The sequence below is a fragment of the Geomonas anaerohicana genome, assembly GCF_016458305.1.
GTDB classification, from domain to species: domain Bacteria; phylum Desulfobacterota; class Desulfuromonadia; order Geobacterales; family Geobacteraceae; genus Geomonas; species Geomonas anaerohicana.
In genome coordinates, this window is sequence record NZ_JAEMHL010000005.1 from 57003 (window position 1) to 172345 (window position 115343).

Genomic DNA, 115343 nt, shown 5'->3' on the forward strand with positions numbered 1-115343 from the left:
CTGTGCTACACTCGCGCATCGAAAACGTGCAGGGAGCAGCGCATGAGCCGCATCATCGTCACCGCATCTACCCGGTTGGAACTCTCGGAACTGCTGGCCGCTACCTCGGCCTCCGCGCTGCCGGACGCAGGGCATGTGCCGCTGTACCGCACCGAGATGAGGGGGACGGAGATCCTGTTCGCCCTGACCGGGATCGGCAAGGTGAACGCCGCCAGCGCCGTGACCCTGCTGTGCGAACGCTACGCCCCCGACCTCATCATCAATACCGGTTGCGGCGGCGCCTTTGCCGGGGCCGGCCTCGCCGTGGGCGACCTCGCCGTGGCCGACAGCGAGTACCTGGCCGACGAAGGGGTCAGGACCCCCGACGGCTGGCGCGGACTCGACCTGATCGGCATTCCCGTGTACGAGGGGAGAGGGGAGAGGCTCTTCAACCGGATCCCGCTGGACCGGGAGATGGCCCGCCGCGCCCTCGACTGCGCAACCGTCGGCGGCTTCGACACGGTGCTGGGGCCCTTCCTCACCGTTTCCACCTGTTCCGGCACCACCCGGCAGGGGGAGGAACTGCTGCGGCGCTTCCCCGGGGTCTGCGAGAACATGGAGGGGGCTGCCGTGGCACAGGTGGCGCTCATGTACGGCGTTCCCTGCCTCGAGGTGCGCGGCATCAGCAACATGGTGGAGGACAGGGACCTGTCCCGCTGGGACCTCAAGCGCGCGGTGGGGCAGGTGCAGCGCTTCCTGGCCCTTTACCTCGCGCAGGTGGCGGACAACCGTCCCGGCATGCGCTGAACGAAGTTTCTGCCTCCCCCCGTCCTTGTTCCAGTCTAAGGGATCTCCCCGCCAGAACTTCTAATTGGACTATGAGCGTTTCGTTAACCTTTTCTTGCACGGCATGCGGGCTGATTGTATATTGGTGAGTCTTAAATGTGCCGGCTTTGCCGCTGGACGCGCCGGCAGTCGTGCCGCCGCCGCGGTAAACAGGGAGTGTAGCAACGGATGGATGCAGTTATGCCAGTAAAACAGGATCAGCAATCGGGACCGGTACTATCCCTGGGCTTTTCGCCATGCCCTAACGATACTTTCATCTTTGACGCCTTGATCCACGGGCGCGTCGACTGCGGTTTCGGGTTCCGGGAGCAGTTGGAGGACGTGGAGACCCTGAACCGGATGGCGCTCGAGTCGGTGCTGGACGTTTCCAAGGTTTCCTACCACCTCCTGGGGCACATCCTGAAGGACTACCTGCTGCTTAGAAGCGGGGGGGCCCTGGGGCGCGGTTGCGGACCGCTGGTTGTGGCGCGCGGACAGGTGGATCCCGCCACCCTGGCCGGCAAGCGGGTCGCCCTGCCCGGGCGCTACACTACGGCTGCGCTGCTGCTGCGGCTTTTCAACCCCACCCTGACCGATTTCATCTATCTCCCGTTCCACGAGATCATGGCGGCGGTGGCCGATGGTTCGGTGGCCGCCGGAGTCATAATCCACGAGTCCCGTTTCACCTACCAGGAGTACGGCCTGTCCAAGGTGGTCGACCTCGGTGAGTGGTGGGAGCGGGAAACGGGGCATCCCATTCCGCTGGGGGGGATTGCGGCCAAACGCTCCCTGGGAAGGGACGCGCTGCTGAGGCTCGAGCAGGGGTTAGCGGACAGCGTCGAGTACGCCTTCGCCCATCCCGGTGCGGCCCGCCCCTACATCCGCGCCCACTCCCAGGAGATGAGCGACGCGGTGTGCGACGCCCATATCGGGCTCTACGTGAACGACTTCTCCCGCGGCCTCGGAGTCGAAGGTGAAGCGGCTGTCCGCCTGCTGCTGGGGCGCGCGGCGGCAGCGGGGATCGTTCCCTCCTGGCAGGAACCGCTGCTCATTTCCTGAGGGGACTGGCTCCGCCAGGTGCCTGTCCCCTTAGGGCTTGGGTAAGGTGGGTGGGCGGAATGGAGCGTTCCGCCAGAGGGACTGGCACCTAACCGGAGCCAGTCCCTTCGTCTCAAGTTATCTTCTTTTCCGCCGAAAGGTGCAAAAGCTGTCTTAGCATCGTGGAGGATTCCAGATGACCAAGCCGTTCAACTGGAAGCGGCACATAGGCGTGGCCCTCGGTTTCATCGCCGCATTCTGGGTCGGGGACGCCCTGCTCGACGCCACCATCATGGGGCGGGAGCCCTTTCTGCAGCAGATTCACGATCCCAACTCCTATGAGTTGTGGATGCGGACCTTCTACGCCTGCCTGCTCGGCGCCTTCTTCGCCTCCCTTTCCGTGGTGACCGAGCGGGGACGCAGGGTGGAGACGGCGCTGCGCCACTCCGACGACCTTTCCCAGATCTTCCTGGGATCATCCCGTGACGCAATCTGTGTCCTGAACACCACCGACTACACCATCGTCAACTGCAACGGCGTCTTTCTCGCCAACTACGGCTTGACCGAAGAAGGGGCCAGGGGGGCCAACTTTTCGGAACTGGTGGCGCGCCAGGGGCTCGCCGACCAGATCATGAGCCTTATCTCCGACTGCACCTGTAGCGGCACCGCCCTTAACAGTGAGATCTGCTACGGCGCGCAGGACGGGGAAATCCGTTACGAGGACATCTCGGTGCACCCGATCGGGGACTTGGTGCAGGGGGTGCGCAGGGTGCTCTTTGTGGCACGGGACATCACGGTGCGCCGCACCTCCCAGCAGCGGCTGGAAGAATCCGAGGCGCGCTACCGCGCCATCTTCGAAGACACCGGGACGGCCATGGCCATCGTCCTCCCCGACGGGACGCTGCAGATGGTGAACCGCGGCTTCGCGGCACTTACCGGCCTGTCCCGGGAGGATCTCGAGGGAAGGAGGCTTTGGACGGAGTTCATCGGCTGCTGCGACAGCGACGGGTTCTCCCCTGCGAAGGAGGATGCCCACCCCGACTCGCCGCGCCGCAGCTTCGAGGTCCAACTCTCCGGCAAGGAAGGCACCCGGACCATGGCCGGCAACTGGGCCGTCATCGAGGGGACCGACCGCTCGGTGCTCTCCCTGGTGGATATCAGCGCCCACAAGGAAGTCGAGGAGGCGCTCAGGGAGAGTCGGGCCACGCTCGCCGTGGCGCAGCGCATCGCACGCCTGGGCAACTGGGACTGGGACCTCGGCAGCGACACCCTCACCTGGTCCGACGAGATGTACCGCATCTACGATGCCGATCCGGCCTGCTTCGTCCCGTCTCACGAGCTGGTGCTGCAGGCGGTGCACCCCCAGGACCGGGAGCAGGTGATCCGCTCCGTGAACGACGCCATCTACAACCGCAAGGCCTATCAGATGGACTACCGGATCGTGCTCCCCAACGGCTCGATGCGCACCCTTTCCGCACGTGCCGAAGTGACCTACGACGCCCAGGGCAAGCCGCTGCACATGCTGGGGACCGCCCAGGACATCACCTGGCGCCTCGAGGCCGAGCAGGCCCTCCGGAACTCCGAGGAGAAGTTCTCCAAGGCATTCCACGCCTCTCCGGACTCCATCGTCATCACCCGCGCCGAGGACGGCACCTACATCGACGTCAACGAGGCCTTCCAGGAGATCACCGGCTACAGCCGCGACGAGGTGATCGGCCGGACCTCCACCGAACTCATGCTCTGGGCCGACCCCGACGCGCGCATGGTGATGCTCAAGCTCTTGAACGAGCACGGCCACGTGCGCAACCTCGACGTGCGCTTCCGGGTCAAGTCCGGCGAGATCCGCGAACTTTTGTGGTCGGCCGACGTGATCGAGTACCAGGGTGAGGCGTGCCTGATCGCCATCTCCCGCGACGTCACCGACCAGCGCCAGATGGAGCGGGAACTGCTGGAAAGCGATGCCCGCCTCTACATGAAGCACGAGGAGTTGAAGAACGTCTTCCACCAGATGGAGGGGATCCGGCGCGAGTGGGAGGAGATCATGGACTGCATCTCCGACATGTTCATCCTGGCCGACCAGTTCGGCAAGATCCGGCGCTTCAACCGCGCCGTAGAAACTTTCACCGGCATGGCGCACCGGGACATCGTCGGCAGGGATTGCGTCGCCTTCCTCGAGCAGCACGGCCTCAAGGAGCACCTGGAGTCCCCGGGAGTGGAACTGCTGCACAAGCCGACCGGCAAGTGGTTCGTGGTCAAGCGGCATGCCTTCCCGCCGGAGGTGGACGGCTCGGCGCGCGAAGTGGTGATCATTAACGACACCACCACCATCGGCCGGCGCCAGCGTGGCGCGCAGCCCGTCGAAGCCGTGCCGGCGCAGGGTCAAACGGCCGGGTAGATAAACCACGCAAGATTAATGGCTTACCCGGCGCGATGCTCATTGGAACTTGACTCTCGGGTTAGAACGTGTTATACGAATGCCTCGCCCAACAAAGGAGGTGCGCATGGCATCATCCGAGCGGAGCGGCAGGCTGGTACGGATAATCGTCCTGGCTCTGATGCTCCTCCCGATCCACACGCTTCCCCTGCTGGCTGCAGAACAAGTAGCAAAACCGGTAGTAGAAAAGGCAGAACCGCAAGAAAAGTCGGTGGTGAAAAAACTGGTTGGCATAGCCTCCTACTATGCCAAGAAGTTCCACGGAAGAGCGACCACGTCGGGAGAGCGGTATCATCCGGAAAAGATGACCGCCGCCCACCAGAGTCTTCCGCTGGGCACCAAGGTTCTGGTCAGGAACCTCGCCAACGACAAGGAAGTCACGGTTGTCGTCAACGACCGTTGCCGTAAGAAGGGGTTCCCCTTCATCGACCTGTCACGGGCCGCGGCAAGGAAACTGGGATTCCTCGGGGAAGGCAAGGCCAAAGTGGCCATCATCCCGCTGACCGACGACGAATCCTAGCAACATCAAAATACAATCTGGGCGAACAGAGAAAAAGGCCGGGGGCTTGTCCCCCGGCCTTTTTTCTTCTAAGGGACAGCAGAAGGGACAGGCTCCGTCAGGTGCCTGTCCCTCTGGCGGAACGCTCCTTTCAGCTCTACCACCCCCAACGACAAGGGGACAGGCACCTGGCGGAGCCAGTCCCCTTCTTCTTTCTTGATCCCCCCTCCCCTTGCGGGAGGGGGCTCGGGGGTGGGGGAGGGTGCCATCATCCCCGCAGGTGGCGGCTTCACCCACCCCCCGTCCCCCTCCCGTCAAGGGAGGGGGGGAAGGAACCCTTCCGGCGCGCCAGCCTGGCCCTGCATACGCAAAAAAAGGCAGCCCCCCGCGGGGGGCTGCCTTTTCATATGGTGCTGCTGCCGAAGTCGGCGGCTACTCTTCCTTGTGCTTCTTCTTGGAGGAGGACTTCTTCTTTTTGGAGGAGGACTTCTTGGAGGACTTCTCTTCCTTCTCCTTGGACTTCTTCCCTTTCTTACCCTTCTTGGACTTGCTCCCGCTCGAACCCTTGTGCTTGCGGAAGCTCCTCGGCTCGGGGTTGAACTCGTCCTTGATGTTGCTTAACAGGACCTGGGCCTCTTCCAGTTCCGGGTCGGCCTTCCGGGCCGCCTCGAGCGATTCCTTGGCCTCGGCGATGTGGCCGTCCTTCATCTGCACGCGCCCCATGGCGTTCAGGGCCTTGGCGTGGTCAGGCTTCAGCTTCACCGCCTCCTTGTATTCGTCGGTGGCGGCGGTGTAGTTCTTCTGGAACTCGTACACCAACCCCAGCTTATAGTGGGCGTTGGCGTCGTTGGGGGAGAGTTCCACGCCTTCCTTCAAGAGCTTGGCCAGGGAGTCGTAGTTCTTGTTCTTGACGTAGATGGCGGTGAGGGCGGTGCGGGCCTCCTGGTCATCCTTCTTCAGGCGCAGCACTTCCTGATATTCGTTGGCGGCCTGATCCATCTCGTTGCGCTTGCGCAAGAGGTTGGCGAGCTCGCGGTGGGTTTCCAGCGACTCCGGGTCCAGTTTGATGGCGGCCTGGTAGGCGCTGATGGCCGAGTCGAGGTCCTTGGTGTTCACGAAGGCGCGCGCCAGCTTGAGCTGGGTAGGCGCATCGGCCGGGTTGGCCTTGATCAGCGCCTGGTACTGCTCCAGCGCCTGCGGGAAGCTGCCACGCAGCGTGTAGATTTCGGCGAGACGCTGGCGCGCCTGCTGGTTGTCCGGCGTGCTGGCGAGCACCTGGCGGTATTCCACCACCGCCTCGTCCAGGAGCGCCTTGCGCTCATAGATGCCGGCCAGGTTCAGGTGCAGCTGCGGGTTTTCACCCTTGTTCCTGATGGCGTCGCGGTAGTAGGACATCGCCTCGTCCTCGCGCCCCACCGCCAGCAGGCAGTCGCCCAGGCGCTGCTGCGCCACGGCGTCGGTCGGCTCCTCGGCGATCCTGAGGCGATACTCGCTGATCGCCATCTCGTAGTCCTTGGCGTTCTTGTACTGGTCGGCGAGCGCCATGTGGTCGACCTTGGGCGTCTCCTTCACCTTGGGTCCGATGCCGGCCAGCACCCGCTCGTACTCGGCGCTCTTCTGGTCCCCCTTGCGGACGTACCCTTCGGCGAGCAGGCGGTGCACTTCCTTGTTGCCCGGCTCGGCAATGGCGGCCTGCTTCAGTTCGGTCACCGCCTTGTCGGTCTCGCCGCGGGCGAGGAGCAGGGCTCCCAGTCCCAGGCGCGCCCGGGCGTTGCCCGGCTGGATGGCGAGCGCCTTTTTGTATTCGTCCTCGGCCTTCTGCTTCTGCCCCACCGCGTCGTAGGAAACGGCCAGGTCGTTATGCAGAGAGGCGTCTTCGGGGAAGGCGGCCAGTGCCTCGGTGTAGTGGAAGATGGCGAGCTGGTGCAGATCCTTCTGCGCCAGGATGCGGGCGAGGCCGCCGTGGTAGCGCGGGTCGCCGGCCTTCAAGCCCTGGGAGAGCTCGACCGCCGCCTCCTCACTGGCCCCTTTCTGCAGGTGCAACAGGCCCAGGTTGCCGCTGGCGGGGTAGAAGTCCGGGTCCAGCGCGAGGGTCTCGCGGTACTCCTGGATGGCGGCATCGACGTTGCCGCTGCGCTCGAAGGCGAGGGCCTTCAGGTAACGGCCGGGGGCGCCGGTGGGGCAGAGCTCCGCCACGCGCTTTTCGGCATCCTTCTTCTTTTGCTCGCTCGCCTGCGGCGGAAGTTCCAGGATGATCTTCTTCGCTTCCAGGCAGGAGTTGGTCGCCGGGAAGGGCCAACTGAAGCCGGTGCTGAACAGGGTCACCGCCAGAAGCGATGACAGTGCTGCGTATCTTTTCATGTAGGGCCCTTTTATTCGAGAGAACGTTTGGTGGGGGCGCAGGTGCCGCGCCGGGGGCTCGGCCCGATGCTGCCGGGCGCTGCCGGGCGGTGGGGCCCGGTGAGGTTGCCGGATTATACACATCGGAACTCATAAATTCAATTCCAAAACGGTAATCATTAACGATCCCGAGATCTTGACCCCGCAAACCCGCACGGGGTGAGGGGGGCTGTCAGGTTAAGGCGGATTACCTTGACTTTCATGATAAAGATGGTTAAATCATCTGCACCGGCCACGGGCCGGTTTTTCATTAATAGCCGTGCAACAGAGGGGCGCGATGGCGGTAATTCCCAAGGAACCTTTGGAATGGCTGAACCTGTTCCGCCAACAGATGGACGAGATCTTCCGTTTTCTCTCCACGCTGGAGGGGCGGGAAGGCTTCACCGACAAGGAACAGTCCCCGCTGCTGGACATCTACGAAACCGACCGCTCCTTCGTGGTCGAGGTGGAACTCCCCGGCTGCGACCGCAGCGACATCACCCTGAGCCTGTGCTGCTCCACCCTGGTGGTGGAGGGGACGGCACGGGACGAAACGGAGCCAGGCGCCACCTACACCTGCCTTGAGCGCGGCACCGGCCGCTTTTGCAGGGCCATCGAGGTGCCTCCCGGCGTCGACCTGGAGGGGGTGCAGGCGCGCTACCGGCGCGGTCTGCTCACGGTCGAGTTCCCCTGGTGCAAGGGGGAGACGCCGCACATCCGCGAGATCCCTATTCAGTAAGGAGAGGTACATGGAAAACAGGCAGGAAACCGAAGAGCTTAATATACCGGATGTTCTGCCGCTGCTCCCGGTACGGGACGTGGTCGTATATCCCTACATGATTCTGCCGCTTTTCGTGGGGCGCGAGATCTCCATCGCCGCGGTCGACCACGCCCTTTCCAAGGACCGCATGATCTTTCTGGCCACGCAAAGGGACGTGGGGGACGAGGACCCGGCCCCGGAGGCGATCTACGAGGTCGGCACCGTCGCCATGATCATGCGCATGCTGAAGCTTCCCGACGGCAGGGTGAAGATCCTGGTGCAGGGGCTCACGAAAGGGCGCATCACCGAATACCTGGCCGAGAAGCCTTTTTACTCGGTACGCATCGACCGCATCATCGAGCCGGCGGCCCCGGAGAACACGCTGGAGTCCGAGGCCCTGATCCGCACGGTGAAGGAAGAGCTGGCCAAGATCGTGGCGCTGGGCAAGGCCGTCTCCCCCGAGGTGATGGTCATCGTCGAGAACATGCAGGAGCCGGGCGCCCTGGCCGACCTGGTGGCCAGCAATATCGGCCTTAAGGTGGAAGAAGCGCAGGGGCTCTTGGAGGTGATCGATCCGCTGGAGCGCCTGAAGAAGGTGAACGACCTCCTCAACAAGGAAAGCGAACTCCTCAACATGCAGGCCCGCATCCAGTCCGCCGCCAAGGAGGAGATGGGCAAGAGCCAGCGTGAGTACTACCTGCGCGAGCAGCTGCGCGCCATCCAGCAGGAACTGGGCGAGACCGACGCCAGAAGCGAGGAGATGGCCGAACTGAGAAAAGCCATCGAAAACGCCAAGATGCCGCAGAACGTCGAGAAGGAGGCCCTGAAACAGCTCGGGCGCCTGGAGCAGATGCATCCTGACGCCGCCGAGGCGGGCATGCTCAGGACCTTCCTGGACTGGATGGTGGATATCCCCTGGGGCAAAGCGACCAAGGACGCCCTGGAGATCAACCGCGCCTCCGAAATCCTCAACGAGGACCACTACTTCCTGGAGAAGGTGAAGGAGCGCATCCTCGAGTTCCTGGCGGTCAGAAAACTCAAGAAGAAGATGAAGGGGCCCATCCTCTGCTTCGTCGGACCTCCCGGCGTCGGCAAGACCAGCCTGGGCAAGTCCATCGCCCGCGCCATGGGGAGGAAGTTCGTGCGCATCTCGCTGGGCGGCGTGCGCGACGAGGCCGAGATCCGCGGCCACCGGCGCACCTACGTCGGGGCGCTGCCGGGCCGGATCATCCAGGGGCTCAAGCAGGCCGGCTCCAACAACCCGGTCTTCATGCTGGACGAGTTGGACAAGCTGGGTTCCGACTTCAGGGGCGACCCCTCCTCGGCCCTGCTGGAGGTGCTCGACCCGGAGCAGAACAACAGCTTCTCGGACCACTACATCAACCTCCCCTTCAACCTGTCCAACGTGATGTTCATCGCGACGGCCAACCAGATGGACACCATTCCGGGGCCGCTGCGCGACAGGATGGAGGTGATCAATCTCTCCGGCTACACCGAGGAGGAGAAGCTCGGCATCGCCAAGCGCTACCTGGTGCCGCGCCAGGTGAAGGAAAACGGCATCACCGAGGAGATCGCGGTCTTCTCGGAGGAGGCGCTGCGCACCATCATCGCCAAGTACACCCGCGAGGCGGGCCTTAGGAACCTGGAGCGCGAGATCGGCAGTGTCTGCCGCAAGGTGGCCAGGAAGTTCGCCGAAGGCAAAGGGGAGAAGTTCGTCATCACCGCTGGCACCGTGCCCAAGTACCTCGGTCCCCCGAAGTTCCTGCGCGAAGAGGAGATGGAGAAGAACGAGGTCGGCGTGGTCACCGGTCTCGCCTGGACCCCGGTAGGGGGCGAGGTGCTCTTCGTCGAGGCGACGGTTATGAAAGGGAAGGGTGGGCTGACCCTCACCGGCCAATTGGGCGACGTGATGAAGGAGTCGGTCCAGGCCGCACTCTCCTACATCCGTTCCAAGACCGCGGAACTGAACATCCCCGAGGACTTCAGCTCCAGCATCGACATCCACGTGCACGTCCCGGCCGGCGCCATCCCGAAAGACGGCCCCTCGGCGGGCGTCACCATGGCGACCGCGCTGGTCTCGGCGCTCACCAAGATCCCGGTGCGCAAGGAAGTCGCCATGACCGGCGAGATCACCCTGCGCGGCAAGGTGCTCCCCATCGGCGGGCTGAAGGAGAAGATCCTCGCCGCGGCGCGCCTGGGCGTCACCACGGTGATCATCCCGATACAGAACAAGAAGGACCTCGAGGACGTCCCCAAGACCATCCTCAAGAAGCTCAAGATCGTCACCGCCGCCAACATCGACGACGTGCTGGCGGTTGCTCTCGAGAAGTTCCCGCCCCCGGCGCCCAAGGCGGCCAAGCCTGAGCCGCCGAAAACCAAGGTCAGAACCCGCGTGCCGGTCCCGGCCCCGGTGAGGGGCAAGGCTTGAAACTAGCCGAACTGGGCGAATTCGGCCTGATAGACAGGATCAAGGCAAACGTCGCCGCGTCACCCTCGGTGCTTCTGGGCATCGGGGACGACGCGGCGGCGCTGTCTCCTACCCCCGGACAGGTCACCCTGATCACCTCCGACATGCTGCTGGAAGGGGTCCACTTCGACCTCTCCTTCTGCGACCCGCGCACCCTGGGCAGAAAATCCCTTTCCGTCAACCTTTCCGATGTCGCCGCCATGGGGGCGCGCCCGCGCCACTTCCTGCTCGGCGTCGCGCTCCCCAAAGATATCCCACTCGAATTCATGGACGGCTTCATGGCCGGCATGCTGGAGCAGGCACAGCGCTACGGCGCCACCTTGGTAGGCGGCGACACCTGTGCCTCCAAGGGGGGACTGGCCATTTCGGTGACCGCGTTGGGCGAGCAGCGTCCTGACTTGGTGCTGAAGCGCAGCGGCGCAAAGCCGGGGGATCTGGTTTGCGTGACCGGGACGGTCGGGGATGCGGCGGCGGGGCTCAAGCAGCTTTTTGCCGGGGTGCGGGAAGGCTTCCTGGTGGCGCGGCAGTTGGATCCGACGCCGAGGGTGGAGGCTGGGGTGGCGTTGGCCGAGGCCGGTGTCGTTACCGCCATGATCGACGTAAGCGACGGGGTGCTGCAGGATCTGGGGCACATCTGCGAGATGTCGGGAGTGGGGGCGCGCCTGGAACTGGCCCGGTTGCCGCTTTCCGAGCACTACCTGGCTTACTGTGGCCACACTGATCATGCTCCCCCCGCCCTTTGGGAGAGGGGAGGGGGTGAGGGCGCTGCTACCGGCAAGTTGTATCCTGGTAACGATCCCTTCGCGCTGGCCCTGTCCGGCGGGGAAGACTACGAACTGCTTTTCTGCATCCCTGCCGGCAAGGAGTCCGAGGTGGCAGCCATCTGTGCCTCCGTGAACCTCCCTGTCTCCGTGATCGGGAAAATCACCACGGGCGCCGGCATTGAACTCACCGCCCCCGACGGCTCATCCTACACGCCGCCGCGGCGCGGCTTCGACCACTTCGGCGCGGACTAGTCCGCGCTGATCCTTACCGCCACCTTCCTCTCCCTCGGTCCGTCGAACTCGCAGAAGTAGAGGGCCTGCCAGGTGCCCAGGAGGAGCTTGCCCCGGTCGATCAGGAGCCGCTGGCAGCTCCCCACCAGGGTCGACTTGACGTGGGCCGCGGAATTCCCCTCGGCGTGGGTGAAGTAATGCTCGTCCGGCACCAGCCGGTCCAGGCAGTTGGCGATGTCGCGCTTTACTGCCGGGTCCGCCCCCTCGTTCACCGTGACTCCTGCCGTCGTATGCATCACGAAGACGTCGCAGCTGCCGGTCCCGACCATGCTGGCCGCAATGAGGCCCTGGACCATGGCGGTGATATCGATCAACTCCGTCCTCTCCCTGCTTTTCAATGTCAGGTACTGGATCATCCGTCCCTCCGACGTTACGGGGACTGGCTCCGCAGGTGCCTGTCCCCCTTGCCCCCTTATTCCTTATCCCTTATCCCTTACCCAGGTACAGCCTCAGCCCCTCCCCCCGGAGGGGGGAGGCTGGGAGGGGGGCGCCGCAGCCTAACATCTCCCCCTCCCTAACCCTCCCCCTCCGGGGGAGGGAACATGGGCTATCTCCTAAAGAGGCTGCTCCGAATCTTGCCCAGGTACTTGTTGAGCGGGTTGCCCCTGGAGAGGAAGGGGATGACCGGGGATTCGCGGTGCCCCAGCGACTGTAGCAGCTTCATGATAGCCGGGTTCTTCCCTACTCTGAGCCCGAGGTTGAGCGACCGGATCGCCTCTTTTTTCCTCCCCGCGACCAGGTATATCGTGCCCAGACGCAGGAAGTGGCTGGAGTTTCTTGGCTCCCTCTTGATGGCTTCCTGGCACAGGGCCACCGCCGTCTTTATGTTCCCGGTCGCCTGGGCCAGCGCCAGGGCGTAGAGAGAGACGTGGTCCGGGGTGCGCTGCTGTTCCATGGCAGCCTGCAGGTAGCGCAGCGCGGACGAGAAGCGGCGGGCCTCCAGTTCCTCCTGGCCGATATGCACCAGTTCGGTCGTTTCCATTTGGGCAAGTTCGGGGTTCACACGGCTCTCCTGTCTGCAGCGCTAACATTAAGATGGGATACTATACCATTTAATTTGTGACATGGGAAACCGGCAAGTTGCCCCCGGAGGAGCTATCCCCGCGTTTTCGTTGGCTGCGAACGGCTGCGCCGTTGCGGCGGGCAGGGTTGAAAAAAAAAGGGATTTGTGTTCTAATCTGCGGCTGTGGAACAGTGCGCGTACATAGGGCTGGGGTGCAACATCGGCGACCGGGAGCTGAAGCTCCTGATGGCGATTGCGGAGTTGGGCAAGCTGCCGCAAACCAGGGTCACTGCCGTTTCCCCCTTCTACGAGACCGAACCGGTCGGAGGGGTGCCCCAGGACAACTTCTACAATGCCGTGGTGCGCCTCAACACCGACCTGGCGCCGCTGGAACTCCTGGACCGGCTCAAGAAGCTGGAGACCGGGGTCTTCCACCGGGTGCCGTCGCAGCGCTGGGGCGCCCGCAGCATGGACCTCGACATCCTCCTCTACGGCGAACTGGTCTTCAGCTGCGAAGAGCTCACCATCCCGCATCCGCGCCTGGCCGAGCGTCGTTTCGCCCTCCAGCCGCTGTCCGACATCGCACCGGACCTGGTGCACCCGACTCTGGGCAGACGCATCATCGAACTGTTGACCGAGCTGACCTCGCCCGAGAAGGTGGTCAGGATTTAGGGGGACGAGTGAAGTTTTTGATCTGGGCACTGCTGGCGTACCTCGTGTACCGCATGTTCGTCGGCAAGTCGTCCGAAAAGATAGCGAAAAAAGAACCTGTCGCCGCCGAGACCTTCCAGGATCCGGTCTGCGGCGTGTACATAGCCGAGGCCGATGCGGTGGTCGGCAGGCTGGAGGGGAAGCGCTACCACTTCTGCTCCATAGACTGTTTGAAAAAATTCGAAGAGATGCAGCAAGGGCACTAACAACACAACCGGAGGAAAGATGAAGTTTTTTATCGACACAGCGGACGTAAAAGAGATTCGGGAGGCCAACGAACTGGGACTGGTGGACGGCGTCACCACCAACCCCTCCCTGATCGCCAAGAGCGGCCGGCGTTTTGAGGAAGTAATCAAGGAGATCACCGAGATCGTGGACGGCCCCATCTCCGCGGAGGTCATCTCCCTGGAGCATGACGGCATGATCGCCGAGGCCACCGAGCTGGCCAAGATCCACCCCAACATCGTCATCAAGCTCCCGATGACCCCGGAAGGGCTCAAGGCGACCAAGACCCTCTACAAACAGGGGATCAAGACCAACGTCACCCTGATCTTCACCCCGATGCAGGCCCTCCTGGCCGCCAAGGCCGGCGCTACCTACGTCTCTCCGTTCGTCGGCCGCCTGGACGACATCTCCCAGGACGGCATGGGGATCATCGAAGAGATCAGGACCATCTTCGACAACTACGGCATGGATGCCCAGATCATCGTGGCCAGCATCAGGAACCCGGTGCACGTGCTCAACTCCGCTCTCATCGGCGCGGACGTCTGCACCATTCCGTACTCGGTCATGCTGCAGCTTGCCAAGCACCCGCTCACCGATGCCGGCATCAAGAAGTTCCTGGAAGACTGGGAGAAGGTTCCCAAGTAGAGGACGACGCGGGAGGCTGCTCCCGCAGATCGGGTAACAAAGGCGTTACTGAGGGCGGGTCCTGGACCCGCCCTTGCTTTATGGTGGGGATTATTCCGGGGATTGGGCGCGCTTGCAGCGCTGCAGGCGGACGTAGACGGCGATGATCACCGCGCTGGCGACCAGGACGCCGATGACCGCCTGGTGCGAGTAGCGCATGATCAGTTCCTGGTTACTGCCGATGAAGTAGCCGATGAAGGTGAGCACGGTGACCCAGATGCCGGCGCCGAGCAGGGTGTAGAGCGAGAATTTGACGTGGTTCATGCCGGCGAGTCCGGCCGGGAGCGAGATCAGGTGACGCACCACCGGCAACAGCCTGCCGATGAAGGTCGAGATCTCGCCGTGGTCCTGGAAGAAACGCTCCACCTTGGCGAACTTCTCTTCGGTGATGAAGACGTACTTGCCGTACTTCAGGATCAGCGGGCGGCCCAGGTAGTGCGCCGCGAAATAGTTGGCGTAGGCGCCGATGAGGCTACCCACGGTGCCGCAGACGATGGCCACCACCATGCTCATCTGTCCCTGCTGGGCCAGGTAACCCGCCGGCGGCATCACCAGTTCGCTGGGGATCGGGAAGACGGAGCTTTCCAGGGCCATCAGGAGAAAGATGCCGGGGTAGCCCATGGCCCCTATGGTTTCGACCAGCCACTGTACTGCTGCATGCATGCCTTACTCTCCTTTATCGCTTTCTTTGCCGGCGCCATTCTATACGGCGTGCGCCAAAAAAACGACTAATTTAATTTTTTTCCGTCTCGCAGCGAGGCCGCTGAGGTGAGCTCCCCGGCCCGCGCGGGACGCACATGAAAGGAAACATGGACAAGCAGATCTTCGTTATCGGCCATAGAAACCCCGACACCGATTCGGTCGCCTCGGCCGTCGCCTACGCCCACCTGAAGCGGGCGCTGGGGGATGAGCGGGTCACCGCCGCCATGGCCGGCAACCTGAACCCCCAGACCACCTGGCTTTTGGGGCGGCTCGGCATCGAGGCGCCGTTGTACCTGGCCGACGTGCACCCCAAGGTGCGCGACGTCATCCAGCGCACCCCGATCACGGTTGCCGCCGACGCACCGCTTCTGACCGCACTGGAGCAGTTCCACCACAACTCCATCAGGGTGCTGCCGGTGCTCGATGCCGCGGGCGTTCCCAAGGGGGTCATTCCCCTCAGGAAGATCGCCGAGCGCTCGCTGGTTACCGGCGCCGATTCGCTGCGACTGGTCTCCGCTTCGCTCGCCTCGCTGGCCGCCTGCCTCTCCGGGAGCTTCCTCTCCGGCAGTGCCGATGCCGCCGTGGAGAGCCTGCACCTCTTCGTCGGGGCCATGGCCGAGGAATCCTTCATCGACCGGATCTCCGGCTTCGATCCCGCCACCCTGGTGGTCGTTACCGGCGACCGCACCTCGATCCAGAAGGCTTCCATCGAGCGTGGGGTGCGCCTGCTGGTGGTGACCGGCGGCCTCCCCGTGGCCGATGACGTGGTGCAGCTGGCCCAGTCGCGCGGGGTTGCGCTCCTCTCCACACCGCTCGACACCGCGGCCACCGTTGCCCGGGCCCGCCTGGCCACCCCGGTGCTGGCGCTGGCTGTCCCGACCTTCGAGAGCGTTTCCGTCGGCGAACCGCTGGGACGGCTGCGGGACAAGCTGCTGCACTCAGGCGAGAGCGCGGTGCTGGCCCTCGAGGAGGACGGCACCCTTGCAGGCGTCGCCACCAAGTCGTCGCTGTTCGCGCCGCTTCCCTACGCCCTGATCCTGGTGGATCACAACGAGCTCACCCAATCGGTGCCGGGCGCCGAGGACCTGGAGATCCTCGAGGTGATCGACCACCACAAGCTGGGCAACCCTCCCACCAGCAATCCGATCCCCTTCATCACCGCGCCGGTCGGGAGCACCTGCACCATCGTGGCCTCGCTCTACGAGGAGCACGAGGTAGAGCCCCCCGCGCAGATCGCGGCACTGCTGCTGGCCGGTATCCTCTCGGACACGGTGATCCTCAAGTCCCCGACCACCACGCCGCGTGATCGCGCCACCGTGGCGCGCCTGGCCGCCATTGCCGGGCTCGATTGGGAGGCCTTCGGTGCGGAGATCTTCGCCGCGTCCGGCGCACTCTCCGGGTACGGCAGCCCCGAGCGGGTCGTCGGCTCCGACTTTAAGCTCTTCAGCCAGGGCGACCTGACCTTCGGCGTCGGCCAGGTCGAGGTGTTCGGCTTCGCCGAGTTCAACGACATGAAAGCGGAACTGCGCAAAGCCTTGGCGGCGCGACGCGAAAAAGAGGGGCTGGAACTCGCCGGGCTCATGGTCACCGACATCTCCACCGAGAGCACCATGTTTCTCATGGAGGGGGGGCAGGCCTTCACCCGGTTCATGGGCTACCCGCAGCCCGAGCCGCATGTCTTCGAGATGAAGGGCGTCATGTCGCGCAAGAAGCAGTTGGTGCCGCACATGATCAAGGTGCTGGGAGGACGTTAGATGAAGAAGTTCCTGGATCGGATCGCGCAAGGGGTGTTGATCGGAGACGGCGCCATCGGCACCATGCTCTACGCCAAGGGCGTGGCGCCGGAGGCGAACTTCGAGCACCTGAACCTGGTGCGCCCGGAGCTGGTGCTGGAACTGCACCGCGAGTACGTGGCCGCCGGTGCGCAGGTGATCGAGACCAACACCTTCGGCGCCAATTGCGCCAAGCTCTCCGCCATCGGCCTGGGAGGGAAGGTCGCCGAGATCAACCGCAAGGGCGCGCAGCTCGCCAGGAGCGCCGCTGACGGGCACGATGTCTTCGTGGCCGGCTCCATCGGCCCCCTGGGGCGCGGCAAGAGCGACCTCGCGCCGGAGCAGATCGCCGACTGTTTCCGCGTGCAAGCGGCGGCGCTGGCCGAGGGCGGGGTGGACCTCCTGATTCTGGAGACCTTCTCGGAACTGGACGAACTGCTGACCGCTTTGGCCGCGGCCAAGGAGACCGGGCTTCCCGTGGTAGCCAACCTTGCCTTCGGTGAAGGGGGACGCCTTCCAGGAGGTACCTCCGCCGAGGGCGCCGCGCGTGCGCTCGCCGCTGCCGGTGCCGACGTCGTGGGCGCCAACTGCGGCGCCGGGCCGCTGGAGTTGCTGGCCACCGTGAAGCGGATCGCTGCCGCCTGCTCCCTGCCGCTGGCCGCCTATCCCAACAGTGGTTTCCCCGAGTACATCGACGGCCGCTATATCTACCGCACCACCCCCGAATACTTCGCCGATCGCGCCGAGGAACTGGTCGCCGCCGGTGCCTCCCTGGTCGGCGGCTGCTGCGGCACCACTCCCGACCACATTCGGGCTATGGCTGCCAGGATGCAACCCACTCCCCTCTCCCCCCGGGAGAGGGCGCCCGAAGGGCGGGTGAGGGCGCTGCCACGAAGCGAGAGCGCTGCCACCAGCGAAGCCCTCACCCCCAGCCCCTCTCCCGAAGGGCGAGGGGAGCTTCAGGCCGGCTTTCTGGCGCGTTGGGGGACGGAGCCGGTAATCACCGTGGAACTCGATCCGCCCAAGGGGCTCGACTGCGAGAAGGTGCTGGCGGGGAGCCGGGCACTCAAGGAGGCGGGAGCCAATGCCATCAACCTGGCCGAGAACCCGCTGGCCCGCGTGCGCATGGGGAACCTGGCGCTCGCCTCGCTGATCCGCCGCGAAGTGGGCATCGAGGTGATCGCGCACGTCACCTGCCGTGACCGCAACCTGATCGGGATGCAGTCCGAGCTGATGGGGGCGAGTCTTTTGGGGGTGTCTTCCATACTGGCCGTCACCGGTGACCCGGCGAGCCTGGGCGACGAGGCGGGAGCGTCGTCGGTGTTCGACCTCAACTCCTTCACGCTGATCAAGCTATTGAGCGACCTGAACAGCGGGGTCAACGCGTTGGGCAATCCCCTCGGCTCCGGCACCGGTTTCACCATCGGTGCCGCCTTCAATCCCAACACCCAGAACATGGAAGTGCAGGTACGGCGGCTGGTGAAGAAGGTGGCCAACGGCGCCCGCTTCGCCCAAACCCAGCCCATCTACGACCTGGCACGCTTCGAAGACATGATGGAGCGGACCGCGCACCTGGGCATCCCGGTGCTCCCCGGCGTACTGCCGCTCGTTTCCGGAAGGAATGCCGAGTTCCTGCACAACGAGGTCCCCGGCATCGTCATCCCCGAGGAGATCCGCAAGCGCATGGCCGGCAAGAGCGGCGACGAGGGTGTCGCCGAAGGTCTTGCCATCGCCAAGGAATTCATCGACGCCGCCAGCGCCAAAGCCGGCGGTTTCTACCTGATTCCCCCCTTCGGCAAGTACGAGATCGCCGTGGAGTTGGTTAGGTTCATAAAAAACAGAGCGGAACACAGAGGACACTGAGGTCCACAGAGGGCACAGAGAAAGGGACTATGAAAAACCAGTAATTCCTCCTCGCCTCCGGGAGAGGGTCGGGGTGAGGGCGTTTTCCTCTGTGTCCTCTGTGTACCTCTGAGACCTCTGTGTTCCGGGGTTGCTTTTCAGCTATTTTGACCTGCATCAATTTCAATACAGACAAAGGAGCAGATGATGAACACCAAGGACATCCTGGAAAAAGGCGCCATCCTGCAGCGTGACCGCGAGACCTACGCCATCGCCCCGCACATCCCGGGCGGCTTCACGGACACCGCCACCCTGAGAAAGATCTGCGACGTGGCCGACAAGTACAAGCTGGAAGTGAAGCTCACCTCGGCCCAGCGCATCGCCATGTTTGGGGTCAAGGAAGAAGAGCTCGACGCAGTCTGGGCCGATCTTGCCCAGGCCCCCGGCGCCGCCATCGGCCTGTGCGTCAGGAGCATCAAGATCTGCCCGGGCACCCAGTGGTGCAAGAGGGCCGTGCTGGATTCCGCCTCGCTGGGGCTCAAGCTGGACAAGATCTACCACGCCATGGAACTCCCCAACAAGATGAAGATGGGTGTTTCAGGCTGTCTGCTGGCCTGCTCCGAGTCCGGCGTCAAGGACATCGGCATCGTCGGCCACAACAAGGGGTGGCGCATCCTGGTTGGCGGCAACTCCGGTCCCAGGCCGCGCCTGGCTGAACTGCTGGTGGACAACATCCAGACCGAGGAAGAGGTGCTGGAGATCGTGGCCAAGGTGGTGGAAGTCTACAAGAACGACCCGCAGCAGGGGCGTCTGGGCAGGCTGATCGAGGAAAAGGGGATCGAGGCATTCAGGGCGGCCGTGCTCGGCAGCCAGGACGCCGCGGTCGGGAAGTGACATGGAAGCTGCGCTAATGACTGAAACAAAACCTGCGCGGGAGCCTTCTACCGGGCTCATCGAGGACGCCCTCTTCACGCGCATCAAGAATCGCGTCGGCAAGGCGATCCACGACTTCAACCTGATCTCCGAAGGGGACCGCATCGCCGTCGCCGTCTCCGGCGGCAAGGACTCGTACGCGATGCTGCACATGCTCGACACGCTGCGCCGGCGCGCGCCGGTACGCTACGAGTTGGTCGCCATCAACATCGACTCCGGCTACCGCGGTTACCGCGCCGACATAATCGAGGAACACCTGAAGGAGCACGGCTTCACCTATCACATGGAGAAGACCGAGCACTACGACATCATCTCGGAGAAGCGCCGCCCCAACTCCTCCTACTGCTCCATCTGCGCCAGGCTCAAGCGGGGCACGCTCTACACCCTGGCGCAGCAGATGGGGTGCAACAAGCTGGCGCTCGGCCACCACATGGACGATTTCATCGAGACGCTGCTTTTGAACCAGTTCTTCGTCGGGTCGCTCAAGGCGATGGCCCCGAGCATGCTGGCCGACAACGGCGTCACCACGGTCATCAGGCCGCTGGTCTACGTCCCGGAGAAGGAGATTATCCCGTTCTCCCGCAACAACCGTTTCCCGGTCGTATGCTGCTGCTGCCCGGTCTGCGGCACCGCCGACTTGCAGCGCAAGAAGATGAAGGAGTTGTTGGAGACCTTGGAGCGCGACAACCCCTTGGTGAAGAGGAGTCTTTTGAAGGCCTTGTCCAACGTCCACCCGCGCCACTTGCTGGACAAGGGTTTGACCAGGATACCTTCCTGACGCAGATCGGCGATGATGTCCTTCACCGTCAGGTGCCCGCAGTAGACGACGATTCCCACAGCTCCTATGACCATCGGTTCCATATGCTACCTCCGCTTTCCTTGATGATACGACGGTAGCATGTGGTAGCGACAAAATAAGTCGCAACATATACGCAAGGCAACAAAGGTGAGGTTCATGGCAGAAAAAAAAGTGCAAAAGGTCAGGTTGGCAGTGCAGTGGGGCTTTCTTCTCTTCTCTCTCTACCTGGGAGTAACCTTCTACCGTTTCGTGCTCCATTTCAGAAGCGGCGGGGCCACCCCGTTCGTGGAGCGTCCCGACGGTGTCGAGGCGTTTCTGCCCATCTCCGGCCTGGTGAGTCTCAAAGGGTGGATGACCCTTGGCAGTATCAACGACGTGCACCCGGCGGCGCTGGTGGTCCTGTTGACTGTTATCGTCGTGTCGCTGCTGTTGAAGCGCTCCTTCTGCTCCTGGGTCTGCCCAGTGTCCACCATCACCGAGGTGTGCTGGAAGGTGGGGACCAAACTGTTCGGCAAGAACTTCAAGGTGTGGCTCTGGCTGGACTGGCTGCTGCGTCCGATCAAGTACCTGCTGCTCGCCTTCTTTCTGTTCTCCATCCTGGTGATCATGGCCCCCGACAGCGTCGCCTCCTTCATCACCGGTGACTACAACAAGATGGCCGACGTCAAGATGCTTGATTTCTTCGTGAACCTGTCCGGCACGCCGCTCGTCGTCATCGGCGTGCTGCTGGCGCTCTCGTTTTTGTTCAAGAACCCGTTCTGCCGTTTCCTCTGCCCGTACGGCGCGCTGTTGGGGCTGGTGTCGCGTCTGTCGCCGGTGAAGATCGAGCGCAACCAGAGCGCCTGCATCTCCTGTGGCGGCTGCACCAAGGCCTGCCCCTCCTACATCGACGTCATGCACAAGGACAGGGTCTGCTCCGAGGAGTGCGTCGGCTGCCTGCGCTGCGTGAGCGCCTGCCCGAAACCCGAGGCGCTGCAGATGAAGGCGAAGAACGGCAAGGTGGTGCCGGGTATGGTGTACGCGGCGTTGGTCGTGGCGGTCTTCATCGGCGGCACCCTGATCGGCAGGGCCACCGGCCACTGGCACACTGGTATCACCAAAGCCGATTACCAGCGTCTGATAACGGCACCGCCGGTGGACCACCCGTAGCGAAGGGACCCCAGATAGGAGGGGGCGAATGATTACTCCTCCCAACGCAACACAGGTCCCCTCCCCCGGAGGGGGAGGGATAGGGAAGGGGGACGCGCAGCGGCTTTTACGGTCTTCCCCCCTCCCAACCTCCCCCCTCCGGGGGGAGGAGCTGAAACAACAGCTGGAACAGCGAACTGTTCCCTTGCGGGGGAGGAGCTGAATCAACAAAAAGAGGGGACGGTATCTCTACCGTCCCCTCCTGGTATTTCTAGCACCGGCCGGGTGAAAATGGCTAATGTGCCATTTCCCGCCGTTGTTCCTTGTTTTGGCCTGCTACCCTTCCTCTTCCTCGCCCAGCGCGATCTCGCGGTAAGCGCGGTCTTCTTCGAAGCGCTTGGTCTGTGCTTGCTGCTTCTCCAGGTCCGCCTTGCACTTCACGCAGTGGCGGGCGAAGGGGACGATCTTCAGCCTCCCGATGGGGATTTCTTCCTCGCACTCCTCGCAGATGCCGTACTCGCCTTCTTCCAAACGCAGTAAAGCCTCGTCGATATTACGCAATTTCTCGCGCTCCCGGTCGCCCAGCAAAAGACCGAGTTCACGGTCGCGCTCGCTGGAAGCCTGGTCATAGATGTCGCCGCTCGGCTCGTTGATCGGTGCATCGGAGCCGGACTTGACAGTCTTGTTAATCTCTTTAAGCGTCTCCTCTTTCATCTTGAGGAGCATCGCTTTCATTTCTTCGGGTTTTTCAGTCATGTATAAACTATCTCCGTTTGAGTCATTGTCCCGCAAAGCGACGCAATAATACAGCAATAGCGGTCGGTGTCAAGACTAAAAGCCTACTCTATGATCTCCCCAATCAGGTCGTAATCAGAGGAATCAGTGATCTTCAATCTCACTATGTCACCGACGTTGGCGTTGCCTGCAGTGATGTACACTTGGCCGTCCACATCGGGGGCCTGACGGGAGGAACGCCCCTTCAAGAGCAGCTCGGTTTCCTCGCTGTACCCCTCGACCAGCACGTCCTCCTCGCTGTCCACCAGGGTACGGTTGTGCTTGAAGGAGACGCGGGCCTGGGTCCGCATCAGTTTCTTGTGGCGCTCGCGCTTGACCCGCTCGGAGACCTGGTCCGGCATCTCGGCCGCCGGGGTCCCTTCCTCGCGGGAGTAGCAGAACACGCCGAGGCGGTCGAAGCGGGTCTCCTCGACGAACTGCAAGAGCGTCTTGAAGTCCTCGTTGGTCTCGCCGGGGAAGCCGACGATGAGCGAGGTGCGGATGGCGATGTCCGGGATCTCCTTGCGCAGCTTCGCGATCAGGGCGCGGATGTCGGCCTCGCCGCTTCTGCGCTTCATGTTCTTCAGCACGGGGTCGGAGATGTGCTGGATGGGGAGGTCCAGGTACTTGCACACCTTGGGCTCGTTCTTGATCAGCTCGATCAGCGAGTCCCTGACGCCGTCCGGGTAGGCGTAGAGGAGCCTGATCCACTTGAGGCCCTCCAGCTTGGCCAGTTCCTGGACCAGGAGCTCGAGGCTCGGCTGTTCCGGCAGGTCGCGGCCGTAGGCGGTAATGTCCTGGGCGATCAGGTTGAGTTCCTTCACCCCCGCCTCTACCAGTGCCTTCGCTTCCGCCATGAGCGTCGCGAAGGGGCGCGAGCGGTGCGCGCCGCGCAGGGCCGGGATGACGCAGTAGGAGCAGTTGTTGGAGCACCCTTCCGCGATCTTCAGGTAGGCCGTGTAGTGCGGCGACGACTGCAGGCGCGGCAGCTCGTCGTTGTAGACGAAGTTGGGGTCGCCGGTGTAGCAGAGCTGGGCGTCGGTCCCCTTCTTCTCGGCGATGATCTCAGCGATGCGCGGGTAGTCGCCGGTGCCGATGAAGATGTCCACCTCGGGGAGTTCCTTGGCGAGTTCCTCCTGGTAGCGCTGCGGCAGGCAGCCGGTCACGATCAGGAGCTTGCAGCGCGCGTCGTGCTTTCTATCGGCCAGGTCGAGGATGGTGTCGATGCTCTCCTGCTTGGCCTCCTTGATGAAGGAGCAGGTGTTCACCACGATGATGTCGGCCTGCATCTCATCGGTGGTGACTTCGTACTCGTCCTTGGAGAGGTAGCCCAGCATCACCTCGGCGTCCACCAGGTTCTTCGGGCAGCCCAGACTCACCAGGCTCACTTTTTCCTTAATCTTCTGGTTCAAAAAAATCCCCTCTTCTATCAGCTTCTGAAGTTGACGAACTGCATGTCGATGTCGAGATCCTTACCTTTGAGGATCCGGATCACCTCCTGGAGGTCGTCGATGTTCTTGCCGGTAACCCGGATCTGGTCGTCCTGGATCTGGCTTTGTACCTTGAGTTTGGTGTCCTTGATGACGGCGCCGATCTCCTTGGCCTTCTCCTTGGAGATTCCCACCTGCAGGGTGATGATCTGGCGCACCATGCCGCCGGAGGCCTGCTCCACCTTGCCGTACTGCAGCGCCTTGGGCGAAATGTTGCGTTTGACGAACTTGGACTGCAGGATGTCGATGACCGCCTTCAGCTTGAAGTCGTCCTCGGAAAGGACCTTGATGCTTTCCTTCTCCAGGGTTACCTCGCTCTTGGACCCCTTGAAGTCGTAGCGCTGCCCGATCTCCTTCACGGTCTGGTTGATGGCGTTGTCGACTTCCTGCATGTCGACCTTGGAAACGATGTCGAATGACGGCATGAAACCCCCTTAAAGCAGATTGAGATTAAGATTAAGACTAAGGAGGACCAGAAACCGGTCTCCCCTCTTTCTTAATCTCAATCTTTATCTTTATCTCGTCTTTCTATCTTTTTATGACTTGGACCCCCGAGGGGATCTTGAAGCTGAACTTGCCGCTGGAGATGCCGCGGTTGGTCTTCACGTTGCTGAAATCCATCCTGGTGGTGTTGCCGGTCTGGTCCACCACCGTGGAGGAGAGCACCGGGAACGGCGTGCCGGGATGCCCCTTGGCTACGAAGCTCTCCACCGCGTCGCCGGAGATGGTCAACAGCAGCTTGGCCATGGCCGGGCTCTTCTTGTGCGGGGTGAGCTCCAGCTGGTAGTTGCCGCTCTTGTCCTTTTGCTCCGCGGCGAACGCGATGCTGAAGTCCTTGGAGACCTGCCCGAGGCCCGAGAGGTAGTTCATGGCGATGCCGTTACTGGCCTCCAGCAGCTGGGCCAGGTCCATCACCATGACCTGCTTCTGGTCCGGGATGTAGTACCACACTGTCTTGCCGTTGGAGACGATCTGCTGCTTGGGCTTGGAGTAGTTGAAGCGGAACATGGACTCCTTGCCCCCTCCCTTTTTCAGCAGGAGTTCACCGGCACCCTTCTCCTCGCGTTTCATGGCCTTGATGCTGCTTCTCTGGCTGAAGTCGGCCTGCAGGTCGTTGAGCGAGCCGTAACCCTGCTCGATGGTGCGCACCACCTGGGAGAGTTCGGCGCAAAGGGCTACGCCGGCGTTGAGGGCGATCAGGGCGAGACACAGGACGGCGGTTCTGGCGATTTTCATATCTTCGACCTCTGAAAGTAGCGAAAAGGGGACAGGCACCTGCGGAGCCAGTCCCCTACATGTGCCGCAGTGGCGGCAGTTTGACCGGGCATTCTGACATACAACCGGGTAAGGTGCAACCTTTTCATTGCTCCAGGGCACCCAGCAGGGCCCCCAGCGAGGCGGGCGCCGGAATGAGGAAGATGCTGCCGCCGCAGAGCGAATCCGAGACCGAGAACATGGCGTCGATCATCACTACCGCCTCGTCCTTTTCGCCCTGCTCCAGGGCGTGCGCCAGGATGTCGTTGCCTTGCCCGGTGCTGAGCGCCGGGACCGAGGGGAGCAGGGTCATCTTGAGCGAGTTGCCCAGGGCGTTCAGGCAGGCCGACGCCAGGATGTTGCCGACCTCCATCAGGGTGGCCCGTTCCATCTCGGAGAGCGGCTCACCTTCCTTGGGGCCTTGGCCCAGCAACAGCTCCAGGATCCGGTGCGCGTTCTCGCGGAGCAGCAGGATCAGGATGCTGCCGCGCACGTTGCCCAGGATCTGCAGTTGCAGCGCGGTCACCTCCTGCGAGCCGAGCAGGTGTGAAATCCCGGAGCCCTCCAGCACCTGGAGCCGGGGCACCTGGATGCTCACTCCCTTGCCCATCAGCTGGGACAGGGCGACCGCGGCGTGCTGCATGCCGGTGCTGCAGACGTGGGTGAGGGCGTTCAGGTTGCCGTCGTGCAAGTCATGGTGGGCCATGCTAGCCTCCGCAGGTAAGCCGCTGCCGGTGCGGGCAACGGCGGCTAAGGATCGGGAAACGGTTCACAGCAGTCCGGCCAGGTCCAGTATGGCGACGATCTCGCCGTCGCCCAGGGTGGCGCCGCCGGCGACGCCGGCCATCTTGGAAAGCGGCCGCCCCAGTTGCTTTACGAACAGCTCGTGCTGGCCGAGGAGCCGGTCCACCACGATGCCGACCCGGCGACCGCGGGCCTCGGTGACGAAGAGAGGGAGAATGCCGTCGGGAAAGCGCCCCAGCGGCAGCCCCAGCACCCGGTTCAGCGACAACAGCGGAATCGCCTCGTCGTCGAGCTGGAACATCTGCCGCTTGCCCATGGTCTCGATCTGGCGCCGCGACAGCTCGACGGTGCGCTGCACCGCGTTCACGGGAATGGCGGCCTTGACCTGGCCCACCTGCACCACCAGCGCGTGGATGATGGCGATGGTGAGCGGCAGTCTCAGCGTGATGGTGGTGCCGACGCCCGGCTCGGATTCGATGCCCAGGGTCCCCCCCAGCTTCTGGATGGCGGCGTTGACCGCGTCCATCCCCACCCCGCGGCCGGAGATGTCGGTCACTTCCTTGGCGGTGGAGAAGCCCGGGATGCAGGAGAGCATGAGCGCCTGGCGCGGCGACAAGAGCTCCCCCTCCTCCGGGGTCAGGATCCCCTTGGCGATGGCGGCCGCGATCATGGTGGCGGGCTCCATGCCCCGGCCGTCGTCGCGCACGGTGATCTGGATGCGGTCCCGGTCCCGGGTCACGGCGAGCCGCACCGTCCCCCGCGCCGGTTTGCCCCCCCGTTCCCGCTCCCCGCTTTCCTCGATGCCGTGGTCCACGGCGTTTCTCAGGATGTGGTTCAGGGGATCGACGAGCTGCTCCAGCATACCGCGGTCGAGACCGATTTCACGGCCGGTGAGCTCGAAATGGATCTCCTTGCCGCTTTTCTTGGCTACCGAGCGCACCGAGCGTTGGAAGCGGTCGCTGATCGCCTCGAAGGGCATCAGGCGCACCTTCATCACCTCGTCGTGCAGGGAGCGCAGCAGCTTGGCGGTCTCGGAGATGGCGTCGTTCAGGGCCGGGGAGGCCAGTTCGCCGGCGATGGTCAAGAGGCGCTGCTTGTTGGTGACCAGTTCGCCGGTGAGGTTGATCAGGTGGTCCAAAAGCTCCGTCTTCACCCGCACCGTTCCGCCCGCTTCGCCGGCCGGTTCCTTGGCCTTTTCCGCCTCGGCGGCGGGTGGCGGGGCGATGTCCGCGGCAGCGGCAGGGGTGGTCGGTGCGGGGGAGGGCACAGCTTCGACGGCGGATACCTGTGTCTCAGCCTGGTCGGCCGGGGCCGCCTTGGGCGGAGCCGGGGTGTATATCGCCAGCCGCTGTGCGTAGTCGCCGGTGGGGAGGGTGGAGGGACGCTCCTGCTCCACATCCTGGAGCAGCACGTCGATCAGGTCCACTCCCTCCAGGAGCAGGTCGGCCACGCCGGCGTCGAAGGGGACCGCCCCGTCGCGCACGCGCGCCATCAGGTCCTCCATGCTGTGGGCCACCACCACCACGTCGCCGTACTCCATCGACGCCGCCATCCCTTTCAGCGAGTGCGCACCGCGGAACAGGGCGTCCACGGCGCTGCGCTCCCCGGGCGACTGCTCGAGGGCCACTACCTGCTCCGCGATGGTACGCAGGTACTCCCGGGATTCCGAGAGAAAGAGGGCCTTGTACTGCGACATGTCCATCGATTACCCCTGGGCCACTTCCCTGAGCACCCGGGTGACCAGCTCGGGATTGAACGGCTTCAGTATGAAGGCCTTGGCACCGGCCTCGGTCGCGGCGGTGGTGAGCGCCTCCTGCCCGATGGCGGAGCACATCACCACGCGGGCCCCGGCGTCATAGGCCATGATTTCCTGCAGCGCCTCGATTCCCGTCTTGTTGGGCATCACGATGTCCAGGGTGACCAGGTCGGGGAGGCACTCCTTGTATTTCTCAACCGCTTCCACGCCGTCGCTTGCCTCGTCGGCTATTTCGTACCCCTCCTCCACGAGGATGTCGCGCAGCATTTTCCTCATGAAAAGGGAGTCGTCAACTATCATGACCTTCAAGGCCATCAGGTACCTCCTGGTTTGGCATTGTTTGGGGCGTTTTGCTGCAGTTCCTGCTCCAGGCCGGTCAAAAGCGTCTCCAGGCGGAGCAGGCGCACGTTCCCCTGCGGCGTATCGAGCAGCGCCTCGGTGAGCGGATCCTCGTGGCTGCTGGCGCCGGTGATGCTGGCGGCGTCGAGGATGGAGCCCACGGCATCGACCTTGAGGGCGAGGTGGGCCAGCCGGGTGTCGATCACCAGGATCTTTCCCGGCAGCGGACGCCCCGGCAGGCGCAGGTAGCCGGCCAGGTCGACCAGGGCGGTGAGGTTGCCGTGGAAGTTGATCAACCCCTGGTAGTGCGGCGGCGCGCCGGCGAAGGGATAGCACTGCTGCGGCTCCATCACCTCGCAGACCTCCTGCAGGTTCAGGGCGAAGAGCTGCCGCGCCGCGCTGAACAGGAGCAGGCGCTCGGGGGTCACGCCTCGGGCTCCGGCGCGGTATCAGGCCCGACCTGGAAGCGTTCCACCGAGCGCAACAGCTCGTCGGCAAGCTTGGCCAGCTCCTGGGTCTGGTACACCATCTCCTGCATGGCCGAGTGCTGTTCCTCGGTGGCGGCGGAGACCTCCTCGGTGGAGGCCGCGTTGTCCTCGGCCACCTTGGCGATCTCGTCCACCATGCTCACCATCTTGGCGGCTCCGGTGGTCTGCATCTGGGACAGGTCGGCGATGGAGTTCGCCTTTCTTTCGGTCTCGACGACGGTTGCGAGGATTTCCTTGAAGGCGTCCGCGGTGGTATCGAGGTTCTTCTTCCCCACGATGATGCCGCGCGAGCTGTCGGTGATGGTTTCCTGCACCCTGCGGCTCTCCACCTTGACCAAGTCGATCAGCTCCACGATCTCGGTGGCGCTCTTGGCGCTGCCGTCGGCGAGCTTTCTCACCTCCTCGGCCACCACGCCGAACCCCTTGCCGTACTCGCCGGCGCGGGCCGCCTCGATGGAGGCGTTCAGGGCGAGCAGGTTGGTCTGGCGCGACATCTCCACGATGAAGTCGGCGATCTTGCCCACCTGCTGCAGCTTGCCGTTCAGGTCCATGAACTGCATGCTGATCAGTTCCACGGAATCGAAGAAGCTCTTCAGCCGCTCCACCGAGTCGTTGGCGAGCTCGCCACCCTTCTGCGCGGTGAGGCTGGTTTCCCGTGCCGCCTTGGCGGTCTCCTTGGCGCGGCGCGCGACGAGGTCGACCGAGATCGCCATTTCGTGGATCACCTTGGCGCTTTTGGACAGCATCTCCGCCTGGTTCTCGGCGCCGCCCGAGATGCTCTCGATGGCCTGCGCCACCTCCTCGGTGGAGGCGTTGATCTCCAGGGCGCTGGAGGAGAGGGTACGCGAGGACTCGGAGACCTGCTCGGAGGTATGACGGATCTGCCGTACCAGGGTGCGCAGGTTCTCCTGCATGGTGTTGATCGACAGCGCCATGGAATGGGTCTCGTCCGGGAAACGGGTGGCGGGAAAATCCAGGTTGCTGGACAGGTCGCCCTGGCTGATCGCCTCGGTGGCGCCGGTCAGCAGGGAGATGTTCTTGGTGAAGCTTCGGGAGAAGAAGGAGCCCAGGATCAGCCCCACCGTGAGCGCCACCACGTAGGAGAGGACGCTGGTCAGTTCGGGCGAGTACTGCAGGTGCTGCACCGCGGAAGGAACGAAGACGACGGCGGCGACCACGGCCAGGAAGCCGAGGATGAATTTGTAGCCGATTTGGATGTACATGTGGGCGTGCTCCTTTTCCTGCTCGAAAAATCGGTGTGGCTACAGGGCCCGGTAGATGCGTTCCACCGGGCAGATGGTCCGGAAGCGCTTGCGGGCCGTGCCGAAAAGGGTTTCGGCCTTGCCCAGCACCAGGTAGCCTCCGGGGGAGAGGGCGTCGGCGAAGCTGTTCAGGATGGTCTCCTGCCGTTCCCTCTCGAAATAGATCAGTACGTTGCGACAGAGGATCAGGTCGCAGGGGTCCCACCCCTGCCGGTGGTTCAGGTCCGCGTGCTCGAAAAGGACCTGGCTGCGGACCTCGTTCCCCAGGCGGTAGCGGCCGCCCTCGGGGGTGAAATGGCGCTCCAGCAACTGTGGGGGGACCTCCGCCAGACGGTCCGGGTGGTACACGGCTTCCCGGGCCTGCTCCAGGATGATGTTGTCCACGTCCACCCCCAGTATGGTGACGCGTCCCGCGTCGACCGCAGCGGGGAACCGCTCCTTCATGAGCAGCGCCAGGGTGTAGGGTTCCTCCCCGCCGGCGCAACCGACACTGAGGACCCGGACCTGGTCGCCCCGCTCCAACAGCTGTGGCAGGATCTCGGTGCCGAGTTTTTCGAAGACCGTGGGATTTCTGAAGAAGTGGGAAACGTGGATGGTGAGCACCCGGAGCAGGTGGTCCTGTTCGGCCGTGCTCTGGGTGAGGAGTTCGCCGTACGCCTCGGGGGTGGGGGAGTGGGTGGCGCGGACGCGGATGTGGATGCGCCGCTTGACGCATTTGTCCTTGTAGCCGTCCAGGGTGAACCCCGAGCGGGCTTTGAGGATGCGCCCGATGACCTCGAAGGTATCCGGGGCGATATCCGGTTCGACGCTGCCGGTTATGCCGTTAAGCATGTGCCACGCCGCGGGCGTTTGCCGCCGACCGCCTTCTTTCCGGTGCAACCGAGGCCATCTGAACCCCTAAGCTAGTGAGGATGCTGCCCAAATGGAGAATGGATAGCATAACTGCGCCTCAATAGTCAATGAGGACGTCCACTTGCGGCAAAAAAGGGGGAGGACGGGCGAAAATCCCCCCTCCCCTCGCGGGAGGGGGGGAGAGCGGAGGGCGGATGCTGCCAGGGAGGAGCGCAGGGTTCCCTCCCCCGGAGGGGGAGGGACAGGGAGGGGGAAGCCGCCCCCCGCTTACGAGGCGAGGTAGGCGGCGATGTTCTCGGTCAGGGTGCGGTAGATCTTGCGGCACTCCTCCTCGTCGCGTTCGAGCAGGGTGACCCTGAAGCCCAGGAGTTCCGTGTTGAAGGAGGAGAGCGGCACCACGCAGATCCCGGTGTGGGCCAGGATGTAGTAGACGAAGCGCTTGTCCGGCGCCACGCCGGGCTGGTTCACGATCCCCTCCACCAGCGCGCGGATCTCCGGGTTCTGGATGGGCAGGCTCTGGGTGTGGTTCAAGACGCCCGGCTTGAACGGCACCGCCATGTAGAACGCGCCGTTGGTGCGGTTCACCGACAGCTCCGGGACCTTGGACAGCGCGTCGTACATGATGTTGCTCATCTTCTCGTAACGGCCGATGCGCTCGTTCAGGTAGTTGTGGTACTCCTGGTGCTTCATCACGGCGGGGAGGCAGCGCTGCGGCAGCGTGGTGGAGCAGACCTCGTTCATCTTGGAGGAGAGGATGGAGTTGACGAACTTCTTGAAGCGCGGGTCGCGCTCGCCGTTGTAGACCTCGATCCAGCCGCAGCGGGAGCCAGGCCAGGGGAGTTCCTTGGAGATGCCCTTCATGGCGATGGCGGGGACCTCGCCGATCACGTCCGAGATGGGGACGGTGTGCTCGCCGTTGTAGACGATGTTGCTGTACACCTCGTCGGCGATCAGGAACAGGTCGTATTTCTTGGCGATGGCCACGATCTGCTTGAGCACCTCGGGGGGGTAGACCATGCCGGTCGGGTTGTCCGGGTTGATGAGCATGATCCCGGAGATCTGCGGGTTGTACTTGACGTGGCACTCCAGGTCTTCCATGTCCGGATACCAGTTGTCCTCGGGCTTCAAGCGGTAGCAGACCGGGACAGCGTTGGCGTGGGCGGCCTCGCCGATGGAATGGGTGGTATAGGTCGGCGACGGCATCAGCACGCGGCTCTCGGCCCTGAGGTTGCCGTAGACCTTGGCGATGGCGTCGCCCAGGCCGTTGAAGAAGATGATGTCGTCCGGGGTGATCTGCGCGCCGCCACGCTTGTTGGTGATCTCGCAGATGAACTCGCGGGTCTCCAGGACGCCGCGGGTGGGGCAGTAGGCGTAGCTCTCGTCGTGCATCGCCTCAGTCGCAACGATCTCCTTCATCCACAGCGGGATGGTCTCTCCCTTGACGATCGGGTCCCCGATGTTCTCCCAGTTGATCTTCACCCCGAGGCGCTGCACTTTCTCGGCCACGGTGACGATGTTTCGGATTTCATAGGTAAGTTCTCCCGCGCCGGGAGTGACAATCTCGTTGCGCATTCTTTTCCCCCTGATTGGTATGTATGTGCTGGACCAAAGCGAATTTTTTATAAAAAAAGGCCGTGGGGGTCCCCCACGGCCTTTAGTAGAAATCTATTTTTCTAATCAGCAGTGGCGGCTCTAAAAGTGTCTGGCCGCTGCTGCCGCGTGGACGGTGCCACGTGATGTAACGTTGTTAGTATACATGACGCCTCAAATAACATGCAGGGATATCAATGTCAATGCTTTTTCTATTTCTGCAGCTACTTCAGCGAGACGGTGAGCCTGCCGTCGGGGTCGCGCCAGCGCAGCCACCCGGCCGGCGCCTCGATTCTGGCCCACTCCTTTTCCACCTCCAGGACCTTGACCTCCCGGTCCCGGGACAGCGGCGACGCCGGGCTCGCCTCGCCTCCCGGCGTGAGCCGCAGCTGATACCATTCCTTCTTCAGACCGGGAAGCAGGCGCACCGTGCGTCCGGGAAGGAAGTCGCGCCACTCGCGGTACTCCCAGCCGCGCGCCTTTTCCAGCCATCCCTGGCGTCCCGCCTCGTCCAGCGCCACCCTGACCCAGCCACCGCGCCGCTCGCTCGCCGCCAAAAGCGGCTCCGCGTCGTCTCCCGACAAGCGCGGCAGCGCCTGGGGCGTGGTCTCGGCCACCCGCTGCACTCCGGGCTCCTGGTACAGGGGCAGGCTCTCCGGCTGCCACCCCGCTCCCTGTTTGAGGATCAACACCCCGCAGCCACTGTAGGGACGCGGAGCGGGGAGGGCGGCCAGGGCCGCCGAACCGGCGCCGGCCACGAGCAGGACGCCGATCAAAAACGCTCTCACATCTCCACCAGGGCGAATTCGTTGCCGTCCGGGTCGGCGACAACCGCCATTTTGCCCCACGGGCTCTTCTCCAGCGGCTCGGTGAAGCGGACCCCCTCGCGGGTGAGCCGGGCGTAGAGTTCCTCCAGTCCCTTGACGGTGAAGGTGATGCCGGTGTGGCGCCCCACCAGCTTCTGGGCCGCCTCATGCATGGCCAGGGACACGCCGAGTGCGGTCCCCTCGCTGGGGAGGAACTCCATCATGTACTCGGTCTCCTGCCCGGCGGGAAGCCCCAGCTGCTCCCGATAAAAACGGCGCGCGGCCTTGATGTCCTTGACAAATACAACAATATTCTTAATTTTTTCTACCATGAAAACCACCTTGAGTGATATGTTGTGACAGCGTTCTAATACATAGCAGAGTGGGCGTGCGCTGGCAAGGCTATTCGGTCGCCGGACGGCGGCGGGACGCCCGTTGCAGGAGGGAACCGTGACGCAGCAATTCAAACCCAGGGAGGTCTACGTCGCCTCCTCGTACGCAGCGCCGGTCGGGCGCTACAACGGCCGCGAGCGCGAGGCCTTGAGCTTTTTGCAGATGGCCGAGAAAGCCGGCGAGGTCTTCGCCGGGAGCCGGATCCGCCGCTCCGAGGTAGGCGCCGTCGTGGTCGGGTGCCAGAATCCGGTGGCCTTCTCCGGGGTGGACAACACCGCGGCCAAGATCGCCGGTGTGCTGGGCATCTCGGGGGCCAAGTCGGTGCTGATCGACACGGCCTCCTCCTCCGGCGCCTCCGCCCTCGAATACGCCTACCTGCAGATCGCCTCCGGGCGCTGCAATCACGTGCTCGCCATCGGCATCCAGAAGATGAGTGACGTCTCCACCGGCCAGGCGACCCGCATCGTCGCCGGGGTGATCGACAAGGAGGAGGCCGAGTTCGGGCTCTCCATGCCCGCCTGCGGCGCGCTGGTTGCGCGCTCGCTGATCGAGCGCCTCAAACTCTCGACCGAGGAGTGGACCGCCTTCTCGGCGCTCTTGACCCAGCGGGCGCACCGCTTCGCTGCCAGGAACCCCGACGCCCACCTCAATTTCGAGATCCCGCTCGAGGAGTACTACCGCCAGATCGTCACCGGCAAGAACTACCGCTACTGGTGGCCGCTGCGCTACCACGACTTCTGCCCCATGTCCGACGGGGTGGCCGCCGTGCTCCTCTCCGCCACGCCGCACGAGGTGATCGTCTCCGGGGTGGGGAGCGCCACCGACATTCCCACCATCGCCGACCGCCCCTACTTCCACAGCTTCCCCGCCACGGTGCGCGCCGCCGCCGAGGCCTACGCCATGGCCGGGATCAGGAAGATCACCGACTTTGCCGGCCAGATCCACGTCAACATGCACGACCCCTTCAACGGCTTCGGCCCCATCAACATGGTGGACCTGGGCTTCGTGCCCCGGCGCCGCATCCTCGAGGCGCTTTTGAACGACGAGCTGACCGGCGAGTTCGGCAGCTTCCCCACCAACATCACCGGTGGGTTGAAGGGGCGCGGCCACCCGCTGGGCGCCACCGGCATGATCCAGATCGTAGAGAACCACCGCCTGATCACCGGCGGCAGGTTCCAGATGGGGCTGGCCCATTCCATCGGCGGCCCGATCAACAACAACGTGGTGACCCTGCTGGAACGCACCAGCCATTACCGCCAGCGCTCCCGCCCCGAACTCTCCCCCTGGGGATTGCCACCGCTGGGGCACATGAAACCCAAAAACCTGAGCGTCAACGAACTGTTGAACGGCGAGCCGGTGCAGGGGCGCTTCGTCGCCGCCACCACCCGCTTCGACTTCAAGACCGGCGACCCGGAAGGGATCATCCTGATCGTCTCCTGTCTGGCCCACGGCCAGCGCCACTCCTTCCTGTTCGGCGTCGGCGGCGAGCACTACGCCGAGATCGTGCAGCTGAAATCCGGGGATCCGGTGAGCCTGGAGAAGAGCGGCGAAGAGATCCTGGTGAACCGCATCCCGGTCAGGAAGTTCTACCGGCGCACCATGGACGGCGTGCTGGAACTGGCCGGCAGCGGCTGGAAAAAGCTCACCGGCAACGGCTAGCTTGTTTGCCTTGACACCTTGTTCGGGATCGGTATAGTAGCCAGCCGGTCCGGGCTCCCCGGGCAACCGCAAAAGGTAAGGAGCAACTGCAACATGACCCTGCTGTTCAAGATCCTGGGCGTCATCTTCGCCCTTTTCATCGTGCTGTTCGTTTTCATCGTCATTGAGGAGTCCTTCCTGGGCGGGCGCCGCAGAAGGAAACTGGAGCGCAAGGCGCGGGCCGAGCAGGCCGCGCGGGATGAGGACGCAAAGTAGTAGTCCCTGGTGTCCCCTCGCCTTCCGGGAAAGGGTACTCTGCTGGGGGGGATAGGTGACTAGTGGGGCTGTCGGAGGCGTTATGGGTGACGCAGTGAAGGTGGTTGCCATCGTAGGGAGCTACCGCAAGGGGGGCATGGTCGACCAGGTGGTGGACGCGGTCCTTGCCGGGGCGACCGAGGCTGGTGCACGGGTCGAGAAGGTATACCTCCTCGATACTCACGTCGAGTTCTGCACCAACTGTCGGCTCTGCACCCAAACCCCGGGAGGCGCGCGCGGCATCTGCCCGGTCGCCGACGAGATGGCACGGGTGCTCGATCTGGTGGAGGGGTGCCAGGCGCTGGTGCTCGCCTCGCCGACCAACTTCGGCTCGGTCACCGCGCTCACCAAGCGTTTCGTGGAACGGCTGGTCTGCTACGCCTACTGGCCCTGGGGCGTGCCCGCTCCCAAGGTGCGCAGCAATGAGAAACCGAGGCGGGCCGTGCTGGTGGCGGCAAGCGCGGCGCCGGGATTCCTGGCGCGGCTGTTCACGCCGGTCCTGAAGACGCTCAGGCAGAGCGCGGAACTGCTCGGGGCGAAGTGTGTGGGGACCTTGTTCGTGGGGCTGGCGGCGAAAGAAGAACGCCAGGATGCCGGGCGGCGGGTGCTGGAGAAGGCGCGCGTCATGGGGCAGAGGCTGGGGACGGGGCGCTAGCTTGTCGGGGTGCGGCGCTGCTTAGCTCTGGCAGCTGCTAACGGGGTGCCGCCATGGTGAAACCGTCCTCGCGCCCCCAGAGGCGGCGCGGGCGCCTGGTCTGCATACGAGGGGCGGCGTCGGCGCGTCCCCGGGTCAGTAGCTGCGGCAGGGCGGCTGCTGCATCAAGGAGGGCCACCGGGGCCGGATTATGTGCTGCGTTGACTATCATCGATGCTGCCACTGTTTCCCGCGTCATGTCTTCCTCCTGCTGCGACCTTCGAACCTCGGAGCAAGCAAGAGGCGTTCCTTGTTGGTAACACCCTGATATTGTTCAATCCCGCTCGACGCCAGCGGCTTTTTTGACCGTCGTAAATTTGACTTTGGCCCTGCGGCGACGGAATTTTGACTCGCGGCGGCGCCGGCCGGTGCGCCGAGAGCGGCCCCTCCCTCATGAGTATGTCGTTGATTTTTCCCTAATACCTTTAGTATAGTGACCCGGATAGCCCTGAAGCCAAAGGAAGGACATATGGTACGAAAGATATTGACCTATCCGGACCCGGAGCTGAAGAAGCGCTCCCTGCCGGTTACCGTGATCACTGACAAGACCCGCGAACTGGTGCGGGATATGGCCGAGACCATGTACGACGCCCCCGGCGTCGGCCTCGCTGCTCCGCAGATCGGGGTGCACCAGCGCGTCGTGGTGATCGACGTCTCGGGCAAGGATGAGAACCCCGAACTGATCGTAGCCATCAACCCCGAGATCGTCCACGCCGAAGGCGAGGCCTACGAGGAAGAGGGATGCCTGTCGGTGCCCAAGTTCTCGGCCAACGTGCGTCGCCACGCCCGCGTGGTGGTGAAGATGCTCAACCTCGACGGCGAGGAGGTGGTGATCCGCGCCGATGACCTCTTGGCCATCGCGTTCCAGCACGAGATCGACCACCTTGACGGCGTCCTCTTCATAGACCACCTCTCCCCGCTCAAGAAGGGGATCTTCCGCAAGCGCTACCAGCGCGCCCAGGAAGAGGCAAAGGAGCAGCTTCGATGACCGGTTTGCGCATCATCTTCATGGGAACTCCCGAATTCGCCTGCCCGACCCTGCGCACACTGATCGAGCGCGGTGAAAACGTGGTGGCTGTGGTCACCCAGCCCGACCGTCCCAAGGGGAGGGGTCAGCAGACCCTGCCGCCGCCGGTGAAGGTGGTGGCTGAGGAACATGGCATCCCGGTGCTGCAGCCGGTCAAGGTGCGCCTGCCCGAGTCGATCGAGCAGATCCGCGCCCTGGAGCCGGACCTGATCGTGGTCATCGCTTTCGGGCAGATTCTTCCCAAGGCGCTTTTGGACATCCCCAAGCACGGCTGCATCAACGTGCACGCCTCGCTGCTGCCGCGCTACCGCGGCGCCGCGCCGCTCAACTGGTGCATCATCAACGGCGAGACCGAGACCGGGGTGACCACCATGATGATGGACGTGGGGCTCGACACCGGCGACATGTTGTTGAAAAGCGCTACCCCCATCGACCCGGACGAGGACACCCAGAGCCTGCACGACCGCATGTCGCAACTGGGCGCTGAGCTTTTGGCCCAGACCCTGGACCGCCTGGTGGCCGGTGAGCTGACCCCGGAGAAGCAGGACGATGCCCTCACCTGCTACGCCCCGATGATGAAGAAGGAAGACGGCCTCATCGACTGGACCAGGAGCGCCCAGGACATCAAGAACCAGGTGCGCGGCATGACCCCGTGGCCCGGCGCCTTCAGCTTCCTGGACGAAAAGCTGCTCAAGGTGTACAAGGTGCAGACCGCCGCCGGCACGGGTAACCCGGGCGAGGTGGTCACCGCCGGCCGCGACGGCATCGAGGTCGCCTGCGGCGAGGGGAGCCTTCTCATCCGCGAGCTGCAGCTGGAAGGAAAGAAACGTATGGCCGCCGGGGATTTCCTCGCCGGCTACAAGGTGCCGGCAGGCGCGCTGCTGGGTAAAAAGGACGGCGCAGTTGGGGCATAAGGGCGCGTACCAGAAGCCGCCCCAGAAGCGGCTCTTCGTGGCCCTGATGGGGGTGACCTGCCTCCTGGTGGTGGGACTCATCTACCTGGGGTGGTATATCCCGACCATGGGGCTGGCCAACATTCATCCGGACCTGCCGCGCGTGGTGGGGATGGTGTTTGCCGTCCTATCCGGCATCGCGGTACTCGGCACCGCCCTGCTGGTGCTCACCACCGCGCTGGGCAAGGACATCCTCGGCACCAAGTTCATGCGCGGGGTGGTGATCAAGTTCCTGCTCCCGCTCATCGAGCAGATCGGCAAGCTGTGCGGCATCTCCAAGGACACCATCCGCCAGTCCTTCGTTGCCATGAACAACTCCCTGGTGGTTTCGCAGCGCCTGAAGATCAAGGCGGACCGGATCCTGATCCTGCTCCCTCACTGCCTGCAGCTCGCCGAGTGCGAGATCAAGGTCACCGGCGAGATCGACAAGTGCCTGCGCTGCGGCCGCTGCGACATCATGGGGTTGGCCGACCTGGCCCGCAAGTACAGCGTCGACATCTCGGTGGCGACCGGCGGCACCCTGGCGCGCAAGGTCATCATCGAGAAGCGCCCCAAGCTGGTCCTGGCCGTTGCCTGCGAGCGCGACCTCACCTCCGGCATCAAGGACTGCTACCCCCTCCCGGTGATCGGGGTGCTCAACGACCGCCCCTTCGGCCCCTGCTTCAACACCCGCGTCGACGTCGACAAGATCGACGCCGCGCTCCGCTCGGTGCTGGCCTAGCGCCGCGCCGGGCGGCCACCCGCGCCCAGCCGCAGAGTCCGCCATGCGTCTTCTCTACTTCCTGCTTTTCATCCTTTCGCTGATTGCCGCCGCGCCCCGCGCAGCCCACGCCCGGCAGATCACCGAGTACCGCCCCCTGCGCGATCCGGTCGCGGACCGCTCCGGACGGCCGCTCTGGGCCGTCAGGAGTTTTAAGGAGGATGGGGCGCCGCATCGGTTGGTGGTGGACGCAGCCACTCTGCAGGGCTTCGACCTGCCGGCGTCGGACCTGGTGCCCCGGGCCGAAGGCGAGGCCGGCTTCTGGACCACCCGCCTGGGGCGCGCCGTGAAACGCTACACCGCCCCGCCGTACCGGCTGCAAAACGGCGGCGCCACCCGCGCCGAAACCGCCACCGACGGCTTCTTTCTCACTGTCGACCTCTGCCCCTCGAAGCGCCGCTTCGAGCGCGAGCTGTTCGAGACCGCCGAGGCGCTCTCCCCGGGGAAGGCGGTCCCCGTGGCGGTCATGGTGACGGGCCTCTGGCTGGAGAGCCACCCGGAGGAGGTCGCCTACCTGAAAGGGGAGGTGGCGGCGGGGAGGCTGGCGGTCACCTGGGTGAACCACTCCTGGCACCATCACTATGACCCGAAAGCACCCTTGGCCGACAACTTCCTGCTCGCACCGGGGACCGACCTGCGCGCCGAGGTGCTGCAACAGGAGCAGGAGCTCCTTGCGCGCGGCCTCGTCCCTTCACCGTTCTTCCGTTTTCCCGGGCTCGTCTCCGGCGCTGCCGCCATGAAGCTTTTGGCCGAACTTTCCCTGGTCCCGATCGGCGCCGACGCTTGGCTCGCCAAGGGAGAACAGCCCAAGCGCGGCAGCTTCATTCTGGTGCACGGCAACGGCAACGAGCCCAAGGGGATCAAGCTGGCGCTGCCGCTTTTAAAGGGGACGGAGGTGCGTCTGCTGCCGCTTTCGGCAGCCTTCGGCGACTGATCGTACCGTCCCGCGCCACAACCCGCGGCCCCTTGCCGCACTTCCGCCGGCGATTGCCCGCCTTGCAGCCGCTCCCGCCGGTCCTGTCACGAGGTAGGTCATGAAGACTCTTCTCCTTGCCGTCATAGCCCTTAGCCTGGCCGTCATCCCCCTCTCCAGCCGTACCGCCTCCGGCGCCTCCGTCAAGAAGGTCGTCGCCGTCTCCTACGCCCCGATCCTCAATACCCCCGATTTCGCCGGCAGCTTCAGCGGTAAGGTGCCCCTCGACCCCTGCCGCGGCGTGCGCCCCATCGAGTTCATCGCCATGCCGGGGACCCTGTTCTGCGTGGAGAACGAACAGGTGCAAAACGGCGTCAAGGTGCTGCGGGTGACCAGCAACGATTACCCCTATCCATCCAAAACGGGGTTGTTCGTCGATGCCCGTTTTGTAGAGGCGGCCGGCCCGGCGGCCCAGGAACGGCATGCGCACCTGCCGGAGCTGGCGGAGATCCAGAAACGGCTTTTGGCGGCGCTGGGCAAGCCGTATGTCTGGGGCGGCAACGTGAAGGACGGCGTTCCCCTTTTGCGCAAGTACTACCCGCAGGGCGACCCGCTGGTTGGCGTGGACTGCTCGGGGCTCCTCTACCAGGCGACCGACGGCTTCACCCCCAGGAACACCTCGACCCTGATCGGTTACGGGGAGGCGGTCCCGGTGGCGGGGCTTTCCGCAGAGGCGATCGCGGGGAAGCTGAAGCCTTTGGACCTCCTGGTCTGGAACGGACACGTGATGGTAGTGCTGGATAACGACTCTGTCATCGAAAGCAGGATGGGGTGCGGCGGGAAGCCCAGCGGCGTGATGATTACGCCGAGGCTCGAGCTGGTCAGGCAGATCATGAAAACGAGAAAGCCCGCGGACAGCTTCCCGAAAGGGAGCGCCGGGGCCAGGAGTTTCGTGGTACGGAGATGGTTCCCCGCTGCCGGGAGGTAAGGGCGCTCTAGGCCAGGGCGCGCACCAGAGTGAGGTTGGCGCGCTTGCCGTCCGCTTCGCCGGGCGCTACCTTGCCGAGGACCTCTTCTGAAGAGGGGAGGGGGCCTGCGGGAACGACCTGCAGGAAGACCTCGATGATATCGGGGTCGAGCGCTGCGCCGCTCATTGAGCGGACCATCTCCCGGGCCTCGCTCTCGAGGAACCTGCCGCGATAGGAGCGGTCAGTGGTGAGCGCGTCGTAGATGTCGGCCACCGCGACGATGCGCGCTTCCAGCGGGATCGCTTCACCCTTTAACCCCAGGGGGTAGCCGGTCCCGTCGTATTTCTCATGATGATGGCGGATGATGTTCTTGGCGACCTCGGAAAGCCTCGCCTTCTCCGCCAGGTCCGCGCCCCAGTCGGTGTGCAGCTTCATGGTCTTGAACTCGTCCTCGTTGAGACGGCCGCTGCCGTTGAGGATCACCTCGGAGATGCCGATTTTGCCGCAGTCGTGCAGCCAGCTGCCGTACTTGATCTCGCGCAGGGTCTCCTTGGGCAGTCCCATCGCCTCGGCTATGAGCAGGGCGTAGACCGCCACCCGGTCGCAGTGCCCCTTGGTGTTAGGGTCCTTGAGCTCGATGGTCTGGGCCAGGGAACGCAGCACCGCCTCGTCCTCCCGCCTCATGTCCTGCACGGTCCGGTAACGCCTCAGCCCCTCCTGCACCACGTCCAGGATTTCCTGCTGTTTCCACGGCTTCAACAGGTAGCGGAAAACCTCCGAATTATTGATGGCGGCAAGCGCCGTGGCGAGGTCGACGTAGGCGGAGATGAGCACCTTGATGGTGTCCGGTGAGAGCTGGCGCAGCTCGGAGAGAAAGTCGAGCCCGGACATCCCGGGCATCCGGTTATCGGAGACCACCACGGCTATCTCGTGGTGTCGGAACAGCTCCAGCGCTTCGGCCGCGTTGGTGGCGGTGAGCAGCTCGATCCCCTGCGACCGGAACAGGTCGACGGAGGCTTGCAAGATCAGCTTGTTGTCATCCACGAAAAGCACTTCAGCCGCCATCGAATTTCCCCTCGCTCATAACTCATTGCACAAAAGCAGCAAACGGCAGATCGTGCCGTCCAAGGCCCCGTCTCGGAAGCGGTTGTATGGTATTCCTTCATGAATTAGTTGTCAATTCTAATGTTGGGGTAAGGGCGCGACCGGTAGTGGTTACGGCAGAAGGACAGGCACCTGTAAGGCCGAAGGGGACAGGCACCTGGCGGATCCAGTCCCTCTCTTGTTTATTCCGCGCAGCAGGAGAGCTGGGTGAGGTCGCGGTTGAAGGCCTGGGCGCAAAGGCGCAGTCCCTCGCCCATGGAGGGGTAGACGTGGAGGGTGTCGGCGAGTTCGGCGACGGTCATGCGGCAGCGGATGGCGAGCGCCGCTTCGTTGATGATGTCGGCGCCGCGGTGCAGGCAGAGATGGACACCGAGGATGCGGTCGGTGGCGCGGTCCGCGACGATCTTCACCGCGCCGTCCAGCGCGCCGGTGACGTGGGCCTTGGGGATGGCGGAGGCGGGTATGGTCTGGCTCTCCACGTCGAAGCCCGCCAGCCGCGCCGCTTCCTCGCCGTAGCCCACCATGGCTACTTCGGGGTCGGTGAAGATGGCCATGGGGAGGGACTGGTAGTCGAGTTTGCAGTGGCACCCGGTCTCCAGCATGTTGTCCACTGCGGCTATCCCCTCGCGCGCCCCTACCGTGGCGATCTGCATGCCGCCGGTCACGTCGCCGGCCGCCCAGATGCCGGGGGCGGAGGTGCGCATCTCGCCGTCCACCTTGATGAAGCCGCGCGGGTCCAGTTCCACCCCGGCCCGCTCCAGCCCGATACCTTCGGTGGCGGGGGCGGTCCCCACCGCCAACAGGAGCTGCTGCGAGAAGAACTGGTGCGGCTCGCCGTCGATGAGCGCCTCGACGCGGATCCCGCCCCCCTCACGCGTCACCGAGCACACGGCCGCGCCCACAACCACCCTTATCCCCTCTGCCTCCAATACACGCTGCAGCGCCAGCGCCGGCTCCGGTTCCACAGCCGGCAGCACGCGGGGCCCGTTCTCCAGGATGGTGACCGGGACCCCGAGCCGGTGGAACATCTGTCCCAGCTCCAGCGCGATGACGCCGCCGCCGATCACGATGAGCGACTCCGGCAGGGTCTTCAGCAGGAGCGCGCTCTTGCTGGTCAGGTACGGGGTGTGCTCCAGCCCGGGGATCTTGGGGGCGCGGGGGTGGCCGCCGGTGGCGATCAGGATGCGGTCGCTCTCGATGACCCGGTCCTCCACCTGCACCTGGTTGGGCCCGATGAAGACCGCCTTCCCCTTGATGAGGGACAGTTCCGGGAGTTGCGCCAGCACGTCCAGGTACTTCTTCTGTCTCAGTTCCTGCACCACCGCGAACTTATGACCGTCCAGGGTGGGGTAGTCGACGCCGTCGCGCCTGACGCCCAGCCCCAGCCGCTCGCCCAGCTCGGCCTCGTGCCGGAACAGGGCGCAGTGGATCAGGGTCTTGGACGGGATGCAGCCCCAGTTGATGCAGGTCCCGCCCAGGACGCTGCGCTCGATCATGATGGAACGCGCACCCCGCTCCTTGGCCCTGAGCGCCGCGGCAAAGGCGGTGGAACCCGATCCTAATATGACGATCTCCCCGGTCGTACTCATGTGAGTCACCCCTTCGCTAAGTTTACCGTTCCGGGGACGGACGGTAAACAGAAGAATTCACCCGCAATTTCCCAACGGCCGTCCCGTCGCACCTTGCGCGAGCCCCCGCACCGCGCGGGTTTTTCCCGTTTTTACGGGTGATATTCCTTGACAGCGCCGTGTGCGCTGTTGTAATCTGGCGAGCCTAACTGTTTGGATACAGTAAACTTTTTTATTCCAAAAGCTGCACCACTTGAAATATACGATTTGATCGGAGGCGGCGTGTTGACATTTCAGGATCTGATCCTCTCCCTGCAGGGGTATTGGGCGGGACAGGGGTGCGTAATCCAGCAACCCTATGATACGGAAAAAGGGGCGGGAACCTTCAACCCGGCCACCTTCCTGCGCGTGCTCGGGCCCGAGCCGTGGAAAGTGGCCTACGTGGAGCCGTCCCGGCGTCCGACCGACGGGCGCTACGGCGAGAACCCGAACCGCCTGCAGCACTACTACCAGTTCCAGGTGATCATGAAGCCCTCGCCCATGAACATCCTGGACCTCTATCTCGACTCCCTGCGCGCCTTCGGCATCGACCCGAACAAGCACGACATCCGCTTCGTCGAGGACGACTGGGAATCCCCGACCCTGGGCGCCTGGGGGCTGGGCTGGGAGGTCTGGCTGGACGGCATGGAGATCACCCAGTTCACCTACTTCCAGCAGGCCGGCGGCATCGACCTGAAACCGGTCTCCGCCGAGATCACCTACGGCTGCGAGAGGATCGCCATGTACCTGCAGGGCGTGGACAACGTCTACGACCTGGAGTGGGTCAAGGGGGTCAAGTACGGCGACATCCACCACGAGAGCGAGGTCGAGTTCTCCACCTACAACTTCGAGGAGGCTGACGTCGATATGCTGCTCACCCTCTTCAAGATGTACGAGAAGGAGTGCATCCGCCTGGTCGAGAAGGGGCTCGTGCTCCCGGCCTACGACTACGTCATGAAATGCTCCCACACCTTCAACCTCCTGGACGCCCGCGGCGCCATCTCGGTCACCGAGCGCGCCTCCTACATCGGCAAGGTGAGGAACGTGGCGCGCCTGTGCGCCGAGGGTTACCTGCAGATGCGCGAGCGGCTCGGCTTCCCGCTCCTGAAAGGAGGTCGCTAATGGCTAAGGATCTTTTCCTTGAGATAGGTTGCGAGGAGATTCCGGCCGGCTTCGTCCCCAAGGCGATGGCCGACATGGAAGCTCTCATGAAGCGCGAGCTGGAGACGGCACGCATCGAGTTCGCCGAGATCACCACCCTGGGCACCCCGCGCCGCCTGGTGCTGGCGGTGAAAGGGATTGCGGAGCGCCAGCCCGATGCGGAACTGACCGCGATGGGGCCGGCCAAAAGCGCCGCCTACGACGCTGACGGCAACCCGACCAAGGCCGCCCAGGGCTTCGCCCGCGGCCAGGGCGTCGAGGTCGCCGACCTGAAGGTGGTCATGACCCCCAAGGGCGAGTACCTGGCGGCGGTGAAGAGCGAAGTCGGCCGCGACACCGCCGAACTCCTCCCCGAGATGCTGCCGCGCCTGATCGGCAACATCCCCTTCAAGAAGTCCATGCGCTGGGCCGACTTCGATGTCCGCTTCGCCCGCCCGATCCACTGGATCGTGGCGCTCTACGGCGGCACCGTGGTCCCCTTCGCCTTCGGCAACATCGAGAGCGGCTCCGCCTCGCGCGGCCACCGCTTCATGGCCAACACCACCTTCCCGGTGCGCGACCTGGCCCACTACCTGGAGGAGTGCGAGCGCCACTTCGTGATCCCGGATCCGGAGAAGAGAAAGGCCATCATCCGCCAGGAGATCGACCGCGTCGCCCGGCAGGCCAAGGGGAACGTGCTCCCCGACGAGGCGCTCCTCGAGCAGGTCTCCTTCCTGGTCGAGTACCCCTCCGCGGTGCACGGCACCTTCTCGGCGGACTTCCTGGTGGTGCCGCGCGAGGTCCTGATCACCTCGATGCGCGAGCACCAGCGCTACTTCTCCCTGGTTGACGACCAGGGCAAACTGCTGCCCGGCTTCATCACCATCAACAACACCCTGACTGAAGACCCGCAGGTGGTGGTCAAGGGGAACGAGCGCGTGCTGCGCGCCCGCCTCTCCGACGCCCGCTTCTTCTTCGACGAAGACCACAAGGTTAAGCTCGAGTCCCGCGTGGAGAGCCTGAAGAGCGTGGTCTACCAGGCCAAGCTCGGCACCTCCTACGAGAAGATGGAGCGCTTCCGCGAGCTGGCCAAGGGGCTGGCGCAGCGCCACAACCCGGCCGTCGCCGACAAGGCCGCCCGCGCCGCCACCCTGTGCAAGGCGGACCTCGTCTCCGGCATGGTAGGCGAGTTCCCCGAGGTGCAGGGAATCATGGGACGCGAGTACGCCCTGCACGACGGCGAGGACGCGGCGGTCGCCAACGCCATCGCCGAGCACTACCTGCCGACCCAGGCCGGCGGCGAGCTCCCCGCTTCCGACATCGGCGCCTTCGTGTCGCTGGCGGACAAGACCGACACCATCTGCGGCTGCTTCAGCGTGGGGCTCATCCCCACCGGCTCCGCCGACCCCTACGCCCTGCGCCGCTCGGCACTGGGGATCATCAACATCATACTGGACAAGAAGTACCGCGAGCCGCTCTCCGGTCTGATCAAGTCCTCCCTGGACCTCTTGGCCGGCAAGGCGACCCGCCCGGTGGAGCAGGTGTACCAGGACGTGCTTGACTTCTTCCGCGGCCGTTTCGTGAACCTGATGGCGGACCGCTACCCGTCCGACGTGGTGGACGCGGTGGTCTCCGTCTCCTTCGACGACCTGGTCGAGGCAGCCGCCAAGATCCAGGCCCTGGCCGAGTTCAGGAAGCGTGACGACTTCGCCGCGCTGGCCGGCGCCTTCAAGCGCGTGGGCAACATCGTCAAGGACGGGGTGGACACCCCCGTTGCGGCTGCCCTCTTCCAGGAGCCGGCCGAGGGTGCGCTCTACGAGGCCCAGCAGCAGGTGAAAAAGAAGGTGGACGCGGCACTCTCCGGCGCCGACTACCTCGCCGCCCTCACCGAGATCGCGACGCTCAAGCCCACCGTCGACGCCTTCTTCGACAAGGTCATGGTCATGGCCGAAGACGAGAAGGTGCGCCAGAACCGCCTGGCGCTTCTGACCTCCATCGCGCGGCTCTTCGGAAGCCTGGCGGACTTCGCGAGGTTGTCGGCATGAAAAGACTGCGACAGCTGAACCTGGGATGCAGCACCCTGGAACAGGCAACCGCAGCAGCACAACGATTTATCTGACGCTCACGTAAACAGCCGTCCGGGTGCAACTCCCGGCGGCTGTTTGCCTTTTTCGGTTTATGTGTATACTTTAAGCTCCAAATTTATTAAAAACGTCTAAGGAGGGTGCACATGGGAACGCAGTACGTCTACTTTTTTGGCGCGGGTAAGGCTGACGGCAACGCCAAAATGAAGGAGCTTCTGGGGGGCAAGGGGGCCAACCTGGCGGAGATGACCGCCATCGGTCTTCCGGTCCCGGCCGGCTTCACCATCACCACGGAAGTCTGCACCGAGTACTACAAGAACAACCAGCAGTACCCGGCCGCCCTGGCCGCCGAGGTGGAGGCCAACCTGGCCCGCGTCGAGGGGCTCATGGGCAAGAAGTTCGGCGATGCCAAGAACCCGCTGCTGGTCTCGGTCCGCTCCGGCGCCCGCGCCTCCATGCCCGGCATGATGGACACCATCCTCAACCTGGGCCTGAACGACACCACGGTGCAGGGGATCATCGCCCAGTCCGGCGACGAGCGCTTCGCCTACGACGCCTACCGCCGTTTCGTACAGATGTACTCCGACGTGGTCATGGGGATGCACAAGGACGAGCTGGAACACCTCCTGGAGCGCAAGAAAGAGGCGCGCTGCGTGCACCTCGACACCGACCTGAAGGCTTCCGACTGGAAGGAACTGGTCGGCGAGTTCAAGGCGAAGATCAAGGCCACTCTGGGCGTCGACTTCCCGGAAGACCCGAAAGAGCAGCTCTGGGGCGCCATCGGCGCCGTGTTCGGCTCCTGGATGAACCAGCGCGCCATCACCTACAGAAAACTCAACAACATCCCGGCCGAGTGGGGCACCGCGGTCAACGTGCAGTCCATGGTGTTCGGCAACATGGGGGATGACTGCGCCACCGGCGTCGCCTTCACCCGCGACCCCTCCACCGGCGAGAACTACTTCTACGGCGAGTACCTGGTCAACGCCCAGGGCGAGGACGTCGTGGCCGGCATCCGTACCCCGCAGCCGATCAACCGCGCCAAGTACAAGCCGGGCGATCTCCCCTCCATGGAGGAGGTGCTCCCCGAGTGCTACCAGCAGCTGGTAGGTATCCGCGACATCCTGGAGCGCCACTACAAGGACATGCAGGACATCGAGTTCACCATCGAGAAGGGGATCCTCTACATGCTGCAGTGCAGAAGCGGCAAGAGGACCGCAAAGGCGGCCCTGAAGATCGCCGTGGACATGGTGGCCGAGAAGCTGATCGACGAGAAGACCGCCGTTCTGCGCGTGGCCCCCTCCCAGCTCGACCAGCTCCTGCACCCCTCCCTCGACCCCAAGGCGCCCCGTACCGTCATCGCCAAGGGTCTCCCGGCCTCCCCGGGCGCCGCTTCCGGCGAGGTGGTGTTCACCGCCGACGAGGCGGAGAGCGCCGCGAAGCTCGGTCACCGGGTGATCCTGGTGCGCGTCGAGACCTCCCCTGAGGACATCCACGGCATGCACGCCGCCCAGGGCATCCTCACCGCCCGCGGCGGCATGACCTCGCACGCGGCGGTGGTCGCCCGCGGCATGGGCAAGTGCTGCGTGGCCGGCTGCGGCGACATCAAGGTAGACTACCATTCCGGCCAGTTCGTGGCCAAGGATGGCACCGTGATCAAGAAGGGTGACGTGATCACCCTGGACGGCTCCACCGGCGAGGTGATGAAGGGCGCAGTGCCCATGGTCGCGGCAGGCGTAGGGGGCGACTTCGCCACCGTCATGGCCTGGGTGGACAAGTTCCGCCGCATGAAGGTCCGCGCCAACGCCGACACCCCGCACGACGCCAAGACCGCGCGCGACTTCGGCGCCGAGGGCATCGGCCTGTGCCGCACCGAGCACATGTTCTTCGAGGCGGACCGCATCGCGGCCGTGCGCGAGATGATCCTCTCCGCGGACCTCGAAGGCAGGAAGAAGGCGCTGGCCAAGATCCTCCCCATGCAGAAGGGTGACTTCAAGGGGCTCTTCCGCGAGATGAAGGGGCTGCCGGTCACCATTCGCCTCCTCGACCCGCCGCTGCACGAGTTCCTCCCCCAGGAGGACAAGGACATCGAGGCGCTCTCCGCGACCATGGGTGTCTCGGTGCAGACTTTAAAGCACAAGGTGGAGTTCCTGCACGAGTTCAACCCGATGCTGGGCCACCGCGGCTGCCGCCTCGGCGTCACCTTCCCGGAGATCTACGACATGCAGGTCCAGGCCATCATGGAGGCCGCCTGCGAACTGGTGAAGGATGAAGGCTTCCAGATCGTCCCCGAGATCATGATCCCGCTGGTGGCAGTCACCAAGGAGCTCGCCATCATGCGCGCCAACGCGGTCGCCGTCTGCGAGGACGTGCAGAAGCGCTACGGCGTCAAGGTCGACTACCTGATCGGCACCATGATCGAGCTGCCGCGCGCCGCCATCACCGCCGACAGCATCGCCACCGAAGCTGACTTCTTCTCCTTCGGCACCAACGACCTGACCCAGACCACCTTCGGCCTGTCCCGCGACGACGCCGGCAAGTTCCTCCCCTTCTACGTGGAGAACGGCATCCTCGAGGACGACCCGTTCGTCACCCTGGACCAGAACGGCGTGGGCGCCCTGGTCAGGATGGGCTGCGAAAAAGGGCGCGCAACCCGCCCGGGCATCAAGCTCGGCATCTGCGGCGAGCACGGCGGCGACCCCGCTTCCGTCATCTTCTGCGACTCGGTCGGGCTCGACTACGTGTCCTGCTCTCCGTTCCGGGTGCCCATCGCGCGCCTGGCCGCGGCCCACGCTACGCTCAACGCGCAGGCGGCCGCTCCGGCAAAATCTGCCGCCGCGGGAAAGGACAGTGACGCCTTGCAGCAGCCCGTAGCCAGCGCCTGATCCGGCAGGCGGCACGGCCAAGGCGTCGCAAGGGAGCCGGAGAAGCCTTGACACGCTTGATGTAAACGTGTAATAGCGAAATACGCGTCAACGACGCTAACGGGGCGGCCGGGATACCGGCCGCCCTAAACAACGAGCAGTACAGGAGAAAAGGTAATGGCAAACGGTGTAGTGAAATGGTTCAACGACGCGAAGGGGTTTGGCTTCATCGAGCAGGAAAACGGCGCGGATGTCTTCGTGCACTTCTCGGCCATCCAGGGGGACGGCTTCAAATCGTTGGTCGAGGGTGACTCGGTCAGCTTTGACGTGGTCCAGGGCGCCAAGGGCCCGCAGGCCGCCAACGTGGTCAAGAACTAGTTTCCTTTCCTAAGCCTTGGTCCGGCCCCGAATCCGTTCGGGGCCTTTTTAATTTTGCCCGCCCGCGGGCGACCGGTGCCAGCGCATGCGTATCAACGAAAAGTCGGATTCCCGCAGCATAGCCAAGAAGGAGAAGGGGACGGCTCCCAAGAGCGTCGCCGGAACCAGCGCGCCCCTCTTTGCCGGCCGGCTCGCCGCCATCGCCAAGTCGAGCACCGAGTATGAAGGCGAACTGCAGCGCTTAAAGGAAGAGATCGACAAGGCGGGGGACGTCCTGGAGCAGGAGCCGACCATCGCCAACTTCAAGGTCTTCCGCGAGCTGATCGGCACCATGGCGCGCAAGGTCTCCGCCGAGGCCTACCGCATCGAGATGCTGAGCGGCGGGGTCACCGGGCGCAGCCACGAGGTCATCTCCGTCATCGACAAGGAGGCCGATCTCCTGTACCACCTGGTGATGCGGGAGCAGAAGGATCACATCCGCATCGTCGCCCAGATCATCAAGATCAAGGGGCTGGTGGTCGACTTCCTGCTTTAGAATCTCGCGACGGCTTTATCCCCCGTACCAATCCGCCTCACGCAACACCCTCCCCCCGCTTTTACCGATAAAGTGCTTAAGATCACATCCTAAAAACCGATAAATCAGTAGGGTTAATGGCAGCCGTTCCGCTACCTCCTCGCGTTCCCGCAGGTCCCCGCTTTCATTCGGTTTGACAGGAGAGCAACCATGGCATCTTTCCTCAAGGCCGCATTGGCCGTCACCGCCGTCCTATCCACCTTTATGGCCCCCCCGACTTCCTCCGCAGCGGAAACCCTCAGGATCAACGGCACCGGTGCCGGGCTCGTGGTTGTGAAACCGCTGGCGGTTGCGTTCCAGAAAGAGAATCCCGGCATCATCGTCGAGATGGAAAAAAGCCTCGGGAGTTCCGCGGCAATCAAGGCGGTATCCCGCAATGCGTTGGACCTCGCCATCTCGGGACGTCCCCTGAAGCCGGCCGAAAGCGCTGAGGGGCTGATCCAGAAACAGTGGGGGCGGACTCCATTCGCGGTGCTTGCCAACCGTCAGTTGCGGGTAAGCGGGGTGAGCTTGAACGAACTGGCTGCGATGTACGCCGGCAGTAGCAAGTGGCCTGGAGGCGAACTGGTCCGGGTGGTGCTGCGTCCCAATGAAGACGTGGATACCAAGCTCACCCGCTCGATGTCGCCGGAGATGGACCGTGGCGTAAGCGCAGCCCAGGCGCGCAAGGATATGCTGCTGGGAATCACGGACGATGAGGCCTTCGAGGTCGTGAAGAAGACGGAAGGTGCGGTGGCCGTCATGGCGCTTTCGCTGGCACTGTCCCAGCCCAACGCGGTGGCAGTCCTGAAGCTCGACGGGGTGCAGCCGAGCGTCGCCAACGTGGCTTCGGGCAAGTACCGCTACGTGAAGGAGATGCACCTGGTTACCCGGAAGGATGTCCCCGCCGCGGCAGCCAAGTTCATCAAGTTCCTGGAATCCAGGAAGGGACGGGCTCTCGCGGCTAAATACGGCGTATTCGTCACAGGGACCAAATGATCAAGTACAGCAAGTCCATACGGCGCAGCACCACCCTGGCGGCGGGAATCCTTTCCATCGTCTTGACCGTGGTGCCGGCGGCGATCTACTTCGTCATGGCCTTCTCGCACATGACCGGGGTCCTCGAGACGGAGGGGGAGATCAACGCCCGCGTGGTGGGGGCGCTGGTGGTGGCGAACCCGAAAATGTGGGAGTTCGAGGAGTTGCGCCTGAAGGAACTGCTGGCGCGTCGCTCTACCGAGACCGCGGAGAGGCGGGTCCTGTACGACCTGAAAGGGCAGGTGATTGCGGAGAGCACGAATCGCATGCTGCCGCCGCTTCTTTCCAAGTCCTTCCCGGTCTACGATGCCGGGCACCAGGTAGCGAACCTGGAGGTGTCGTGCTCGCTGGCCCCGACCCTCATGGTGACCGCGCTCCTCTTTTTGGTGGGGGGGACCGCGGGATGGTTCACGTTCTTCCGGCTGCGCACCGTGCCGCTGAGGGCTATCGAGGACGCTTATCGCGGTCTCAAGCAAAGCGAGGAGAAGTACCGTTCCGTGTACGAGTCGCTCAACGAGGGACTGGCTCTGTACCGGACGGTGGCCGGGAGCGGCGGATATCTCGACATGGTGCTTGCGGACGTCAATCCGGCCGCCGTCTCAGTGTTCGGCTTCGGACGGGACGACATCGGCAAGAGCATTCTGCAGGTGCAGGGGGGGCTTTTCGCGCCGGTACGGGAGGCGCTCCGCGGGGCGCCGGCCGAGGTGAGCCTCGAGCTGACACAGGAAGGGGCGGGGCGGGTGTTTACGGTGAACGCCTTCCCCATGGGAGACGGGATGGTGGCGACCCTCTTGGAGGACGTCACCGAGAAGAAGCGCAGCGCGGAACAGTTGGAGAACCTGGCCTACTACGACAGCCTCACCGGCCTTTTGAACCGGCGCATGCTGCTGGACCGGATGGAGCACACCCTCGGCATCGCCCAGCGCGAAGGGCTCAAGATGGCCACCCTCTTCTTCGACCTGAACGGCTTCAAGCCGATCAACGACACCATGGGGCACGAGGCGGGGGACCAGATCCTGATCGAGGTGGGGCGGCGCCTGAAGAGTGCGGTGCGCAAGAAGGACACCCTGGCGCGCCTTGGCGGTGACGAGTTCGTGGTGGTGGCGACCCTCGACACGGAGGATAATGCCAGCTGCATCGCGCAGAACCTGCTCAGGAAGCTCGCCCCGGTGTACGAGGTCGGCGGGCGGGAGGTCTTCGTGGGGGCGAGCATCGGCATCTCGATCTACCCTGACGATGGCGCGACCCCGGAAACCCTGCTCAAGAACGCCGACATCGCCATGTACAACGCCAAGAAGCCGGGCATCGAATTCTGCTTCTACAGCGCGCAGATGAATCAGAAGCTGCAGGAGCGAACCAAGCTCGAGTTCGAGCTCTGGATGGCGCTGGAGCGGGAGGAATTCTTCCTGGAATACCAGCCCATCGTCGATGCCCGCACCGGCAGGATCGCCGCGGTAGAGGCACTGGTGCGCTGGATGAGCCCGGAAAGGGGACGGGTGATGCCGGACGCCTTTATCCCGCTGGCCGAGAGTACGGGCATCATCCTTCCGCTCGGCGAGTGGGTGCTGAAGACCGCCTGCACGAAGCTGCGGCAGTGGCTCGATGCAGGCGGTCTGCCGCTCAGGATGTCGGTGAACATCTCGGGGTGTCAGTTCATGCGCAGTGAGCTGTGCCGGTTGGTCGAGGAGGCTGCGGAGCAAAGCGGCGTGGACCTGGCCCTGCTCGAACTGGAACTCACCGAGACCTGCCTGATCAAGGACGTGGAGGAGACCGCTACCAAGCTGTGGCGCCTGAAAGGCCTCAACGTCTCCATCGGCATCGACGATTTCGGCACCGGCTATTCCTCGCTGCAGTACCTGAAGAACTTCCCCATCGACCATTTGAAGATCGACCGCGCCTTCATCAGGAATGTCTGCGAGCTTCCCGACGAGCGCGCCATCGTGGACGCCATCATCGGCATCGCCAAAGCGATGGAACTGCACGTGATCGCCGAGGGGGTGGAGACCCTGGAACAGGCGGAGTACCTGAGGCATCGTGGCTGCGACGAGTTGCAGGGGTACTACTACCATCGCCCTCTCTCCGAGGAGCGCCTCCTCGAAGTGCTGCGGGAGGAGCGGGAGCGGCTTGGGATAGCGGCCGGGGCTGCCGGGGGCGGCGAGGCTGGAGTGAAGGATGTGGCAGGGGGCAACGTGGAGGGCTCCGGGGGGGGCGTGCCGGCGCCGCCGGTGTGAACCGGCCGGAGGGGAAACGAAAAAGGGGGCTCGTAACGAGTCCCCTTTCTTTTTACTTGCAGCCGCACCCTTTGGAGTTGTCTCCGCTCAGGGGCAGTTTCTTGCCACACTTCTGGCACCGCCAGAAGAGGCCACCTCAGCCGGGCATCAGGATCATGAGCCCCTGGCAGTCGGGGCAGCTTTTCTCGTTGGTCATATGCAAACCTCCTTTGTTGGGTGAAGCCAGCTACCGTACCGAGACCGCGATACTCCCCACCCCGGCGATCTCGGCAACGACGCGGTCGCCGCTCTTGATCGGGCCCACCCCGGCGGGCGTGCCGGTCAGCACCAGGTCGCCCGGCTCCAGCGTGAAGATGGAGGAGAGGTAGCTCAACAGCTCGGGGATGCGGTGGATCATGAGATCCGTGCCGCCGTCCTGGCGCTTTTCGCCGTTCACGGTGAGCGTGATGCGCAGCTGGTGCGGGTCGGCGACCTGCGCGGCCGGAACGAACGGGGAGAGCGGGCAGGCGGTGTCGAACCCCTTGGCGATGTCCCAGGGGAGCCCCTTCTGCTTCAGTTCCGCCTGCACGTCCCTCAGGGTCAGGTCGATGGCGACGGCGTACCCCGCCAGGTAGGAGAGGGCATCGGCGGCCGGGATGTCGCGCCCCTCCCTGCCGATCAGAAGCGCCAGCTCCGCCTCGTGGTGGCAGTCGCTGGAGTAGGAGGGGATCACGATCTCCTCACCCGCGCCGATCACGCTGGTGGCGGGCTTGGTGAAGATCACCGGGCGCTCCGGGGTCTCGTTGCCCAGCTCCTTGATGTGGTCCGCGTAGTTGCGCCCGATGCAGAGGATCTTGCCGATCCGTACCGGCTCCGCGCTTCCGATCAGTTGTGCCGTTTTCATGATTCTCCTGTTCAGGCCGCCCTGACCTCGCTGGCGAGCCGGCATCCCTGCCAGCTGCCGCGCCTTCTCAGCTCGTTGATCACGGCGTACCACATCTGGTTGTTCTTCAGGTTCCAGTTCGGCGCGACCCGGATGGAAAGGGGCGCCGAGCCGTACAGTCGCTGCACCGTGACCCGCGCCGGGAGCTCCTCCAGGAAATCGCAGGCGGTCGCCACATATTCGTCGATGCCGATCGGCTGCCAGCTCCCGTCCCGGTACATCTCCGCGAGCCGGGTATTCTCGACGGCGTGCAGTTGGTGCAGTTTCACCGAGTTGACCGGCAGCGAGGCGATCAGGCGGGCGGTCTTCAGGAAGCCGCTCCTGGTCTCGCCGGGGAAGCCGTAGATCAGGTGGGTGCAGATCTCCAGGCCGCGGCCGGAGAGGCGCTGCACCGCGTCCAGGTACTCGGCCAGGGTGTGGCCGCGGTTGATCCGGGTCAGGATGGCGTCGTCCATGGACTGCAGGCCGAGCTCCACGCAGACGTAGTGCTCGCGGGCCAGGTCGGTCAAAAGCTCTATGGCGGCGGGGCTCAGCGAATCGGGGCGGGTTCCCACCGAGATCCCCAGCACGTCGGGGTGGGCCAGGGCGCGCCGGTACAGGTCGGCGAGCTTGTCCACGGGGCCGTAGGTATTGGTGTACTTCTGGAAGTAGACGATGAACTTGTCGCTCCCCAGGCGCGCGCGGTGGTAGGCCATGCCGGCGGCCATCTGCTCCTCGACCGGGATCAGCGCCTGGGTCTCCTTGGGGGAGAAGGAACTGTTGTCGCAGTAGATGCAGCCACCGGTGCCGCGGCTGCCGTCGCGGTTGGGGCAGGTGAAGCCGCCGTCCACGTTCACTTTGCTGACGCGGCAGCCGAAGCGGCGCCTGAGGTACGAGCCGTAGGAGTTGATGCGCAGTTCGCTATGGATGGGTTCGCCGAGTGTCATCTAGACGTGGTGCTCCTCGATTGGGGGAAGCAGGGCCAGAAGCCTCTTGGCAGCGTCGCGCGGGTCCGGCGCTGAGAGGATGGCCGAGATCAGCGCGATGCCGCGTGCCTCTCCGGCGACGACTTCAGCGCAGTTGTCCAGGTTCACTCCCCCCAGGGCGAACACCGGGATCTGCAGCAGCTGCGCCACAGTGTTCAGCTTCTCGACCCCCACAGGTCCGCCGTACTCGGCCTTGCTGGGGGTGTAGTAGACCGGGCCGAAGGTGATGAAGTCGGCCCCCATCTCCTGGGCCGTGACGGCCTGGGTCTGGTTATGGCAGGAGACGCCGATGAGCTTGCGTTCGCCCAGGAGCTTCCTCACCTTGTACAGCGGCAGGCTGGAGCTGCCGATGTGCACCCCGTCCGCGTCCACCGCGAGCGCCACGTCGACACGGTCGTTGATGAGGAGCTTGGCGCCGTAGCGGGAGGTGAGGCGGCGCAGTTCCTGGGCGGTCTCGTAGAGTTCCTTGGTGCTGGCCGCCCCTTTGTCCCGCAACTGCACGGCGCGCACGCCCCCCCTGAGGGCCTCTTCGACCACGAACTCCAGGTTGCGGCCGAGGGTCTCGCCGCGCCCGGTGATCAGGTAGAGGTTGAAGTCGATCCAGGGGGAATCGAGCCCTTTCACGCGATCAGCCCCGCCAGCGGGGAGGATGCGGTGGCGTAGAGCTTCCTCGGGATACGGCCGGCGCGGTAGGCGAGCCTGCCGGCGCGGACGGCGAGGTTCATGGCCTCGGCCATGGCGACCGGATCCTGGGCGCCGGCGATGGCGGTGTTCATGAGTACGCCGTCGCAGCCAAGCTCCATGGCGATGGCCGCGTCCGAGGCGGTGCCCACGCCGGCGTCGACGATGACCGGAACCTTGACCGTCTCCAGGATGATCTGGATGTTGTACGGGTTGCGGATCCCCAGGCCGGAGCCGATGGGTGCCCCCAGCGGCATCACGGCGGCGCACCCCATGTCCTCCAGCTTCTTGCAGATGATGGGATCGTCGCTGGTGTAGGGGAGCACGGTGAAACCTTCGGCGATGAGCACCTTGGCCGCCTTCAAAAGTTCCTCGTTGTTGGGGAAGAGCGTCTTCTCGTCGCCGAGCACCTCGAGCTTCACGAAGTCGGAGAGCCCCGCCTCGCGGGCCAGTCGACAGGTGCGGATGGCGTCGTCGGCGGTGTAGCAGCCGGCGGTGTTGGGGAGCAGGGTGTATTTCTTCAGGTCGATGTGGTCCAGGAGCGATTCCTTGCTCCGGTCCGAAATGTTCACGCGGCGCACGGCAACGGTGATGATCTGGGCGCCGGAAACCTCGATGGCGCGCACCATCTGGTGGAAGTCGGCGTATTTGCCGGTCCCGACCATGAGGCGGGAGTCGAATTCGCGTCCTGCGATGACGAGCTTGTCACTTGTTAAAGGCATCACTGTTCTCCAATCGGTAGCGTCTTGTCAGATGGTCGGCTTGAGGCCCCGCTGCCGCGGGACCAAAGGTGTGCCGGAGACGGCGGCTGGGTCGCCCAGGGGGCTAGCCGCGCGGGGCGCCCCCTCCCACGAAATGGACGATCTCCAGGGCGTCCCCTTCCTTGAGCAGGGTGGTCTCGTACTGCGCCTTGGGGAGGATGTCCATGTTCAACTCGACCGCAACGCGGCGCGGGTCGATGCCGAGGGAGACCAGGTACTGCTGAACGGTAAGGGGATCGATCGATACGGCTTCGCCGTTGGTGGTGATGTTCACTGCTGCTCCGGTCCTGCATGACGTTGGGGCTGGCCGGGCCGGCCGCGGCGAGCCGGGCGTGGCCCGACCGTAAACTAACAATACGGCCCCCCGCTGTCAATCGTTTTCTTCCGCGCAGTTAAGCTCCGTGCGGGGTGCCGGGAGGGGGAGGGTGGAGGCCAAATGTCGGGTTTGTATACGGCTTTACGCGCTCCCCGGTGCGGCCGGAAGTTTGGTGCCCGCTGGTTCCGTGGGGGTGGGGGCGGTAGCGTCCGCTTCGGGGATGGGGAAGAGGATGGTGAAGGTGGTGCCGGTACCCTCCTGGCTTTGCACCTCGATGTGCCCGCCGTGCTCCTGGATGATGCCGTAGGAGACGGAGAGCCCGAGGCCGGTCCCCTTGTTGGACTTGGTGGTGAAGAAGGGGTCGAAGATGCGGTCCAGGTTCGCCTCGGGGATGCCGCAGCCGTTGTCGCTGATCTTGATGAAGGCCATCCTTTGCGCCGGGTCGAGGCCGGTGACGACCATCACGATCCCCTCGCCGCGCAGGGCGTGGCCGGCGTTGACCAGCATGTTCACCAGGACCTGCTCGATCTGGTTCGGGTCGAGCAAAAGTTGCGGGATGCGCCCCGAGTAGTTGCGGGCAATGGTGACGTCCTGGAACAGGGTCTGGTGCCGGACCAGCTCCAGCGCAGCGTCCGAGATATCGTTCAGTGAGCAGGGGGCCTTCTGCGGTGGCGCGCAGCGGGCGAATTCCAAAAGTCCCTTGACGATGCCGGCGCAGCGCTTGGTTTCCCGAAGCACCGTCTCTATGTCGTTTTTGAGGGCCGGGTCGAGCTTGGGGTTACTCTGGATCAGGGAGGCGAACACCAGGATGCCGGTGAGCGGGTTGTTGATTTCGTGGGCGATGCCGGCCACCAGTTCCCCCAGCGAGGCGAGTTTCTCCGAGCGGATCAGCTGCGCCTGCATCCGGGTGATCTCCTGGGTCCTTTGCTGCACTATCAGTTCCAGGTCGCGTCCCCACCCCTCCAGCTCCTGCCGCGCCTTCTTAAGGTTCACGGTCATGGTGTTGAACGAGTCGGCCAGTTCCCCCAGTTCGTCGTGGGCGAAGCTGTGCACCAGGCCGTCCAACTCGCCCCGCGCCAGCATCTGGGTGTGCTCCAACAGTTCCCGCACCGGGCGGTTCACCAGCTTTTGGGTGAAATAGGTGAGGCTTAGCGAGGTGAGGGTGATCAGGAGCAGGGTAAGGAGCAGCATGCGGCTGCGGTAGGCGTCCAAGAGGGAGTGCATCCGGTCCAGCGGCACCACGACGTCGAGCACGCCCAGCACCTTGAACTTCTCGGGGTGGAAGTGGCAGCTCGCGATGTAGCAACTCTCCTCGTTGTAGATGGCGTTGGTGATGCCGAGGAACTCGGCGCCGGACTTGCCGTAGAAGCGGCGGCTGCGGTTTTTGGAGGAGGCGGTAAGGAGCAGCTCCGGTCCGCCGTGGCAGACGGCGCAGATCTCGGAGTGCTTGCCGAGCACGGTCCCGGTCTCGGAGTCGTCAGTGGAAAAGATGATGCGCCCGGTCTTGTTGATGAGCCGGATCCGCTCCACCCCCTGCTGGTTGCCGATCTCCTCGATGGTCTTGTAGAACAGGGGGCGGTCGTCCCGGAGCATCTGGTTATGGGTGGTGCGGATGATGGTCTCGGTGATGCGGTCCGCTTCGGAGATGGTCTCCTGCAGCAAGAGCCCCTTGAGGCTTCTCAGGTTCAGGTAGGCGAACAGGGCCATGGTGCACAAAAGCACCAGCCCGGTGGCCAGGGCAAGCTTGGAAATCAGGTTGAGGCGCACGGTGGCTCTCCGCCGATTTGCCGGCGCCGATGCCCGGGCGCCAGGTCGTCAAGATCGCATTGTTGCAAGCGTCTTGTTGCTTGACATTTCTAGAACATAATTCTATATTTTGCTTGTATGACACTATCCGCAGCTGCATCCTGCCGACTTTACCCGTAGAAGCTGTTTTACCGCTCCTCTGGCTGGGCGGGTTCAGGGGGGCGGGCGGTACGGCGAGTTTAAACACATTAAAAGCGTTTATCAAGCGATTAATTTTCTTGACACGGCTTATCAAATGGCCTAGTTAATGTTGTTTGAAATTTTTCCTGATATTCATAGGTGCAGCCAATGGCGAAAAAAGAGAAATCTGAGTACATCATTCAGGCCGTCTCCCATGCACTCGACCTCCTGGAACAGTTCCACGACGAGGTGGACGAACTGGGCGTGACCGAGCTGAGCAAGAGGCTGAAGCTTCACAAGAACAACGTTTTCCGCCTTCTGGCTACCCTGGAATCGCGGAACTACATAGAGCAGAACAAGGTCACTGAAAACTACCGGCTCGGGCTCAAGACCCTGGAGCTGGGGCAGACCTTCATTAAGCAGATGGGCCTGTTGCGCCAGTCCCGCCCGGTGCTCGAGGCGCTGGTCAAGGAGTGCAACGAGACCACCTACGTGGCCATCCTCAAGGAGTTCCACATCGTCTACCTGGACGTGGTGGAAACCGACCTGACCGTCAGGGTCGTGCCCCGCGTCGGCGCCCGCCTCCCCGCCTACTGCACCGCAGCCGGCAAGGTCCAGATCGCCTACATGACCGACGAGGAACTGGAGAACTACCTCCCCACCAAAGAGATGAAGCGCTACACCCCGAAGACCGTCACCGACCGCGAGGAGCTCAAGAAGCACCTCAAGGTGATCGCCGAGCAGGGCTACGCCATCGACGACGAGGAGATGGATGTCGGCGTGAAGTGCGTCGGCGCTCCGATCCGCGACTACACCCGCCGCATCATCGGCGCGGTGAGCATCTCCGGCCCCTCGATGCGCTTCACCGACGAGCGCCTGGAGAAGGAACTGATCCCGCTGGTGATCCGCTCCGGCGAGGAGATCTCGCACAAGCTGGGCTACCACAAGTAGGCAGATCAAGACTAAGATAAAGATTAAGATTGAGATAAAAAGAAGGCCCCGTTTCCCTCGGGGCCTTTTTCATTCGCACTTCCTTCTTCCCCCGGACCGCCGCCCGTCTCTCACTCCCGCTCCGCTATCTCCTCGCGCCAGAGCCTGCGTACCTGCGCCTCCAGCTCTTCCCTGCTGCCGCGGTTGTCGATGACGATCTTGCCCAGTTTCTTCTTTTCTTCCATCGGCATCTGCGAGGCGATGCGGGAGAGCGCCGCTTCCCGGGTGAGGCCGTCGCGCGCCATCAGGCGATCAATCTGGGTCTCGCGGTCCAGGTACACCACCCAGACCTCGTGGACACGCGAGGTGATGCCGGCCTCGAAGAGCAGGGGGGCGACGTAGAAGGCGGTGCCGGTGCCTGCCTGCCGGAGGCGTTCCAGTTTCTCCTCGGCCCGCTTTTTGATGGCGGGATGGGTGATCCCTTCCAAAGTGCGCCGGGCGGCCGGGTCGGCGAAGACGATCTCACCCAAGGCGGCCCGGTTCAGGGTGCCGTCGGGGTTCAGCACCTTAGCCCCGAAGCTCGTTGCGATCTGCGCCAGGGCCTCCTCGCCAGGCTGCACCACCTCCCGCGCCAACTGGTCGGCGTCGATCACCGCCGCTCCCAGTTCTTCGAAGAGGTGCGCCGCGCTGGTCTTGCCTGATGCGATCCCGCCGGTGAGTCCTATGATGCGCATGCCGTCGTTGTTCCTTTCAGTATGCTATTCCTTCCTCGCCCAGGGTGAAGGTCGGGTTGGTCAGATCTTCCTCGACCAGCATAGTGCTGGAGCCGATCCTGATCTGCGCGCCGAGGAAGGCGTCGCGCTCCACCTCGACCCGGGCCTGGGCGTTGATCTCCATTCTCTTTTGCAGGCGCTTCTTCTCGCCGGTCAACTCGGCCAGCTCTCCCTGGCACTTGGTGTAGATGCGCTGCTTCAGATTCAATAACCCCGCGTCCATGCTGCCGGGGTTCTCCTTGACGTAGGCGAGGGTCTTGGTGAGTTCGTCCAGTTGGCGCTGCTTCTCGACCAGGTTTTCCTGCACCATCTCCAGTTTCCGGTTCAGGGCCGGGTCGATGCCTACCTCGATCAGGGTGGGGACCCCGGCGTGGGAGCCGATCACCACCGCATGCACCAGGGACACGGCGCGGCAGATCCCGCCGATGATGTGCCCCTTGCGCCCACCCCTTTCGCCGACCAGGATGCTGCCGCCGGAGGTGAGATCGCTCTGCATGGCGAGCTCGCGGATGACGATGTCGCCGCAGGCGCTGATGGCCGCATTTTCGGCGAACTGGACGGTCACGGTCCCTCCCGCCTCCAGCTGTGCCATCTCCTGGCGGCTCACCATCTTGCCCGGCTGGGTGGCATGGCCGTGGCCGATGACGCCACCTTGGATGACGATGTTGCCTCCCGCCTTGACCCGGGCGGCTTCCACCACCCCGCCCACCGTGATGTCCTCGGTCGCGGTCACCTCCATCCCTTCGCTGACGTCGCCGGAGATCTCCAGGGAACCCTTGAAGCGGAGGTTTCCTGTCGAGAGGTCGACCCGCTTCAGCTTGAACACGGGATCTACGTTGACGCCGCGCGGCACGATCACCGGGTAACCGGAAATGGCGGCGACCAGCAGGTCGCAATCCTTGAGGTCGCAGGCGATGCCGGTCAGGTTGTCCGCGAAGGGGAGGTCCACCCCGTCGGTCGTGGGCAACTCCACCCCGAGCAGGTTCACCCCTGGGACCCCCGGGGTGGGGTGGGTGCGCCGCAGGAGCGGGTCGCCCAGGCTCACGCTGACGATGTCGCCCAGGTTTCTGTAGTCGGCGGTGTCGTCGTCGGAGAGCTGGGGCATCTGGGCCGCCATCTCGGGAACCAGGCTGATGAACTGGCTGTCCTCCCCGGGGACCGGCGGGGTTCCCTGGGCGATGACCACCTTGCTGGCCTCGCCGGCGGCGAGCGCCGCGTCGATATCGTCATAGAGGATGCCGCAGACCACGCCGGCCCGGGACAGCGCCTGTTCCACTTCTTCCCGGGTGATGCGGTGTCCGCCGTAGGCGGGCTGGATGGTCATGGTGGCGGTCATCATGTCGTCGGAGAGCTGAACTGCGAGGGTGGCGTCGCGTCGCTCTCCGACCTGCAGCGTGAAGCTGACCGGGGAGACGGCGCAGCGCTGCAGCAGCTGCTCCAGGGCGTCCTGGGAGACAAACAGCTCCCCGTACCCGAGCGCCTCGATCGCCTCGCGCAGCTGCCCGGCGTCCAGGGCGCGCCGCTGGGTGACCGGGGTGTACTGCGCCTGCAGGTGTTTCTGGTCCGGGCTCAGTTGTAGTTTGAGGCCGGTGCCGTCGAGAATGTCGGTCTCCATGACCCCCTCCGGTGACGCCCACAGGGCCTTCATGGGCGCTTCCAGATTAAGTATCGGCGCCTCCAGCAAAAAGTTGAATTCTTTAAGGGGGCGCGTCGCGCCGTGCTGGGGGCGATGTTAGGGCCTATCGCGCACAAAAACAACCATTAATTGCAGCTATGCGAAAGGGCGCCCGGCGCCGCGGTTGGCGCTTGTCGTATACGCCCTACCACAGCGATAATCCGAATGATTTTTCGCTTGATTAGAGCCGAGTGATGTGGTAAAAACTGGATACTGTATACAATGTGCACCGGACAATTTACTTAATAAATGTAAATATTTAGCCGATAATGCGGCCAATTTTACAGCTATTTCGGAGGCCTAAGTGGCAGAGGTAGTTTTTTCCAGCTGGGGCAGAAACATAGTTGACAACCGCAAGGGGGGCGAGAAGAAGGATGTCTCCTTCAAACTGCCCGCCACCTACGACGGGGAGCGGCCGCTTTCGGCTTTCATCGGCTGGGATGGCATCATTTTGTACAACAAGGATGTCGATATCCCCGCCATGGTCGCCGAGTACATGAAGCGGGTGCAGGCCAAGTATGTCTGCGGCAAGTGCACCCCCGGCAAGAAAGGGACCCGCGTCATCATGGACGCCCTCTCCGGGATCATGGAGGGGCACGGCAAGGAAGAGGATCTGGACACCATCCTCGACGTCGGCAGCGTGCTGTCGCACTGCAAGTGCACCCTCTGCCCGAGCTCCGCGGTCCCGGTCATCGACGCGGTGACCCACTTCCGCGATGCCTTCGTGAACTACATCCGCGGCGCCAAGAGCCTCTCCTCGGAATTCCGCTACATCGAGAAGTACACGGCCCCCTGCATGGACAAGTGCCCGGCCCACATCGACATCCCCGCCTACATCGAGTCGGTGAAGGACTACCGCTTCGGGGATTCGCTGGAGACCATCCGCGAGTCGATGCCGCTTCCTTCGGTCTGCGGCCGCGTCTGCCCGCACCCGTGTGAGACCGCCTGCCGCAGGAAGAACGTGGACGAGCCGATCAACATCATGGTGCTCAAGCGCAGCGCCTCCGACTACGAGTGGCAGCACGGCCACCTCCCGCCCATGGCTCCCAAGGCGAAGCAGTCCAAGAAGGTCGCCGTGGTGGGCGCAGGCCCGGCAGGTCTCGCCGCCGCCTACTACATGGCCCTCGAAGGGTACCCGGTCACCATCTACGAAGCGCTTCCCCTGGGCGGCGGCATGGTCGCCGTCGGCATCCCCCCCTACCGTCAGCCGCGTCACCTGTTGCAGCGCGACATCGACATCATCCAGGGGCTGGGCGTCGAGATCATCTACAACACCCGGGTGGGCAAGGACATCACCCTGGACGAGTTGAGGCAGAAGTTCGACGCCGTGCTGCTCGCGCCGGGCGCACACCGCTCCAAGCCGATGGGCGTCGAGGGCGAGGACAAGGGGTACAAGGGCTTCCTGACCGGCGGTATCGACTTCCTGAGAAACGTCTACCTGGGCCTTCCCACCGGGATGGGCAAGAAAGTATTCGTGGTCGGCGGCGGCAACACCGCCATCGACTGCGTCAGGGTGGCGCTGCGCGAGGGTGCCGAAGAATCGGTGCTGGTCTACCGCCGCTCCCGTAACGAGATGCCTGCCGACGTCTGGGAGGTCGACGGGGCGGACGAGGAAGGGGTACGTTTCGAGTTCCAGGTACTCCCGACCAAGGTCATCGCCAACGAGAACAACGAGGTTACCGGGGTCGAGCTGATCAGGATGGCCCTGGGCGAGCCGGACGCCTCAGGGCGCCGCCGTCCGGAACCGGTGCCGGGCTCCGAGTTCATCATCGAGTGCGACACCATCATCCCGGCCATCGGCCAGGACGCCGACCTCTCCTTCATCCCGGCCGACGCGGGGATCGACACCACCAAGTGGAGCACCATCGTCACCAAGTACGTGCCGCTCAAAGGGCACGACGGCAAGGACCTCAAGGACGGCATGGGCAACATGCTCTCCAGGAACCTGATCACCGACTGTGACGGGGTCTTCGCCTCCGGCGACGCCGAGATCGGCCCGCTCACCGTCGTGGCCTGCGTGGGCAACGGTCACCGCGCCGCCAAGGTGATCCAGCGCTACCTGGAAGGCAAGGGCGTCGATCTCACCGACGACGAGCGCATGGAGGACATCCTCACCTACTTCGGCGTCTACGACAAGAACGAGGACGTGCAGTGGCTGGACAGCGCCTCGCGCGAGCACCAGAAGGAGGTGCACGGCAGGGAGAGGGCGAGCTTCAAGAACTACTGCGAGGTGGAACTGGGCTACGCCAACAGCCAGGCGGTGCGGGAGGCCGAAAGGTGCCTGCGCTGCTACCGGGTCGCCATGGTGGCCGTCTAACGGCAGCAGCACCCGGACCTATTGAATTCAATTACACCGAATACTGAGGTTTTTATATGGTCAGCTTAACCATTGATGGCAAAAGCGTGCAGGTCGAGAAAGGTACTACCATACTGGAGGCCGCAGCCACGGTAGGGATCACGATCCCGACGCTGTGCTGGCTCAAGAAGGTCTCCCCCACCGGCGCCTGCCGCGTCTGCGCGGTAGAGGTCGCTGGTGTGGAGCGTACCATGACCGCCTGCAACACGCCGGTCAAAGAGGGGATCGAGGTCACCACGGACACCCCGGCGCTCCGGGAAGCCCGCCGCAAGATCATGGAACTCATGCTGGTGAACCACCCGCTGGACTGCCCGGTCTGCGACGCCGGCGGCGAGTGCGATCTGCAGGATTCCTGCTACGCGCTCAACGCGACCAAGCAGGACTACTCGGCGATCCTCGAGCGCAAGCAGATCCGCTACGACTGGCCGCTCATCGAAAGCGACCCCAACCGCTGCATCCTCTGTGAGAAGTGCGTCAAGGTGGATCACGAGATCGTCGGCTGCGACGCCATCGAGGTGGTCAACAAGGGTGAGGACGCCATCATCGACACGGTGGACGGCAAGCCGCTCAACTGCGAGTTCTGCGGCAACTGCGTCGCGGCCTGCCCGACCGGCGCGCTGATCACCAAACCCTTCAAGTTCAAGGGGCGCCCCTGGACCTTCAACCGCATCCCCAGCGTCTGCGCCTTCTGCGGCGCCGGCTGCCAGATCGACTACCACGCCAAAGACGGACGCGTGGAGCGGGTCACCAGCGAGGACAGCAGCTACAACAACGGCAACCTCTGCATCAATGGCCGCTTCGGCTACCGCTACCTGCACTCCGCCGAGCGCCTTGCCGACCCGCAGCTGCGCGGCGACTCCGGTGCCCTCGCCAAGACCGACTGGGACACCGCCCTGTCCGCGACGGCCGCGAAGCTCAAGGAAATCGTGGCGCGTGACGGCGGCAAGGCCGTGGCGGGTCTCGGCTCCCCGAGGCTTACCAACGAGGAGAGTTTCCTGTTCCGTAAGCTCTTCAGCGAGCTGGGCAGTGCCAACCTCGACTCTGAGGCGGGCTTGGGCTTCGCCCAGGCGCAGGCCCAAATGCAGCGCCGCTTCGGTTTCACCGGGGCCAGCAAGCAACTGGACGCCCTCGACGAGGCACAGGCGATCCTGGTCTTCGGCTGTGACCTGAACGCCGAGGCGACCGGCGCCGAGTACCGCGTCATCAAGGCCGCCTCTAAGAAGGACGCCCGCCTGGTACTGGTGAACATGCGCGACGTGAAGCTGAGGAAGTTCTCCAACGCGCACCTGAAGCACCTCCCCGGAACCGAACTCCAGATCATCTACGCCCTGATGAAGGGGCTGGTGGAGGCTGGTGTGGCCCTTCCGGCCGGCGCCGAGATCATCAGGGACGGGCTCGCGCAGCTTTCCATGGACGAACTCTGCCAGCAGGCCGGCGTCACTGTGGCCGCGGTGGAGAACGCGGTGCGGCAGATGACCGGCATGACCCGCGTCGCCATCGTCTTCGGCGCCGACCTGATCAGGAGCGCCGACGCCTCCGCCAAGATCGCGGCTCTCGCCGACCTCGCCGTCCTCACCGGTTCGGCCACCGAGCAGGGAGGGGGCGTCTTCCCGATCGATGCCAAGAACAACACCGTAGGCATGCTGGACATGGGGGTCACCCCGGGCGCCGACGGCAAGGACATCTGGGGCATCGTCGAGGGGATCGAGCAGGGGAGCATCAAGGCCCTCTACCTCCTGGGTTGCGATCTGTCCGGCCTCCCGGACAACCAGCGCATCCGCAAGGCGCTGGGCAAGCTGGAACTGCTGGTGGTCCAGGACGTCTTCCAGGGCGATTCCCTCGAGTTCGCCCACGTCGTGCTGCCGGCAGGCGCCGCAGCCGAGAAGAGCGGCTCCTTCACCTCGCTGGACAACCGTGTGCAGGCCATCTTCAAGGCCGTGGACGCACCGGGGCAGGCCAAGGAAGACTGGGCCATCCTGGCCGATCTCTACGGCAGGCTGACCGGCAGCACCCAGAAGATCACCCCCGCGGGCGTCATGGCGGAGATCAAGGATTCTGCCAAGGCATACCAGGCTTTCGACGGCTCCCGCAACGGCGCCATCAAGGGTGGCAGCGCGGCAAGAAACGACGCGGCGCTGGCGCCGATCGCCAAGCCCGCGGCACCGGCCCAGCCGAAGTTCCAGCTCCTGGTCGGCCCGATCGGGTTCCACAACGGCACCTCGACCACCCGCTCGGACGCCAACCTCGACGTGGCTCCGGCCGGCTTCGTGGAACTGCACCCCGTTGACGCGTCGGCACTGGGCATCTCCGACGGCGCCAACGTCAAGCTCTCCTCCGGCACCGGCGCCCTTACCGCAGCCGCCAGGATCAGCGACAAGCTGCAGCCCGGCCTGCTCTTCGCCCCCTCGCACTTCCGCGATCTCAACGCCAACGCGCTCCTGAAGGGGAACTGCAACCTGGTGGAAGTGAAGGTCGAAAAAGCGTAACCGCCGCGACGGCGTGACTGACGAAAGGCCCCGTCTCATGGCGGGGCCTTTTTTTTATGGCGGCCGCAGGCGGATGGTGCTAGTCTTCTGCCTCAGCGGCGGTCCAATACCAGCTACTTCTCAACGGGAGATGCCATGGACGAAAAACTTGCACAGATAGCGGCGCTGGCGGGAAAGAACGACAAGATCGCCGAAAAGCTGGAGCAGATGCTCACCGGCCCCAACGACCGTGCCTACGTGGTCTGCAGCTTTGACGACTGCAAGTTGCACGAGAAGGGACGCTGCACCATCTACACGGTGCTCGACGTGCCGCGCATGAAGACCGGGCAGCCCTGCAGCGGTTACGAAAAGGTGGCTGCGGCGGAGAACTAAGGGGAAGGTCAGTCGTAGAGGGAATCTTCGTCTTCCTCGGGAGGCATCCTGCCGTTTCGCTCCAGGAAGGCGAGCTGCTCGCTGCGCTTGCCGATCTGGTCGTTGCAGAAGGTCCAGATCCGGTAGCTTTCCAGGCACAGGATGGTGAAGCCGGCGCCGAAAACGGCCCAGTAGTTGTCCTGGAGCCCTTCGGCGAAATAGTAGAAAAGGTAGAAGCCGGCCAGGTAGCCGACGTGGCAGAAGCTGCTGGGATGACGGATACCGGCCATCATGCGCGACAGGCTCAGTATGATGGCGGAGAAGGTGTAGAGCACCAGCACCAGGCTGATCATGAGCGGCTTGGGGGCGGCTCCCAGCGCCGCGACCACTTCCTGGGGCCTGGGCAGAAACCAGAAGTCGCGCCACGCTACGGTGCTCAAGAGCAGAAACAAGGAAAGAGCCCAAAGTCCCCGGTTGGAGAACCTTCTCAGTCTCCCTATCTCATCCAGAAGTCCTTGGCGCAACTGTCCCTGCGCGTCGCGCGCCACGTCCCCCACGGTCCCCACCTTGTTGTTTTCCGCCTGTTCCATCGCTCGCTCGACTCTCTGAAGGGGACAGGCACCTGCGTAGCCAGTCCCCACCTACGATAAAGGTCACTTGTGCTGACAGACGGGATCGTGCTCCGTCGCCTGGAAAGGCTTTTGCTCAATTTCGTTTAATTTGGCTCTGATAAAGTAGTAAGATTGTGCGATCTTGTCAAGCTCATAGGGAAGGTGCGGCGGCCGGGATGTGCCGTTTCCTTCCTCGCTCCTCTCAGTGTACTCCTGCAGCTTCCTCATCGGAACCAGCACGATCATCTTTAACAGCGTTATCACTCCTGCGATAGTGAGGAACAGGGTCAGGATGGAGAAGATCAGCATCTGCATCTTGATCAGTGCCAGAGAGTGCAACGTTGCTTCCTGTGACAGTCCGATGTCCAGCGTTCCCAGCACGCGCTGTTCGGCCGGGTGGAAGTGGCAGGCGGCGTTGGCGCATTCAGGCTCGTTGTAGATGGGGGCCGTTATGGCCAGGATCTCGTCACCGGCGGCATTCTTGAAGGTGCGCGCCTTCTGCATGGTCCCCAGCGTGGTGATCGGCGCCGCCTTCTCGTGGCAGACCACGCACCCTTCTGCCTTCTTGTCCACCTGGCGGTTCAGTTCCTCCGGCTTGGAGGAGAAGGCCACCACTCCCCGCTTGTTGAAGATGCGCACATGCTGCACCCCGTTTTGGGCGCTGATGTTGCGGATGATGGCGCCGTTGAGCTCCGAGTCCGACTTCATCATGGCGTAACGGGTGGACTTCAGCACGATGCCGGCCAGGTTGTTGGCCTGCGTGATGGAATCCCGGATCACCACCTGTTTGATGGCCGCGTAAAGGAGCACGAAGCAGACCACCAGAAATCCGGTAACCACTATCCCTACGGGAACCAAGGCCCTTCCTGCGATCTTGTCGAACATGGCTCCATCTCCAATCTGGGTTGCCGGATTGCTTCCCCGTCAGCCCCGCTGTGCCGCACTTGCCTCTTTGAACCAGCCCTTGCTGCGTTGCCCTCGAGGGGACTGGCTCCGTCAGGTGCCTGTCCCCATAAACGCCTGAGTGATGACACCTTCCAGGGGCGCCGCCCTTACCGCGGCAGCGCCCCCTTCATCGATCCTGCTAGTCCAGCTTGGTCATGCTGCTGTAGCTCGCCACGGGAACCCTGCTCGGTTCGCGCCTGCCCAGTGCCGGTACCGGCACCGCCTCGGGCACGGTCTCTTCCTGTTCCTGCTGGCGCCATTTGAACAGGATCGGCAGCCGGTACAGGATGAAGCGGTACACCACGATGTAGGTGGCGAAGATGGTCAGGCTGATGATCACCTCGCGCCAGGGGGGGATCTCGCGGTGCGGCAGTTTCCAGTTGAAGGTGATCATGGCGGTGTTGACCCGGTTTAGCACCACGCCGAATACGGTCATAAAGGCGCCCAGGCGCACGACGTTCATCTTCCTCGTGTGCACGCCGTAAGTCATCAGGGTAAGCGGCAGCATGAAGCCGACGATGATCTCGAACATGAACCACTGTCCCCAGCCGGTGTCCAGGTAGGCCCACTTGTTGTCGTGAGCGATGGCGATCAGCTTGATGGTGATGTAGGTGGCGATCCCCATGCAGGCGCCCTTGGCGAGCGACACGGTTACCTTGTCCAGTTTCTCATGGAAGCGGTGGTCGCCGCGCCATGCCATGGTCTTGGCCGCGATGGTGCTCACCGTGATCACCATGCACAGGCCGCCCGGCAGCGAGGAGACGAAGAAGTGCAGCCACTGGAACGAGGAGGAGTACCAAAGCGGATGTACCTTGCCCGGTGCGTAGGTGAAGAGCGCACCCAGCGCACCCTGGTGCAGGGTGGACAGGATGATACCGGAAACGGTGAGACCCAGGGTGATCCTGCGGATGGCGCGCTTGCCGGCAGGGAAGCCGATCCACTCGAAGAAGGCACTCGACACCTCGGCGACCTGCACCGAGAGGTAGGTGGCGACGTGCCAGGCAACCAGGAACAGTACCGCGGCGGGGCCGAAGGAGACCACCATCGGGTAGGGGAGGCGCCAGGGCTGCCCCAGGTCGGCCAACAGGTACATGACCGCGAAGAAGTAGCCCAGGAGGCCGTTCAATAGCGCCAGGCGCTCGATCGGCTCCAGGTCATGCCTGCCGAAGATCTCGCAGGCGGTGCCCAGCTGGAAGCCCGAGGAGGAGAGCGGCACCATGGCGAAGAGGCCGAAACCAAGGAAGAGGCCCCAGGGGTAGTCGTTGGAGCCGCTGGTGGCCCAGGCCAACCCGAAGAAGAACCGGCCGATCAGGATCGGGATGCCGATGGCGAAGATCGCGCCCAGGATCCAGTTGAACGGGTTCCGGAAGGCCTGCAGCAGGTACTGGCTCGGGGTGAGCCCCAAAAGGAGCTTGTTGAGCAGCGTGCGCTTCTTGCCGTCCTCGTCGTAAGGTGAGTCCACTATTGCCAAACCGTGCTGGATCATTTTTTTCATGGCTTGGTATCCTCCTGGTTGGAATCGGTATCATGCCCATGCCCGCCCTGCTCCTCGTGCTTGGCCAGCAGGTGGATGCCGGAGAAGAGCGCCGGCCAGATGGAAAGCACCATCGGCACCATGCCGAGGAAATCCTTCACGTTGGAGATGATCGGGTCGTTGGAGAGCGTGGTGTCGAAGCCCAGCTTGTCGAAGCCGACCGGGGCCAGGTAGAGCCAGCTGGTGCCGCCGACTTCCTTCTCGCCGTAGACGTGGTCCACGTAGCGGTCGGGGGTGGCGCGGATGCGTTCGTGCGCCAGCTTGATCAGGTCGGCGCGGTGCCCGAAGGTGAGCGCCTCCTGGGGGCAGATCTCGACGCATGCCGGCGGCTTGCCGTACTTGAGCCTGGTGTCGTAGCACAGGATGCATTTCTTGACGATGGGGTTGGTCGCGCTGTCGTAGTCGTAGCCGGGCACGTTGAACGGGCAGGCGATCATGCAGTTGCGGCAGCCGACGCAGACCTTGGAGTTGTAGATGACCGCCCCTTCCTTGGTCTTCGTGTAGGCATTAACGAAGCAGGAGGTGAGGCAGGCCGGCTCGTTGCAATGGTTGCACTGCACCTTGCGGTACACCGGGCCGGACGGTTGCTCTTTCTGGTAGCGGTTCACCACCGTGTAGGCCTTCGAAGTGGGGCGCCGGTCGTGTTCGAATACCGACGGATCGTCGAAGGAGGTATCCGGTTCCGGCAGTTTCTGTTCCTTGTTGCAGGCAGCTTCGCAGCTGCGGCAGCCGATGCAGCGGGTGGTGTCGACCAGGACACCCATGGCCTCGGGATAACCCTCAAAGGAACCGCTGGCCCAACCCTTGTTGGTTTTGCCCAGCGCTATCGTGGTCCCGCCTATCAGGCACGCCTTCAGGAAGTTTCTTCGTTTCATCAGCGTTCCTCCTCAATTCATGATGAGCTGCTGTAGTTGGTGCATCTCATTCCTCTTCTGCATGGGCGGGTTTGGCTCCCTTGCGGTTCGTGCTGTAGAAGGCTGCGCCCTCTGTGGTGCGCGGATGGCAGTCCTGGCACCCGGTCGGGCCGTTGCCCATCTTGTTGTGGCAACCGATGCAGTTCTGGTGCATGGCCCCCTTGAGCCCCATCTTGTCCAGGTGGTAGCGCTGCTTGTCGGCGCGCTTGGCGGCCAGGGTCTCCGGGGAGAACGGGGTGGCCGAGTGGCAACCCTTGCAGGAGACCACGGCGGTCGGGCTCGAGTTCTGGTGGCAGCGGGCGCAGTTGGGATCCAGTACCAGGGTGCCGGTGGTGTGGTGGTGGCAGTCGGCGCATTCCTTGATCGACTGGATGTGCTTGGCATGGTTGAAGGTGAACGGGCTGAACAGCTTGCCGTTCTGGTTCAGGGTGATGGAGTCCGGTACCGGCGCGCACTGCAGCGCAGCAGGGGAGGACACCGATATGGCGCCTATGGAAAGCGCGGCAACTATAAGATGTTTGTAAGAGGACATGTCATGTTCTCCTGGCTCTGTAGTAGTGGGGAGGCTCACTCCCTTGCTGCTTTTCCCGATGCTAGTGGCGCGCTGCTTCCTTCGTTTCTTCCTGTTCCTTTTTGTGCAGGTAGCGGTAGAACATGGGGAACCCGATGAAGAAGGCGACGCAGATCAGGTACTCCACCCCCTTGATGTACTGGTAGAAATCCACCAGCGTAAAAACTTCCTTTATCTGTCCTATGGCATCCAGTGTCATGGCTTGGCTCCTTTGCGATCAGGTTGAATTCCATCGCCCCTAGTGGCTCTTGACGCGGGAGGGGGATTTTTCCTGTTCCTTGCCGATCCCCTTGAGCATGCCGTAGAGGGTGATCAGGGCCGGGATTAACTGGACCACCAGCACCAGGGCACAGAAGCCCAGGAACAGCAGGATGCCGAGCTTGCTGACGAATACCTTGCTGGTAGAGGCGGCGAAAGCGTTGGCTGTCGTCATGAGAAAAACAATGGCTGTGTTCACTAAAGCTGGCAGACGCATCTTGGTTTTCATAACTTCCTCCTTTTGACGCTTTGATGGGAAAGACTCGGTCCGTTTATCTTCGGGGCGGCTCGGTGCCGGCCCCCTTTGTTACCCTTACGCCATCTGCAACTTGAGGCTTTCGAAGGCACACTGTACCGCCTGTCTGATCTCGGCGCGGTCCTCGGCGTTTACCGGTTTCAATGCATGGTAGAAGATTCCCTCGCTCCTGAGCTTCCTGGAGAGCGGCAGCGAGGTGCCGGCGGCTATGAGAATGATGGAGAGCTTGCGGTTGCATTGTTTCAAAAGCGGGATGATCTCCGAAGCGGAGAACTCATCGAACTTGGTGCCCAAAAGCACGACCTGGGCGGTTCTTTTCAGGATCCCGGAAACGGCACTTTCTATGGAATTGGTGACGATCACGTTGTAGCCGGACTCGATGAACATCTCGGCCATCTGTTTTCTGCAGTCCATGTCTTCGTCCACGATGAGAAGTCCTTGCATAGCTTTACCCTCACACGGCTGGGAGCATCGGTTCCGCTGTAGGTTGGCCGCGCCGCCGACACCGGGCGGCGCGCCGGCGGAAGTCTCGCCCCGCCAGCCGGCCAGCGGTCATAGGCTGGTCCTGTTGTTCTTGGCAACCTCTTTCGCGCGCTGCTCGGCTTCGGTGGAAAAGATCCCTTTCAATATGCGGAGAAACATGGTGAGGCCCGGTGCCAGCTGAAACAGGATCACCATGGCTATGAATGCGATGAAGATAATGGCAGCCAGGCCGAGTCCCCCGGTTTGCGTTGCGGTGGGAGATGCCATTGCCTGGGTTCCGTCCATCACCAGCGAGGCTGTCGTTACGGATAGAACCTTCATGATAGTCTCCTTTCTTTTGGTGTGTCTGCGAACCTGGGTCAGCTTACCTGTCTGATGACCTTGCCTAGCATCCAACGTGCCATTTGCTTTTAAAACTTATAAGTAGTTGTTCTGTAATACTATTGTCGGGTAGTCCGTGGTGGTTTGGGGGGCGCTTGGGCGGCCCAATGTATAGTGACCCTATACATGCTGCGCAATGCTCTGAAGGGGGCTTGCCGGGGTGCTCTGTAAAAACGTAATGATTTCAATGTGTACGTGAGATCAGTACGGTGTATTGTTCCGGCATACACCAATAAATTCAGGTGAGTTGGCGCGGTTACAGCCGGTCGGCGGCCACAATGGGAGACGAAACAGCAGGTCTGTCACAGGTAAAGCAGTGAAAGTATTTTCATGTCTTTCTGTTGACAGAGGCTTCTTTGTGGGCTATTGATACAGCGGATGGACTCCGTGGAAGGGACCTCGCAATGGCAGAGGATGACGCGTGAGCCGTCCTGCTTCAGCGGGCTCGTAGAACCGATAGGCACGGTGCATCTATAGCTGGATATAACATGGTGATTCTATGCATATTCTAGTCGTCGATGATGAGTCTGTTATCAGGGAAGGCCTGGCACGTATTCTCGAAGGAGATTCCTTCACCGTAGATGCCGCCAAGAATGGGCACGCTGCCATAGAGCTTTTGCAGCAGAAACAGTTCGACCTGATCATCACCGATCTGAAGATGCCGGGCATGAGCGGGTTCGAGGTGTTGAACGCCGTCAAGATACTGCAACCGGACACTCCGGTGATCATGATCACCGGCTTCGCCACCGTGGAGACCGCCGTCGAGGCTATGAAGAACGGCACGGTCGACTACATCGTCAAGCCCTTCACTCCGGAGCAGATCCTGGAGAAGGTGCATCTGGCGCTGGAACAAAAGAAGAGCACGGTGGAAGATATCGTGGTGAAGAAGGAGATCGACTGCCACCACGGCTTCGACGAGTTCGTCGGGGAAAGCCGGGAGATGCAGAAGGTCTACCGCCGCATCATCCAGGTCGCCGCCACCGACAGCACCGTCCTGATCACCGGCGAGAGCGGCACCGGCAAGGAGGTTGCCGCCCGCGCCATCCACAAGCACAGCTCCAGGCGCGACCAGCCCTTCGTCGCCGTCGATTGCACCGCCCTCGCTGAAAACCTCCTGGAAAGCGAACTTTTCGGTCACGTCAAAGGCTCCTTCACCGGCGCCATGCAGACCAAGATGGGCCTGTTGATGGTCGCCGACGGGGGGACACTCTTTCTCGACGAGGTCTCCAACATCAGCCTCTCCACCCAGGCGAAACTCCTGCGCGTGCTGCAGGAGCGCCAGGTCACCCCGATCGGCGGCACCCAACCCGTTTCCTTCAATATCCACCTCGTCGCTGCCACCAATCGCAGCCTGAAGGCCATGGTGGCCGAGGGGAAATTCCGGGAAGACCTCTTTTTCCGCCTCAACATCATCCCCCTGGAACTCCCCCCTCTGCGCGAGCGCAAAGGGGACATCCCGCTGTTGATACGTCACTTCATGAACAAGTTCGTCGAGGAGGTCGGCAAGGACGTGCGGGGGATCTCTCCGGACGCGATGCACTTCCTGGAGAACTACTCCTACCCCGGCAACGTCCGTGAACTCGTGAACACCATCGAACGGGCCGTGGTCCTGTGCGAGGGGGACGTGATCCAGAAGGAAAACCTGGAATTGGGCGAAGCGGCCGAGGTCTGCAGCACCGGGTTCGACGGCTTCGTCCCGACCAACGCCGAGGCCCTCAAGGAGATGAAACGTCACATCCGCGACCGCTCGGTCGAGAATGTCGAGAAAGCGTTCGTGATCCAGGCCTTGAAGCGCAACAACTGGAACATCTCCCGTGCCGCCGAGGAAACCGGAATGCTGCGCCCCAACTTCCAGACCATGCTGAAGCGCCTGGGCATCTCCGTTAAGGATTACTTCGGCCGGTAGGATACTCCTGCCGGTCTTCCCCCTCGCACGCCCCTTCCCTCCTGATGCTGCCACCGCGGCCGACACTGTCTCTGTGCCGTAACATCATCTCTTTTTCCTCACGGTTTCTCTCTTTAATTGTGCTCCGACAGATGGCGAGCTTTTTCCAATGTGTTAAACTCAATGCGTGTTTCTCTTAAGGCCGTCAACGGCAGGGGAGAGCGTGCATGAAACAGATCAACAGTGAAAGAAAGTTGACCCCCCTCAATATCTCGATCGTCTATGCCGTCGTCGGTGTCCTCTGGGGCGCCGCTTCCTGTTTGTTCCCGGCCGTGCTGGCGCACAAAAACTCCATGTATCTCTCCGTGGAAACCCTGAACCATGCCTTCTTCATACTTGCCACGGCTGCGCTGCTCTACCTCCTGATCAGCCGCAGCGAAGGGGACGTGGTGCGCGGCCGGGAGTCGCTGTTCAGGGTCAACCGCGCCTTGAAGACCTTCAGCGGCTGTAACCAGGCCCTGGTGCGGGCCACGGAAGAACTGCAACTGATGAAGGACGTCTGCCGCACCATCGTCGAGACCGGTGGCTACAGGCTGGCCTGGGTTGGGATGGCGGAGCATGACGACTGGAAAACGGTGCGCCCCGTGGCGCAGTGGGGAGACCGCGGCGGCTACCTTACCAAGCTGGACATGAGTTGGGCCGACATCGACCGCGGCCGCGGGCCCACTGGCACCGCCATCAGGACCGGCACCACGCGCATCGTCCAGAACATCCGCTACGATGCCAGCTGGGCCCTGTGGCGGGAGGAGGCGCTAAAGCACGGCTTCGCCGCGTCCATATCGCTGCCGCTGGTAAACGAGGGGCACCCTCTGGGGGCATTGGTGATCTTCGCCGGTGAGAAGCGCGCCTTCGGCAAGCAGGAGGTCAAGCTCCTGGAGCAGCTGGCGGACGATCTCTCCTTCGGCATTGCCACGCTGCGCATGAACGTCGAGCGTAAGAAGGCGGAACAGGAAATCATGCTGCTCGCCTCGGTGATCGAGCAGTCCAAAGAAGGCCTCATCCTCTTCGACAGCGACGGCACCATACAGTACGTGAACCCTGCCATCGAAACCATCACCGGGCACGACGCCCAGTGCGTGGTCGGGCGCAACGTCGCTGTCCTGGGCGATGGCGACGGCGGTGTCGAGCTGTATCGATCCGTGTGGGACGACCTGACCAAGGGGGAGCGACGCAGTGGGGGGCACTTCATCCAGAAGGGCAAAGAAGGGGAGTGCTACGAGATCGACATTACCTTCTGGTCCATCTCCGATACCGACGGCGAGGTTAAGAACCACGCCGCCCTGGTGCGCGACGTGACCCACGAACTGCAGCTGGAGCGGCAATTGCGCCAGGCCCAGAGGATGGAAGCCATCGCGACCCTGGCCGGAGGCATCGCCCACGACTTCAACAACAACCTGGCGTCCATCATCACCTGTACCGAGATGGCGCGCGACGACGTGCCGCCGGAAAGTCCCCTGCGCGAGCTTTTGGACGTGGTGCTCAAATCGAGCTACCGGGGGCGCAAACTGGTGAAGCAGATCCTCACCTTCTGCTGCAAGGGTGAGCAGGAGCGGCAGCCGGTCCAGGTCGAGTCCATCATGAACGAGTGCCTGAACCTGATGCGCCCCTCGATACCTTCCTCGATAACGGTCCACGCGCACCTGGAACCGGATCTGGGCATGATCATGGCCGACCCGACCCAGATCCACCAGATCATCATGAACCTCGTGACCAACGCGAGCCATGCCATGAGACTCAAGGGCGGGCCGCTCGAACTCGCGCTGGAAAACGTGGCCCTCGACGCCGATTCCCTCGGCACCCCTGATCTCCCTCCCGGCCCCTATCTGAAGCTGACCGTGAAAGACTCGGGCCACGGCATGGATCAAAAGACCATGGAACAGATCTTCGATCCCTTCTTCACTACCAAGGGGCACAACGAGGGGACCGGGCTCGGCCTTTCCGTGGTGCATGGCATCGTCAGGAACCACGGCGGGGGGATCACGGTGAGCAGCAGGCCCGGACTGGGAGCGACTTTCGAGGTGTTCCTGCCGCGCATCGCCACGGTGCAGAAGGACGCCCTGCTGCAACCTGAAGCAGCCTCTATGATGGGAACCGGCCGGATCCTCTTCGTCGATGACGAGGAAGACGTCGTGTTTGCCGGCAAGAAGATGCTGGAGCGGCTTGGCTACCAGGTGGTCACCGGCCGTGACGGCATGGAGGCGCTGGAAATATTCCGTGCCGACCCGGGAGCCGTCGACCTGGTCATCACTGACCAGACCATGCCCCGCATGACCGGGATCGAGCTGTCACGTGAGCTCTCTGCGGTCCGCTCCGATCTGCCGGTCATTCTCTGCACCGGCCTGGGGTCGGGCGTGGACCGCACCGCACAGCGGGAGGAGGCGGAGCAGGCAGGGGTCCGGGAAGTAGCTTTCAAGCCGCTGGACCGCGAGGAAATGACGGCGATGATACGCCGGGTACTAAGCCCGGCCGGGGAGGCATGACGGGCATGGCGAAGATCCTGATCATCGACGACGAGGAAACCGTCTGCCAGTCCATGTCCCTGGTGGGCAAGCGCGCCGGGCACGAGACGAGCTGCGCGAGGACGCTGGCCGCCGGTTGCCAACTCGCGTCGGAAGGGGACTTCGACCTGGTGTTCCTCGATGTGCGCTTGCCCGATGGCAACGGCCTGGAGATGCTGCCGCGCCTGGCGCAGGCTCCGTCCAAGCCGGAGATCGTCATCATGACCGGATACGGCGACCCGGCCGGCGCGGAGCTGGCCATCAACAGCGGCGCGTGGGACTACATCGAAAAAGGATCCTCGGTCAAGGACATCACCCTTTCCCTGGTGCGGGCCCTGGAGTACCGCAAGCAGAAGCTCTCCCTGTCCGGTCGGCAGGAGGTGGTCGCCTTGAAGCGGGAGAATATCATCGGCAATAGTCCCGCCCTGACCGCCTGCCTCGACGCCGTGGCGCGTGCGGCGGTAAGCGATGCCGGCGTTCTCATCCTGGGGGAGACCGGGTCGGGTAAAGAGCTCTTCGCGCGGGCGGTACACCAGAACAGCAAGCGTAGCGACAGGCCTTTCATTGTGGTTGATTGCGCCAGTCTCCCGGAGACGCTGGTGGAGAGCCTGCTGTTCGGACACGAGAAGGGTGCCTTCACCGGCGCCGAGAAGGCGCGTGACGGGCTGATCAGCCAAGCCCACGGCGGGACCCTGTTCCTGGACGAGGTGGGCGAGCTGCCCTTCGCCACGCAAAAAGCTTTCCTCCGGGTCCTGCAGGAGCGGCGCTACCGTCCGGTGGGAGGACAGCGTGAACTGGAGAGCGATTTCCGGCTGGTGGCGGCGACCAACCGCAACCTAAACCAGATGGTGGAGGCGGGGACCTTCCGCAGCGACCTCCTCTTCAGGTTGAGCACCTTCGTCATCGAACTCCCCCCGCTGCGGGAGCGTAGCGAGGACATCAAGGAACTGGCCCGCTATTACATGGACAAGTTCTGCGAGAACAACGGCCTCTCCCCCAAGGGGAGCTGCCCCGAATTCATGGAGACCCTGCAGGCCTACAGCTGGCCCGGCAACGTACGCGAGTTCATCAACACAATAGAGCGCACCGTGCTGACCGCCCGGGAGCAACCGGTCCTCTTTGCCCAGCACCTGCCCACCCAGATCCGGGTACAGGTGACCCAAAGCGCGGTGAACCACCACGAGATCGCGGCCGCGCCCCCGCAACTGTCGCCGCCCAGCCAACTCCCCAAGCTCAACGACTTCCGTGACAACGTCTATACCCAGGCCGAAAAGCAGTACCTCTGCGACCTGATGGCGCTGGCCCAAAACGACATCGCCACCGCCTGCAACCTCTCCGGACTTTCCCAGTCCCGCCTGTACGCCCTCCTGAAGATCCACGACCTGCACCGCTCGACCTAGCCGCCGCAGCTCCTTTCTGTTGCCCCCCGTTTCTTTCCTGTCCCGCAAGAACGTTCCTGCGCGGCAGGAAACGGATTCGATTACCCGTGTGCCGGCTTTCCTGTGGCAAATGCCTGCAATCACACATCTATTTCTGCGTTGTTCGCTGTCGGACCTCTCCGGCCGGTCGTCTCCCTACAATTCCCTTTTTAGAGCTCGTTGACTTGTAAGTTGCTGTCTTCGCACGGCTTTGTGGCTTGGTGCGCGTTTCGGCACCGGGGTTGCTAAGTATGGGTAACCCTTCGGGGAATAATGCGGAAAAAGGAGAGGGCCATGACAAAGGAAACGAAAGAATCATTGTCCGGGAAAGTGACAAGTTGGTCGATCATCGGGGTGGTCGTGGCCGGGACGCTGCTCATCTCCGGCATAGCCGACATCTCCGAGGGGAGCGGGCTGATGGCGAAGATATTCCTTCTCTTCATCGGCGCCATCATCGTCGTGCAGGTCATCCCTGGCGTCATGCTTTTCGGCGCGATGCTCAAAGGGATTTATGGTCTGTTTGGCAAGAAGGTAAAGGTTCCTCTGGAACAGGACAAGAAGTAGCTGTCGCGAGACGCGAGGTGGCTTATGGACGAACGGGGAATCATCATAGCGGACCGCGACGCGGAATTTCGCAAGCAGGTAGCGGAATACTTCCGCAAGGCGGGTTACGAGGTTGAGACCACTGATTCAACAGTCCACGTACTCTGCAGCATCCTGCAGAAGAAGACACCGGTGTTGTTGTTGGGAAGTGACTTTGACCAGAAGGTTTCGTCGTCGGATCTGATTCACCTGTTGAAGAAATGCAACCGCCACCTGAACGTCATCATGGTCTCCGACGATCTGCCGCTGAACCAGGCGAGGCAAGTACGCAGGGCAGGGATCTTCTACCAGGCCATGAAGCCGGGGGAAGCCGGTGACACCGAGGAACTCGGGCAGGCTGTCGAGTGCGCCTTCAAAACCTATCGCGCCAATCGGCAGCAGGAACGCATGGAGGCCGCGATGAGGCGCCGTGCACATCGACATGAATCGGTGCAGCAGCAAAGCGCCAGCATCCCGATGCGGTTCTCGTGGCTGATTGCCCTTGCGGTCCTGGTCTTCGGGACGAGCTTCCTCGCCGTCTCGGCGGCTCAGAGCGTAGATCGTGGCGGCAGCCTCGGGATGTGGCTCTTCCTCGGGTTCAGCGCCCTGTTGCTGGTGGCGCAGTTCGTCCCGATCTTCCGGATCAAGTTGCCGCACCGCATCATGGCGCAGCACGCTGCCAAAGAGCAGGCTGCCTCATCGGACCAAAAAACATCTCACTAAGGACGCGCTCCTTGAAAGGAGGGATACGTGAAACCAGCCGACCTACAAAAGATGAGTTTGCTTGCCAAGCTGGCGTTCTGTGCCTGGGCCCTGGCCGGGCTCATCGCGCAAGCGAGCGCCTGGGGGTTCTCCTACGGGGATCAGACCGGCAACAACCAAGCCTGCCTATCCTGTCATGGTAAGACAGGCGACGTGCCCAAGGGGAGTTTCATCGACCCGCAGCGCTTCACCCAGACCGCCCATGCCAACCTCGGGTGTGAAGCCTGCCACGCGACCGTCCCCGCCAACCATCCCGACGGCGCCAAGGTCCCCAAGGCCGACTGCCGCGAATGCCACTCCGGCATCAGCGAGGAGTACGCCAAGGGGCTGCATGCCGCCAAGACCGCCTGCAACGGCTGCCATAACCCGCACCTGGTACAGAACCCCAAGGATGTGTCCGGGCAGGAGATCAACATGATCTGCTCCAACTGCCACAACTCTTTGGAGATGACGGCGAAACACGGCGAGTGGCTGCCGCAGTCGGAACTGCACCTGCGCATGCTGCCGTGCATCACCTGTCATACCGGCGCCAAGGACTACTACATCAGCATGTACATCGTGAAGAGCAAGGGGGATAGCCGGTTCGGCAAACAGGAAGTGGCCGAGTACGCCGATCTCAAAGCCATCGCCGGTAGCCGCCCCATCGTGTCCCTCATCGACACCAACCGGGACAACTACGTTTCTCTCGAAGAACTGCGGGTCTTCAACCGCACCCAGAAGGCGCTCCATCTGTACGGGATGATGACCCCGTCCACGGTATCGCACAAGTTCGAGATCCTGGACAGCCGGCGCAACTGCAGCTTCTGCCACACCTCCGGCTCCGGACTCATGCAGACCAGTTTCATCGCCGTGCCCGAAGCAGACGGCACCTTCCTGAGAGTTCCGGTGGAAAAGGGTGCGGTCCTCGATGCCCTCTACGCCGCTCCGGACTTTTACATGATGGGATCGACCAAGAACGCGAAACTGAACCAGATCGGGCTTGCCATCATCTGCTGCGGGCTCATCATGCCGGTGGGACACGGGTTCGTCCGGTTCCTGACCCGTAAAAATAGGAAACAAAAGGAGCATCAGTCATGAGCGAGAAAACGAGGATCTACTTACAGCCCTGGCCCATACGCATCTGGCACTGGATCAACGCCTCGGGCATCATCATCCTGATCCTGTCCGGCGCCCAGATCCGCTTTCCTGAGACGCTGAGCATCTTCACCAGCTACAAGAGCGCCATCGAGGTGCATAACACAGCCGGGATCATCGTTTCCATCTCCTTCTCGTTCTGGTTCTTCTACTACAAGATGGTGAAGAACACGCTGGACAAGCTGTACATCCCGGACGAGGAGGACATCAAGCACGGCCTGGTACGCCAACTCCTGTATTACTGCTTCTGGTACTTCCTGGGGCGGCCGAGCCCGTATCATGCCACGCCGGATCACAAGTTCAACCCCATGCAGAAATCGGCCTACCTGGCGGTCATGTTCGTGCTCATGCCGCTGGTCGGACTGACCGGGATACTGCTGCTGAACGTGACCCCACTGCGCGTGCTGGTACTGATGTGGGGCGGTATCAAGTTCATCGTCGCGCTCCATTTCCTGCTGGCCTGCTCGCTGCTTGCTTTCCTCTGCACGCACGTCTACCTGGCGACTTTGGGGGACTACATCAAGCCGATGCTGATCGGGTGGGAGGAAGTGGAAGAACACGAGGAAGCCGAGGTGCCCCCGGAAGTAGCTATTCCTGGCTACCGCCCGGTACGGCACTATCCGGAGTATGAGCAGGCGCTTCTGGAGCAGCGTCACAGCTGATGGGACAGGGTTGCTAATTCCGGGAAAGGAGAACGGCCATGTCAGGACATCATCTTATCGAGCATTTGAAGGCGAAACCGATACGGGAAACGACCCAGGTCGCGACGGGAAGCGAACTTTCCTGGAGCCGTGAGCAGGTTGCCAAGAGCGTCGAGCAGTTGCATGTCCTTTCCCGCCGCGGGTTGTGGGGGCTGTTGCTCTTCCTGGCCCTGAGCGCCGCGGCCCTCGCCCTCAGCCAGCTAAACGTTTCGTCGGGTGCCCAGGCGGAACTGGAAGGGATCTTTGGTCCGCTGCCGTCGATCGACGTGCTCAACCTTGTCCTGGGCGTCTCGTGGCTGTCCGCGCTGGTGCTGATCGTGGGGCGCAGGGGAGGCGATGGCAGGCCGGGGTACAGCTGGCACAACGTCGGACTTCCGGCTGTTTTCTACCCGCTCTATGCCTTCTGTGACACGACCGGCACCTACTTTCCGGTAGTGTTCCTTGCCGGCCTCGTTCTGCTGCTTTTGGAACACGGCTTCGTGGTTTACTACACCGCCAAGGCGATCAGGGAGGAAACGGCCCGCCTGGAACGTCTGCACGATTGAGCTTTCTGTGCAGGAACGGCCCTCCATGCACAACCGGCCACTCGATTTCGAGTGGCCGGTTTTTTTGTTTCCTGTTTTCAGAGGAGCCTGCGCCCTGCTAGCCGTGCTGGTGGCAGGAATCGCAGTTGCCGTTCACGGTGAAGGCTGCCTTGCCGTCGTGGCAGGCGCCGCAGGACTTGGCTTTTTTCATCTCTTCCATGGAGACCTGCCTGCCGCCGCGCTTGGTCGGGAAGGTGCCGCTGTGGCAATCCTTGCACTTGTACATGCCCAGGTGATTGCTGTGGCTGAACTTGACGTCGCCGACGTCGGCCACCTTGAACTTGATCTCCTGAACCGGATGGCATTTCTCGCATTGGGACACGGCGAAGGCATCCTTGGCGTTGTGGCAGGCCCCGCAGGATTTCCCTTTCTCCATGGCCGCCATGGTGACCGGCTTGCCGGAGCCGAGCGGGAACACCTTGGTATGGCAGGAACTGCAGCTGTAGAGTTCGACGTGCTTGCTGTGGCTGAAGACGGTGGGGCCGGTCTCCTTCACCTTGAACACGACCTGCTTGGGTGAGGGGTGGCAGCCGTCGCACTTGGCGACGCTGAAGGCCTTCTTGCCGTTGTGGCAGGCGCCACACGACTTCCCTTTTTCCATCTCGGCCATGGAGACCGCCTTGTTGGGACCGGTCTTGTACAGAGAGTTATGACAGGCGTTGCACTGCATCGTTTTCAGGTGCTTGTTGTGGCTGAAAAGTACCGGGCCGGTCTCTTTCACCTTGAAGGTGATGTTCTTGACCTGGTGGCAGGCCGTGCACTTGGCGACACTGAAGGCCTTTTTGCCGTTATGACACTTGCCGCACGATTTTCCCTTCTCCATGTCGGCCATGGTGTATTTGACTTTGGCCGCGCGTGGATTTTCATGACAGGTCTTGCAACTAACATTGGGGCTCTTCTCCACTTTCTTCTTCAGGTGCTTGTTGTGGCTGAAGACCACCTTGCCCCCCCCATCGGTCTGGTAGGTGATGTCCTTCAGCTCGATGGCGTATGCTGCGGAAGATCCTACGGCTAGCGCGGCCAGGACAATGAACGCCGATGTGAATCTCATGGTTGCCTCCTTTGACGGTGTAGTGGGATTGGCTTCTTATGGTCACTCTGCTGCGAGCTCGATTACCGGGAGCGGCGGGGGACGCCGCGTTTGCTGCTGCTACGGATAAACCGGCACGAGTTGTCTTTAGCATTAGCCGTGCCTGATTTTTTCGGCGCGGAGTAAGTGCTCGTAATTAAAGGTGAATTTTTGTAAACCGAGCGCGGGCACGGCGCACGGCTGTATAAAGATGCTATACACCAAGGTGGCGCGTGCGGTGGTAACAGGCCGTAAAGACAGGCCTTTTTGTTGAAGGATGTATGCCGCGGGCAGGCGGCTGCTGTATAGCAAACATATACGAAGATGAAGGGGATGTTCTGCGCGGGAAAAAAGAGGGCCGCGGAGGGGAACCCGCGGCCCTGCCACCGGCTCATGCCGTGGGGGTCATAGCTGTCCCGTCGACATCAGGATGATGTGGACCAGGATGATCTTGCCGATGGTGGCAAACGGGAAGACACAGGCGTAACCCTGGTCGGAGAGGTCGTTGCCGGTCTGCTCTTTGATGTAGCCGAGCCCCGGTGTCGAGGTGTGCATGCCGGCGACGATGCCCACCGCCAGCGTCATGGGGAGTTTCAGGATCTTGTGTGCGATGAACAGGCCGAGAAAGGCGGTGACACAGGTGACCAGGACGCCCGTGATGAAGATGCTGCCACCGCCACCGTGGCTCAAGGTGGTAAGCAGACTGTAGCCGGAGCGGGTGCCGATACCGGCCAGGAACAGCACCAGCCCCACCTGTTTCAGCACCATGCTGGCGCTGTAGGGGAGGCTCCAGACCATCTTGCCGGTCCGGCCGAAGGTGCCGAGCAGGATGCCGACGATGAGCGGTCCGCCGGCGAAACCGAGCTGCATGCTGCCGCCGCCGGGGAAGGGGAACGGGATCAGACCCAGCACCAGCCCGATCACCAGCCCCAGGCTGAAGGTCATTACGTCCACCTCGCTGACCCTGCGGTAGGAGTTGCCGAAGAAGGCGGTGACGTCGTCCATGCAGGTCTTGTGCGCCAGGACCCTCACCACGTCCCCCAGTTCCAGGACCATCTCGGCCTCGGGCAGGAACTCGTTATCGCCGCGCCGCACCAGCGTGATCACCTCGCCGAAGCGCTGGTCCTGGTGCAACTCGCCGATCGTGCGCCCGATGGCTTGCGGGCTGGAAACGAAGATCCTGCGGTACTCGTACTCGGTGCGGTCCAGGCCCAGGCGCTCCTTGCTTCTTCGCTCCCCGAGCACGGTCGCGATCTTCTCGATTTCGTGCGGCGCACCGGCGACCATGGCCAGGTCTCCAGCCTGCAGCACGGTGGCGGGGCCGGCATAGAAGAATTCGTCACCCCGCTTGATCCGGCTGAAGATGACCTCGCAGTTGTTGGACTCGTTCAAACCCTGAACGGTCAGGTCGGACGGATCCACCTTCTGCACCTTGATGGTGCAGTGCACCAGCGAGTTGCGGTCTTCGGGCTTGCGCAGCACCTTGAACTCCGCCTGGTAGTCCACCTTCCAGATTTTCTGGCACACATTGATGGTGAGCATGAGCCCGATGACGCCGATGGGGTAGGCGACGGAGAAGCCGACCACCGGTTCTGCCAGCAGCGTTTCCAGCATGTCAGGCGGCGCGATCTGGCGGATCGATTCCAGTGCGCCGCCCAGGGCAGGCGATGCGGTCATGCTGCCGCAGAAGATGCCGGCGGCGATGCCGGGCTTGATGGCGAAGTACTTCTGCAGCGCGAGGCAGAGGGCCGCCGAGGCGCAGAGCACGATGCCCGCGAGGCCGTTGTTCATCACCCCGTTGCGCCGGAAGGTCGAGATGAAGGAGGGGCCGGCGGAAAGGCCGACGGTATAGACGAAGAGCGCCTGCCCCATTATGTAGACAATGGCGGGCGCCTTCATGTCGGGGTGGAGCATGCCGAAGGCAAGCCCGACGAAGAGGACGGCGCCGACGCCGAGGGTGATGCCGTACACCTTGATCTTGCCCAGGGGATACCCCAGTGCTGCCACCATGAGCAGAAGCATCAACGGGTTCTCGAGGAGTATCTTGATCATGATTGCCACCTCTGTCGCCGGCGGGCGCTGCGGCGCCCACCCCTGATGAACTCACCCCGCCGGGATGAGTGTCACGCGTCTCTTGCTATTCGCTCAGCTTGAACTGTCCCACCAGTTTCTGCTGCTCTTCCGCCAGCCGCGACAAAAGCAGAGCGGAGGAGGCCGATTCCTGCGCGTTCTTGGCCGTGTCCTGCACCACCTCGTTGATGCTCTGGATGTTGTTGCTGATTTCGACGGTGGTGGCGGTCTGCTCCTCGGCCGCGGTGGCGATCTGGTTCACCTGCAGGGTGACCGACCCGATCTGCTGCAGGATCTCCTCCAGGGCGGCGCCGGACTTGGCCGCCTCGACGGTCCCCGCCTCCACCCGTGTGACCCCCGACTGCATGACGCCGATGGCTCCCTTGGTCTGCTGCTGCACCGCCTTGATCATCTCCCCGATCTCGCGGGTCGCGCTGGCGGTCCTCTGCGCCAGCGCACGCACCTCGTCCGCCACCACGGCAAAGCCGCGCCCCTGTTCTCCCGCGCGCGCCGCCTCGATGGCGGCATTCAGGGCCAGGAGGTTGGTCTGGTCGGCGATGTCGTTGATGGTGTTGACGATGGCGCCTATCTGCTCAGACTTTTGGCCGAGGTCGCCGATGGTAACCGCGGAGGCGCGCACCTGCTCGGCGATCTGGTTCATCCCCTGCACGGTCCCCTTGACCACGTCCGCGCCGGCGACCGCGGCGTCGTTGGCCTGCTTGGAGCCGGTCGCGGCCTGGGTGCAACTGACCGCTATGTCGTTGGAGGTGGCCGCCATCTCCTCGCTGGCGGTCGCCACCGTGGCTGCCTGCTCGGCCACCCGTGCCGCGCCGGCAGCCATCTGTTCGGCGGCGCAGGAGAGTTCGGTCGAGGTGGAGGCGACCTGGGTGGTGTTATGCGACACCCGCGAGATCACCTCGTGGAAGTGCACCACGATGTTGTTGATGCTGTTGCAGATGTCGCCGATCTCATCATTGGAGCCGGTCTTGATGCGCTTGGTCAGGTTGCCGCCGGCGATCTCGGCGGTGACCAGCTTGGCATGGAAGAGGGGCTTGGTGATGGAGGCGATGATGCGCAGGCTGATCACCAGCGAGATCAGCACTACCGCCACGGAAACCGCGATCATGACGTAGGAGAGCAGGGTGGCGTTGTCGACCGCGTTGCGAACGCCGGTCAGGATCTGCTGCTGGTTCTCGCCGATGCTCTTCACCTGCTCCTCGCTTCTTTGCGCCTGCTCCCGCGAGATGCCGCGCGCGGACTCCAGCGCCCTCTGCATGGCGGCGTTGCTCCTGATCACCCCGAGCTTGGTGGCCTCTATCTTCTGGATCGAGGACGAGGCACGGCGCACGGTTTCCGAGACGTCGGAGATCTTCAGCGCCAGCTCCTTCTGCCCCGATTCGAGCAGCACCTTTCTGGCCACTGCAATGTTGGTGTCGATCTTCTTGCGGGTCTGGGCCAGGGTGCCGACCAGCCTTCCCACCTCGGCGTCGGTGGCGCTCAGCATGATCTGGCGCACCCCCGAGTTGAGTTCCTTCACGTCGACGCTGATGTTGCTCCCCGACTCCATGACGGTGTTGGCCGCGTTCTGAAAGCCCAGCGACGAGACCACCTTGTTGCGGTCCTTGACGATCTGCAATTCCAAGGTGTCGATGGTGTTGAAGATCTTCCTGCTGTTCTCTTCCAGCGGCTTCATGATCTCGTGCGCCTTGTTGGCGTACTGCTCGGCGTCCGCCTTCTCCGGGTTGTTGAGCATCTCCAGCTTGAGGGCCACCAGCCCACCTTGTTCGGCGCCGATCTGGTTCAGGATGTCGGTGGCTACCCCTTTGACCTCCTTGATGGCCGGGTTGTCCCCCTGGTCCACGTCGATGTTGCGGGTCAGTTCCACCGTGTTCTTCAGGCGCTCCCGGAGCGGCGCCACCTTGAACTTGTTCTTGACCAGTTCCAGGTCGCTCAGGATGATGTTGATGTCCTTGAGCCGGCTTTGCAGGGTGAGAAGTTTCTTGATCGAACTGTTGACCTGGAGGTTGGCGGCCTGCGAGGAGTTGATGTTGGAGAGGGCGCTGCTTCCCATCTGGCTGATCTGCTTGCGCAATCCCGCAACGCTTGCCTCGGCCTTCTGCAGCTCGGAGTTGACCGTGGCGATCTCGTTTTTGAAGAGCGTCATGTCCTTGAGCCGCTGCGAGGCGACCTGGACCACGGTCTTTTCGATGTCGCGCAGCACCGCGGTGTCCACGCCGCTGGAGGCGGCGCCCCCCTTGACGATCTGGTCGTTCAGCTCCTCCATCCTCTTGATGCGGGTGGTGATCGACTCGGAGAGATGGGCCACTTCGTTGGGTTCCGTGGTCATCTCCAGACGCATGAAATCCGCGGAGACCTTTTCCACCGTCTGCTGCAGTTCCAGCATCTTCAGGTGCAGCGGCGTCGATTTCCCGGTCAGGATCTCGATGCTCGACTTGACCTTCGCGATGGAAAAGAGCCCGATGCCGGCCAGGACGGAAATGCCCACGATGGTCAGCGCGATGTTGCCCAGAAGCTTGCTTTTGACGGTCATTGCCACCCCCGGAGTAAGGTTGCAGCACCAACAAAACCGGTGCCGTGCAGGACACGGCACCGGTCACCCGCTCGCCACATTTTTCCTTTGCCCTACTTGAGGGAAACGAGCTTGTCCCCCTTGACCACCTGCAGGTAGACGTTGTCCTGCCCCTGGTGGTTGTCCTGGGAGAAAGTCAGCTTGATCCCCCCCATGTCGGCTCCCTTCATGCTCTCGTAGGCCTGGATGAAGGCGGCCTGCGTGGGCGGGTTGCCCGCCTTCTCGAGGGCCATGATCATGGACTTCGCCGCCATGCACCCCTCCATGCTCACCGAGTTGAAGCCGACGTCCTCGGGGGATTTCTCGATGGCTTCCTTGCACTCCTTGGTGATGGGGAGCGACAGGTCATCCAGTTCGGGCACCACCTGGCTCATGATGATCCCCTCGGCGGCCCCCGGTCCCACCGCTTTCACCAGGTTCATGCCGCCGGCGAACGAGCCGGAGGCGAGGTAGGCGCTGACCCCTTCCTTGCGCGCCATCTTGATGAACTCCGCCCCCGGCTTGTAGACGGCGCCGACGATGACGGCGTCGGGCTTGCCGGCCATGATGCTGGCAAGGCCCGCGGTGACCGCGACCGTGTTCCTCTCGAACGAGCCCTTGGAGACCAGGCTCAGGCCATGGCGCTTCACCGCGTTCTCGGTGGAGGCGAGGATATCGGTGCCCAGGCCGTCGTTCTGGTAGAAGACCGCAAAGCGCTTGGCTCCCTGCTTCACCAGCTGGTCGACGATGCGGTCCACCTCCTGCTGGTAGCTCGCCCTGATGTGGAACACCTCCCGGACTACCGGGGTGCGCAGTTCGGTCGCGCCGGTCCTCGGGTTGATGTAAGGGAGCTTGTATTCCTTGACCACCGGGAGGCTCGCCACGCAGTTCGAGGTTCCCACCGACCCCACCACGGCGAAGACCTTCTGCTCGTCGGCCAGCTTGAGCAGGCAGTCGATGGTCTTGTCGGTCAGCATCTGGTCGTCCAGGGCGACCAGTTCCACCTTCCTGCCGTTAACGCCACCCTTGGCGTTGACCGCCTTGAAGTAGGCCTCGACGCCCACCTTCATCCCCCGTCCGGAGCCCTTGTTGGCGCCGGTCTGGTCGTTCACCATGCCGATCTTGATCACATCGCCCACCGGCCCCGCGGCATGTGTCGTCGGAGCGAGCATCATCAGCACCACGGTCAGGAACATCATCTTTTTCATGACATCCTCCTTCTTTCGGGTAGGGCCTGCAGGGGGGAGCCGGGCGGTGGGCGGGGAGGATTTCCCCGCGTCCTTGCCGCCTTCGGCGCATGGTCCCCCTGATCGGGCCGCATTAGAAAAACTTTAAAATAATATCCGCTAATGATTGCTTGGCAAGCCGATCTCTTAGCCGGGATCGGTCATTCTCCCATCGCAGTCAGCGCAAGGAGTGGGCGCACATGGTGTAGGGCGGGAAACACATGAAGAAAAAAAAGAAGAGGCCTCATGTGATGAGGCCTCCGGTCGTGGCGTGAAGGTAGAGTAGGAGGCTGTCAGCCGAAGATGCGTTTGAAGAGTCCCTTCTTCTCCGCTTCGCGGCGCTCCTTGATCAGGCGCATACCCCCCAGGGCGTGCGACTGGTGCGGGTTCAGCTTCAGGGCCTTCTGGAATTCACCCTCGGCGAGTCCGTCCCGTCCTTCGTCGAGCAGCATGCAGCCGCGGAAGGCGAAGGCGTCGGCGTTGCGCTCGGCCTGCAGGCTCTTGGAAAGGAGCATGCGGCACTTCTCCAGGGCACCCTGGGAGCGCTGGTTGCCGGGATTCTTGTAGATGGACCAGGCGAGGTAGGCGCTGGTCTGGGCGTCGTTGGGGTCGAGGGTGTAGGCGTCCTGCAGCGCCCGCTCGGCGTTGCCGTAATCCTCCATCTCCAGGAACACCTTGCCCGACTGGAACTGGATGCGCGCCTGCAACTCGTCCTCACGCTTGCCGCCCAGGCCCACGGTGTCGGCGTTGAGCATCTCGTCGTAGCGCTCCTTGGCGATGACGCTGGAAAGCGTGTTGTAGGCGTTGGCGTAGTGGGAGAGCACGTCCTGGGCGCGTCCCAGGGTGTCGCCGGAGAGCTGCATGAACTTTTCCGGGGAGTACTCGCGGGTCTTGGCGAAGTAGGCCTCCTTGAGCGTGGCGAAGCTGAAGGTGCCGGGAGTCATTCCGAAGATCTCGTAGTAGTTCTTGTCCTGGATGGCGGCGTAGTCGCGCTGCACTTCCTGTTCGAAGTCGATTTCGCTCGCCGACAGCGGCGCAGCCATCCCCTTCTTGCCCACCACCAGTTCGATGGATTCCGACACCTCGTCGACCAGGTCCTCGAAGTTGACCGCCTCGGCCCGCCGCTCGGCGACTTCTTCGATGGGGCGGTTGAAAAGGAGTTTCTGCGGGAAATCGGGCTGCTGGTCGGCAACCGGTGCCGCCGACAGGGTCAGCATGCCCAGGCGCGCCAGGAGGTCGAGCAGGGCCGCGCCCCGGGCCGGGGTGGCGCAGTCGGCGAGGATCGCCTGTACCGTTTTCCCCTGGCCGAGTTGCTGCAGCAGGTCGACCTCTTCCGGTCCCATGTTGAGCAGGTTCACCACGCGGAAATATTCGGTGGTGCGTACCGGGCAGAGGGCGCCACAGTTGGCGAGGTACGGGGCAAGATCGAAACTGGCGGTGCCGGCGGCGTGGTGCAGCAGGCGCGGTACGGAGATGGAGGTGAGGGGGAGCTCGATACCGGCAAGGTCGGCAATGAACCTTGGGGCCTGGTTTTGCAGCAGCGCCTCCACGATGGAGCGGAACAGGAACAGGCGGGACTGCTCCAGGAGGTCGTCGTAGCCGATCAGGCCGGCTTCCACGAGCGGCAGGCGCCCGGGGCGGGCCGGCGGGAACTGTTCCAGGTCGCCGCGCTGCAGGTGGCCGGTGGAGACCAGGAACGGGACGAAACTTGGCGACGAGAAGCTGACCGGTTCGCCGCCGACCACGAAGATCCTGGTGCCGCCGCGCAACTCGAGCATGCCGTTGGCGCCGCCGCGGTAGAGCTCCAGGAGCAGTCGGGCGATGTCCTTGCGTGCCGGCCCCTGCTCCAGGGCGCCCTGCACGGCCTTCACGAAGTCGTCTTTGCCGAAGGGCTTCTCCAGGTAGGCCTTGACGCCGAGCTTGCCGGCGGCGCGGGCATACTCTTCGCCGCGGAACACACCTGTCATGATAACCACCGGCAGTTCCTTCAGCGCCGCGCTGCGGCGCACCCGCTGCAACAGTTCTACGCCGTTCATCCCCGGCAGCTTCAGGTCCAGCACCATGAGGTCGAAGCGCTGCGCCTGCAGTAGAGCCAGCGCGGCGTCCCCGCTGGCGGCGCTCTTCACCTGGTGCCCGCGCCCTTCCAGTACGGTGCGCAGCATCGCGGCGAGCTTCTCGTTGTCCTCCACCAGCAGAATGCTGCCCGTCATCTACTTTCCTCCCTGCGCGGCCGCGGCAGGCGCCTTGAGGTACTTTTGCACCGCCTGGTTGTGAGACGAGAGGTCCTTGGAGAATTGGTGGCTGCCGTCACCGCGCCCGACGAAATAGAGGTAGGGGACCGCGGCGGGATTAAGCACCGCGTCGATGGCGTCCTTGCCCGGGTTGCCGATCGGGCCCGGCGGGAGGGCCGGGATCAGGTAGGTATTGTACGGCGTCGGTTTCAGGATGTCCTCCCTTCTCACCTTGCCGGCGAAAGCGCGCACGCCGTACAGCGCGGTCGGATCGCTCTGCAGCCGCATGCCGATCCTGAGGCGGTTCTGGAAGACCGCGGCTATGAGCGGCTTCTCCGCGGGGAGCACCGCCTCCTTCTCCACCATGGAGGCCAGGATGAGCAGCTTCTGCACCGGGACCCCCTTGGCCTTAGCCCGGTCGTCCACCGACTCCTTCAGGAATGCCTGCTGACGCTGCACCATTTCGCGCACCACCTCAAGCTCCGTCTTGCCCGGCAGGATGTTGTAGCTCCCCGGGAAGAGGTATCCTTCGGCGCTGGCGGCGTCGATGCCGAACTCCTTGAGCAGCGCGGAGTTGCGGCAGGCGGCCAGGAAGTTGTCCTTGGCGAAGATGCCGCGTTTCTCCAGCATTTCAGCGACCTGGTAGCTTGAGTACCCCTCGGGGAGCGCAAAGATGCGCTGGTACACGTCACCGCTGATCATTTTGGCCAGGATCTGGCCCGGGCGCATGCCGTCGTCGAACTGGTAGTAACCCGCTTTGAGCCGGGCGTCGCCACCTTTGAGGCGTGCGTAGAGGGTGAAGAGGCGGGCGCTGGAGAGGATGTGGCGCGCCTCGAGGTCGCCGGCCAACGCTTTGAGCGGGCGCCCCTTGCCTAGTTCGACGATCTCCACGCGTTTGCCGTCACCGGGAGGAAACAGCAGGAACCGGGAAAAACGGGTGATGGGTACCAGGGTGACTATCAGCAGCAGTGCAAGGCAGAGTTTGCGCTGCCGCCGGAAGATATCTTTGAGGCTGGAAGCTAAGATGGCACTATCCTATGCAACACGTTGCTTTTGCTAACTCAGCACTAGGTTTAGGTGAAATCGGCAACAGTGTCAAGGCCAAATGCCAGTGCGGGCCGAGGTAGAAAAGGTGGTTTGTGTAATTTAATAATATTTTTTTTAAAGACAGTGGGGCATTTCCAATGTATCATATCTAGCCGTGCCGCTCGGCCCGGAGCGGTCCACCACTACAGTTGGGCAGACGAGGTGCTTGATGAAGCAGAGGTTTATTAACTCCGATTATTTCCCGTTTCAGATCCAGATTTCCGCAGCCTGTGGCGATCGGGTCGCCCTGCGCGCCATGCTCCAGGAGCTCGGGGACGTGCCCGGCATCATCTACGCGCGCCGGCTGGCCGGCAAGCTGAACAAGCAGCTGGCACCGCACGAGTCGGCCATCATGCCGGGATTGCTACATCTTTATTCCATTCTGAGCCGGGTGTACCGGTACGTTATGGGGCAGTACTGCACCAACCAGCAGCCCGGGATCCTGGCAGCCGCCATGGCCCAGGCGGGTTATCCCGAATTCGGCGGCGATGCGGAGACGGCGCTGCAGCGCTTCATGGAACTGTTCCCGTCGCAGCAGATGGTTGTGGGCAGCGACACCCCACAGGGGTTCATAGCCGGTGATGACGAGGAGCGCAGCCGGCGCCAGGCACTCGCGGCGGAATTGCTGCTTATGCTGTTAAACGGCGAGAACCGGGCTCTGGACCAGTTCCGCCGCCTGTTCGACGCCTCGCCACTGGCCGAGTCATCCCCCTACCTCAAGGTGACCTCGGAACTGGACCGCCGCCTGGCCCAGGCGCCCCCCTTCGAGCCGATGGGCGTTTCCCTGCCGGAGTTGCTGAGGGCGCCGATGAAGGCGGCCCCGGACTCCCTTTCCGGGCAGATCGCCTACATCCGCGAACACTGGGCGGCCATCCTCCCCCCCGAACTCCTTACCGAGCTGGTCACCGCGCTGGACATCGTCTCCCAGGAGGGGCGCGCCTTCTTCGGCGGCCCCGGCGAACCCAAGGTGCTCCGCTTCGGCCGGGGCGCCCGCGGCGGCGACGAGTATCCTGAATACGAGCGCTTCTCCCAGGACGCGGACTGGATGGCCAACGTGGTGATGATCGCCAAGATGGTGTACGTCTGGCTCGGGCAGCTCGCCAAGACCTACCAGACCGAGGTGCGCACCCTGGACCAGATCCCGGACGCGGAGCTGGACCGGCTGGCCGGCTTCGGCTTCAGCGCGCTCTGGCTGATCGGCGTGTGGGAGCGTTCCCCGTCGTCGCAGCAGATCAAGCGCATCGCCGGCAACCAGGAGGCGATCTCCTCGGCCTACTCGCTTTACGACTACGTCATCGCCCACGACCTCGGCGGCGACTGGGCGCTGGACAACCTGCGCCAGCGCTGCGCCGCCCGCGGCATCCGCCTGGCGAGCGACATGGTCCCCAACCACACCGGCCTCTACTCCAAGTGGACCGTCGAGCACCCGGACTGGTTCATCCAGCTCGATTACCCGCCGTACCCCGACTACCAGTTCAACGGCCCCGACCTTTCGCCGGACGGGCGCATCGGCCTGTTCATCGAGGACGGCTACTGGGACAAGCGCGACGCGGCGGTGGTGTTCAAGCACCTGGATCGCGGCAACGGGCGGGTGCGCTACATCTACCACGGCAACGACGGCACCTCCACCCCCTGGAACGACACCGCGCAGCTGAACTACCTGATCCCCGAGGTGCGCGAGGCGGTCATCGGCACCATCCTCCACGTGGCGCGCCAGTTCCCCATCATCCGCTTCGACGCCGCCATGACCCTGGCCAAGAAGCACTACCAGCGCCTGTGGTATCCGCTGCCGGGGCACGGCTCGGGCGTCCCCTCGCGCGCCGAACACGGCATGGACCGGCCGAGCTTCGACGAGGTCTTCCCGACCGAGTTCTGGCGCGAGGTGGTGGACCGTGTGGCGGTGGAGGCGCCCGACACCCTGCTGCTGGCCGAGGCCTTCTGGCTCATGGAAGGGTACTTCGTCCGAACCCTCGGCATGCACCGCGTCTACAACTCCGCCTTCATGAACATGCTGAAGATGGAGGAGAACGCCAAGTACCGGCAGACGGTGAAGAACGTGCTCGAGTTCGAGCCGGAGATCCTGAAACGGTTCGTGAACTTCATGAACAACCCGGACGAACGCACCGCCGTGGAGCAGTTCGGCAAGGAAGGGAAATACTTCGGCGCTACCGTGCTCCTGGTCACCATGCCCGGCCTCCCCATGTTCGGCCACGGGCAGATCGAGGGGTTCCACGAGAAGTACGGCATGGAATACCGGCGCGCCTACTGGGACGAGCCGGTGGACCAGCAGCTGGTGGCCCGCCACGAAAGCGACATCTTCCCGCTCATGCGCCGGCGCCACATCTTCTCCGGAAGCGAGCAGTTCACGCTGTACGACTTCTACTCCGGGCACAGCGTCAACGAGAACGTCTTCGCCTACTCCAACCGCAACGACGGCGAGCGCGGCCTGATCCTGTTCCACAACGCCTACGCCTCTACGGCCGGCTGGATCCGCACCTCCTGCGCGGTATTGAGGAAGAACGCCTCCGGCGGCACCTCGCTGGCGCAGACCACCCTGGGGGATGCGCTGAGCTTCAAGCGTGACGGGCGCCATTACTACAGCTTCCGCGATTACGCCTCCGGCCTGTGCTACCTGAGAAACGGACGCGACCTCTGCGACCAGGGGCTCTACGTCGAGATGGGCGCTTACGAGTACCATGCCTTCCTCGACTTCCAGGAGATCTACGATGACGACTACGGCACCTGGGGGGCGCTCTGCCACCGGCTGAACGGCGCCGGCGTCGAGAACCTGGACGAAGAGGTGAAGAAGGTGCGCTACGGCGCCCTGCACGAGACGTTCAGGTTGTTCCTCGCCAAGGCGGGTGTGGTGCTGCAGGAACCGGGCGTCGCTCCGCAGACCCGTATCGCGCCGCTGGAGCCGCTGCTGGCCTCCTTCTACAAGACCTTGGCGCCGGAGGCACCGGAAAAGGCGCAACGTACCCTGCTCGGGCTGTTCGGCACGGAGTTCCTGCAGGCCCTGCAATCGATCCAGGAAGGGGCGCTGCTCCCCGCCGAGTGGCTTTTGCTGTGCGCCTTCCAGGCGCTGCACAGAACGGGCGACTTGACGGAGACTGAGAGCGTGCAGCTGTTCGAGGAATTCGGGCTGGTGCACCCGCTGGTGCAGGTCTTCCAGACCCTTCCCCCGGCGGACCCGGAACAGGTCGTCGATCTGCCGCCGCGCGCCTTCGGCAAGCTGCTCGGGCTCCTGCTGCGCCACGAGGCGTTTCTGGCCAATTGCCGCACCATCGGCGCGACCCGCTGCTCGGCCGCCCTCTTCTCCGACCCCGCGACGGCCCGGTTCCTGTTCCTGCATGAAAGCGGCGGGGCGCAGTGGTTCAACAAGGAACGTTTCGAGCTGTTGGTGGACTGGCTGGCGCAGGTTGAGCCGTACGCGAAGGTTCTTGCCGAGGCCAAGGTCGGCAAGGCGCAGGAACTGCCGGCCCAGGCTGTGGCCAACCTGATGAAGGAGAGTGCGGCGGCGGCCGGTTACCGGCTCGACCAGCTAATGAAAGTTTTGCAGACCGGTTTCTGATTTTTGCCAGTTACCTGTTAAAATCAGAGCTGGCGCTTGATCATCCGGAGCGCCCTTATCTATCGCATAATGAAAGAGAGGGGAGAGCAATGGCGGTCATCAATACGGCACTGCAGGACAACGTTGGAACCATCACCTTCAACGACCCCGAGCACCGCAACATGCTCAGCGGCGCGCTCATCGATGAGATGCTGCAGTCGATCGGCGCGCTGCAGAAGGGGAGGATGAGGGTGCTGGTGATCCGGGCCCCCAAGGGGTCCAAGGTCTGGTCGGCCGGGCACGACGTGCACGAGCTGCCGCTACCGGGACGCGATCCACTTTCTTACCACGACCCTCTGGTGACCGTGCTGCGCTCCATCCAGAGCCTCCCCATCCCGGTCATTGCCATGATCGAGGGGAGCGTCTGGGGGGGCGCCTGCGACCTTGCCCTGTCCTGCGACATCCTGATCGGCTGCCCCAGCTCCTCGTTCTGCATGACGCCGGCGAAGATCGGCGTCCCCTACAACGTCTCGGGGATCCTGCACTTCATGAACATCATGGGGGTCAACTTCGCCAAGGAGATGTTCTTCACGGCGGAGCCTCTTTCGGCGGAGCAGGCGAGCAAGGCGGGGCTTTTGAACCACTTGGTCGAGGCGGACCAACTGGAAGAGTTCACCTACAGCATGGCCCACAAGATCACCAAGAACAGCCCGCTCTCCATCGGTGTGATCAAGGAGCAGATCCGGCTGCTGGCGAGCGCCCATCCCCTCTCGCCGCTCACCTTCGAGCGGGTGCAGGGACTCAGGCGCACCGTCTACGACAGTAAGGATTACGCCGAAGGGATCAAGGCCTTCCTCGAGAAGCGGCCGCCGGTGTTTACCGGGGAGTAACCCGCTCCCGGTGTCACTCCCTCTCCCTATGGGAGAGGGTAGGGGTGAGGGCGTTGCACCAGGCACATACTCCCTTCGTGGCGAGGCCCCTCACCCGGCCTTCGGCCACCCTCTCCCAGAGGGAGAGGGGACATAGACACATGAAAAGCCCGACCAGCGCATTGCCGGTCGGGCTTTTCATGTTCAGGGAGGCGTCCTGTAGGGGCGAATAATCATTCGCCCTTTTGCAAAGCACCGCCTCTGTTATTCCTCAGCCTTCTCGAAGTTCCCCTTCTCCTGGCACTGCGGGCACTTCTGCGGCTTGCAGCGACCTTCCTTGGTGAATCCACAGCTCTTGCATTTCCACGTTGCCATAACTTCCCTCCTATTTGTTGTTGTTCAGCTTGATTTCCTGCACCTTTCCGAACTTGGAAAGCGGCTGGTCGAACTTCTTCTCGTCCCCGACCACCACCAGTTTCATGGCGTCGGGGCGCAGGTACTGCTTCGCCACACGCAGCACGTCGGCGCGGGTGACGCGGGCGATGTTGTCACGGTAGTTTTCCAGGTATCCCTTGGGATAGCCGTAGAACTCCAGGCGCGCCTGCTGCGCCACCACTGAACTGCTCTTCTCGAAGGCGAAGATGAACGAGTTGATGATGGAATCCTTGGCGAGCTGCAACTCAGCCTCGGAGACCTCGGCCTGGGTCATGCCGGTGATGATCGACTCCAAGAGCTTGATGGTGCGCGCGGTCGACTCCACCTTGGTCTCGGTCTCGGCTATGAACGGTCCCTTGAAGCGGCGCCCCGGATCGAAGTAGGCATCCACGTTGTAGGCAAGCCCCTGGTTGGAGCGGATCTCCTGGGTGAGCCGCGAGGTGAAGCCGCCCCCCAGGATGTAATCCATTACCTTGATGGCGTATAGATCCGGGTTGTTCTTGTCGATGCCCAGGTGCCCCATGCGGATCACCGACTGGTTCACCTCTTTTTGCACGTGCAGCACCGCCGGGGTCATCTCCTCGTTCGGCTTGGGCAGCACCGGGAAGGGGGCACTCTGGTTGGGCCAGTCGCCAAAGAGCGCCTCCAGCTTCTTGAGCAGTTCGGCCCGGTCGAAATCGCCGGAAACGGCCAGGATCATGTTGGCCGGGTAGAAGTAGCGCTTGTGGAAGGCGATCAGGTCGTCGCGGGTGATGGCGTTCACGGTGGCGACGGTCGGGATGCGCCCGAGCGGGTGGCCGGCGTAGATGGCGCGGGTCAGTTCACGCCCGGCTACCCCTTTCGGGTCGTCGTTCTGGCGCCTGATCCCTTCAATGGCGTGGCTCTTGGCCAGCTCGAAGCGGGCCGGGTCAAAGGCGGGCTCCCGGACCACCTCGGCAAAGAGCGTGAGGGTGCGGTCCAGGTTCCTGGACAACGTGGAGAAGGAAACGCTGGCGTTGTCGGAGTTCATGCCGGACTCGATGGACGAGGCCATGAATTCCAGCTCCCGGTCCAGCTTTTCCGGTGCCGTCTTGAGGGTGCCGCCGCTTCGCAGTGTGGCTCCGGTCAGGGAGGCGAGCCCTACCTTGGCGTCCGGTTCGTAGATGCTGCCGACGTTCAAGTAGCTGGTCAGGTTCACGATCGGGAGCTCGCGGTCAGGCAGCAGGTAAACGACCATGCCGTTTTTCAGCTGCACGCGCTCCGTCTTGGGGATCTGGAACTTGAGTTGCGGGAAGGTCATGGTGCGCGGATTGGCCGGCGCGGCCGGCGCGGCCTGCGGCCACCCCGAGATCGCGTCGAGCTTGGCTTCGGCAATGGCGCTGGACCTAAAGGCGTTGGCCTCGGATGCTGCGCAACTGAAGGCAAGCAAAAGGGCGAAGGCGGCGAAACGAGCCTGGTTGAACCTGCTGAACAAGTGATTGCTGATTGAAGTCATTACTTACACTCCCCTTCTGGGCAGATAGTATCCCTCATATGTGGCTCATCGTTCCCTCCCCAGGAGGGGGAGGGTAAGGGAGGGGGCATGCCGGCTTTCCCCCCTCCAACCTCCCCCCTCCGGGGGGAGACTATGTGGACGAAGACCCCGGCGTTACTGCGCAGCTTCAGCCTTGGTGAGGTAGCCGACGTTGCGGTTCTGGCGCGTGAAGTACTGCTTGGCCACGCGCATCACGTCCTCGGGCGTGATCTTGGCCACCTTCTGGCGGTGTTCGATCAGGTAGCGCCAGGTTCCCGCGATGGCCTCGTACTCGGTGAGGTTGCGGGCCAGGCCGCCGTTGGAGGCCATCTGGCGGGACTCCTCGAACTCGAGCTGGTTCAGGATCTGCTGCAGCTCCTCGCGGGTCATCGGCTCGGTCTTCAGGCGCTCCAGCTCCTGGTAAATCGCCTGCTCGACCTCGGCCACCGTGTGCGGTGCGCGCGGCGTCGCATTGATGATGAAGAGGTTGGGGTAGCGGCTCCCCGGCGCCCCGAAGGACGAAACCGAGGTGACCAGCTTCTGCTCCAGGACCAGCTTCTTGTACAGTCGGGAGGTGCGGCCGTTGGTGAGCAGCATATCGATGACGTCGAAGACGTAGTCGTCGGCCGCGGGGAGGGTCGGCTTGTGGTAGCCGATCATCAGCTCGGGCTCGGCGTCGCCGATCACCTCGGTCCGCTTCTCGCCGGACTGCTCGGGTTCCGTGACCGCCACTGGCGGCACCGGGGTCCCCGGCTTGATGGCGCCGAAATACCTCTCGACCAGCGCGACGGTCTTCTGCGGATCGATGTCACCGACGATGGCCACGATGGCGTTATTGGGGGCGTAGTACTTGTGCAGGAAGTTCTCGGCCTTGGTCCGGGTCAGGTTCTCGATATCGGACATCCAGCCGATGGTGGGCTGGCCGTTGGGGTGCGCGTTGAAGGCGTCGGCGAGGAACGTCTCCCAGAGCTTCCCTTCCGGTTCAGCGTCATAGGAGCGGCGCCGCTCCTCCATGACCACGTTCCGTTCCGTGTAGAACTCGCGGAGTACCGCGTTCTGCATCCGGTCCGACTCGATGGCCGCCCAGAGCTCCAGCTTGTTGGCCGGGATGTTGATCAGGTAGGTGGTGCCGTCCTTGCTGGTAAAGGCGTTGTAGCCGGAGCCGCCGTTACGGGAATAGATGTCGGCAAACTCCTCCTTGACCACGTACTTTTCCGCCTCCTTCTCCAGGGCGGCCAGTTCTGCGGTCAGCTTCTCGATCTTCTTGGGGTCAGCCTGCTCGTGCTTGACCTTCTCGGCCATCAGCTGTTGGGCGGTCGCCTCGATCTTGTCCAGGATCGGTTTCTCCGCGGCGTAGTCGCGGGTGCCCAGCGTCTTGGTCCCCTTGAAGAGCATGTGCTCCAGGAGATGGGCGAGTCCGCGCTCGTCGCTGCGCTCGTCCACGCTTCCTACCTTGAAGCGGATCCATGCTGCCACGGTGGGGGAGTTGTGCCGCTCCACCATCAAAAGCTTCATCCCGTTTTTCAGGGTATGCTCCTGCACCCGCTCGGCCAGCCCCTGGGCGAAGCATGTGACGGCGTTGACCAGGATGGCAAGGGCAACCAGGCATCTTGCTACTGACTTCATGACTACCTCGGCTCGTTGGTTTTAATGTGAAGCGAGAAAAAAGATAACATTTGTCCTTTTGAAGCGCAAGGGGCTTGCAGACAAGAAATCCCGCGGGAGGTGCTCCCGCGGGATTGGGGATGCGGAAAGTAAGGTAACCGGGCGGCAGCCGTACTTGAGGGCCTGGATGAGGGGGACTGGCTCCGCCAGGTGCCTGTCCCCTTAGGGCCGCTCTACTTGAGGGCCTGTGCGAACACCTCGCGGATGTCCTCCACGAAGAAGAACTGCAGCTCATCTTTCACGTTTTCCGGGATATCCTCCAGGTCCTTCTTGTTCTTGGCGGGCGCCAGCACCTTTTTCACCCCGGCGCGACGGGCTGCAAGCACCTTTTCCTTCAGTCCGCCGATGGCCAGTACGCGCCCCGTCAGGCTCATCTCGCCGGTCATGGCGACGTCGCGCTTGGCCGGGCGTCCGGAGAAGAGCGACACGATGGTGGTGGCCATGGTGATGCCGGCCGAGGGGCCGTCCTTCGGTATGCTACCCGCGGGAACATGGATGTGCAGCGTGATGTCGTCGAAGGCCTTCTTCTCGATGCCCAACTCGGTGCAGTTGGCCTTGACGAAGGATAGGGCGGCCCGGGCGGATTCCTTCATCACTTCGCCCAGCGATCCGGTCAGGATCAGGTCTTCCTTCCCTTTCATCTTGGTGGCTTCCACGAAGATGATGTCGCCGCCGCTTTCGGTCCAGGCGAGCCCGGTGGCTACCCCGACCCGGTCCTTCTCGGAGGCAACCTCGTCAAAGAACCTCGGCGGACCGAGCAGTTCGGCTACCGTCTCGGGATCGACCAGGGTCCGCAGCGGCTTCTCCTGGGCCACTTCCTTGGCAATTTTGCGGCAGACGGAGGCAATGTTGCGCTGCAGGTTCCTGACCCCGGCCTCGCGGGTGTAATCGTGAGTGATCCGGTAGATCGCCTCGTCGGTGAATTCCGGCGCCATCTTGGCCAGGCCGTTTTCCTCGACCTCACGCGCGATCAGGTACTTCTTGGCGATGTTCAGCTTCTCCTCGTCGGTGTAGCCGGAGAGGGTGATCACCTCCATGCGGTCCTTCAACGGGGGCGGGATCGGGTCGAGCTGGTTGGCCGTCGTGATGAACATCACGTTGGTCAGGTCGAAGGGGACGTCCAGGTAATGGTCGGTGAAGGAGAAGTTCTGCTCCGGATCCAGCACCTCCAAAAGGGCGCTGGCCGGGTCACCGCGGAAGTCGGCGCCGATCTTGTCCACCTCGTCCAGCATGAAGACCGGGTTGTTGGAGCCGGCCCGGTTGATCTCCTGGATGATGCGGCCGGGGAGGGCGCCGATGTAGGTGCGCCGGTGTCCTCGGATCTCCGCTTCGTCGCGCATGCCGCCCAGCGAGATGCGGATGAACTTGCGACCGAGCGTCCTGGCGATGGACTTGCCCAGGCTGGTCTTGCCGACCCCCGGAGGGCCGACGAAGCAGAGGATCGGTCCCTTCATCTTGTCTTTCAGGGCCCGTACCGCCAGGTACTCGAGGATGCGCTCCTTCACCTTCTTCAGGTCGTAGTGGTCTTCGTTGAGGACCGTCTCGGCCTGGTTGATGTCCTTGTTGTCGGGGGTGCTGGTCTGCCACGGAATGGTGGTCAGATAGTCGAGGTAGGTGCGGGAGACCGTGTACTCGGGGGAGGCGGGGTTGATCCGCTCCAGCCGCCTCATTTCCTTCTCGGCGATCTTGCGGACGTCTTCGGGCATCTTGGCGCTCTCGATCTTGCTCCTGAGCTCGTTGGTCTCGCCCTGGCGCGAATCCTCCTCGCCCAACTCCTCCTGGATCTGCTTCATCTGCTCGCGCAGCAGGAATTCCTTCTGGCTCTTGCCGACCTTCTTGGTGACCTCGGCCTGCACCTCTCCCTTGATCTGCAGCCGCTGCACCTCGTTGGTCAGGTGCATGTAGACCTTCTTGAGCCGCTCGAGCGGGTCGACGGTCTCCAGGAGTTTTTGCAGTTCGTCGATGGGAAGGTTTAGGTAGAGGGCCACCAGGTCGGAGAGGCGCGCGGGGTTGTCGATGAAGTCGATCATCTTCATGACGTCGTCGGGAAGGGGGCGGCCGTAGGAGAGGGCGATTTTCAGCAGGGCGTTGAGGCTGCCGACCAGCGCCTCCGAGACCATGGACTTCTCGGCGAACTCCCGCACCGGCTCGAGGCGCGACAGCGCTACCGGGGTCTGCTGCACGATGGCCAGCACACGGACCCGGATCACGCCTTCAAGGACCACTTTGGCGCCGCCGCCGGCAAGCTTATTGATCTGCACCACCTTGCACAGCGTCCCGATCTCGTGCAGCGCCGAAAACAACTCGCCGGTCGGCTCCTGTTTCAACTTCACCAGGGCGACCAGGTTGTTGAAGAGCACCGCCTCCTCGAAGGGGGGCATGTCTTCCTGTTTCAGGAAGATGGTGAAGACCATGTAGGGGAAGGCAATGATCTCCCGAAGGGGATACAGCGGGACGATCTCCGGCATGTTAATAGTAATGTTCTCTGTCATGGCAGTATTTCCGGATACTTGGGTTAGGGGCGCGAACTGTTAAAGATTACTGGAGAAGCGCCCCCTGTCAACCCGGAACTGCCTGTTTAGATAGCCTCCCACGCTTCGTAGAGAGCGGCGATTTCGGCGCTCAGTTGAGCGTGGCGCTCGCCGGCGATGCGGGCCGCCTCGTGGTTGGAGAAGAACTCGGGCGCCGCCATTTCCTCTTCCAGCTTGGCCAGTTCCCCTTCCGTCACGCCGATTTTTTCCTCGATTTCCGCGAGCTTGCGTTCGCGTGCGCGCTCCTCCTTCTGGCGCTGTTTGTCCAGTTCGCGCTGCTGCTGGCGTGACAGGCGCGGGTCGGAGGTTTCCTCAGCCGCCGGCGCGGTGGCCTTCTCTTCAACTTTGGCCGGGGTTAGTCGCCCGAGGCCGTCCTGACCCGGTGCTCCCGCCGCTCCCGCGGTCTTCTCCAGGTAGTACTCGTAGTCGCCGTAGAAGCTCTCCAGTTTGCCGCCGCCGACCTCGACCACGCGGGTTGCCAGGCCGTCGATGAAATGCCGGTCGTGGGAGACGAAGACCACGGTGCCGCCGAAGCTCTTGAGCGCCTCGAGGAGCACGTCCTTGCTGAACAGGTCGAGGTGGTTGGTGGGCTCGTCCATCAAAAGCAGGTTGGTGGGGCGCAGCAAAAGCTTGGCGAGCGCCAGGCGGTTTCTCTCACCGCCGGAGAGGACGCTGACTTTCTTGTGGATGTCGTCGCCGGAGAAGAGGAAGGCGCCCAGGATGTCGCGCAGCTGCGGCACCATGTCATAGGGTGCGTCGGCCAAGAGTTCGTCGTAGACCGAGCGAGAGGCGTCCAGTTCCTGGGCCTGGTCCTGGGCGAAGTAGTCCTTGATGACGTTGTGACCGTCCTTCACGGTGCCGGAGGTGACGTCGGCGTTGGCCAGCACGCGCATCAGGGTCGACTTGCCGGCACCGTTGTGTCCGACCAGCGCGATCCTCTCGCCGCTCTCCACGGTAAGGTCGACCTGGTTCAGCACCACGTTGCTGCCGTAGGCTTTCACTACGCCGGTGAGTTCCATGACGGTCTTGCCGCTTTTGGGCGCGGAGGGGAAGCGGAAATGGATCTTCTTGCGCTCAGGCGGGAGTACGATGCGTTCGATCTTCTCCAGCTGCTTGATGCGCGACTGCACCATGGCGGCCTTGTCGGCCTTGTAGCGGAAGCGGGAGATGAAGTCTTCCATCTTCTCCACCTCCTCGTCCTGGCGTCGCTTGGCGTCGCGCAGGGCAGAGACCCGCTCCTCGCGCTGGACAAGATAATTGCTGTAGTTGCAGTGGTAGTCGGTGATGGCGTGGTTCCAGACCTCGGCGATCCGGGAGCAGACCTGGTCCAGGAAGAAGCGGTCGTGGGAGACCAGCATCACGGAGTAGGGGTAGCCCTGCAGGTAGCCTTCCAGCCAGTTACGTGCCTCGATGTCCAGGTGGTTGGTCGGTTCGTCCAGGAGGAGCACGTTCGGTTTTTTGAGGAGCAGCTTGGCAAGGGCGATACGCATCTGCCAGCCGCCCGAGAACTCGCCGCATTCCTTCTCCCAGTCGGCGGGGGAGAAGCCGAGACCGGTGAGGACGTTCCCCACCTCGCTCTCCATGGCGTAGCCCCCCTTGAGGCGGAACTCCTCCTGGAGGTGCCCGAAGCGGTCCAGGAGCTGGTCGTGTCCCGGTGCGTCGTGCGGTTCGTGCTCCAGGCGGGCCGTAAGCTCGCCGATCTCCCGCTCGATATCCTGCAGTTCGGACAGTGCCGTCATCACCTCCGCGAAGAGGGGCTGCCCTTTGGCGACGATGCCGTCCTGCGGCAGGTAGCCGACCGTGCCGCCGCGGGTGATCTGGATCTCGCCGCTGCTGCTTTCGACCTCGCCGGCGATGATGCGCATCAGCGTCGACTTGCCGGCGCCGTTCTCGCCGACGAGGCCCACGCGCTCGCCCTTTTTCAGGTGCCAGTTGATCTCGGTGAAAAGCGGTTTGCCCGCGAAATCCTTGGAGAGTTTCTTCAGGTGCAGCATGAATTCTTCCTTCCTATCGGTTATGCGTCAAAACCAAACCATTGGCCACGGAGAAAATCTGAGGAATCATAGGAGGCTGCTTTCCCATATCCTCCCAGACCTCCCAGACCTCCCATAATCTCCCAATGGTTAGGCCTTTACTTCTTGTCTTTGCCCACGAGGTAGTCCGCCAGGATGGTGCGGCTGTGCTCGTCGTCGTGACAGTAGACGCAGAGGTTTTCCCAGTTGCTGCCGTCAGGCGGGTTGTAGTTGTGGTTGCCGTCCTTGTGGTGCACGGTCAAAAGGTGCAGGTTGGACAGTTCGAACTCGCGCCCGCACTTGGCACAGATCCAGCCGTGCATCTTGAGCGATTTCTCCCGGTAGTTCTCGGGACGCTGCTGCTCACCACGCATCTTGCGCACCAGTTCGTCGATCTCCTCGGCGCTCTTGGGCGGCACGTTCCTCGGGCCACGCGGGCGAAATGCGGACATTGGTGATCCTCCTGTATATCTGCGTCGTTGTCCATCTCCTCCCCCCGGAGGGGGAGGAGGGGAGGGGGGAAGGGAGCGGGCAGAAGGCAAAGCCCCCCTCCCTGTCCCTCCCCCTCCGGGGGAGGGGACGCATGAGAAGAGGTGCAGTCTCCTGTTGCGTCTAGAGGTTCCCTTTCAAACCGATGGCCTCGGCCTCGGTCTTCATCCCTTCGATGGTGTCGGCGATCAACTCGTTCAGCTCTACTCCCATCATGGCGGCGCCCTTCTCGATGATGGAACGGTCGGCGCCGGCGGCAAAGGCCTTGTCCTTCCACTTCTTGGTGACGCTCTTCACCGGAAGGTCCAGGATGCTCTTGGAGGGACGCACCAGCGCGGAGGCGGCCACCAACCCGGTCAACTCGTCGATGGTGAAGAGGGTCTTCTCCAGGTTGGTAAGCGGCTCGACGTCGCTGCAGATCCCCCAGCCGTGGGAAACCACCGCGCGGATGTAATCCTCCGGCCACCCCACATTCTTCAGGATTTCCGGCGCCTTGTGACAGTGCTCTTCGGGGTGGCGCTCGTAGTCGATGTCGTGTGCCAGGCCGATCAGGCCCCACATCTCTTCATCCTCGCCGTACTTCTTCGCCATGTGGCGCATCACCGCCTCTACGGCGAGGGAGTGTCGTCTCATCTGGTCGCTGGGCAGGTATTCCTCGACAAGTTTCCAGGTCGCCTCCCTGGTCGGTTTGCTACTCATAAAAGCGTCCTCCGTGATGATTGGTCCAGCCTTGGGATCGTAGTCAAACAAGCCAACAATGTCAATTAGCTAAGCCTTGGGCTCCAGTCGGGCGATCTTGGGCTCGTGCCCCTTCTTGTACACCATCAGCGTCCGTTTGAAGCTGATCACGATGTCTTCTTTCTGGGTGAAGCCGGTGGTCTTGACCGTGACGATGCCGAGGTTCGGCCGCGACTTCGATTCCCGCTTGGCGAGGACCTCCGACTGTGAGTAGAGGGTGTCGCCCTCGAAGAGCGGGTTGGGGAGGGTGACCTCGTCCCAGCCGAGATTGGCGAATACGTTCTGGGAGATGTCGGTGACGCTCTGGCCGGTGACGATGGCCAGGGTGAGGGTGGAATCGACCAGCGGCTTGCCGAACTCGGTCTGCTCCGAGTAGTGCTGGTCGAAGTGGATCGGCGCCGTGTTCTGGGTCAGCAGCGTGAACCAGATGTTGTCCGTCTTGGTGATGGTGCGCCCCAGCGGGTGCGGGTAGACGTCACCTACTTCAAAATCCTCGAAGAACCTGCCGCGCCAGCCTTCCTTGATTGCCATCTCGACCTCCGGTTTTTTCATAGTAGGTGCGGCGTCCGCCGCGCATCATCTCAGTCGGCTGCCGTCTGCGACCTCACGTAGAGGATGAGCCCGACCAGCGAAAGGGCGACGCCGACCATCCCCGCGGCGCCGGGCCAGGCCCCCCCCAGAAAAAGGATCTCGCCCAGCAAGGAAAAGATCACTTCGGCGGACTGCGTCGCGTCGACGGCGGAGAGCTCGAAAGGCGTCGTCGCCAGGTGGCGCGCCTTGTAAAAGAGTGTGGTGGCTATGACGCCGGAGAAGACGGCGACCACTGCCGTATTGATCAACTGTCCGCCCGAAGGGGGAGGCGGCTGCACGCAGAGCGTCAGTATGATCCAGAACGGGATCGAGCCGAGCACCATGATCAGCACCCTGGCGACGCTGTCGTCGAGAACGGCTGAGCTGCTTTCTGGGATCCTGGCAATCTTGCCGTGGCGCGCCTCCCATATCAGTTGGTTCCCCAAGGGATACGCAAAGGCGGCCACCAGTACGGGCACCACGCCCAGAATGGTTTGGCGGATGGAGGCGGCCGAGGCCTGTTCGCAGGTGACCAGGACGATGCCAACGAAGATAAGGGCGGTGAACACGATGCCGCGCATCGGGACGCGTTTGCCGAACAGCAGCAATACCAGCGGCGTGGCGAGGATGGTGGACTGCCAGGTAGTCGCCACCACCCAGCCGGGGGCGAAGGAAGAGCTGAAGGTAAGCAGCGAATAAAAAACACCGAAACCTATGCTGCCGGCCATGGTCCAGAAGCACCAGTTGCTCCGGAACGCGGAGAAGACGCCCTTGAGCAGACGGGACTTGCCGGCGAGCACCAGCCACAGGCTCAGCATGAAGAACATGTAGAAGTAGCGCAGGCCGGCCGTCCAGATCCAGTGGCCGCCCTGCAGGCTCATGGCGCGGTTGAGGACGAAGGTGCTGCTGAAGAAGAGGGCTGAGCAGATTCCGATGAGGATAAGGCGTGTCATTAGTAACCGGACTTGATGGTTTGTCCCTGCTGCTGGCTGGGCTAAATCTCTGTAGCTGAAATCGTCTTGCAGGTAAAGGGAAATCAATCCGTGCTATAACGCGACGCCATCCTCTTGTCCCCTTTGCAAGCCCCTGTTTGTCTCCACGCAGTAAACGGCACAAACCAGCGCAAACACAGGTGTGAGAGGCTTTCCTACTGGGGCCATTCTGCGTTGACAATAGTTGTCTATGATGATACTTTCCGACACGTTCAACGCTTTATACCTTATGCCCGGAAAGGTTCAACACGTGCATCTTTATAAGATTTTCCGTGCCTCATTCTCGAAAATCCCAGCTGTCCTGCTGCTCATAGCGCTTCTTCTACCCGCGCCCGCCTTTTCTCTCGATTCTGACGACTCACAGATCTTCATCACCGGGTTCAATGCCTATCAGAAAAGAGACTACAAAACCGCGATCGACAACATGTCCGGGCTGCTCAAGAAGTACCCGGAAACGCCGCTCAAGGACATGGCGATCTTCTGGCTTGCCAGGGCCCACTACAAGGTCGGTAACAACGCTGAAGCCGGCAAGTACATGGCTCAGTTCCTCCACGACTATCCCGAAAGCCCGCTGAAGGCGACGGTTGAGGATGAACTGCTCCAACTTGCGGACAAATATCAGAAGGGGCAGCCGATTGCCGCCGCGCCGAAACCTGCTGCACAACCGGCGCAAGATAAAGCCGCTGCCGAAAAGGCTGCTGCAGAGAAGGCTGCTGCAGAGAAAGCAGTTGCAGCGAAGACCACCGCTGAGAGAGCCGCTGCGGAGAAAGCTGCCGCTGAGAAGGCTGTCGCTGAGAAGGCTGCTGAGAAGGCCGTTGCTGAGAAGGCCGCTGCCGAGAAGGCTATCCAGAAAGCCGAGGTAAAGAAGTCGGCCAAGGTTAAAAAGCCGGTTGCCGAGAAGGGAAAGTCGGCCGCTCTTCGTAAGAAGGCCATCGCCGCTTACAAGGATGTCATCGATCGCTACCCCGGCACCCCCGCCGCCTCCAACGCATCGGCAAAACTGCTGCAGATGGGAATCCCGTACCCTGCCATCAAAGGATCCAGCACGCCTGGCGCTGCGGGGGAAGTGACCCAGGTCTTCGAAATCGAGGTGGCCCAGTTTGCCGATGTCGACGTCGAGTTGGGCCCGGCCGCAGAGACGTTGGAGGCAGGCAAGTCCTTCGCGATCCCCATGGTCATCGTCAACAGGGGTAACGGCAGCGACAGCTTCACCCTCGAATCGGGTTTCCCGCCGGAGTACGGCTTCCACTTCGCGGCCGCATCCACTCCGGATGTCGCCATCAATAAAACACCCGCTCTTGCCGTCGGGGAGAAGTTCAGGCTGGTCGGAGTCGGCACCGTTCCACGCGCCAATATCGACGGCCAGAAGAACAGCTACCCGGTGAAGGTCACCTCCTCTTTCGCCAGGGAGGCGTCCCAGACCAGGGAGATCGCACTGGTCACTTCCGCGCCGCTACTGAGGGGTGTGGTGAAGACGGATAAGACCAGGCTGTTGCCGGGCGAAAAGGTCTCCTACCGTATCTCCCTGCTCAACATCGGCAGTGCACCGGCACGCGGGATCAACTTCCGTCTCAATTACCCGCCGCAGTACGAGCCGGTGGGACTGCCTGCAGGAGTGAAACAGGAGGCGGGCGCCCTGGCCATGGGCGGCATGCGACTCAAGTCCGGTGAGAGCCAGGACATCAACGTCACCTTCCGCCTCAAGGACGAGGCCCTCGCCGACCAGGAGCTTTTCGTCAGGGCGGACCTCCTCAACAGTGACCTGGACAAGAAAGAATCCTTCGTTTCCGCCACCACCGTCGTGCAAAGGGTAAGCGGAGTCACCGCGAGGACCGGCGCCGGCAAGCTGGCCGTCATCCCCGGGCAGACCGTATCGGTCCCGGTGATCGTCACCAACACCGGCAACGTCAGGGAAGTCTTCTCCATCAAGGCGACCGTCCCGGCCAATGCCACCTACAACTTCTACGAGGACCTGAACCGGGATGGCAAACGGCAGGCCAACGAACCGATCATCAACCACGTAGGACCGCTCTCACCGAAGGAAGAGGCGTACGTCATCTTCGAAATTGAGACGCCGGCCAGCGCGGCCGACGGCGGCGCGGCTTCCGCTTCGGTCCGCTTCGACTCCGAGAATGCACCCGACCGCTCCGCCGCCGTTCACCTGCAGCTGGCCTACTCCCGGCCGGTGCTGGAGTTGAGTCTGGCTGCCCGCGGCGGCAAGCTCAAACCGGGCGAGGTTTCCTCGCTGGAACTCAACTGCGTCAACCGCGGCTCCAACCTGGCCAAGCAGGTCACCCTGCAGAGCGTCCTCCCGGCGCAACTCGAACTGGTCGCGGCAGATCCCTCATTCAGCAGGTTTGACAACGGCGTGTACGTTTGGCGCTTCGACGAGTTGGGCGCTGGCGAAAAGAGGAACATCAAGGTAACCTATCGCGTGAAGCCGGGCATCGCCGTCGGCACCAGCGTGCAGATGAAGAATTCGCTCTCTTACCAGGATCTCCTCGGGAACAGGTACTAAGATGGCAACTCGCCGCATCGTCACCCTCGGCGTTCTCTTTCTGCTTGCCTGCGGCAGCGCCGGGCACGCTGAAGAGATGCTGCTCTACACGCCCAAGCAAGCGACGGGCGCGGAGGCGCCCGCCTCACCCAAAGAGGGTGTCCTGGTGCGCACGGTGACGGTGCAGCGCGGCGATACGCTGGCCAAACTCTCCCGCAAGCACATCGGCGTGTCCGATTACTTCCCCCAGATGCTGGTCTTCAACAAGATAAAGAATCCGGACCTGATTCACCCCGGCGACAAGTTGCTGGTCCCGGTCCCCCCGGGACAGGCGGTGAAGGCGGAGAAGGCTGAGAAGGCCCCGAAGCCGGCAAAGGCGGCAAAGGCTGGCAAGTCGACGTCGCAACCTGCCGTCCACCGTCCGGCGGTGCCAAAAAAAGCCGTCTCCGCTGAGCGGCCGCCTGTCAAGCCGGGCGAGCAGGACCTGTTCCAGAGGGGCCAGCGCGCCTATCTCGATCACGACTACCGCGAGGCCCTGGCCCGCTTCACCGACTTTTTACACAAATTCCCTCGTTCCAGGTTCGCCGCGGATGCCTCTCTGTACCGCGCCGACTGCTACCTGCACTTGTCCGGGGAGTAACAAAGCCCTTCCGCCCGCTTCCAGACCCACACCAGACACCGCGATCGCTGCGGGGGACCTGTTGCTGAAGCACCACGCTCGACCACAGACCCTGCCGCTAGAACTGCGACTGGAGGGCGGCGGGATCGATTCTTGTGTAATGATATGTATTTATTTGGTTTTTTAAATGGGAGACTTTTGAAATGCAAGAAACGATAGCGTTTCGGGTAGTGGCAGGTGCGGGTCAGGTTTTGGGAGTATGCGAGCGGGCGGAGTTTGCCTGCGCCGAGCTCTATCACTATTTTGCCAACCTGTTTAAGGACGAGCGCGAGATCTTTTACATCTGGTTGAAGAGCGCCCTGGAGCGGGAAAACCGCGCCAGGCTGCTGACCCTGGTCGGCAAGCTTGCGCTGGACGATGTGATAGAGGGGGTAACCCTGGAATTGGCGGAGGCGGAAGAGATCCTCGCCAAGGTGCGCGCTATGCTGGAGCTGGCAAAAGAAGAGCCCCCCGAGGTCCGGGAGGCTCTCCAGCTTGGTATCGATCTTGAGCGCACCCTCGATCGCATCACCATGGAAAAGGTGGTGCAGTTTACCGAGTCGTACCAGAAGTGGTTCCTGGCCATCATGAACCGTGACCAGATGGAACTTCTGCAGAACGCCTACAAGGAGCTCGGCCGGGACTAGACCGGCTGTCGTTACGTCACTACGCGGCTACCGGGTTTCCTGCCGGTAGCCGTTCAGTTTTGCCAGCTCCCGTACCAGCGGATCCACCTTGCGGTCCGTGATGAAGATCCTGCCTCCCTTGGCGTCGTTGAGCATCACGCCCGGCATGCGCACCCCGTACCCCTTCTCCCAAAGCGACCACAGTTCCTGCTCTCCGTAGCGCCCGGCGACATCCAGACGGTTCAGCAGCTTGTCGGACAGGCTCTGCAGGTCGTCGTGGTCCTGGACCGCGATCACCTGGTACCCCTTTCCTTCCAGGAGATTGGTGAGCGATTCGCCCATCGGGTCCCCCTGGAAACGCGCCAGCACGTAGCGTTTGCCGTTCTTCTCGAAGTAGCGGTACACCGGGATCTCCAGCCGCACGCCGTTGTTGTCGTCGGCGTAGAGGTCGATGCTCCTGTCGGCCTGGAACCGGATGCCGAGGGCTTCCAGCAGCGCGTCCGCGATGCCCCTGGGGTCCTTCTCCGGGATCTGGTACAGCACGCTGTCATCCGGCCTGCCGGTGATGATGGGGGCGGTCGAGGGGGTCTCCACCAGCTTGAAGCCGTGCGAGGCGAGCAGGCGGACCAGCGCCTGCGGTGTGGCCGGCCGCTTGCCGGGGACCTTGAGCAGGGTGATGTCCTGGCGCAGCAGGCTGTCCTGGTTCTTCTCGATCTTGAAGTCGGCCTGGACGATTACCTTGCAGTCGGTGCCGAAGTCGACCAGGAAGTCCTCCTCGAAGGAGTAGAAACGGGCGGCGTTCAAGAGGGCGCGGTAAAAGGCACGGGGATTGTCGGGGCGCTCGGACACCACGCTCAACTGCGGGTTTTTCTCCTGAAGCAGCGACTTGACCAGCGGTGGTAGGGTGGCCCCTGCGTCGACCAGGATGGTGCCGCCGTCCTGGGACGCCAGCACCGGGTAACGCTGCGGGTCGAGCGAGAGGGAGAAGGCGCTGGACAGGTAGTCGAGCTGCGCCTTGCTGGAGGGGGCATTCGGGACCAACTGCGGCCAGACCTGTGCCGCGTCCTGTACCGCCTGGGGATTGCCGGCGGCAGGCTGCACGCCAGTCGCCTGCGCCGCGGGCGCCCTGAAGTGCATCATGGTGGCGCCCTTCGCCTCGGACGGGGTAGCTTTGCCAGGTTTGGCGGCTGCGACCTTGGCGATGCGCCGCGGCTTGGCCTTGGCGACGTGTTCGGTCGCTTCCAGGGGGATGAGCAGCGTCGTCCCCACCCGCAGCCTGCGGATGTCGGTGAGGTGATTGGCTGCCTGGACCCTGCGGGCCACTGCATCGGCCCGGTCGCCGGTGATGCCGTACTCCCTGGCCAGCACCCGGTACAGGAAGTCGCCGCGCTTCACCTTGTAGCTGACGGTTCCGGATGCCTTGGGCGGCGCCGGTTTCGCCTTCGGGGCGGGCGCCGCCGGCATGGGGTATTTCTTGGCCAGCGCCGCGGGTTCAATTTCGAACTTCTTGTCGATGGCATAGGAGGTTAACGGGAAAGCGCTCAGCAGGATCAGGGCCAGGCCCAGTTGTTTCTTGTCCAGACAAACCAGCATGCAGACTCCCAAAAAAGTGGTTGACGCGGTGTGCGACGGCATGACGGCAGCAGCATTGATGACGTCGAGGTTGTGCCTTTACTTGTGCCCCAGATCGGGGAGCTGCAGCACGATCCCCACGATGTGCGGATCGGACGTGCGGTAGATAGCGATTTCGGCGCCATTTCTGGCCTTCCTGGTTTCGATGGTCAAGCCGTTTTGTGTCTTCGTCTCACCGTCAGGAGGCAGATCGGCCCCGGTTGCTTCCTTGAAGTACCCCCCCAACATGGGCTCGCTGAGATCGGTCTCCCCCTCCGACAGTACCTGGATCGCCCTGATTTTCCCCTGCTCGCGGTAGATCCTGAACTGTTTCCGGTCGCCCCGGTAGAGCTCCCACCCGGGATGCGCTGCGGCGTAGGCCACATCGGCGGGGACCTTGGGGACGAAGCCGGGGAGATTGCCTGCCGCCTGCACCGCGGCCGGTGCTGGGGCTGGGGCTGTCGGCGCCGTCGGCGCTGCCGGTGCAGACACCTTGGCTGTCGGGGCTAGGGAACGCAGTGCGGTCGGCGCCGGTTCCGGCCTGGAGCCCTGCCAGACCACGACACCCAGTGCAAGCACCAGCACGCCTAATACCGCAACGCCCGTGCGGCTTCTACTGTTCCTGCTCCCCCCGGGCCGGGATAGCGGCGCCGCATCATCACCTTCCAGGGACTCGCCACAAAGTTCGGGCGGCTTGCGGTAGATCTGTTCCGGGGTCGGGTACAGGGATTTCGGGACCCGCCGTGCGGGCGTTGCCTGCGGCGGCTCCTGAGCTGCCGCAGGGGCAGGTGCCGCCTGTGACGGCTCCTGGAACACCGGCGGGGCAGGCATCGCCGGGGGAATCTGGATTGCCTGCGCGACCTCGTTCGCCGGGGGGGGCGGGGGCGCCGACACATAAGGCGCGGGCTCCGCTTCCGGCGACCGGCGCGCCGGCGGTTCCGGCTCGGTTACGAAAAAGCCGATCTCCTCGGTGAACGCGTTTTGTCGTTCATTGTCCGCAGGCGGGACCGGCGCGGCTCCTTTTCCCGGCGTTGAATCCGTCTGGGCCTGGTCTGACCATAACGGGGCCAGGTGCGGTTCGAAAGCCGCGTCGTCAAAATCTGGGATCTCGAAATCGGCCTGGTCGTCCAGGGCGAAAAGGTCGGGAAGCTTGCCAAAGTCTGAAAGGTCGGAAAAGTCGGCCGCGGCCTTGGGCTGCGCACCAGGCAATACTTCGCCATTCAGCAACTGCATGACCTCGCCGCTCAGACGCGTGGTGGGCAGGGTGAGGCTGAAAGAGCAGGCAAAAACGGCAGGAGGAGAGGGCGCCGCCCCATCGGTGAGCAGGATCAACTGCAGGTCGGGGTCGGCGACCAGCGCCCTGGTCTGGGCCGCGATCTCCTCTCCGGGGA

101 protein-coding genes (1 of these 101 only partly in view) are annotated in these 115343 nt (G+C 63.2%); 47 read left to right on the forward strand and 54 right to left on the reverse strand.

Annotated elements, in window-relative coordinates; translation table 11 throughout:
- The first annotated feature begins 42 nt into the window (after window positions 1–42).
- From mqnB to JFN91_RS11290, 4 genes are all read left to right on the forward strand, one after another.
- Window positions 43–786: a futalosine hydrolase gene (mqnB, locus tag JFN91_RS11275; protein WP_199389300.1), complete on the forward strand. Its 744-nt coding sequence runs from the start codon at window positions 43–45 to the stop codon at window positions 784–786.
- Window positions 787–1005: 219 nt separating this feature from the next.
- Complete coding sequence (locus JFN91_RS11280; RefSeq protein ID WP_236015101.1) at window positions 1006–1863, forward strand: 1,4-dihydroxy-6-naphthoate synthase; 858 nt, start codon at window positions 1006–1008, stop codon at window positions 1861–1863.
- 175 nt (window positions 1864–2038) lie between these two features.
- The gene (locus JFN91_RS11285) at window positions 2039–4237 is read left to right on the forward strand and encodes a PAS domain S-box protein (RefSeq protein ID WP_199389302.1); all 2199 of its coding nucleotides are present in this window, start codon (window positions 2039–2041) and stop codon (window positions 4235–4237) included.
- Window positions 4238–4343: 106 nt separating this feature from the next.
- Window positions 4344–4796: a septal ring lytic transglycosylase RlpA family protein gene (locus JFN91_RS11290; RefSeq protein ID WP_199389303.1), complete on the forward strand. Its 453-nt coding sequence runs from the start codon at window positions 4344–4346 to the stop codon at window positions 4794–4796.
- 411 nt (window positions 4797–5207) lie between these two features.
- Here JFN91_RS11290 and JFN91_RS11295 read toward each other — a convergent pair whose 3' ends face one another.
- Window positions 5208–7136 carry a tetratricopeptide repeat protein gene (locus JFN91_RS11295; protein WP_199389304.1) on the reverse strand — a complete coding sequence of 643 codons (1929 nt, stop codon included), beginning with the start codon at window positions 7134–7136 and terminating at the stop codon, window positions 5208–5210.
- 316 nt (window positions 7137–7452) lie between these two features.
- Between JFN91_RS11295 and JFN91_RS11300 the strand changes: the two genes are divergently transcribed.
- From JFN91_RS11300 to thiL, 3 genes are read left to right on the forward strand one after another with little or no spacing between them, the layout of a single operon-like run.
- A complete protein-coding gene (locus JFN91_RS11300) occupies window positions 7453–7893 on the forward strand; it encodes an Hsp20/alpha crystallin family protein (protein ID WP_183345531.1) in 441 nt (146 codons plus the stop codon).
- A 10-nt stretch (window positions 7894–7903) separates the two neighbouring features.
- Window positions 7904–10342, forward strand: coding sequence for an endopeptidase La (gene lon / locus JFN91_RS11305; protein WP_199389305.1), 2439 nt, complete (start codon window positions 7904–7906; stop codon window positions 10340–10342).
- Window positions 10339–11397: a thiamine-phosphate kinase gene (thiL, locus tag JFN91_RS11310; RefSeq protein ID WP_199389306.1), complete on the forward strand. Its 1059-nt coding sequence runs from the start codon at window positions 10339–10341 to the stop codon at window positions 11395–11397. Before lon (JFN91_RS11305) ends, thiL begins: the two co-directional genes overlap by 4 nt.
- Here the strand turns inward: thiL and JFN91_RS11315 are convergent.
- Window positions 11394–11792, reverse strand: a complete 399-nt coding sequence (locus tag JFN91_RS11315; protein ID WP_199389307.1) for a secondary thiamine-phosphate synthase enzyme YjbQ — start codon at window positions 11790–11792, stop codon at window positions 11394–11396. The genes thiL and JFN91_RS11315 overlap by 4 nt on opposite strands.
- Before the next feature lie 191 nt (window positions 11793–11983).
- Window positions 11984–12439 (reverse strand): tetratricopeptide repeat protein, encoded by a 456-nt coding sequence (locus JFN91_RS11320; protein ID WP_328746792.1) that lies wholly within the window; start codon window positions 12437–12439, stop codon window positions 11984–11986.
- Between the two features lie 183 nt (window positions 12440–12622).
- Between JFN91_RS11320 and folK the strand changes: the two genes are divergently transcribed.
- From folK to fsa, 3 genes are read left to right on the forward strand one after another with little or no spacing between them, the layout of a single operon-like run.
- Complete coding sequence (folK, locus tag JFN91_RS11325) at window positions 12623–13111, forward strand: 2-amino-4-hydroxy-6-hydroxymethyldihydropteridine diphosphokinase (protein ID WP_199389308.1); 489 nt, start codon at window positions 12623–12625, stop codon at window positions 13109–13111.
- 8 nt (window positions 13112–13119) lie between these two features.
- On the forward strand, window positions 13120–13356 hold the full coding sequence (locus tag JFN91_RS11330; protein ID WP_199389309.1) for a YHS domain-containing protein: 237 nt from the start codon (window positions 13120–13122) through the stop codon (window positions 13354–13356).
- A gap of 19 nt (window positions 13357–13375) precedes the next feature.
- Window positions 13376–14020: a fructose-6-phosphate aldolase gene (gene fsa, locus JFN91_RS11335; RefSeq protein ID WP_129127247.1), complete on the forward strand. Its 645-nt coding sequence runs from the start codon at window positions 13376–13378 to the stop codon at window positions 14018–14020.
- A gap of 90 nt (window positions 14021–14110) precedes the next feature.
- On the opposite strand, the gene JFN91_RS11340 is transcribed toward fsa, so the two are convergent.
- Window positions 14111–14722: a DedA family protein gene (locus JFN91_RS11340; RefSeq protein WP_199389310.1), complete on the reverse strand. Its 612-nt coding sequence runs from the start codon at window positions 14720–14722 to the stop codon at window positions 14111–14113.
- 146 nt (window positions 14723–14868) lie between these two features.
- Here JFN91_RS11340 and JFN91_RS11345 point away from each other — a divergent pair, with 146 nt between their 5' ends.
- From JFN91_RS11345 to JFN91_RS11365, 5 genes are all read left to right on the forward strand, one after another.
- Window positions 14869–16515, forward strand: coding sequence for a putative manganese-dependent inorganic diphosphatase (locus JFN91_RS11345; RefSeq protein ID WP_199389493.1), 1647 nt, complete (start codon window positions 14869–14871; stop codon window positions 16513–16515).
- The gene (locus JFN91_RS11350) at window positions 16516–18396 is read left to right on the forward strand and encodes a bifunctional homocysteine S-methyltransferase/methylenetetrahydrofolate reductase (RefSeq protein ID WP_199389311.1); all 1881 of its coding nucleotides are present in this window, start codon (window positions 16516–16518) and stop codon (window positions 18394–18396) included.
- A 186-nt stretch (window positions 18397–18582) separates the two neighbouring features.
- Entirely contained in the window at window positions 18583–19269 is a 687-nt protein-coding gene (locus tag JFN91_RS11355; protein ID WP_183345548.1) for an NAD(P)/FAD-dependent oxidoreductase, read from the forward strand.
- Window positions 19270–19285: 16 nt separating this feature from the next.
- Complete coding sequence (gene ttcA, locus JFN91_RS11360) at window positions 19286–20086, forward strand: tRNA 2-thiocytidine(32) synthetase TtcA (protein ID WP_199389312.1); 801 nt, start codon at window positions 19286–19288, stop codon at window positions 20084–20086.
- Window positions 20087–20263: 177 nt separating this feature from the next.
- A complete protein-coding gene (locus JFN91_RS11365; protein ID WP_199389313.1) occupies window positions 20264–21256 on the forward strand; it encodes a 4Fe-4S binding protein in 993 nt (330 codons plus the stop codon).
- 315 nt (window positions 21257–21571) lie between these two features.
- Here the strand turns inward: JFN91_RS11365 and JFN91_RS11370 are convergent, their stop codons facing one another.
- The 13 genes from JFN91_RS11370 to JFN91_RS11430 form a co-directional block, all read right to left on the reverse strand.
- On the reverse strand, window positions 21572–21991 hold the full coding sequence (locus tag JFN91_RS11370; RefSeq protein WP_183345553.1) for a TraR/DksA family transcriptional regulator: 420 nt from the start codon (window positions 21989–21991) through the stop codon (window positions 21572–21574).
- 83 nt (window positions 21992–22074) lie between these two features.
- On the reverse strand, window positions 22075–23421 hold the full coding sequence (gene rimO, locus JFN91_RS11375; protein ID WP_199389314.1) for a 30S ribosomal protein S12 methylthiotransferase RimO: 1347 nt from the start codon (window positions 23419–23421) through the stop codon (window positions 22075–22077).
- A gap of 17 nt (window positions 23422–23438) precedes the next feature.
- Window positions 23439–23924: a YajQ family cyclic di-GMP-binding protein gene (locus tag JFN91_RS11380; protein ID WP_199389315.1), complete on the reverse strand. Its 486-nt coding sequence runs from the start codon at window positions 23922–23924 to the stop codon at window positions 23439–23441.
- Window positions 23925–24027: 103 nt separating this feature from the next.
- Window positions 24028–24735: a LolA family protein gene (locus JFN91_RS11385; protein ID WP_199389316.1), complete on the reverse strand. Its 708-nt coding sequence runs from the start codon at window positions 24733–24735 to the stop codon at window positions 24028–24030.
- Window positions 24736–24859: 124 nt separating this feature from the next.
- Complete coding sequence (locus JFN91_RS11390) at window positions 24860–25459, reverse strand: chemotaxis protein CheC (protein WP_199389317.1); 600 nt, start codon at window positions 25457–25459, stop codon at window positions 24860–24862.
- A gap of 63 nt (window positions 25460–25522) precedes the next feature.
- On the reverse strand, window positions 25523–27199 hold the full coding sequence (locus tag JFN91_RS11395) for a chemotaxis protein CheA (RefSeq protein WP_199389318.1): 1677 nt from the start codon (window positions 27197–27199) through the stop codon (window positions 25523–25525).
- A gap of 3 nt (window positions 27200–27202) precedes the next feature.
- Entirely contained in the window at window positions 27203–27568 is a 366-nt protein-coding gene (locus tag JFN91_RS11400) for a response regulator (RefSeq protein WP_199389319.1), read from the reverse strand.
- Window positions 27568–28020, reverse strand: a complete 453-nt coding sequence (locus JFN91_RS11405; RefSeq protein WP_199389320.1) for a chemotaxis protein CheW — start codon at window positions 28018–28020, stop codon at window positions 27568–27570. Before JFN91_RS11405 ends, JFN91_RS11400 begins: the two co-directional genes overlap by 1 nt.
- A complete protein-coding gene (locus tag JFN91_RS11410; RefSeq protein WP_199389321.1) occupies window positions 28017–29303 on the reverse strand; it encodes a methyl-accepting chemotaxis protein in 1287 nt (428 codons plus the stop codon). Before JFN91_RS11410 ends, JFN91_RS11405 begins: the two co-directional genes overlap by 4 nt.
- Window positions 29304–29342: 39 nt before the next feature.
- Window positions 29343–30173, reverse strand: a complete 831-nt coding sequence (locus JFN91_RS11415) for a CheR family methyltransferase (RefSeq protein ID WP_199389322.1) — start codon at window positions 30171–30173, stop codon at window positions 29343–29345.
- Between the two features lie 288 nt (window positions 30174–30461).
- Window positions 30462–31766 carry a pyridoxal phosphate-dependent aminotransferase gene (locus JFN91_RS11420; RefSeq protein WP_199389323.1) on the reverse strand — a complete coding sequence of 435 codons (1305 nt, stop codon included), beginning with the start codon at window positions 31764–31766 and terminating at the stop codon, window positions 30462–30464.
- A 242-nt stretch (window positions 31767–32008) separates the two neighbouring features.
- A complete protein-coding gene (locus JFN91_RS11425) occupies window positions 32009–32572 on the reverse strand; it encodes an SH3 domain-containing protein (protein WP_328746808.1) in 564 nt (187 codons plus the stop codon).
- Complete coding sequence (locus tag JFN91_RS11430; RefSeq protein ID WP_199389324.1) at window positions 32569–32922, reverse strand: VOC family protein; 354 nt, start codon at window positions 32920–32922, stop codon at window positions 32569–32571. The genes JFN91_RS11425 and JFN91_RS11430 overlap by 4 nt, the downstream gene beginning before the upstream one ends.
- A gap of 118 nt (window positions 32923–33040) precedes the next feature.
- On the opposite strand from JFN91_RS11430, the gene JFN91_RS11435 reads away from it, so the two are divergent.
- The 3 genes from JFN91_RS11435 (at window position 33041) to JFN91_RS11445 (ending at window position 35591) form a co-directional block, all read left to right on the forward strand.
- Window positions 33041–34642, forward strand: coding sequence for a thiolase family protein (locus tag JFN91_RS11435; RefSeq protein WP_199389325.1), 1602 nt, complete (start codon window positions 33041–33043; stop codon window positions 34640–34642).
- A gap of 93 nt (window positions 34643–34735) precedes the next feature.
- Window positions 34736–34897: a hypothetical protein gene (locus JFN91_RS11440; RefSeq protein WP_199389326.1), complete on the forward strand. Its 162-nt coding sequence runs from the start codon at window positions 34736–34738 to the stop codon at window positions 34895–34897.
- Window positions 34898–34979: 82 nt separating this feature from the next.
- Window positions 34980–35591 carry a flavodoxin family protein gene (locus tag JFN91_RS11445; RefSeq protein ID WP_199389327.1) on the forward strand — a complete coding sequence of 204 codons (612 nt, stop codon included), beginning with the start codon at window positions 34980–34982 and terminating at the stop codon, window positions 35589–35591.
- Window positions 35592–35628: 37 nt separating this feature from the next.
- Here JFN91_RS11445 and JFN91_RS11450 read toward each other — a convergent pair whose 3' ends face one another.
- Window positions 35629–35829, reverse strand: a complete 201-nt coding sequence (locus JFN91_RS11450) for a hypothetical protein (protein WP_199389328.1) — start codon at window positions 35827–35829, stop codon at window positions 35629–35631.
- Window positions 35830–36099: 270 nt separating this feature from the next.
- Here JFN91_RS11450 and def point away from each other — a divergent pair, with 270 nt between their 5' ends.
- The 5 genes from def (at window position 36100) to JFN91_RS11475 (ending at window position 40271) form a co-directional block, all read left to right on the forward strand.
- The gene (def, locus tag JFN91_RS11455) at window positions 36100–36618 is read left to right on the forward strand and encodes a peptide deformylase (protein WP_199389329.1); all 519 of its coding nucleotides are present in this window, start codon (window positions 36100–36102) and stop codon (window positions 36616–36618) included.
- Entirely contained in the window at window positions 36615–37571 is a 957-nt protein-coding gene (fmt, locus tag JFN91_RS11460; protein ID WP_199389330.1) for a methionyl-tRNA formyltransferase, read from the forward strand. Before def ends, fmt begins: the two co-directional genes overlap by 4 nt.
- Entirely contained in the window at window positions 37561–38331 is a 771-nt protein-coding gene (locus JFN91_RS11465) for a DUF116 domain-containing protein (RefSeq protein WP_236015102.1), read from the forward strand. Before fmt ends, JFN91_RS11465 begins: the two co-directional genes overlap by 11 nt.
- Window positions 38332–38374: 43 nt before the next feature.
- Window positions 38375–39304 carry a polysaccharide deacetylase family protein gene (locus tag JFN91_RS11470; RefSeq protein WP_199389331.1) on the forward strand — a complete coding sequence of 310 codons (930 nt, stop codon included), beginning with the start codon at window positions 38375–38377 and terminating at the stop codon, window positions 39302–39304.
- A 100-nt stretch (window positions 39305–39404) separates the two neighbouring features.
- A complete protein-coding gene (locus JFN91_RS11475; protein ID WP_199389332.1) occupies window positions 39405–40271 on the forward strand; it encodes an NlpC/P60 family protein in 867 nt (288 codons plus the stop codon).
- Window positions 40272–40278: 7 nt separating this feature from the next.
- Here the strand turns inward: JFN91_RS11475 and JFN91_RS11480 are convergent, their stop codons facing one another.
- The gene (locus JFN91_RS11480) at window positions 40279–41316 is read right to left on the reverse strand and encodes an HD domain-containing phosphohydrolase (RefSeq protein WP_199389333.1); all 1038 of its coding nucleotides are present in this window, start codon (window positions 41314–41316) and stop codon (window positions 40279–40281) included.
- A gap of 221 nt (window positions 41317–41537) precedes the next feature.
- A complete protein-coding gene (gene merA / locus JFN91_RS11485; protein ID WP_199389334.1) occupies window positions 41538–42944 on the reverse strand; it encodes a mercury(II) reductase in 1407 nt (468 codons plus the stop codon).
- 264 nt (window positions 42945–43208) lie between these two features.
- Here merA and glyQ point away from each other — a divergent pair, with 264 nt between their 5' ends.
- From glyQ to JFN91_RS11520, 7 genes are all read left to right on the forward strand, one after another.
- Window positions 43209–44084: a glycine--tRNA ligase subunit alpha gene (gene glyQ / locus JFN91_RS11490; protein ID WP_183345598.1), complete on the forward strand. Its 876-nt coding sequence runs from the start codon at window positions 43209–43211 to the stop codon at window positions 44082–44084.
- A complete protein-coding gene (gene glyS / locus JFN91_RS11495) occupies window positions 44084–46147 on the forward strand; it encodes a glycine--tRNA ligase subunit beta (protein ID WP_199389335.1) in 2064 nt (687 codons plus the stop codon). The genes glyQ and glyS overlap by 1 nt, the downstream gene beginning before the upstream one ends.
- Before the next feature lie 185 nt (window positions 46148–46332).
- Entirely contained in the window at window positions 46333–49068 is a 2736-nt protein-coding gene (ppdK, locus tag JFN91_RS11500; protein ID WP_199389336.1) for a pyruvate, phosphate dikinase, read from the forward strand.
- A gap of 156 nt (window positions 49069–49224) precedes the next feature.
- Window positions 49225–49425 (forward strand): cold-shock protein, encoded by a 201-nt coding sequence (locus JFN91_RS11505; RefSeq protein WP_199389337.1) that lies wholly within the window; start codon window positions 49225–49227, stop codon window positions 49423–49425.
- A gap of 85 nt (window positions 49426–49510) precedes the next feature.
- Window positions 49511–49960 carry a YaaR family protein gene (locus tag JFN91_RS11510; RefSeq protein ID WP_199389338.1) on the forward strand — a complete coding sequence of 150 codons (450 nt, stop codon included), beginning with the start codon at window positions 49511–49513 and terminating at the stop codon, window positions 49958–49960.
- 189 nt (window positions 49961–50149) lie between these two features.
- Window positions 50150–50977 carry a substrate-binding domain-containing protein gene (locus JFN91_RS11515; RefSeq protein WP_199389339.1) on the forward strand — a complete coding sequence of 276 codons (828 nt, stop codon included), beginning with the start codon at window positions 50150–50152 and terminating at the stop codon, window positions 50975–50977.
- Window positions 50974–53247: a putative bifunctional diguanylate cyclase/phosphodiesterase gene (locus tag JFN91_RS11520; RefSeq protein WP_199389340.1), complete on the forward strand. Its 2274-nt coding sequence runs from the start codon at window positions 50974–50976 to the stop codon at window positions 53245–53247. The genes JFN91_RS11515 and JFN91_RS11520 overlap by 4 nt, the downstream gene beginning before the upstream one ends.
- Window positions 53248–53473: 226 nt before the next feature.
- Here JFN91_RS11520 and JFN91_RS11525 read toward each other — a convergent pair whose 3' ends face one another.
- The 6 genes from JFN91_RS11525 to JFN91_RS22285 all read right to left on the reverse strand — a co-directional run bounded on the left by JFN91_RS11525 (window position 53474) and on the right by JFN91_RS22285 (window position 58659).
- Window positions 53474–54130, reverse strand: a complete 657-nt coding sequence (locus JFN91_RS11525) for a fumarylacetoacetate hydrolase family protein (RefSeq protein WP_199389341.1) — start codon at window positions 54128–54130, stop codon at window positions 53474–53476.
- A gap of 11 nt (window positions 54131–54141) precedes the next feature.
- Window positions 54142–55095, reverse strand: coding sequence for a TIGR01212 family radical SAM protein (locus JFN91_RS11530; protein WP_199389342.1), 954 nt, complete (start codon window positions 55093–55095; stop codon window positions 54142–54144).
- Window positions 55096–55758 carry a thiamine phosphate synthase gene (thiE, locus tag JFN91_RS11535; RefSeq protein WP_199389343.1) on the reverse strand — a complete coding sequence of 221 codons (663 nt, stop codon included), beginning with the start codon at window positions 55756–55758 and terminating at the stop codon, window positions 55096–55098.
- A complete protein-coding gene (locus JFN91_RS11540) occupies window positions 55755–56537 on the reverse strand; it encodes a thiazole synthase (RefSeq protein ID WP_199389344.1) in 783 nt (260 codons plus the stop codon). The genes thiE and JFN91_RS11540 overlap by 4 nt, the downstream gene beginning before the upstream one ends.
- Window positions 56538–56640: 103 nt before the next feature.
- Complete coding sequence (gene thiS, locus JFN91_RS11545; protein ID WP_199389345.1) at window positions 56641–56850, reverse strand: sulfur carrier protein ThiS; 210 nt, start codon at window positions 56848–56850, stop codon at window positions 56641–56643.
- A gap of 183 nt (window positions 56851–57033) precedes the next feature.
- A complete protein-coding gene (locus JFN91_RS22285; RefSeq protein ID WP_328746822.1) occupies window positions 57034–58659 on the reverse strand; it encodes a sensor histidine kinase in 1626 nt (541 codons plus the stop codon).
- 327 nt (window positions 58660–58986) lie between these two features.
- Here JFN91_RS22285 and JFN91_RS11555 point away from each other — a divergent pair, with 327 nt between their 5' ends.
- A complete protein-coding gene (locus JFN91_RS11555) occupies window positions 58987–59769 on the forward strand; it encodes an IclR family transcriptional regulator (RefSeq protein ID WP_183345626.1) in 783 nt (260 codons plus the stop codon).
- 110 nt (window positions 59770–59879) lie between these two features.
- On the opposite strand, the gene coaE is transcribed toward JFN91_RS11555, so the two are convergent.
- Together coaE and JFN91_RS11565 are read right to left on the reverse strand one after the other, a co-directional pair.
- On the reverse strand, window positions 59880–60482 hold the full coding sequence (gene coaE, locus JFN91_RS11560) for a dephospho-CoA kinase (protein WP_199389346.1): 603 nt from the start codon (window positions 60480–60482) through the stop codon (window positions 59880–59882).
- A gap of 16 nt (window positions 60483–60498) precedes the next feature.
- Entirely contained in the window at window positions 60499–62136 is a 1638-nt protein-coding gene (locus JFN91_RS11565; protein WP_199389347.1) for a DUF342 domain-containing protein, read from the reverse strand.
- Window positions 62137–62500: 364 nt separating this feature from the next.
- Here JFN91_RS11565 and JFN91_RS11570 point away from each other — a divergent pair, with 364 nt between their 5' ends.
- The 3 genes from JFN91_RS11570 (at window position 62501) to JFN91_RS11580 (ending at window position 67410) form a co-directional block, all read left to right on the forward strand.
- Window positions 62501–64513: an FAD-dependent oxidoreductase gene (locus JFN91_RS11570; RefSeq protein WP_199389348.1), complete on the forward strand. Its 2013-nt coding sequence runs from the start codon at window positions 62501–62503 to the stop codon at window positions 64511–64513.
- Window positions 64514–64569: 56 nt separating this feature from the next.
- A complete protein-coding gene (locus tag JFN91_RS11575; RefSeq protein WP_199389349.1) occupies window positions 64570–67038 on the forward strand; it encodes a molybdopterin-dependent oxidoreductase in 2469 nt (822 codons plus the stop codon).
- A 135-nt stretch (window positions 67039–67173) separates the two neighbouring features.
- Window positions 67174–67410, forward strand: a complete 237-nt coding sequence (locus JFN91_RS11580) for a hypothetical protein (protein ID WP_183345634.1) — start codon at window positions 67174–67176, stop codon at window positions 67408–67410.
- A gap of 8 nt (window positions 67411–67418) precedes the next feature.
- Here the strand turns inward: JFN91_RS11580 and JFN91_RS11585 are convergent, their stop codons facing one another.
- From JFN91_RS11585 to JFN91_RS11625, 9 genes are all read right to left on the reverse strand, one after another.
- On the reverse strand, window positions 67419–67979 hold the full coding sequence (locus tag JFN91_RS11585) for a menaquinol oxidoreductase (protein ID WP_199389350.1): 561 nt from the start codon (window positions 67977–67979) through the stop codon (window positions 67419–67421).
- Between the two features lie 63 nt (window positions 67980–68042).
- Window positions 68043–68885: a cytochrome C gene (locus tag JFN91_RS11590; RefSeq protein ID WP_199389351.1), complete on the reverse strand. Its 843-nt coding sequence runs from the start codon at window positions 68883–68885 to the stop codon at window positions 68043–68045.
- Window positions 68886–69084: 199 nt separating this feature from the next.
- Window positions 69085–70440 (reverse strand): polysulfide reductase NrfD family protein, encoded by a 1356-nt coding sequence (locus JFN91_RS11595; RefSeq protein WP_199389352.1) that lies wholly within the window; start codon window positions 70438–70440, stop codon window positions 69085–69087.
- Entirely contained in the window at window positions 70437–71354 is a 918-nt protein-coding gene (locus JFN91_RS11600) for a 4Fe-4S dicluster domain-containing protein (RefSeq protein ID WP_199389353.1), read from the reverse strand. The genes JFN91_RS11595 and JFN91_RS11600 overlap by 4 nt, the downstream gene beginning before the upstream one ends.
- Before the next feature lie 46 nt (window positions 71355–71400).
- Window positions 71401–71925, reverse strand: a complete 525-nt coding sequence (locus tag JFN91_RS11605; RefSeq protein WP_199389354.1) for a cytochrome c3 family protein — start codon at window positions 71923–71925, stop codon at window positions 71401–71403.
- A gap of 61 nt (window positions 71926–71986) precedes the next feature.
- On the reverse strand, window positions 71987–72163 hold the full coding sequence (locus JFN91_RS11610) for a hypothetical protein (protein WP_199389355.1): 177 nt from the start codon (window positions 72161–72163) through the stop codon (window positions 71987–71989).
- A 39-nt stretch (window positions 72164–72202) separates the two neighbouring features.
- Window positions 72203–72451, reverse strand: coding sequence for a hypothetical protein (locus JFN91_RS11615; RefSeq protein WP_199389356.1), 249 nt, complete (start codon window positions 72449–72451; stop codon window positions 72203–72205).
- Window positions 72452–72535: 84 nt separating this feature from the next.
- The gene (locus JFN91_RS11620; protein WP_183345652.1) at window positions 72536–72922 is read right to left on the reverse strand and encodes a response regulator; all 387 of its coding nucleotides are present in this window, start codon (window positions 72920–72922) and stop codon (window positions 72536–72538) included.
- A gap of 108 nt (window positions 72923–73030) precedes the next feature.
- The gene (locus JFN91_RS11625) at window positions 73031–73282 is read right to left on the reverse strand and encodes a hypothetical protein (protein ID WP_199389357.1); all 252 of its coding nucleotides are present in this window, start codon (window positions 73280–73282) and stop codon (window positions 73031–73033) included.
- 559 nt (window positions 73283–73841) lie between these two features.
- Between JFN91_RS11625 and JFN91_RS11630 the strand changes: the two genes are divergently transcribed.
- The 8 genes from JFN91_RS11630 (at window position 73842) to JFN91_RS11665 (ending at window position 82927) form a co-directional block, all read left to right on the forward strand.
- Window positions 73842–75248: a sigma-54-dependent transcriptional regulator gene (locus JFN91_RS11630; RefSeq protein WP_199389358.1), complete on the forward strand. Its 1407-nt coding sequence runs from the start codon at window positions 73842–73844 to the stop codon at window positions 75246–75248.
- A 206-nt stretch (window positions 75249–75454) separates the two neighbouring features.
- On the forward strand, window positions 75455–77767 hold the full coding sequence (locus JFN91_RS11635) for a hybrid sensor histidine kinase/response regulator (RefSeq protein WP_199389359.1): 2313 nt from the start codon (window positions 75455–75457) through the stop codon (window positions 77765–77767).
- Window positions 77768–77772: 5 nt separating this feature from the next.
- Window positions 77773–79185, forward strand: coding sequence for a sigma-54-dependent transcriptional regulator (locus JFN91_RS11640; RefSeq protein ID WP_199389360.1), 1413 nt, complete (start codon window positions 77773–77775; stop codon window positions 79183–79185).
- 312 nt (window positions 79186–79497) lie between these two features.
- Complete coding sequence (locus JFN91_RS11645) at window positions 79498–79767, forward strand: hypothetical protein (protein WP_199389361.1); 270 nt, start codon at window positions 79498–79500, stop codon at window positions 79765–79767.
- 24 nt (window positions 79768–79791) lie between these two features.
- Complete coding sequence (locus tag JFN91_RS11650; protein ID WP_199389362.1) at window positions 79792–80508, forward strand: DNA-binding transcriptional response regulator; 717 nt, start codon at window positions 79792–79794, stop codon at window positions 80506–80508.
- Between the two features lie 27 nt (window positions 80509–80535).
- Entirely contained in the window at window positions 80536–81624 is a 1089-nt protein-coding gene (locus JFN91_RS11655; protein ID WP_328746834.1) for a multiheme c-type cytochrome, read from the forward strand.
- Entirely contained in the window at window positions 81621–82343 is a 723-nt protein-coding gene (locus JFN91_RS11660; protein ID WP_199389363.1) for a cytochrome b/b6 domain-containing protein, read from the forward strand. The genes JFN91_RS11655 and JFN91_RS11660 overlap by 4 nt, the downstream gene beginning before the upstream one ends.
- A 38-nt stretch (window positions 82344–82381) precedes the next feature.
- A complete protein-coding gene (locus JFN91_RS11665) occupies window positions 82382–82927 on the forward strand; it encodes a hypothetical protein (RefSeq protein WP_199389364.1) in 546 nt (181 codons plus the stop codon).
- Between the two features lie 97 nt (window positions 82928–83024).
- Here the strand turns inward: JFN91_RS11665 and JFN91_RS11670 are convergent, their stop codons facing one another.
- The 6 genes from JFN91_RS11670 to mltG all read right to left on the reverse strand — a co-directional run bounded on the left by JFN91_RS11670 (window position 83025) and on the right by mltG (window position 93157).
- A complete protein-coding gene (locus tag JFN91_RS11670) occupies window positions 83025–84017 on the reverse strand; it encodes a cytochrome c3 family protein (protein WP_199389365.1) in 993 nt (330 codons plus the stop codon).
- Window positions 84018–84440: 423 nt separating this feature from the next.
- Entirely contained in the window at window positions 84441–86087 is a 1647-nt protein-coding gene (locus JFN91_RS11675; protein WP_199389366.1) for an aspartate:alanine exchanger family transporter, read from the reverse strand.
- Between the two features lie 85 nt (window positions 86088–86172).
- On the reverse strand, window positions 86173–88656 hold the full coding sequence (locus JFN91_RS11680; RefSeq protein ID WP_199389367.1) for a methyl-accepting chemotaxis protein: 2484 nt from the start codon (window positions 88654–88656) through the stop codon (window positions 86173–86175).
- Window positions 88657–88748: 92 nt separating this feature from the next.
- Window positions 88749–89882, reverse strand: coding sequence for an ABC transporter substrate-binding protein (locus JFN91_RS11685; RefSeq protein WP_199389368.1), 1134 nt, complete (start codon window positions 89880–89882; stop codon window positions 88749–88751).
- Between the two features lie 311 nt (window positions 89883–90193).
- Window positions 90194–92110 (reverse strand): response regulator, encoded by a 1917-nt coding sequence (locus JFN91_RS11690; RefSeq protein WP_199389369.1) that lies wholly within the window; start codon window positions 92108–92110, stop codon window positions 90194–90196.
- Window positions 92111–93157, reverse strand: a complete 1047-nt coding sequence (mltG, locus tag JFN91_RS11695; RefSeq protein ID WP_328746905.1) for an endolytic transglycosylase MltG — start codon at window positions 93155–93157, stop codon at window positions 92111–92113.
- A gap of 229 nt (window positions 93158–93386) precedes the next feature.
- On the opposite strand from mltG, the gene JFN91_RS11700 reads away from it, so the two are divergent.
- Both JFN91_RS11700 and scpB read left to right on the forward strand, forming a co-directional pair.
- Entirely contained in the window at window positions 93387–96788 is a 3402-nt protein-coding gene (locus tag JFN91_RS11700) for an alpha-amylase family glycosyl hydrolase (RefSeq protein ID WP_199389370.1), read from the forward strand.
- A gap of 89 nt (window positions 96789–96877) precedes the next feature.
- Window positions 96878–97657 carry a methylmalonyl-CoA decarboxylase gene (gene scpB / locus JFN91_RS11705; RefSeq protein ID WP_199389371.1) on the forward strand — a complete coding sequence of 260 codons (780 nt, stop codon included), beginning with the start codon at window positions 96878–96880 and terminating at the stop codon, window positions 97655–97657.
- Window positions 97658–97900: 243 nt separating this feature from the next.
- Here the strand turns inward: scpB and JFN91_RS11710 are convergent, their stop codons facing one another.
- The 9 genes from JFN91_RS11710 to JFN91_RS11750 form a co-directional block, all read right to left on the reverse strand.
- On the reverse strand, window positions 97901–98011 hold the full coding sequence (locus JFN91_RS11710; RefSeq protein ID WP_129127189.1) for an RCKP-type rubredoxin-like domain-containing protein: 111 nt from the start codon (window positions 98009–98011) through the stop codon (window positions 97901–97903).
- Window positions 98012–98021: 10 nt separating this feature from the next.
- A complete protein-coding gene (locus JFN91_RS11715) occupies window positions 98022–99545 on the reverse strand; it encodes a M16 family metallopeptidase (protein WP_199389372.1) in 1524 nt (507 codons plus the stop codon).
- 153 nt (window positions 99546–99698) lie between these two features.
- The gene (locus tag JFN91_RS11720; protein ID WP_199389373.1) at window positions 99699–101189 is read right to left on the reverse strand and encodes a M16 family metallopeptidase; all 1491 of its coding nucleotides are present in this window, start codon (window positions 101187–101189) and stop codon (window positions 99699–99701) included.
- 212 nt (window positions 101190–101401) lie between these two features.
- Window positions 101402–103720: an endopeptidase La gene (lon, locus tag JFN91_RS11725; RefSeq protein WP_199389374.1), complete on the reverse strand. Its 2319-nt coding sequence runs from the start codon at window positions 103718–103720 to the stop codon at window positions 101402–101404.
- 86 nt (window positions 103721–103806) lie between these two features.
- Window positions 103807–105753 (reverse strand): ABC-F family ATP-binding cassette domain-containing protein, encoded by a 1947-nt coding sequence (locus JFN91_RS11730; RefSeq protein ID WP_199389375.1) that lies wholly within the window; start codon window positions 105751–105753, stop codon window positions 103807–103809.
- Between the two features lie 137 nt (window positions 105754–105890).
- Window positions 105891–106223, reverse strand: coding sequence for a YajD family HNH nuclease (locus JFN91_RS11735; RefSeq protein WP_199389376.1), 333 nt, complete (start codon window positions 106221–106223; stop codon window positions 105891–105893).
- A 160-nt stretch (window positions 106224–106383) separates the two neighbouring features.
- Entirely contained in the window at window positions 106384–106959 is a 576-nt protein-coding gene (locus tag JFN91_RS11740; RefSeq protein ID WP_199389377.1) for an HDIG domain-containing metalloprotein, read from the reverse strand.
- Window positions 106960–107028: 69 nt separating this feature from the next.
- The gene (locus tag JFN91_RS11745; protein ID WP_199389378.1) at window positions 107029–107529 is read right to left on the reverse strand and encodes a MaoC family dehydratase; all 501 of its coding nucleotides are present in this window, start codon (window positions 107527–107529) and stop codon (window positions 107029–107031) included.
- 50 nt (window positions 107530–107579) lie between these two features.
- Window positions 107580–108521, reverse strand: coding sequence for a DMT family transporter (locus tag JFN91_RS11750; RefSeq protein ID WP_199389379.1), 942 nt, complete (start codon window positions 108519–108521; stop codon window positions 107580–107582).
- Between the two features lie 232 nt (window positions 108522–108753).
- Between JFN91_RS11750 and JFN91_RS11755 the strand changes: the two genes are divergently transcribed.
- The 3 genes from JFN91_RS11755 (at window position 108754) to JFN91_RS11765 (ending at window position 112362) form a co-directional block, all read left to right on the forward strand.
- A complete protein-coding gene (locus JFN91_RS11755; RefSeq protein WP_199389498.1) occupies window positions 108754–111078 on the forward strand; it encodes a tetratricopeptide repeat protein in 2325 nt (774 codons plus the stop codon).
- 1 nt (window position 111079) lies between these two features.
- The gene (locus JFN91_RS11760) at window positions 111080–111697 is read left to right on the forward strand and encodes a LysM peptidoglycan-binding domain-containing protein (protein WP_199389380.1); all 618 of its coding nucleotides are present in this window, start codon (window positions 111080–111082) and stop codon (window positions 111695–111697) included.
- A 182-nt stretch (window positions 111698–111879) separates the two neighbouring features.
- On the forward strand, window positions 111880–112362 hold the full coding sequence (locus JFN91_RS11765; RefSeq protein ID WP_199389381.1) for a rubrerythrin: 483 nt from the start codon (window positions 111880–111882) through the stop codon (window positions 112360–112362).
- A gap of 27 nt (window positions 112363–112389) precedes the next feature.
- Here the strand turns inward: JFN91_RS11765 and JFN91_RS11770 are convergent, their stop codons facing one another.
- Both JFN91_RS11770 and JFN91_RS11775 read right to left on the reverse strand, forming a co-directional pair.
- Window positions 112390–113934 carry a LysM peptidoglycan-binding domain-containing protein gene (locus JFN91_RS11770; RefSeq protein WP_199389382.1) on the reverse strand — a complete coding sequence of 515 codons (1545 nt, stop codon included), beginning with the start codon at window positions 113932–113934 and terminating at the stop codon, window positions 112390–112392.
- A gap of 78 nt (window positions 113935–114012) precedes the next feature.
- A protein-coding gene (locus JFN91_RS11775) for a hypothetical protein (protein WP_199389383.1) crosses the window boundary here: on the reverse strand, window positions 114013–115343 show its 3' portion. 172 nt of this gene lie beyond the right edge of the window; 1331 of the gene's 1503 nt are visible here — the last part of the coding sequence; its start codon lies off the right edge, out of view — the gene reads right to left on this strand; it ends in the stop codon at window positions 114013–114015.

Coding starts and splice junctions, on each gene's coding strand:
- JFN91_RS11365 (WP_199389313.1), top strand. CDS start 20,264: ATGGCAGAAAAAAAAGTGCAAAAGGTCAGGTTGGCAGTGCAGTGGGGC.
- JFN91_RS11650 (WP_199389362.1), top strand. CDS start 79,792: ATGGACGAACGGGGAATCATCATAGCGGACCGCGACGCGGAATTTCGC.
- JFN91_RS11355 (WP_183345548.1), top strand. CDS start 18,583: ATGAACACCAAGGACATCCTGGAAAAAGGCGCCATCCTGCAGCGTGAC.
- JFN91_RS11420 (WP_199389323.1), bottom strand. CDS start 31,766: ATGCGCAACGAGATTGTCACTCCCGGCGCGGGAGAACTTACCTATGAA.
- lon (WP_199389374.1), bottom strand. CDS start 103,720: ATGACAGAGAACATTACTATTAACATGCCGGAGATCGTCCCGCTGTAT.
- JFN91_RS11635 (WP_199389359.1), top strand. CDS start 75,455: ATGAAACAGATCAACAGTGAAAGAAAGTTGACCCCCCTCAATATCTCG.
- JFN91_RS11575 (WP_199389349.1), top strand. CDS start 64,570: ATGGTCAGCTTAACCATTGATGGCAAAAGCGTGCAGGTCGAGAAAGGT.
- JFN91_RS11300 (WP_183345531.1), top strand. CDS start 7,453: ATGGCGGTAATTCCCAAGGAACCTTTGGAATGGCTGAACCTGTTCCGC.
- coaE (WP_199389346.1), bottom strand. CDS start 60,482: ATGCGCATCATAGGACTCACCGGCGGGATCGCATCAGGCAAGACCAGC.
- JFN91_RS11295 (WP_199389304.1), bottom strand. CDS start 7,136: ATGAAAAGATACGCAGCACTGTCATCGCTTCTGGCGGTGACCCTGTTC.
- JFN91_RS11520 (WP_199389340.1), top strand. CDS start 50,974: ATGATCAAGTACAGCAAGTCCATACGGCGCAGCACCACCCTGGCGGCG.
- JFN91_RS11565 (WP_199389347.1), bottom strand. CDS start 62,136: ATGGAGACCGACATTCTCGACGGCACCGGCCTCAAACTACAACTGAGC.
- JFN91_RS11750 (WP_199389379.1), bottom strand. CDS start 108,521: ATGACACGCCTTATCCTCATCGGAATCTGCTCAGCCCTCTTCTTCAGC.
- mqnB (WP_199389300.1), top strand. CDS start 43: ATGAGCCGCATCATCGTCACCGCATCTACCCGGTTGGAACTCTCGGAA.
- JFN91_RS11675 (WP_199389366.1), bottom strand. CDS start 86,087: ATGATCAAGATACTCCTCGAGAACCCGTTGATGCTTCTGCTCATGGTG.
- JFN91_RS11350 (WP_199389311.1), top strand. CDS start 16,516: ATGAAGAAGTTCCTGGATCGGATCGCGCAAGGGGTGTTGATCGGAGAC.
- def (WP_199389329.1), top strand. CDS start 36,100: ATGGTACGAAAGATATTGACCTATCCGGACCCGGAGCTGAAGAAGCGC.
- JFN91_RS11600 (WP_199389353.1), bottom strand. CDS start 71,354: ATGAAACGAAGAAACTTCCTGAAGGCGTGCCTGATAGGCGGGACCACG.
- JFN91_RS11380 (WP_199389315.1), bottom strand. CDS start 23,924: ATGCCGTCATTCGACATCGTTTCCAAGGTCGACATGCAGGAAGTCGAC.
- JFN91_RS11370 (WP_183345553.1), bottom strand. CDS start 21,991: ATGACTGAAAAACCCGAAGAAATGAAAGCGATGCTCCTCAAGATGAAA.
- JFN91_RS11480 (WP_199389333.1), bottom strand. CDS start 41,316: ATGGCGGCTGAAGTGCTTTTCGTGGATGACAACAAGCTGATCTTGCAA.
- JFN91_RS11685 (WP_199389368.1), bottom strand. CDS start 89,882: ATGAAAAAGATGATGTTCCTGACCGTGGTGCTGATGATGCTCGCTCCG.
- JFN91_RS11760 (WP_199389380.1), top strand. CDS start 111,080: ATGGCAACTCGCCGCATCGTCACCCTCGGCGTTCTCTTTCTGCTTGCC.
- JFN91_RS11660 (WP_199389363.1), top strand. CDS start 81,621: ATGAGCGAGAAAACGAGGATCTACTTACAGCCCTGGCCCATACGCATC.
- JFN91_RS11540 (WP_199389344.1), bottom strand. CDS start 56,537: ATGCCTTTAACAAGTGACAAGCTCGTCATCGCAGGACGCGAATTCGAC.
- JFN91_RS11285 (WP_199389302.1), top strand. CDS start 2,039: ATGACCAAGCCGTTCAACTGGAAGCGGCACATAGGCGTGGCCCTCGGT.
- JFN91_RS11645 (WP_199389361.1), top strand. CDS start 79,498: ATGACAAAGGAAACGAAAGAATCATTGTCCGGGAAAGTGACAAGTTGG.
- JFN91_RS11410 (WP_199389321.1), bottom strand. CDS start 29,303: ATGTACATCCAAATCGGCTACAAATTCATCCTCGGCTTCCTGGCCGTG.
- JFN91_RS11555 (WP_183345626.1), top strand. CDS start 58,987: ATGGCGAAAAAAGAGAAATCTGAGTACATCATTCAGGCCGTCTCCCAT.
- scpB (WP_199389371.1), top strand. CDS start 96,878: ATGGCGGTCATCAATACGGCACTGCAGGACAACGTTGGAACCATCACC.
- JFN91_RS11745 (WP_199389378.1), bottom strand. CDS start 107,529: ATGGCAATCAAGGAAGGCTGGCGCGGCAGGTTCTTCGAGGATTTTGAA.
- JFN91_RS11605 (WP_199389354.1), bottom strand. CDS start 71,925: ATGTCCTCTTACAAACATCTTATAGTTGCCGCGCTTTCCATAGGCGCC.
- JFN91_RS11740 (WP_199389377.1), bottom strand. CDS start 106,959: ATGAGTAGCAAACCGACCAGGGAGGCGACCTGGAAACTTGTCGAGGAA.
- JFN91_RS11580 (WP_183345634.1), top strand. CDS start 67,174: ATGGACGAAAAACTTGCACAGATAGCGGCGCTGGCGGGAAAGAACGAC.
- JFN91_RS11280 (WP_236015101.1), top strand. CDS start 1,006: ATGCCAGTAAAACAGGATCAGCAATCGGGACCGGTACTATCCCTGGGC.
- JFN91_RS11665 (WP_199389364.1), top strand. CDS start 82,382: ATGTCAGGACATCATCTTATCGAGCATTTGAAGGCGAAACCGATACGG.
- JFN91_RS11735 (WP_199389376.1), bottom strand. CDS start 106,223: ATGTCCGCATTTCGCCCGCGTGGCCCGAGGAACGTGCCGCCCAAGAGC.
- JFN91_RS11445 (WP_199389327.1), top strand. CDS start 34,980: ATGGGTGACGCAGTGAAGGTGGTTGCCATCGTAGGGAGCTACCGCAAG.
- JFN91_RS11595 (WP_199389352.1), bottom strand. CDS start 70,440: ATGAAAAAAATGATCCAGCACGGTTTGGCAATAGTGGACTCACCTTAC.
- JFN91_RS11585 (WP_199389350.1), bottom strand. CDS start 67,979: ATGGAACAGGCGGAAAACAACAAGGTGGGGACCGTGGGGGACGTGGCG.
- JFN91_RS11590 (WP_199389351.1), bottom strand. CDS start 68,885: ATGTTCGACAAGATCGCAGGAAGGGCCTTGGTTCCCGTAGGGATAGTG.
- JFN91_RS11640 (WP_199389360.1), top strand. CDS start 77,773: ATGGCGAAGATCCTGATCATCGACGACGAGGAAACCGTCTGCCAGTCC.
- JFN91_RS11670 (WP_199389365.1), bottom strand. CDS start 84,017: ATGAGATTCACATCGGCGTTCATTGTCCTGGCCGCGCTAGCCGTAGGA.
- JFN91_RS11765 (WP_199389381.1), top strand. CDS start 111,880: ATGCAAGAAACGATAGCGTTTCGGGTAGTGGCAGGTGCGGGTCAGGTT.
- glyS (WP_199389335.1), top strand. CDS start 44,084: ATGGCTAAGGATCTTTTCCTTGAGATAGGTTGCGAGGAGATTCCGGCC.
- JFN91_RS11615 (WP_199389356.1), bottom strand. CDS start 72,451: ATGAAAACCAAGATGCGTCTGCCAGCTTTAGTGAACACAGCCATTGTT.
- JFN91_RS11700 (WP_199389370.1), top strand. CDS start 93,387: ATGAAGCAGAGGTTTATTAACTCCGATTATTTCCCGTTTCAGATCCAG.
- JFN91_RS11510 (WP_199389338.1), top strand. CDS start 49,511: ATGCGTATCAACGAAAAGTCGGATTCCCGCAGCATAGCCAAGAAGGAG.
- JFN91_RS11770 (WP_199389382.1), bottom strand. CDS start 113,934: ATGCTGGTTTGTCTGGACAAGAAACAACTGGGCCTGGCCCTGATCCTG.
- JFN91_RS11290 (WP_199389303.1), top strand. CDS start 4,344: ATGGCATCATCCGAGCGGAGCGGCAGGCTGGTACGGATAATCGTCCTG.
- JFN91_RS11475 (WP_199389332.1), top strand. CDS start 39,405: ATGAAGACTCTTCTCCTTGCCGTCATAGCCCTTAGCCTGGCCGTCATC.
- fsa (WP_129127247.1), top strand. CDS start 13,376: ATGAAGTTTTTTATCGACACAGCGGACGTAAAAGAGATTCGGGAGGCC.
- JFN91_RS11470 (WP_199389331.1), top strand. CDS start 38,375: ATGCGTCTTCTCTACTTCCTGCTTTTCATCCTTTCGCTGATTGCCGCC.
- JFN91_RS11385 (WP_199389316.1), bottom strand. CDS start 24,735: ATGAAAATCGCCAGAACCGCCGTCCTGTGTCTCGCCCTGATCGCCCTC.
- JFN91_RS11610 (WP_199389355.1), bottom strand. CDS start 72,163: ATGACACTGGATGCCATAGGACAGATAAAGGAAGTTTTTACGCTGGTG.
- JFN91_RS11710 (WP_129127189.1), bottom strand. CDS start 98,011: ATGGCAACGTGGAAATGCAAGAGCTGTGGATTCACCAAGGAAGGTCGC.
- JFN91_RS11345 (WP_199389493.1), top strand. CDS start 14,869: ATGGACAAGCAGATCTTCGTTATCGGCCATAGAAACCCCGACACCGAT.
- JFN91_RS11515 (WP_199389339.1), top strand. CDS start 50,150: ATGGCATCTTTCCTCAAGGCCGCATTGGCCGTCACCGCCGTCCTATCC.
- JFN91_RS11720 (WP_199389373.1), bottom strand. CDS start 101,189: ATGAAGTCAGTAGCAAGATGCCTGGTTGCCCTTGCCATCCTGGTCAAC.
- JFN91_RS11525 (WP_199389341.1), bottom strand. CDS start 54,130: ATGAAAACGGCACAACTGATCGGAAGCGCGGAGCCGGTACGGATCGGC.
- JFN91_RS11680 (WP_199389367.1), bottom strand. CDS start 88,656: ATGACCGTCAAAAGCAAGCTTCTGGGCAACATCGCGCTGACCATCGTG.
- JFN91_RS11530 (WP_199389342.1), bottom strand. CDS start 55,095: ATGACACTCGGCGAACCCATCCATAGCGAACTGCGCATCAACTCCTAC.
- JFN91_RS11450 (WP_199389328.1), bottom strand. CDS start 35,829: ATGACGCGGGAAACAGTGGCAGCATCGATGATAGTCAACGCAGCACAT.
- JFN91_RS11395 (WP_199389318.1), bottom strand. CDS start 27,199: ATGGACATGTCGCAGTACAAGGCCCTCTTTCTCTCGGAATCCCGGGAG.
- fmt (WP_199389330.1), top strand. CDS start 36,615: ATGACCGGTTTGCGCATCATCTTCATGGGAACTCCCGAATTCGCCTGC.
- JFN91_RS11730 (WP_199389375.1), bottom strand. CDS start 105,753: ATGCTGCACCTGAAGAAACTCTCCAAGGATTTCGCGGGCAAACCGCTT.
- JFN91_RS11390 (WP_199389317.1), bottom strand. CDS start 25,459: ATGGCCCACCATGACTTGCACGACGGCAACCTGAACGCCCTCACCCAC.
- ppdK (WP_199389336.1), top strand. CDS start 46,333: ATGGGAACGCAGTACGTCTACTTTTTTGGCGCGGGTAAGGCTGACGGC.
- ttcA (WP_199389312.1), top strand. CDS start 19,286: ATGACTGAAACAAAACCTGCGCGGGAGCCTTCTACCGGGCTCATCGAG.
- JFN91_RS11430 (WP_199389324.1), bottom strand. CDS start 32,922: ATGGTAGAAAAAATTAAGAATATTGTTGTATTTGTCAAGGACATCAAG.
- JFN91_RS11340 (WP_199389310.1), bottom strand. CDS start 14,722: ATGCATGCAGCAGTACAGTGGCTGGTCGAAACCATAGGGGCCATGGGC.
- JFN91_RS11620 (WP_183345652.1), bottom strand. CDS start 72,922: ATGCAAGGACTTCTCATCGTGGACGAAGACATGGACTGCAGAAAACAG.
- JFN91_RS11715 (WP_199389372.1), bottom strand. CDS start 99,545: ATGACTTCAATCAGCAATCACTTGTTCAGCAGGTTCAACCAGGCTCGT.
- JFN91_RS11630 (WP_199389358.1), top strand. CDS start 73,842: ATGCATATTCTAGTCGTCGATGATGAGTCTGTTATCAGGGAAGGCCTG.
- JFN91_RS11505 (WP_199389337.1), top strand. CDS start 49,225: ATGGCAAACGGTGTAGTGAAATGGTTCAACGACGCGAAGGGGTTTGGC.
- JFN91_RS11625 (WP_199389357.1), bottom strand. CDS start 73,282: ATGAAGGTTCTATCCGTAACGACAGCCTCGCTGGTGATGGACGGAACC.
- JFN91_RS11755 (WP_199389498.1), top strand. CDS start 108,754: ATGATACTTTCCGACACGTTCAACGCTTTATACCTTATGCCCGGAAAG.
- JFN91_RS11400 (WP_199389319.1), bottom strand. CDS start 27,568: ATGGCCTTGAAGGTCATGATAGTTGACGACTCCCTTTTCATGAGGAAA.
- JFN91_RS11440 (WP_199389326.1), top strand. CDS start 34,736: ATGACCCTGCTGTTCAAGATCCTGGGCGTCATCTTCGCCCTTTTCATC.
- merA (WP_199389334.1), bottom strand. CDS start 42,944: ATGAGTACGACCGGGGAGATCGTCATATTAGGATCGGGTTCCACCGCC.
- lon (WP_199389305.1), top strand. CDS start 7,904: ATGGAAAACAGGCAGGAAACCGAAGAGCTTAATATACCGGATGTTCTG.
- JFN91_RS11690 (WP_199389369.1), bottom strand. CDS start 92,110: ATGACGGGCAGCATTCTGCTGGTGGAGGACAACGAGAAGCTCGCCGCG.
- JFN91_RS11415 (WP_199389322.1), bottom strand. CDS start 30,173: ATGCTTAACGGCATAACCGGCAGCGTCGAACCGGATATCGCCCCGGAT.
- JFN91_RS11315 (WP_199389307.1), bottom strand. CDS start 11,792: ATGATCCAGTACCTGACATTGAAAAGCAGGGAGAGGACGGAGTTGATC.